118 protein-coding genes, 2 riboswitches and 2 other annotated features (2 of these 122 cut by a window edge) are annotated in these 115,096 nt (G+C 46.7%); of the genes, 28 read left to right on the forward strand and 90 right to left on the reverse strand.

All coding sequences use genetic code 11. The features are described 5' to 3' along the window. The 27 genes from rpsL to ACSW3C_RS07505 all read right to left on the reverse strand — a co-directional run. On the reverse strand, window positions 1–350 hold the 5' portion of the coding sequence (gene rpsL / locus ACSW3C_RS07375) for a 30S ribosomal protein S12 (RefSeq protein ID WP_486561782.1). The gene continues 73 nt to the left of window position 1, outside the view; 350 of the gene's 423 nt are visible here — the first part of the coding sequence; its start codon is at window positions 348–350; its stop codon lies off the left edge, out of view. A 102-nt stretch (window positions 351–452) separates the two neighbouring features. Further along, window positions 453–701 carry a ribosomal L7Ae/L30e/S12e/Gadd45 family protein gene (locus ACSW3C_RS07380; protein WP_238080296.1) on the reverse strand — a complete coding sequence of 83 codons (249 nt, stop codon included), beginning with the start codon at window positions 699–701 and terminating at the stop codon, window positions 453–455. 127 nt (window positions 702–828) lie between these two features. After that, window positions 829–4,431, reverse strand: coding sequence for a DNA-directed RNA polymerase subunit beta' (rpoC, locus tag ACSW3C_RS07385; protein ID WP_486561783.1), 3,603 nt, complete (start codon window positions 4,429–4,431; stop codon window positions 829–831). 113 nt (window positions 4,432–4,544) lie between these two features. Then, complete coding sequence (gene rpoB, locus ACSW3C_RS07390; RefSeq protein WP_486561784.1) at window positions 4,545–8,087, reverse strand: DNA-directed RNA polymerase subunit beta; 3,543 nt, start codon at window positions 8,085–8,087, stop codon at window positions 4,545–4,547. Window positions 8,088–8,304: 217 nt separating this feature from the next. Continuing rightward, on the reverse strand, window positions 8,305–8,907 hold the full coding sequence (locus tag ACSW3C_RS07395) for a class I SAM-dependent methyltransferase (protein WP_486561785.1): 603 nt from the start codon (window positions 8,905–8,907) through the stop codon (window positions 8,305–8,307). Window positions 8,908–9,015: 108 nt separating this feature from the next. Further along, a complete protein-coding gene (rplL, locus tag ACSW3C_RS07400; RefSeq protein ID WP_207959170.1) occupies window positions 9,016–9,381 on the reverse strand; it encodes a 50S ribosomal protein L7/L12 in 366 nt (121 codons plus the stop codon). 77 nt (window positions 9,382–9,458) lie between these two features. Beyond that, window positions 9,459–9,959 (reverse strand): 50S ribosomal protein L10, encoded by a 501-nt coding sequence (gene rplJ, locus ACSW3C_RS07405; RefSeq protein WP_238080299.1) that lies wholly within the window; start codon window positions 9,957–9,959, stop codon window positions 9,459–9,461. A 32-nt stretch (window positions 9,960–9,991) separates the two neighbouring features. Continuing rightward, window positions 9,992–10,136, reverse strand: a sequence feature (ribosomal protein L10 leader region). Between the two features lie 42 nt (window positions 10,137–10,178). After that, on the reverse strand, window positions 10,179–10,877 hold the full coding sequence (gene rplA, locus ACSW3C_RS07410; RefSeq protein ID WP_238080300.1) for a 50S ribosomal protein L1: 699 nt from the start codon (window positions 10,875–10,877) through the stop codon (window positions 10,179–10,181). Between the two features lie 114 nt (window positions 10,878–10,991). Further along, window positions 10,992–11,417, reverse strand: a complete 426-nt coding sequence (gene rplK / locus ACSW3C_RS07415; protein ID WP_184209374.1) for a 50S ribosomal protein L11 — start codon at window positions 11,415–11,417, stop codon at window positions 10,992–10,994. A 169-nt stretch (window positions 11,418–11,586) separates the two neighbouring features. Further along, a complete protein-coding gene (nusG, locus tag ACSW3C_RS07420) occupies window positions 11,587–12,120 on the reverse strand; it encodes a transcription termination/antitermination protein NusG (RefSeq protein WP_238080301.1) in 534 nt (177 codons plus the stop codon). A 110-nt stretch (window positions 12,121–12,230) separates the two neighbouring features. Beyond that, complete coding sequence (gene secE / locus ACSW3C_RS07425; protein ID WP_207959178.1) at window positions 12,231–12,416, reverse strand: preprotein translocase subunit SecE; 186 nt, start codon at window positions 12,414–12,416, stop codon at window positions 12,231–12,233. 47 nt (window positions 12,417–12,463) lie between these two features. After that, the gene (gene rpmG, locus ACSW3C_RS07430; RefSeq protein ID WP_238080302.1) at window positions 12,464–12,613 is read right to left on the reverse strand and encodes a 50S ribosomal protein L33; all 150 of its coding nucleotides are present in this window, start codon (window positions 12,611–12,613) and stop codon (window positions 12,464–12,466) included. 106 nt (window positions 12,614–12,719) lie between these two features. Continuing rightward, the gene (gene sigH, locus ACSW3C_RS07435) at window positions 12,720–13,367 is read right to left on the reverse strand and encodes an RNA polymerase sporulation sigma factor SigH (protein ID WP_486561786.1); all 648 of its coding nucleotides are present in this window, start codon (window positions 13,365–13,367) and stop codon (window positions 12,720–12,722) included. 73 nt (window positions 13,368–13,440) lie between these two features. After that, window positions 13,441–13,956 carry an NYN domain-containing protein gene (locus ACSW3C_RS07440; protein ID WP_486561787.1) on the reverse strand — a complete coding sequence of 172 codons (516 nt, stop codon included), beginning with the start codon at window positions 13,954–13,956 and terminating at the stop codon, window positions 13,441–13,443. Window positions 13,957–13,967: 11 nt separating this feature from the next. Beyond that, window positions 13,968–14,711, reverse strand: coding sequence for a 23S rRNA (guanosine(2251)-2'-O)-methyltransferase RlmB (rlmB, locus tag ACSW3C_RS07445; RefSeq protein ID WP_486561788.1), 744 nt, complete (start codon window positions 14,709–14,711; stop codon window positions 13,968–13,970). Next, on the reverse strand, window positions 14,708–15,130 hold the full coding sequence (locus ACSW3C_RS07450; protein ID WP_486561789.1) for a Mini-ribonuclease 3: 423 nt from the start codon (window positions 15,128–15,130) through the stop codon (window positions 14,708–14,710). The genes rlmB and ACSW3C_RS07450 overlap by 4 nt, the downstream gene beginning before the upstream one ends. A gap of 5 nt (window positions 15,131–15,135) precedes the next feature. Next, window positions 15,136–16,536, reverse strand: a complete 1,401-nt coding sequence (gene cysS / locus ACSW3C_RS07455) for a cysteine--tRNA ligase (protein WP_486561790.1) — start codon at window positions 16,534–16,536, stop codon at window positions 15,136–15,138. Continuing rightward, a complete protein-coding gene (gene cysE, locus ACSW3C_RS07460; protein ID WP_486561791.1) occupies window positions 16,517–17,185 on the reverse strand; it encodes a serine O-acetyltransferase in 669 nt (222 codons plus the stop codon). The genes cysS and cysE overlap by 20 nt, the downstream gene beginning before the upstream one ends. A 195-nt stretch (window positions 17,186–17,380) precedes the next feature. Beyond that, window positions 17,381–17,594, reverse strand: a binding site (T-box leader). 73 nt (window positions 17,595–17,667) lie between these two features. After that, the gene (gene gltX / locus ACSW3C_RS07465; protein WP_486561792.1) at window positions 17,668–19,125 is read right to left on the reverse strand and encodes a glutamate--tRNA ligase; all 1,458 of its coding nucleotides are present in this window, start codon (window positions 19,123–19,125) and stop codon (window positions 17,668–17,670) included. A 75-nt stretch (window positions 19,126–19,200) separates the two neighbouring features. After that, entirely contained in the window at window positions 19,201–19,677 is a 477-nt protein-coding gene (gene ispF, locus ACSW3C_RS07470) for a 2-C-methyl-D-erythritol 2,4-cyclodiphosphate synthase (RefSeq protein ID WP_486561793.1), read from the reverse strand. 10 nt (window positions 19,678–19,687) lie between these two features. Further along, the gene (gene ispD / locus ACSW3C_RS07475; protein ID WP_486561794.1) at window positions 19,688–20,368 is read right to left on the reverse strand and encodes a 2-C-methyl-D-erythritol 4-phosphate cytidylyltransferase; all 681 of its coding nucleotides are present in this window, start codon (window positions 20,366–20,368) and stop codon (window positions 19,688–19,690) included. Next, a complete protein-coding gene (locus ACSW3C_RS07480) occupies window positions 20,368–21,492 on the reverse strand; it encodes a PIN/TRAM domain-containing protein (RefSeq protein WP_486561795.1) in 1,125 nt (374 codons plus the stop codon). Before ACSW3C_RS07480 ends, ispD begins: the two co-directional genes overlap by 1 nt. Window positions 21,493–21,678: 186 nt before the next feature. Next, window positions 21,679–23,055, reverse strand: a complete 1,377-nt coding sequence (gene radA, locus ACSW3C_RS07485; RefSeq protein WP_486561796.1) for a DNA repair protein RadA — start codon at window positions 23,053–23,055, stop codon at window positions 21,679–21,681. A 77-nt stretch (window positions 23,056–23,132) separates the two neighbouring features. Then, entirely contained in the window at window positions 23,133–25,580 is a 2,448-nt protein-coding gene (clpC, locus tag ACSW3C_RS07490) for an ATP-dependent protease ATP-binding subunit ClpC (protein ID WP_486561797.1), read from the reverse strand. Between the two features lie 151 nt (window positions 25,581–25,731). Next, on the reverse strand, window positions 25,732–26,817 hold the full coding sequence (mcsB, locus tag ACSW3C_RS07495) for a protein-arginine kinase McsB (protein ID WP_486561798.1): 1,086 nt from the start codon (window positions 26,815–26,817) through the stop codon (window positions 25,732–25,734). Next, window positions 26,807–27,361 (reverse strand): UvrB/UvrC motif-containing protein, encoded by a 555-nt coding sequence (locus tag ACSW3C_RS07500; protein ID WP_486561799.1) that lies wholly within the window; start codon window positions 27,359–27,361, stop codon window positions 26,807–26,809. Before ACSW3C_RS07500 ends, mcsB begins: the two co-directional genes overlap by 11 nt. A 24-nt stretch (window positions 27,362–27,385) precedes the next feature. Then, window positions 27,386–27,862 carry a CtsR family transcriptional regulator gene (locus ACSW3C_RS07505; RefSeq protein ID WP_486561800.1) on the reverse strand — a complete coding sequence of 159 codons (477 nt, stop codon included), beginning with the start codon at window positions 27,860–27,862 and terminating at the stop codon, window positions 27,386–27,388. A gap of 280 nt (window positions 27,863–28,142) precedes the next feature. Between ACSW3C_RS07505 and ACSW3C_RS07510 the strand changes: the two genes are divergently transcribed. Further along, entirely contained in the window at window positions 28,143–28,721 is a 579-nt protein-coding gene (locus ACSW3C_RS07510) for an N-acetyltransferase (protein WP_486561801.1), read from the forward strand. A gap of 213 nt (window positions 28,722–28,934) precedes the next feature. Beyond that, window positions 28,935–29,627: a hypothetical protein gene (locus tag ACSW3C_RS07515; RefSeq protein ID WP_486561802.1), complete on the forward strand. Its 693-nt coding sequence runs from the start codon at window positions 28,935–28,937 to the stop codon at window positions 29,625–29,627. A 66-nt stretch (window positions 29,628–29,693) separates the two neighbouring features. On the opposite strand, the gene bioB is transcribed toward ACSW3C_RS07515, so the two are convergent. The 3 genes from bioB to ACSW3C_RS07530 form a co-directional block, all read right to left on the reverse strand. Next, window positions 29,694–30,695 (reverse strand): biotin synthase BioB, encoded by a 1,002-nt coding sequence (gene bioB / locus ACSW3C_RS07520; protein ID WP_486561803.1) that lies wholly within the window; start codon window positions 30,693–30,695, stop codon window positions 29,694–29,696. Then, window positions 30,695–31,291 (reverse strand): biotin transporter BioY, encoded by a 597-nt coding sequence (locus ACSW3C_RS07525; RefSeq protein WP_486561804.1) that lies wholly within the window; start codon window positions 31,289–31,291, stop codon window positions 30,695–30,697. The genes bioB and ACSW3C_RS07525 overlap by 1 nt, the downstream gene beginning before the upstream one ends. Before the next feature lie 429 nt (window positions 31,292–31,720). After that, on the reverse strand, window positions 31,721–31,906 hold the full coding sequence (locus ACSW3C_RS07530; protein WP_486561805.1) for a histidine kinase: 186 nt from the start codon (window positions 31,904–31,906) through the stop codon (window positions 31,721–31,723). A gap of 142 nt (window positions 31,907–32,048) precedes the next feature. Then, window positions 32,049–32,152: riboswitch (SAM riboswitch) on the forward strand. 101 nt (window positions 32,153–32,253) lie between these two features. On the opposite strand from ACSW3C_RS07530, the gene ACSW3C_RS07535 reads away from it, so the two are divergent. Together ACSW3C_RS07535 and metH are read left to right on the forward strand one after the other, a co-directional pair. Continuing rightward, window positions 32,254–34,113, forward strand: a complete 1,860-nt coding sequence (locus ACSW3C_RS07535) for a bifunctional homocysteine S-methyltransferase/methylenetetrahydrofolate reductase (RefSeq protein WP_486561806.1) — start codon at window positions 32,254–32,256, stop codon at window positions 34,111–34,113. Further along, window positions 34,094–37,531, forward strand: a complete 3,438-nt coding sequence (gene metH, locus ACSW3C_RS07540; protein ID WP_486561807.1) for a methionine synthase — start codon at window positions 34,094–34,096, stop codon at window positions 37,529–37,531. The genes ACSW3C_RS07535 and metH overlap by 20 nt, the downstream gene beginning before the upstream one ends. A gap of 48 nt (window positions 37,532–37,579) precedes the next feature. On the opposite strand, the gene ACSW3C_RS07545 is transcribed toward metH, so the two are convergent. From ACSW3C_RS07545 to ACSW3C_RS07570, 6 genes are all read right to left on the reverse strand, one after another. Beyond that, entirely contained in the window at window positions 37,580–37,861 is a 282-nt protein-coding gene (locus ACSW3C_RS07545; protein ID WP_486561808.1) for a hypothetical protein, read from the reverse strand. 103 nt (window positions 37,862–37,964) lie between these two features. Next, window positions 37,965–39,407, reverse strand: coding sequence for a cryptochrome/photolyase family protein (locus ACSW3C_RS07550; RefSeq protein WP_486561809.1), 1,443 nt, complete (start codon window positions 39,405–39,407; stop codon window positions 37,965–37,967). Window positions 39,408–39,469: 62 nt separating this feature from the next. Beyond that, on the reverse strand, window positions 39,470–40,144 hold the full coding sequence (locus ACSW3C_RS07555) for an ABC transporter ATP-binding protein (protein ID WP_486561810.1): 675 nt from the start codon (window positions 40,142–40,144) through the stop codon (window positions 39,470–39,472). Window positions 40,145–40,149: 5 nt separating this feature from the next. Next, entirely contained in the window at window positions 40,150–41,211 is a 1,062-nt protein-coding gene (locus ACSW3C_RS07560) for an ABC transporter permease (protein WP_486561811.1), read from the reverse strand. 13 nt (window positions 41,212–41,224) lie between these two features. Beyond that, entirely contained in the window at window positions 41,225–42,535 is a 1,311-nt protein-coding gene (locus ACSW3C_RS07565) for a protoglobin domain-containing protein (RefSeq protein ID WP_486561812.1), read from the reverse strand. 90 nt (window positions 42,536–42,625) lie between these two features. After that, window positions 42,626–43,075: a hypothetical protein gene (locus ACSW3C_RS07570; protein WP_486561813.1), complete on the reverse strand. Its 450-nt coding sequence runs from the start codon at window positions 43,073–43,075 to the stop codon at window positions 42,626–42,628. Window positions 43,076–43,203: 128 nt separating this feature from the next. On the opposite strand from ACSW3C_RS07570, the gene ACSW3C_RS07575 reads away from it, so the two are divergent. Continuing rightward, a complete protein-coding gene (locus tag ACSW3C_RS07575; protein WP_486561814.1) occupies window positions 43,204–44,121 on the forward strand; it encodes a MerR family transcriptional regulator in 918 nt (305 codons plus the stop codon). A gap of 27 nt (window positions 44,122–44,148) precedes the next feature. Here the strand turns inward: ACSW3C_RS07575 and ACSW3C_RS07580 are convergent, their stop codons facing one another. Further along, on the reverse strand, window positions 44,149–44,331 hold the full coding sequence (locus ACSW3C_RS07580) for a hypothetical protein (protein WP_486561815.1): 183 nt from the start codon (window positions 44,329–44,331) through the stop codon (window positions 44,149–44,151). 233 nt (window positions 44,332–44,564) lie between these two features. On the opposite strand from ACSW3C_RS07580, the gene ACSW3C_RS07585 reads away from it, so the two are divergent. Next, window positions 44,565–44,957, forward strand: coding sequence for a thiol-disulfide oxidoreductase DCC family protein (locus ACSW3C_RS07585; protein WP_486561816.1), 393 nt, complete (start codon window positions 44,565–44,567; stop codon window positions 44,955–44,957). An 81-nt stretch (window positions 44,958–45,038) separates the two neighbouring features. On the opposite strand, the gene ACSW3C_RS07590 is transcribed toward ACSW3C_RS07585, so the two are convergent. Then, a complete protein-coding gene (locus ACSW3C_RS07590) occupies window positions 45,039–45,407 on the reverse strand; it encodes a DUF779 domain-containing protein (protein ID WP_486561817.1) in 369 nt (122 codons plus the stop codon). An 18-nt stretch (window positions 45,408–45,425) separates the two neighbouring features. Then, window positions 45,426–46,967: an aldehyde dehydrogenase gene (gene adh, locus ACSW3C_RS07595; protein WP_486561818.1), complete on the reverse strand. Its 1,542-nt coding sequence runs from the start codon at window positions 46,965–46,967 to the stop codon at window positions 45,426–45,428. Window positions 46,968–47,306: 339 nt separating this feature from the next. On the opposite strand from adh, the gene ACSW3C_RS07600 reads away from it, so the two are divergent. The 3 genes from ACSW3C_RS07600 (at window position 47,307) to ACSW3C_RS07610 (ending at window position 50,698) form a co-directional block, all read left to right on the forward strand. Then, the gene (locus ACSW3C_RS07600) at window positions 47,307–48,473 is read left to right on the forward strand and encodes a S1C family serine protease (protein WP_486561819.1); all 1,167 of its coding nucleotides are present in this window, start codon (window positions 47,307–47,309) and stop codon (window positions 48,471–48,473) included. Between the two features lie 117 nt (window positions 48,474–48,590). Beyond that, window positions 48,591–49,295 carry a winged helix-turn-helix domain-containing protein gene (locus ACSW3C_RS07605; RefSeq protein WP_486561820.1) on the forward strand — a complete coding sequence of 235 codons (705 nt, stop codon included), beginning with the start codon at window positions 48,591–48,593 and terminating at the stop codon, window positions 49,293–49,295. Next, window positions 49,292–50,698, forward strand: coding sequence for a sensor histidine kinase (locus tag ACSW3C_RS07610; RefSeq protein WP_486561821.1), 1,407 nt, complete (start codon window positions 49,292–49,294; stop codon window positions 50,696–50,698). Before ACSW3C_RS07605 ends, ACSW3C_RS07610 begins: the two co-directional genes overlap by 4 nt. A gap of 29 nt (window positions 50,699–50,727) precedes the next feature. On the opposite strand, the gene ACSW3C_RS07615 is transcribed toward ACSW3C_RS07610, so the two are convergent. From ACSW3C_RS07615 to ACSW3C_RS07625, 3 genes are all read right to left on the reverse strand, one after another. After that, complete coding sequence (locus ACSW3C_RS07615) at window positions 50,728–51,198, reverse strand: hypothetical protein (protein WP_486561822.1); 471 nt, start codon at window positions 51,196–51,198, stop codon at window positions 50,728–50,730. A gap of 123 nt (window positions 51,199–51,321) precedes the next feature. Continuing rightward, entirely contained in the window at window positions 51,322–52,764 is a 1,443-nt protein-coding gene (locus ACSW3C_RS07620; RefSeq protein WP_486562111.1) for a vWA domain-containing protein, read from the reverse strand. Window positions 52,765–52,880: 116 nt separating this feature from the next. After that, window positions 52,881–53,471, reverse strand: a complete 591-nt coding sequence (locus tag ACSW3C_RS07625) for a TetR/AcrR family transcriptional regulator (protein ID WP_486561823.1) — start codon at window positions 53,469–53,471, stop codon at window positions 52,881–52,883. 112 nt (window positions 53,472–53,583) lie between these two features. Here ACSW3C_RS07625 and ACSW3C_RS07630 point away from each other — a divergent pair, with 112 nt between their 5' ends. Together ACSW3C_RS07630 and ACSW3C_RS07635 are read left to right on the forward strand one after the other, a co-directional pair. Beyond that, window positions 53,584–54,126 carry a hypothetical protein gene (locus tag ACSW3C_RS07630; protein ID WP_486561824.1) on the forward strand — a complete coding sequence of 181 codons (543 nt, stop codon included), beginning with the start codon at window positions 53,584–53,586 and terminating at the stop codon, window positions 54,124–54,126. Between the two features lie 64 nt (window positions 54,127–54,190). Then, window positions 54,191–54,370 carry a hypothetical protein gene (locus ACSW3C_RS07635; RefSeq protein WP_486561825.1) on the forward strand — a complete coding sequence of 60 codons (180 nt, stop codon included), beginning with the start codon at window positions 54,191–54,193 and terminating at the stop codon, window positions 54,368–54,370. Window positions 54,371–54,647: 277 nt separating this feature from the next. Here ACSW3C_RS07635 and wrbA read toward each other — a convergent pair whose 3' ends face one another. The 6 genes from wrbA to ACSW3C_RS07665 form a co-directional block, all read right to left on the reverse strand. Next, window positions 54,648–55,253 (reverse strand): NAD(P)H:quinone oxidoreductase, encoded by a 606-nt coding sequence (gene wrbA, locus ACSW3C_RS07640; RefSeq protein ID WP_486561826.1) that lies wholly within the window; start codon window positions 55,251–55,253, stop codon window positions 54,648–54,650. Between the two features lie 12 nt (window positions 55,254–55,265). Further along, window positions 55,266–55,871, reverse strand: coding sequence for an alpha/beta hydrolase (locus ACSW3C_RS07645; protein ID WP_486561827.1), 606 nt, complete (start codon window positions 55,869–55,871; stop codon window positions 55,266–55,268). Further along, a complete protein-coding gene (locus ACSW3C_RS07650) occupies window positions 55,868–56,809 on the reverse strand; it encodes a ring-cleaving dioxygenase (protein WP_486561828.1) in 942 nt (313 codons plus the stop codon). Before ACSW3C_RS07650 ends, ACSW3C_RS07645 begins: the two co-directional genes overlap by 4 nt. Window positions 56,810–56,911: 102 nt before the next feature. Beyond that, window positions 56,912–58,108 (reverse strand): DUF3238 domain-containing protein, encoded by a 1,197-nt coding sequence (locus tag ACSW3C_RS07655; protein ID WP_486561829.1) that lies wholly within the window; start codon window positions 58,106–58,108, stop codon window positions 56,912–56,914. A gap of 197 nt (window positions 58,109–58,305) precedes the next feature. Next, window positions 58,306–59,964, reverse strand: coding sequence for a ribosomal protection-like ABC-F family protein (abc-f, locus tag ACSW3C_RS07660; protein ID WP_486561830.1), 1,659 nt, complete (start codon window positions 59,962–59,964; stop codon window positions 58,306–58,308). Window positions 59,965–60,643: 679 nt separating this feature from the next. Next, a complete protein-coding gene (locus tag ACSW3C_RS07665) occupies window positions 60,644–61,192 on the reverse strand; it encodes a histidine phosphatase family protein (RefSeq protein ID WP_486561831.1) in 549 nt (182 codons plus the stop codon). A 148-nt stretch (window positions 61,193–61,340) separates the two neighbouring features. Here ACSW3C_RS07665 and ACSW3C_RS07670 point away from each other — a divergent pair, with 148 nt between their 5' ends. Then, complete coding sequence (locus ACSW3C_RS07670) at window positions 61,341–61,532, forward strand: gamma-type small acid-soluble spore protein (RefSeq protein WP_486561832.1); 192 nt, start codon at window positions 61,341–61,343, stop codon at window positions 61,530–61,532. A gap of 37 nt (window positions 61,533–61,569) precedes the next feature. On the opposite strand, the gene ACSW3C_RS07675 is transcribed toward ACSW3C_RS07670, so the two are convergent. Next, entirely contained in the window at window positions 61,570–62,556 is a 987-nt protein-coding gene (locus ACSW3C_RS07675) for an alpha/beta hydrolase (RefSeq protein ID WP_486561833.1), read from the reverse strand. Window positions 62,557–62,725: 169 nt separating this feature from the next. On the opposite strand from ACSW3C_RS07675, the gene ACSW3C_RS07680 reads away from it, so the two are divergent. After that, the gene (locus ACSW3C_RS07680) at window positions 62,726–63,310 is read left to right on the forward strand and encodes a DUF421 domain-containing protein (RefSeq protein WP_486561834.1); all 585 of its coding nucleotides are present in this window, start codon (window positions 62,726–62,728) and stop codon (window positions 63,308–63,310) included. A gap of 160 nt (window positions 63,311–63,470) precedes the next feature. Here ACSW3C_RS07680 and ACSW3C_RS07685 read toward each other — a convergent pair whose 3' ends face one another. Together ACSW3C_RS07685 and ACSW3C_RS07690 are read right to left on the reverse strand one after the other, a co-directional pair. Continuing rightward, window positions 63,471–63,614: a hypothetical protein gene (locus ACSW3C_RS07685; protein ID WP_486561835.1), complete on the reverse strand. Its 144-nt coding sequence runs from the start codon at window positions 63,612–63,614 to the stop codon at window positions 63,471–63,473. A 422-nt stretch (window positions 63,615–64,036) separates the two neighbouring features. Further along, window positions 64,037–65,440 (reverse strand): vWA domain-containing protein, encoded by a 1,404-nt coding sequence (locus tag ACSW3C_RS07690; protein ID WP_486561836.1) that lies wholly within the window; start codon window positions 65,438–65,440, stop codon window positions 64,037–64,039. A gap of 194 nt (window positions 65,441–65,634) precedes the next feature. Between ACSW3C_RS07690 and ACSW3C_RS07695 the strand changes: the two genes are divergently transcribed. Both ACSW3C_RS07695 and ACSW3C_RS07700 read left to right on the forward strand, forming a co-directional pair. Continuing rightward, on the forward strand, window positions 65,635–66,477 hold the full coding sequence (locus ACSW3C_RS07695; RefSeq protein ID WP_486561837.1) for an aldo/keto reductase: 843 nt from the start codon (window positions 65,635–65,637) through the stop codon (window positions 66,475–66,477). 105 nt (window positions 66,478–66,582) lie between these two features. Further along, window positions 66,583–67,536 carry an alpha/beta hydrolase gene (locus ACSW3C_RS07700; protein ID WP_486561839.1) on the forward strand — a complete coding sequence of 318 codons (954 nt, stop codon included), beginning with the start codon at window positions 66,583–66,585 and terminating at the stop codon, window positions 67,534–67,536. 138 nt (window positions 67,537–67,674) lie between these two features. On the opposite strand, the gene ACSW3C_RS07705 is transcribed toward ACSW3C_RS07700, so the two are convergent. Beyond that, window positions 67,675–69,873, reverse strand: a complete 2,199-nt coding sequence (locus ACSW3C_RS07705; protein ID WP_486561841.1) for a YhgE/Pip domain-containing protein — start codon at window positions 69,871–69,873, stop codon at window positions 67,675–67,677. A gap of 109 nt (window positions 69,874–69,982) precedes the next feature. Beyond that, window positions 69,983–70,166: riboswitch (cobalamin riboswitch) on the forward strand. An 88-nt stretch (window positions 70,167–70,254) separates the two neighbouring features. Between ACSW3C_RS07705 and ACSW3C_RS07710 the strand changes: the two genes are divergently transcribed. Beyond that, window positions 70,255–70,521 (forward strand): ABC transporter substrate-binding protein, encoded by a 267-nt coding sequence (locus ACSW3C_RS07710; RefSeq protein WP_486561842.1) that lies wholly within the window; start codon window positions 70,255–70,257, stop codon window positions 70,519–70,521. 49 nt (window positions 70,522–70,570) lie between these two features. Here ACSW3C_RS07710 and ACSW3C_RS07715 read toward each other — a convergent pair whose 3' ends face one another. Then, on the reverse strand, window positions 70,571–71,356 hold the full coding sequence (locus ACSW3C_RS07715; protein WP_486561844.1) for a phosphotransferase family protein: 786 nt from the start codon (window positions 71,354–71,356) through the stop codon (window positions 70,571–70,573). A gap of 163 nt (window positions 71,357–71,519) precedes the next feature. Continuing rightward, a complete protein-coding gene (locus ACSW3C_RS07720; RefSeq protein WP_486561846.1) occupies window positions 71,520–71,813 on the reverse strand; it encodes a hypothetical protein in 294 nt (97 codons plus the stop codon). A gap of 110 nt (window positions 71,814–71,923) precedes the next feature. Between ACSW3C_RS07720 and ACSW3C_RS07725 the strand changes: the two genes are divergently transcribed. Continuing rightward, window positions 71,924–72,652: a ZIP family metal transporter gene (locus ACSW3C_RS07725; RefSeq protein WP_486561847.1), complete on the forward strand. Its 729-nt coding sequence runs from the start codon at window positions 71,924–71,926 to the stop codon at window positions 72,650–72,652. A gap of 42 nt (window positions 72,653–72,694) precedes the next feature. Here the strand turns inward: ACSW3C_RS07725 and ACSW3C_RS07730 are convergent, their stop codons facing one another. Further along, window positions 72,695–72,865 carry a hypothetical protein gene (locus ACSW3C_RS07730; protein WP_486561848.1) on the reverse strand — a complete coding sequence of 57 codons (171 nt, stop codon included), beginning with the start codon at window positions 72,863–72,865 and terminating at the stop codon, window positions 72,695–72,697. A 161-nt stretch (window positions 72,866–73,026) separates the two neighbouring features. Here ACSW3C_RS07730 and ACSW3C_RS07735 point away from each other — a divergent pair, with 161 nt between their 5' ends. Both ACSW3C_RS07735 and ACSW3C_RS07740 read left to right on the forward strand, forming a co-directional pair. Continuing rightward, window positions 73,027–75,375: a bifunctional diguanylate cyclase/phosphodiesterase gene (locus ACSW3C_RS07735; RefSeq protein WP_486561849.1), complete on the forward strand. Its 2,349-nt coding sequence runs from the start codon at window positions 73,027–73,029 to the stop codon at window positions 75,373–75,375. 103 nt (window positions 75,376–75,478) lie between these two features. After that, a complete protein-coding gene (locus ACSW3C_RS07740; protein ID WP_486561850.1) occupies window positions 75,479–76,741 on the forward strand; it encodes a hypothetical protein in 1,263 nt (420 codons plus the stop codon). Between the two features lie 120 nt (window positions 76,742–76,861). Here ACSW3C_RS07740 and ACSW3C_RS07745 read toward each other — a convergent pair whose 3' ends face one another. The 3 genes from ACSW3C_RS07745 to ACSW3C_RS07755 form a co-directional block, all read right to left on the reverse strand. Next, window positions 76,862–77,665 (reverse strand): N-acetylmuramoyl-L-alanine amidase, encoded by an 804-nt coding sequence (locus ACSW3C_RS07745; RefSeq protein WP_486561852.1) that lies wholly within the window; start codon window positions 77,663–77,665, stop codon window positions 76,862–76,864. Between the two features lie 142 nt (window positions 77,666–77,807). Beyond that, on the reverse strand, window positions 77,808–78,008 hold the full coding sequence (locus ACSW3C_RS07750) for a BhlA/UviB family holin-like peptide (RefSeq protein WP_238080365.1): 201 nt from the start codon (window positions 78,006–78,008) through the stop codon (window positions 77,808–77,810). Window positions 78,009–78,247: 239 nt separating this feature from the next. Then, window positions 78,248–78,664, reverse strand: a complete 417-nt coding sequence (locus ACSW3C_RS07755) for a DNA-binding response regulator (RefSeq protein ID WP_486561853.1) — start codon at window positions 78,662–78,664, stop codon at window positions 78,248–78,250. A 176-nt stretch (window positions 78,665–78,840) separates the two neighbouring features. On the opposite strand from ACSW3C_RS07755, the gene ACSW3C_RS07760 reads away from it, so the two are divergent. Both ACSW3C_RS07760 and ACSW3C_RS07765 read left to right on the forward strand, forming a co-directional pair. Next, window positions 78,841–79,173: a helix-turn-helix domain-containing protein gene (locus tag ACSW3C_RS07760; RefSeq protein ID WP_486561854.1), complete on the forward strand. Its 333-nt coding sequence runs from the start codon at window positions 78,841–78,843 to the stop codon at window positions 79,171–79,173. 9 nt (window positions 79,174–79,182) lie between these two features. Then, window positions 79,183–79,632, forward strand: coding sequence for an ImmA/IrrE family metallo-endopeptidase (locus ACSW3C_RS07765; protein ID WP_486561855.1), 450 nt, complete (start codon window positions 79,183–79,185; stop codon window positions 79,630–79,632). Window positions 79,633–79,774: 142 nt separating this feature from the next. Here ACSW3C_RS07765 and ACSW3C_RS07770 read toward each other — a convergent pair whose 3' ends face one another. Next, entirely contained in the window at window positions 79,775–81,238 is a 1,464-nt protein-coding gene (locus ACSW3C_RS07770) for a protein adenylyltransferase SelO (RefSeq protein ID WP_486561857.1), read from the reverse strand. Window positions 81,239–81,372: 134 nt separating this feature from the next. Here ACSW3C_RS07770 and ACSW3C_RS07775 point away from each other — a divergent pair, with 134 nt between their 5' ends. Next, window positions 81,373–81,609: a YkuS family protein gene (locus ACSW3C_RS07775; protein ID WP_238080370.1), complete on the forward strand. Its 237-nt coding sequence runs from the start codon at window positions 81,373–81,375 to the stop codon at window positions 81,607–81,609. 56 nt (window positions 81,610–81,665) lie between these two features. Here the strand turns inward: ACSW3C_RS07775 and ACSW3C_RS07780 are convergent, their stop codons facing one another. Next, window positions 81,666–82,127, reverse strand: coding sequence for a GNAT family N-acetyltransferase (locus ACSW3C_RS07780; protein WP_486561859.1), 462 nt, complete (start codon window positions 82,125–82,127; stop codon window positions 81,666–81,668). 280 nt (window positions 82,128–82,407) lie between these two features. Between ACSW3C_RS07780 and ACSW3C_RS07785 the strand changes: the two genes are divergently transcribed. From ACSW3C_RS07785 to ACSW3C_RS07800, 4 genes are all read left to right on the forward strand, one after another. Beyond that, the gene (locus ACSW3C_RS07785; protein WP_486561861.1) at window positions 82,408–83,292 is read left to right on the forward strand and encodes a hypothetical protein; all 885 of its coding nucleotides are present in this window, start codon (window positions 82,408–82,410) and stop codon (window positions 83,290–83,292) included. A 132-nt stretch (window positions 83,293–83,424) separates the two neighbouring features. Then, the gene (locus ACSW3C_RS07790; RefSeq protein ID WP_486561863.1) at window positions 83,425–84,147 is read left to right on the forward strand and encodes a toast rack family protein; all 723 of its coding nucleotides are present in this window, start codon (window positions 83,425–83,427) and stop codon (window positions 84,145–84,147) included. A gap of 143 nt (window positions 84,148–84,290) precedes the next feature. Beyond that, on the forward strand, window positions 84,291–84,689 hold the full coding sequence (locus ACSW3C_RS07795) for a GNAT family N-acetyltransferase (protein ID WP_486561864.1): 399 nt from the start codon (window positions 84,291–84,293) through the stop codon (window positions 84,687–84,689). Between the two features lie 58 nt (window positions 84,690–84,747). Next, complete coding sequence (locus ACSW3C_RS07800; RefSeq protein WP_486561866.1) at window positions 84,748–85,656, forward strand: NAD(P)/FAD-dependent oxidoreductase; 909 nt, start codon at window positions 84,748–84,750, stop codon at window positions 85,654–85,656. 51 nt (window positions 85,657–85,707) lie between these two features. Here the strand turns inward: ACSW3C_RS07800 and ACSW3C_RS07805 are convergent, their stop codons facing one another. The 9 genes from ACSW3C_RS07805 to ACSW3C_RS07845 form a co-directional block, all read right to left on the reverse strand. Next, window positions 85,708–85,929 (reverse strand): hypothetical protein, encoded by a 222-nt coding sequence (locus tag ACSW3C_RS07805; RefSeq protein WP_486561867.1) that lies wholly within the window; start codon window positions 85,927–85,929, stop codon window positions 85,708–85,710. A gap of 477 nt (window positions 85,930–86,406) precedes the next feature. After that, window positions 86,407–86,496: a putative holin-like toxin gene (locus ACSW3C_RS07810; protein WP_238080376.1), complete on the reverse strand. Its 90-nt coding sequence runs from the start codon at window positions 86,494–86,496 to the stop codon at window positions 86,407–86,409. Window positions 86,497–86,727: 231 nt separating this feature from the next. Continuing rightward, window positions 86,728–87,642 (reverse strand): helix-turn-helix domain-containing protein, encoded by a 915-nt coding sequence (locus tag ACSW3C_RS07815; protein ID WP_486561868.1) that lies wholly within the window; start codon window positions 87,640–87,642, stop codon window positions 86,728–86,730. Between the two features lie 141 nt (window positions 87,643–87,783). Then, the gene (locus tag ACSW3C_RS07820) at window positions 87,784–88,554 is read right to left on the reverse strand and encodes a tyrosine-protein phosphatase (RefSeq protein ID WP_486561870.1); all 771 of its coding nucleotides are present in this window, start codon (window positions 88,552–88,554) and stop codon (window positions 87,784–87,786) included. A gap of 31 nt (window positions 88,555–88,585) precedes the next feature. Then, window positions 88,586–89,761: a hypothetical protein gene (locus ACSW3C_RS07825; RefSeq protein ID WP_486561871.1), complete on the reverse strand. Its 1,176-nt coding sequence runs from the start codon at window positions 89,759–89,761 to the stop codon at window positions 88,586–88,588. 153 nt (window positions 89,762–89,914) lie between these two features. Then, a complete protein-coding gene (locus tag ACSW3C_RS07830; RefSeq protein ID WP_486561873.1) occupies window positions 89,915–90,781 on the reverse strand; it encodes an RNA polymerase sigma-70 factor in 867 nt (288 codons plus the stop codon). A gap of 17 nt (window positions 90,782–90,798) precedes the next feature. Next, complete coding sequence (locus tag ACSW3C_RS07835; RefSeq protein WP_486562113.1) at window positions 90,799–91,977, reverse strand: NAD(P)/FAD-dependent oxidoreductase; 1,179 nt, start codon at window positions 91,975–91,977, stop codon at window positions 90,799–90,801. A gap of 130 nt (window positions 91,978–92,107) precedes the next feature. Next, window positions 92,108–92,467 (reverse strand): hypothetical protein, encoded by a 360-nt coding sequence (locus tag ACSW3C_RS07840; RefSeq protein WP_486561874.1) that lies wholly within the window; start codon window positions 92,465–92,467, stop codon window positions 92,108–92,110. A 143-nt stretch (window positions 92,468–92,610) separates the two neighbouring features. Then, window positions 92,611–93,042, reverse strand: coding sequence for a hypothetical protein (locus ACSW3C_RS07845; RefSeq protein WP_486561875.1), 432 nt, complete (start codon window positions 93,040–93,042; stop codon window positions 92,611–92,613). Between the two features lie 124 nt (window positions 93,043–93,166). Here ACSW3C_RS07845 and ACSW3C_RS07850 point away from each other — a divergent pair, with 124 nt between their 5' ends. Then, window positions 93,167–93,319 (forward strand): hypothetical protein, encoded by a 153-nt coding sequence (locus tag ACSW3C_RS07850; RefSeq protein ID WP_486561877.1) that lies wholly within the window; start codon window positions 93,167–93,169, stop codon window positions 93,317–93,319. 70 nt (window positions 93,320–93,389) lie between these two features. Here ACSW3C_RS07850 and ACSW3C_RS07855 read toward each other — a convergent pair whose 3' ends face one another. The 10 genes from ACSW3C_RS07855 to ACSW3C_RS07900 all read right to left on the reverse strand — a co-directional run bounded on the left by ACSW3C_RS07855 (window position 93,390) and on the right by ACSW3C_RS07900 (window position 103,529). Further along, window positions 93,390–94,244 (reverse strand): phosphate/phosphite/phosphonate ABC transporter substrate-binding protein, encoded by an 855-nt coding sequence (locus tag ACSW3C_RS07855; protein ID WP_486561878.1) that lies wholly within the window; start codon window positions 94,242–94,244, stop codon window positions 93,390–93,392. Window positions 94,245–94,876: 632 nt separating this feature from the next. After that, window positions 94,877–96,460, reverse strand: coding sequence for a bifunctional metallophosphatase/5'-nucleotidase (locus tag ACSW3C_RS07860; protein WP_486561880.1), 1,584 nt, complete (start codon window positions 96,458–96,460; stop codon window positions 94,877–94,879). Window positions 96,461–96,464: 4 nt separating this feature from the next. Continuing rightward, window positions 96,465–97,256, reverse strand: a complete 792-nt coding sequence (gene phnE, locus ACSW3C_RS07865) for a phosphonate ABC transporter, permease protein PhnE (protein WP_486561882.1) — start codon at window positions 97,254–97,256, stop codon at window positions 96,465–96,467. Continuing rightward, window positions 97,253–98,041 carry a phosphonate ABC transporter, permease protein PhnE gene (gene phnE, locus ACSW3C_RS07870; protein WP_486561884.1) on the reverse strand — a complete coding sequence of 263 codons (789 nt, stop codon included), beginning with the start codon at window positions 98,039–98,041 and terminating at the stop codon, window positions 97,253–97,255. Before phnE (ACSW3C_RS07870) ends, phnE (ACSW3C_RS07865) begins: the two co-directional genes overlap by 4 nt. Beyond that, complete coding sequence (gene phnC, locus ACSW3C_RS07875) at window positions 98,041–98,847, reverse strand: phosphonate ABC transporter ATP-binding protein (protein ID WP_486561886.1); 807 nt, start codon at window positions 98,845–98,847, stop codon at window positions 98,041–98,043. The genes phnE (ACSW3C_RS07870) and phnC overlap by 1 nt, the downstream gene beginning before the upstream one ends. 20 nt (window positions 98,848–98,867) lie before the next feature. Further along, complete coding sequence (locus ACSW3C_RS07880) at window positions 98,868–100,346, reverse strand: bifunctional metallophosphatase/5'-nucleotidase (protein WP_486561888.1); 1,479 nt, start codon at window positions 100,344–100,346, stop codon at window positions 98,868–98,870. Between the two features lie 122 nt (window positions 100,347–100,468). After that, on the reverse strand, window positions 100,469–101,404 hold the full coding sequence (locus ACSW3C_RS07885; RefSeq protein WP_486561889.1) for a phosphate/phosphite/phosphonate ABC transporter substrate-binding protein: 936 nt from the start codon (window positions 101,402–101,404) through the stop codon (window positions 100,469–100,471). 375 nt (window positions 101,405–101,779) lie between these two features. After that, complete coding sequence (locus tag ACSW3C_RS07890; RefSeq protein WP_486561890.1) at window positions 101,780–102,631, reverse strand: dimethylarginine dimethylaminohydrolase family protein; 852 nt, start codon at window positions 102,629–102,631, stop codon at window positions 101,780–101,782. Between the two features lie 65 nt (window positions 102,632–102,696). Further along, the gene (locus tag ACSW3C_RS07895) at window positions 102,697–102,972 is read right to left on the reverse strand and encodes a hypothetical protein (RefSeq protein ID WP_486561892.1); all 276 of its coding nucleotides are present in this window, start codon (window positions 102,970–102,972) and stop codon (window positions 102,697–102,699) included. A gap of 32 nt (window positions 102,973–103,004) precedes the next feature. After that, entirely contained in the window at window positions 103,005–103,529 is a 525-nt protein-coding gene (locus ACSW3C_RS07900) for a methylated-DNA--[protein]-cysteine S-methyltransferase (RefSeq protein WP_486561893.1), read from the reverse strand. 81 nt (window positions 103,530–103,610) lie between these two features. On the opposite strand from ACSW3C_RS07900, the gene ACSW3C_RS07905 reads away from it, so the two are divergent. Next, complete coding sequence (locus tag ACSW3C_RS07905; protein WP_486561894.1) at window positions 103,611–104,516, forward strand: DNA-3-methyladenine glycosylase family protein; 906 nt, start codon at window positions 103,611–103,613, stop codon at window positions 104,514–104,516. A gap of 290 nt (window positions 104,517–104,806) precedes the next feature. Here the strand turns inward: ACSW3C_RS07905 and dsdA are convergent, their stop codons facing one another. From dsdA to ACSW3C_RS07960, 11 genes are all read right to left on the reverse strand, one after another. Further along, window positions 104,807–106,120: a D-serine ammonia-lyase gene (dsdA, locus tag ACSW3C_RS07910; protein WP_486561896.1), complete on the reverse strand. Its 1,314-nt coding sequence runs from the start codon at window positions 106,118–106,120 to the stop codon at window positions 104,807–104,809. Between the two features lie 44 nt (window positions 106,121–106,164). Then, entirely contained in the window at window positions 106,165–107,025 is an 861-nt protein-coding gene (locus tag ACSW3C_RS07915) for a D-alanyl-D-alanine carboxypeptidase family protein (protein WP_486561898.1), read from the reverse strand. 559 nt (window positions 107,026–107,584) lie between these two features. Further along, window positions 107,585–108,403, reverse strand: a complete 819-nt coding sequence (kynA, locus tag ACSW3C_RS07920; RefSeq protein WP_486561899.1) for a tryptophan 2,3-dioxygenase — start codon at window positions 108,401–108,403, stop codon at window positions 107,585–107,587. Next, on the reverse strand, window positions 108,400–109,032 hold the full coding sequence (kynB, locus tag ACSW3C_RS07925) for an arylformamidase (RefSeq protein WP_486561901.1): 633 nt from the start codon (window positions 109,030–109,032) through the stop codon (window positions 108,400–108,402). Before kynB ends, kynA begins: the two co-directional genes overlap by 4 nt. Beyond that, on the reverse strand, window positions 109,029–110,300 hold the full coding sequence (gene kynU / locus ACSW3C_RS07930) for a kynureninase (protein WP_486561902.1): 1,272 nt from the start codon (window positions 110,298–110,300) through the stop codon (window positions 109,029–109,031). Before kynU ends, kynB begins: the two co-directional genes overlap by 4 nt. Before the next feature lie 459 nt (window positions 110,301–110,759). Further along, window positions 110,760–111,371, reverse strand: coding sequence for a response regulator (locus tag ACSW3C_RS07935; RefSeq protein ID WP_486561904.1), 612 nt, complete (start codon window positions 111,369–111,371; stop codon window positions 110,760–110,762). Continuing rightward, window positions 111,368–112,504: a sensor histidine kinase gene (locus ACSW3C_RS07940; RefSeq protein WP_486561906.1), complete on the reverse strand. Its 1,137-nt coding sequence runs from the start codon at window positions 112,502–112,504 to the stop codon at window positions 111,368–111,370. Before ACSW3C_RS07940 ends, ACSW3C_RS07935 begins: the two co-directional genes overlap by 4 nt. 122 nt (window positions 112,505–112,626) lie before the next feature. Then, window positions 112,627–113,679: a Delta(5) desaturase DesA gene (gene desA, locus ACSW3C_RS07945; protein ID WP_486561908.1), complete on the reverse strand. Its 1,053-nt coding sequence runs from the start codon at window positions 113,677–113,679 to the stop codon at window positions 112,627–112,629. Window positions 113,680–113,816: 137 nt separating this feature from the next. Further along, a complete protein-coding gene (gene fabG, locus ACSW3C_RS07950; RefSeq protein ID WP_486561910.1) occupies window positions 113,817–114,560 on the reverse strand; it encodes a 3-oxoacyl-ACP reductase FabG in 744 nt (247 codons plus the stop codon). 159 nt (window positions 114,561–114,719) lie between these two features. Further along, window positions 114,720–115,046, reverse strand: coding sequence for a bacillithiol system redox-active protein YtxJ (gene ytxJ / locus ACSW3C_RS07955; protein WP_486561912.1), 327 nt, complete (start codon window positions 115,044–115,046; stop codon window positions 114,720–114,722). Between the two features lie 26 nt (window positions 115,047–115,072). Then, on the reverse strand, window positions 115,073–115,096 hold the final stretch of the coding sequence (locus ACSW3C_RS07960) for a glycerol-3-phosphate acyltransferase (protein ID WP_486561914.1). The gene runs 555 nt beyond the window's last position; only the last 24 of its 579 coding nucleotides appear in the window; its start codon lies off the right edge, out of view; its stop codon occupies window positions 115,073–115,075.

Below are 115,096 nucleotides of genomic sequence, written 5' to 3' on the forward strand. Positions count from 1 at the left end.
GTATCGAGTGCACCACGAACGATGTGGTAACGAACACCCGGTAAGTCTTTTACACGTCCGCCGCGGATAAGAACAACGCTGTGCTCTTGAAGGTTGTGGCCTTCACCAGGGATATAAGCGTTGACTTCAAGAGTGTTAGTCAAACGTACACGCGCATATTTACGAAGAGCCGAGTTCGGTTTCTTCGGAGTCATCGTGCCGACACGTGTGCAAACACCTCTTTTTTGTGGTGAATTAACATCAGTCATCGACTTTTTGAAGCTGTTATAGCTCTTTCCGAGTGCTGGTGATTTAGAACCGGAAACTTTCGATTGACGAGGTTTACGGACTAATTGGTTAATTGTAGGCATCGGATTTTCCTCCTTTCATAACTCTTTTTACAAGACCACACATCCAGGTGGTTCATTTTAAGGGTAAAAACAAAGTCTTTGTGCATATATACACAAAAACCATTAAACAGTAATTGCAACCGCTACTGCTCCAACCTCTATTCCACATGCATGGCCGAGAGTGATTCTCGAGTCCACATAAGTAATAGGGATGCCATGAAGCTCTGCTTCCCGGATTACCGGGGCGATAAAGCGTTCATCTGCATCGGTCGCAAGGATAATTTCCTTTGCAGCACCTGTGCGGATCGCTTTAACTGTTTGCTTTGTACCGATGATCGTTTTCTGTGCCTGCTCCACTTTATCATAAGACATGAGCATATCCTCCAAAGTACAGACATTCAACTATCAACCTTTTGTATATTATCACTTGCCGGAGAAACTGTCAACAATTAATAGAAAAAACGGGGGGATCTTTTTGACTCCCCCGTTTTGTTCCGGGTTACTCTACTGATACTGCGTCAGCGGAGTCCGCTTCTTTGTCTTGTTCCATCTCGACATGACGGTAACGCTGCATACCTGTACCAGCAGGCACAAGTTTACCGATGATGACATTTTCCTTCAAGCCGAGCAATTCATCCGTCTTGCCTTTGATGGCTGCATCCGTAAGGACACGTGTCGTTTCTTGGAAAGAAGCGGCTGATAGGAATGATTCCGTCTCAAGCGACGCTTTTGTAATACCAAGAATGACCGGACGGGATGTAGCCGGCACTTTGCCTTTTTTGAGGACAACGGCATTCGCTTCCGAGAATTGATGGATATCCAACAAAGATCCAGGCAGCAAGTCAGTGTCTCCCGCTTCAATAACACGCACTTTGCGAAGCATTTGGCGAACCATGACTTCAACGTGCTTATCTCCGATTTCAACACCTTGCATACGGTATACTTTCTGAACTTCCTTCAGTAAGTATTCCTGAACCGTTGCAACATCTTTTACAACAATCAATTCTTTCGGATCGATTGAACCTTCCGTGATGATTTCACCGCGGTCGATCGTATCGCCGACTTGCACTTTTAGACGGGCATTGTAAGGAGCCAAGTACTTTCTCGTTTCGACTTCACCCTGGATTGTGACTTCTTTCTGTCCTTCCCGGATTTCATCGATTTCCGTCACTTCACCTTTAATTTCAGAAATGACAGCTTGCCCTTTAGGATTCCTTGCTTCGAAAATTTCTTGGATACGCGGAAGACCTGATGTGATATCGTCTCCTGCGACACCGCCGGTATGGAATGTACGCATCGTAAGCTGTGTTCCCGGTTCACCGATCGATTGAGCAGCGATGATTCCGACTGCTTCCCCGACCTCCACCGTTTCACCTGTAGCCAAGTTGATGCCGTAGCATTTTTTACATACACCGTGTTTCGTGTTACATGTGAATGCAGAACGGATCGTCACTGTTTCGATGCCTGCATCAATTATTTTCCGAGATAAATCAGCCGTAATTAAGCCATCTTTCTCAACAATTACTTCACCAGTTTCCGGGTGGCGAATTGTTTTCTTCGTATGGCGGCCTTCAATACGCTCTTCCAGTGTTTCGATAATTTCAGCGCCTTCAGTCAGTGCAGAAATCTCTAGACCTCTATCTGTACCACAATCATCTTCACGGACGATAACATCTTGGGCAACATCAACAAGACGACGAGTCAAGTAACCTGAGTCGGCCGTTTTAAGGGCTGTATCCGCAAGACCTTTCCGCGCTCCGTGGGTCGAGATAAAGTACTCGAGTACCGTCAGACCTTCACGGAATGATGATTTGATCGGTAGTTCGATGATACGTCCAGCCGGGTTGGCCATCAAACCACGCATCCCAGCGAGCTGCGTAAAGTTCGATGCGTTACCCCGTGCTCCGGAATCACTCATCATGTAAATTGGGTTCGTGTTTTCCAAGGAATCCATCAACTTGTCTTGGATTTCATCCTTGGCATGGCTCCAATAAGAAATAACACGATCGTATCGCTCTTCTTCCGTAATGAGACCACGGCGGAATTGCTGTGTTACTTTATCCACTTTACTTTGCGCTTCCTGCAAGATTTCATCTTTGTTCGGCAAGACGACGATATCGGCAATACCAACAGTGATACCTGCACGCGTTGAATATTTGAAGCCTAGGTTTTTCATGCGATCCAGCATTTTAGAAGTCTCGGTAATATGGAACTTCTTAAAGATTTCCGCAATGATGTTACCTAGGAATTTCTTAACGAAAGGCGCTACCAAGTCTACACTTTGCAAATACTCTTTAACATTTACAGTTCCGTCAATGAAGTATTTACCCGGCGTTTCCACTTCTAAGTTGTGGTTTGTCGGCTCATTGATATACGGGAATGTTTCCGGAAGGATTTCGTTAAAGATCAACTTTCCGACTGTTGTCAACAAGAGCTTGTGGTTCTGCTCTTCCGTGAACGTCGGGTTATTCAATGATCCAGCGTACACAGCGATTCTTGTATGAAGATGTACATGACCTGTCTGGTATGCGATCAATGCTTCATTCACATTACTGAAGACAGTTCCTTCGCCTGCTGCCCCTTTACGTTCCAGTGTTAGGTAATAGTTACCTAATACCATGTCCTGGGAAGGTGTAACAACTGGTTTACCATCTTTCGGGTTCAAGATGTTCTGTGCCGCAAGCATGAGCAAACGCGCTTCCGCTTGGGCCTCTGCGGATAATGGAACGTGAACAGCCATTTGGTCACCGTCGAAGTCAGCGTTATATGCTGTACATACGAGCGGATGCAACTGGATGGCACGGCCTTCAACAAGCATCGGCTCAAACGCCTGGATACCGAGTCTGTGAAGAGTAGGGGCCCGGTTAAGAAGAACTGGGTGTTCCCTGATAACATCTTCAAGAACATCCCACACTTCAGAATGCAGACGTTCAATCTTACGCTTCGCACTCTTAATGTTATGTGCCAGTCCGCGCTCAACAAGCTCCTTCATGACAAACGGCTTAAATAGCTCGATCGCCATTTCCTTAGGCAGTCCGCACTGATACATTTTCAAGTTCGGGCCTACGACGATAACGGAACGGCCTGAATAGTCAACCCGTTTACCGAGCAAGTTTTGACGGAAACGACCTTGTTTCCCTTTCAGCATATGTGACAAAGACTTCAATGGACGATTTCCCGGTCCAGTGACAGGGCGTCCGCGGCGTCCGTTGTCAACTAATGCATCAACTGCTTCCTGGAGCATCCGCTTTTCGTTTTGGACGATGATGCCAGGTGCGCCTAGATCAAGCAAACGCTTTAGACGATTGTTACGGTTGATGACTCGGCGATACAAGTCATTCAAATCCGAAGTAGCGAAACGGCCGCCATCCAATTGAACCATCGGACGCAATTCCGGCGGGATGACCGGAAGCACTTCAAGGACCATCCATTCAGGACGGTTACCTGAATTACGGAATGATTCCACTACTTCAAGACGACGGATCGCACGTGTGCGGCGCTGCCCTTGAACAGTTTTCAATTCCTCTTTCAGCATTTCCGTTTCCTTGTCTAAATCGATCGCTTTCAAAAGCTGTTCAATCGCTTCTGCACCCATCAAAGCTTGGAACTTGTTGCCGTACTTTTCACGGTATAAGCGATATTCCTTTTCAGAAAGCAATTGTTTACGCTCTAGCGGAGTATCGGCCGGATCAATAACGACATACGATGCAAAGTAGATGACTTCTTCCAATGCACGTGGCGTCATATCCAAAATGAGTCCCATACGGCTCGGGATTCCCTTGAAATACCAAATATGTGTTACAGGAGCAGCCAATTCAATATGTCCCATACGCTCGCGCCGAACTTTTTGACGAGTTACCTCAACGCCGCAACGATCACATACAACGCCTTTGTAACGCACTCGCTTATATTTACCGCAATGACATTCCCAGTCTTTCGTCGGTCCGAAAATACGCTCACAGAACAAGCCGTCTTTCTCGGGCTTTAACGTACGGTAGTTGATTGTTTCAGGTTTCTTAACTTCACCATATGACCAAGAACGGATCTTATCTGGCGAAGCGAGGCCAATCTTCATATACTCAAAATTATTAACATCTATCAAGGAGCCTACCTCCCTTTAATCTTATCTCCACGATGGTTCCATAAAATCAAGCTTCACATTTCCTATCCGTTGAAAATAGGGGAGTACTTCAGGACTCCCCTATTGTTATGAAATCAAACAGGCTGATCTTCCGTCATGAGATTGAGTGCATCCGTCGGTTGCATATCGTCATCTTCATCAAGATCACGCATCTCGATCTCCTCGAAATCGTCTGTCAGCATTTTAACGTCCAAACCAAGGCTTTGAAGTTCCTTGATCAATACTTTGAATGATTCCGGAACGCCTGGCTGCGGTACACTCTGTCCTTTGACAATCGCTTCGTATGTTTTCACACGGCCTACGACGTCATCGGACTTCACTGTAAGGATCTCTTGCAATGTATAAGCGGCACCGTAAGCTTCCAGTGCCCATACTTCCATCTCCCCGAAACGCTGTCCGCCGAATTGGGCTTTACCACCGAGCGGCTGCTGTGTAACAAGTGAGTATGGTCCAGTGGAACGGGCATGGAGTTTGTCGTCAACCATGTGGGCCAACTTGATCATATACATGACACCAACAGAGACCCGGTTATCAAACGGTTCTCCTGAGCGGCCATCATACAAGACCGTTTTTCCGTCACGATTCATGCCGGACTCTTCCATCGTATCCCAAACATCTTCTTCGTTGGCGCCGTCAAATACCGGGGAAGCCATGTGGATACCCAGATTACGTGCAGCCATTCCAAGATGCAATTCCAAAACCTGACCGATATTCATACGGGATGGTACGCCGAGTGGATTCAACATGACATCGATCGGTGTGCCGTCCGGCAGGAATGGCATATCAGACTCCGGTAAAATCCGGGAGATAACCCCTTTGTTACCGTGACGTCCCGCCATCTTGTCCCCAACAGAGATCTTACGTTTTTGGACGATATAAGCACGAACGAGCTGATTAACGCCCGGTGGCAATTCATCCCCATCTTCACGGTTGAATACTTTCACGTCAAGGACGATACCGCCCGCGCCGTGTGGAACGCGTAATGAAGTATCGCGCACTTCCCGTGCTTTTTCTCCGAAGATGGCATGTAGAAGGCGTTCTTCAGCAGTCAGTTCCGTAACCCCTTTAGGCGTTACTTTCCCAACTAGGATATCGCCATCGCGTACTTCGGCACCGACGCGAATAATGCCGCGGTCATCGAGGTTTCGAAGTGCGTCTTCACCGACGTTCGGAATATCCCGTGTAATTTCTTCAGGTCCGAGTTTCGTGTCCCGTGCTTCTGATTCGTACTCTTCGATATGAATCGAAGTGAATACGTCGTCTTTCACCAGACGTTCACTCATGATGATGGCATCCTCATAGTTATAGCCATCCCACGTCATGAATCCGACTAATACGTTTCGTCCAAGCGCCAATTCACCTTTATCCATGGATGGACCGTCTGCGATGATATCGCGTGGTTTCACACGATCACCGACAGCTACGATCGGACGCTGGTTATAGCAAGTCCCTTGGTTGGAACGAATGAAATTCTCCAGACGGTACACAGTAAGGTCACCCTTAACTTCTTTCCCGTCGATTGTTTCAATGCGTCGAATGCGGACTTCTTTCGCTTCGACGTGCTCTACAATACCGTCGTATTTCGCAATAACAGCAGCACCTGAGTCACGGGCTGATACATGCTCCATTCCAGTTCCGACAAACGGTGCTTCCGGATTGAGCAATGGTACAGCCTGCCGCTGCATGTTCGCACCCATGAGGGCACGGTTCGAGTCATCGTTTTCAAGGAATGGGATACATGCTGTCGCCGCAGAAACTACCTGTTTCGGCGAAACGTCCATGTAATCGATCTGTTCACGTTTAAAGACCGTGTTATCCCCTTGGAAACGGCCGATGACTTCCTCATTTACATAAGAGCCATCTTCGTTTAAAGGAGCATTCGCTTGAGCGACAACATAATTGTCCTCGATATCTGCTGTCAGATAGTCGATTTGTTCTGTAACACGATTTGTTTCCGGATCTACTTTCCGGTAAGGCGTTTCGATGAAACCGAATTTATTCACTCGCGCAAATGTCGAGAGCGAGTTGATCAATCCGATGTTCGGACCTTCCGGCGTTTCAATTGGACACATACGGCCATAGTGGGAATAGTGAACGTCACGGACTTCCATTCCGGCACGTTCCCGTGTAAGACCACCAGGCCCGAGGGCAGAAAGTCGACGCTTGTGCGTTAATTCCGCTAGCGGGTTTGTCTGGTCCATGAACTGAGACAACTGAGAGCTTCCAAAGAACTCTTTAATAGATGCAATAACAGGCCGGATATTGATCAGCTGCTGCGGTACGATTGACTGCGTATCATTGATCGACATCCGTTCCTTAACAACCCGTTCCATTCTGGAAAGTCCAATCCGGAACTGATTTTGAAGCAATTCACCAACCGAACGGAGACGGCGGTTTCCAAGGTGGTCAATGTCATCTGTATTGCCGACGCCATGGAGTAAATTGAAGAAGTAGCTGATGGAAGCAACGATGTCAGCTGGTGTGACATGCTTCACGGACTCATCAATACTAGCGTTGGAAATAACATTGATCACTTGCTTGTCTTCACTTTTTGGTGCATATATCTTAATTGTTTGGATCGTAATATCATCTTCCAAGACACCACCGACATGCGAGATTTCCTGGATGCCGATGCCTTTTTCAAGATGAGGCAAAAGGCGGTCCAATGTTCTGCGGTCGATGAGCTGATCTTTCTCCAACAGAATTTCGCCAGTTTCAGGGTCAACTAGTGTTTCCGCGACAACCTGATTGAATAGACGATTTTGCAAGTGGAGTTTTTTATTCATTTTGTAACGGCCCACATTTGCGAGGTCATATCGCTTCGCATCGAAGAAACGAGAAAACAGAAGACTCTTGGCGCTGTCCAATGTAGGCGGTTCGCCAGGACGCAGGCGCTCGTAAATTTCCAGAAGCGCTTTTTCCGAGTTTTCGGTATTGTCTTTCTCTAGCGTGTTGCGAAGATACTCATTGTCTCCAAGCAACTCGATGATCTCTTGATCTGTGGAGAAGCCAAGGGCACGCAAAAGCACTGTAATCGGCAGCTTTCGTGTACGGTCGATGCGGACATGCACGACGTCTTTGGCATCCGTTTCGTATTCCAGCCAAGCTCCACGGTTAGGAATGACTGTTGCGGAAAAACCGCGTTTACCATTCTTATCCGTCTTGTCATTATAATAAACGCTCGGTGAACGGACCAACTGGGAAACGATAACCCGTTCCGCACCATTGATGATGAACGTTCCGTTTTCAGTCATAAGTGGGAAGTCGCCCATGAAAACGTCCTGCTCTTTCACCTCTTCAGTTTCTTTGTTGTGCAAGCGCACTTTAACGCGGAGCGGTGCTGCGTACGTTACGTCACGTTCTTTTGATTCATCGACCGGGTATTTGGGCTCCCCGAGTTGATAATCGACGAATTCCAACGAAAGATTCCCTGTGAAATCCTGGATCGGGGAAATATCGTGGAACATCTCACGTAATCCTTCTTCCAAGAACCACTCGTAAGATGCCGTCTGGATCTCAATCAAATTCGGCAACTCGAGGACCTCATTGATTCGCGCGAAACTTCTGCGCTGACGGTGTTGACCATACTGAACTAAATGACCTGTCAACTCTTTCACCCCTCAAACAATATTAGTTCTTTGCGAAATCATAAAAATGGTGTATGATATCGAAAAAACAAAAAGAAAACGAGTTCCGTCTAGAGCTCATTTTCGGTTTAACAATCTTTTATCCATTGCCAGTATGCCTAACTTTTCCACTTCTTATGCAAAAGGGCACACGACCGCATTATAATATTTATGCATTTTATAATGCTAACACAACATGTTTAGTGAGTCAATGTTTTTTTGACTTGAAAATAAAGTACCCCTTGCTCTTCGCCACCGTCTCCACATTGCCGAAAAGCTCTTCCATCTTAGAAGATGTAGAGGGAGCTCCCTGCTTCTTCTGAATGACCACCCATAACTCTCCTCCAGGGATTAACTTAGAATAGGCTCCCTGATAAATGGTGAACACCGTCTCTTTTCCTGCCCGGATAGGAGGATTCGTTATCACAGCGGCAAACCGATCTCCAGATACAGCTGATAGAGCATCGCTTGGATAGATATTCACATTAGCGATTTCGTTCAGCTCCGCGTTACCTTTTGCAAGCGCAAGCGCCCTTTCGTTCACATCGACCATATGAACATTCCGATCCGGAAAAGATGCGGCGATCGACAGTCCGATGGGTCCATATCCACACCCGACATCAAGCAGATCACCTTCCACTTGGGGCAGTTGGAACGATTCGGCCAGAAGGCGTGAACCAAAGTCCAATTCTCCTTTGCTGAACACACCTGCATCCGTTTTAAAACGAAAACTTCTATCCCGGATGACAGTCTTCCACTCTTTCGGATCACTTTTCACTGACGGCTTTTTCGAGTAATAATGCTCTGACATACAATTCCTCCTGACGCACGCGAATTGCGTTACATGTCAATTGCTCCACAGATAAAAAAACGAAGAAAAGCCCGTCCATTTTCGACGAGCTTTCCTTCCTTATGAAAATTACTTAAGTTCTACGCCAGCGCCAACTTCTTCAAGTTTAGCTTTCATTTCTTCAGCTTCTTCTTTAGAAACGCCTTCTTTAAGTGGTTTTGGAGCGTTGTCAACTAGTTCTTTAGCTTCTTTCAAGCCAAGACCTGTGATTTCGCGAACCGCTTTGATAACTTTGATTTTTTCTGCACCAGCAGAAGCAAGGATTACGTCGAATTCAGTTTGCTCAGCAGCAGCTTCACCAGCACCTGCACCGCCAACCATTGCTACAGGAGCAGCAGCAGTTACGCCGAATTCTTCTTCGATAGCTTTTACTAGATCGTTAAGCTCAAGGACTGTCATTTCTTTAATCGCGTCAAGGATTTGTTCTTTAGTCATTTTATGTTCCTCCTAAATTAGGTATTGTTTGGACGGGATTCAACCCGCGAGTTTGTTGTTAGGCGACAGTAATAAGATTAAGCGCCTTGTTCTTCTTTTTGCTCTGCAACAGCTTTCGTTGCAAGCGCAAAGTTGCGCATTGGAGCTTGAAGTACGCTGAGGAGCATGGAAAGTAGACCTTCGCGAGATGGAAGCTCTGCCAATGCTTTCACGTCTTCAACCGTAGCGATAGCGCCTTCGATGACACCCGCTTTGATTTCAAGTTTTTCGTTCTTCTTTGCAAAATCGTTAAGGATTTTAGCAGGAGCTACAACGTCTTCAGTTGAAAACGCGATTGCGTTAGGTCCTGTCAAGTGCTCGTTCAATCCTTCAAGACCTGCAATTTCAGCCGCACGGCGGGACATCGAGTTTTTGTAAACTTTGAAGTCAATGCCTGCTTCACGAAGCTGTTTACGAAGTTCAGTCACTTGGCTGACGTTAAGACCACGATAGTCTACGACGACAACAGAAACTGCTGATTTCAGTTTACCTGAGATCTCTTCAACTACTGCTTGTTTAGCCTCTAATACTTTGCTCATCTTGACACCTCCTAATGAAATTGGGGGTCATTTATACCATACGAAAAGCCCTCGGTCCATGCGAACATAGACACGAGGGCAGAAAAGTCGTCATCTTTGCAATAAAGAGCGTCTTGTCCTCGGCAGGATGATTAAGCACTGGGCCCCTGCTGTCTACGGTACAAATGATTTATAATCACAAACGACATCTTACAGGAAAATGCGCTTGTTGTCAATAAATTATTTAATTGTTACTGAAGATGGGTCGATTTTAACTGCAGGGCCCATTGTAGTCGTCACGTTTACGGACTTCATGTATGTTCCTTTTGCTGCAGCCGGCTTCGCTTTAAGGATTGTTTCAAAAACAGTCGTGAAGTTCTCTTGAAGTTTTTGATCATCAAAAGAAGCTTTTCCGATTGGCGCGTGAATAATACCTGCTTTGTCAGCACGGTATTCAACTTTACCAGCTTTGATTTCCTCTACAGCTTTCGCCACATCAAATGTTACAGTGCCTGTTTTAGGGTTAGGCATAAGACCTTTTGGTCCCAATACGCGACCGATCTTACCAACTTCACCCATCATGTCAGGAGTTGCAACGATTACATCAAAATCAAACCAACCTTGTTGGATTTTGTTGATGTATTCTGCATCGCCGACAAAGTCTGCGCCTGCAGCTTCCGCTTCTTTCAATTTTTCGCCTTTCGCGAAAACTAGAACGCGTTGAGTTTTACCAGTACCGTTTGGAAGCACGACAGCCCCACGGATTTGCTGGTCATTTTTACGAGTGTCGATTCCTAGGCGGAAAGCGACTTCAACTGTAGCATCAAAATTGACTGTGCTTGTTTTCTTAGCAAGCTCAATCGCTTCCTTGTAATCGTACGCTTTTGTACGTTCTACAAGTTTCGCAGCTTCAGTGAACTTTTTACCTCTTTTAGCCATTTAGATTTCCTCCTCATTGTGGTTTTAACGGATTGAACCTCCCACGAATAAGGGTTGCGTGTTCATGTGAACAAGCGCAACCCCCACTTACAAAACCTTTGCATCCGGTTGGGATCAGTCTTCGATCGTGATTCCCATACTGCGAGCAGTACCTTCAACCATTGCCATCGCCGCTTCTACAGATGCTGCGTTTAGATCTTGCATCTTCTGTTCTGCGATTTCGCGAACTTGGTCGCGCTTTACAGTTGCAACTTTTTTCTTATTAGGTTCGCCTGAACCCTTTTGAACTTTCGCTGCAACCTTCAGCAAGACTGCTGCTGGCGGAGTTTTTGTAATAAACGTAAATGAACGGTCTTCAAATACAGTTATTTCAACAGGGATGATTAATCCTGCTTGATCTGCTGTACGTGCGTTGAAATCTTTACAGAATCCCATGATGTTGACACCTGCTTGACCTAGTGCTGGTCCAACTGGTGGAGCCGGATTGGCTTTACCTGCAGGGATTTGCAATTTAACAACTTTCGTCACTTTTTTAGCCACGAGACACACCTCCTTAAGTCCGTGATGTGGTAAATGGGTTGCCCCTCCCACTCAATATGTGCCTGCCGGTTTGCACCGGTAGAATTGGTTAATCCGTCCAGACTATCAGATTATAGTCTGACCTTTGAAATGATACCACTTTCACTTGCTTTTTGCAAGTAGCAATGGATCATAATTTTTCAACTTGGTTAAATTCGAGTTCCATAATCGTTTCGCGGCCGAACATATCGACAGAAACCCGCACTTTTCCTTTGTCTGTGTCGATTTCCTCCACTTTCCCTTGGAAATGCGCAAACGGTCCTTCTAAGACTTGGATCATTTCGCCGATCTCGAAATCAACTTCCATGTTCCGCTCCTTCATGCCCATCTGCTTCAAAATGAAATCTACTTCTTCTGGAAGCAGCGGTGTCGGCTTAGCACCGCCGCCTGAGGAACCAATAAAGCCGGTAACGCCCGGCGTATTGCGGACGACATACCAAGAATCGTCAGTCATGACAAGTTCGACGAGCACATAGCCCGGGAACGTCTTTTTCATGACTGTCCGTTTCTTACCGTCCTTAAAATCTGTTTCCTGCTCTTCCGGGATGACGACACGAAATATTTTGTCTTGCATACCCATTGTCTCCACACGCTTTTCCAAGTTAGCTTTTACTTTGTTCTCATAACCGGAATACGTATGGACGACATACCATTTTTTCTCCATCTCCATATCGACGAGGACTGTGTCCGTCCCTCCTTTTTCAATTCAAAATGAAAAAACCCGTTCATTTGTTCAGACGGGATATTTTCAAAAAGGATATTCATACTGCCTTATTATAACGCAAGATACCATTCCATTACTTGTGATATGCCCAAATCGACTAAGCCGAAATAGATCGCCATGAAGACGACTGTGGAAATAACGACAATCGTATAGCGAGTCAATTGCTTACGTTTCGGCCAGCTGACTTTCCGCATTTCCCCGACAACATCTCTTAAAAAACCGGTTATCTTCCCCATTACTCTGTAAACCTCCGAATTTATAGTGCCTTACGCAAAAGAGTGTTTCACGCGGTCTGCTTGTGTATTGTATGTGCATTGCAGTGGCTGCAAAATTTCTTGACTATCAATCGCTCAGCAGTTTTACTGCTCGTTGCAGGAACCGAATAGTTCCTTGAACCGCACTTCTCGCAGCTTACTATTATTTTTTTTGACATTTTATCACCTGTCAATGTTTGTCCATACCTTGGTAAAGAGTATCATTTAAACTTTTCCATGTCAATACACTGGTAAATGTCTTACAGTAACATAAACTTCATTCCGTCAGCGGATCGGCTCCAGTTGCATATGACGCTCCAGTTTGCGTTTGATGCGCTGAAGGGCATTGTCAACCGACTTCACTTGCCGGTTGAGCTCATCCGAAATTTCCTGATAAGTCTGACCCTCCAAGTAGAGCGTCAGCACTTGCTTTTCCAAACCGCTTAGGACTTTATTGATCTCATCTTCCATATTCGAAAAATCCTCTTTGTGGATCATCAAATCTTCCGGATCGTCCAGTTCCGAACCAGCAATGACATCTAGCAATGTGCGGTCGGATTCCTCGTCAAAAACAGGCTTGTCCAATGAAACAGACGTATTGAGCGGAATATGCTTCTGCCTTGTCGCAGTCTTAATCGCCGTAATGATCTGCCTCGTTATGCAAAGTTCCGCAAATGCTTTGAACGAGCTGAGCCGATCCCCCTTAAAGTCACGGATGGCTTTATACAGTCCGATCATGCCTTCCTGGATGATATCCTCACGATCTCCACCCATCATGAAATATGAGCGCGCTTTCATTCTTACAAAAGGTTGGTATTTTGTAATTAAATAATCCAACCCATCTGTTCCCCCTTCGTGAATGATCCCCACTAGCTCTTCATCGGTAAGTTCGGTGAAATCCGAGTTCCCCTCTTGCACAAATGTCTTAGCCACCAATACCCCCACCCCCGAATCTTCGTTGCCATTTCACCAAGTATACCGTATGGAAAATTTTTGCGTCAACCGTTCATTTCAAACCGCGTCTCCACTTTTCAAATATTTCAGCAACTTCATCGGACAATTGGATCTTCGAAAACGGCCGTTGGTCCTGGATATCCTTCACTTGCTTCGATATGCGGTGATCAATATCATCCATCTCGATTTCTAGTTCTCTTGCGGATTTCCGTAGCGCCCCTTGAGCAAAAATAACCCACTGCTCCGTACGGTCGGAGGTGGCGACATGTATTTGCACACGCCGCCCGCTCAATTCCGCCACCAGTTTTTCGATGCGTTCATCCGCTGTTTCGTTTTCCCGGGTGAAGATCACTTCGACATGATGTTTCAAATTTTTCTTTTCGATGCCAGGCACAAGATGGGCATCAAATAAGATAATGACCCGCCATCCTGTATGGGCTTTATATTCTGCCATCCGTTCAATCAACCGGTCTCGCGCATCTGCGAGCCTCTCTTTTTTCAATGAACGGAGTTCCTGCCAAGCGCCGATTATATTGTAGCCGTCGACGAGCAATATATCTTTCTTCATAACATTTGCCGTTACGGCCGTCGTTTCCGCAGAACTTCATACATCAAGAGCGAAGCGGCGACCGATGCGTTGAGCGACGTAACATGGCCGACCATTGGCAAGGAATAAAGGAAATCACATTTTTCCCTTAAAATCCGGGACATGCCTTTCCCTTCACTGCCGATAATGACGGCAAGCGGAAGTGTGGCATCCATCGAACGATAATCTTGTGAGCCGGCAGCATCTGTACCAGCAATCCAAACACCGGATTTTTTCAATTCTTCTACTGTTTGGGATAAGTTGTTCACTCGTACGACCGGAATATGCTCGATGGCTCCCGTTGACGCTTTCGCCACAATTCCCGTTAATCCGACAGATCTTCTTTTAGGAATGATGACACCATGGACACCTGTTGCATCTGCAGTCCGGAGGATCGACCCTAGATTGTGTGGATCCTCCAATTCATCAAGAATAAGAAAAAACGGGTCTTCCTGGCGTTCCTTCGCCCTCTCGAAAAGCTCTGGAAGTTCTGCATATCGATAAGCGGCGACCGATGCAATGATCCCTTGGTGATTCACTTCCAGCATCGTATCCAGTTTCCGTTTCGGAACCTCCTGAATGACGACACCTGAACGTTTCGCCAGTGAAATGATTTCCCCAATGCTCTTTTTGTTCAAGCCTTCCGCAATCCATATCTTGTTCAATTCTCTGCCGGATCGCAAAGCTTCCACCACGGGATTCTTGCCTCCGATCAGTTCAGCTTCATGCGTTGTCAAAATGTGCCCTCCTCCTTTGGCTGCTCCACGAACTCAATCGACTTCCGAATGAATTCTTCGAGTCGCTCTGCTTTTCGAAGCAAATATAGATATCCGATGACCGCTTCAAACCCCGAACTATAGTTATACGTAATAACGTCTGTATGCTTCGGCACAGAACCTGATTTCGCATTGCGTCCGCGGCGGAGGACTCCTTCTTCCTCCTCTGTCAGAAAACCGGATTGCTGCAGCGTTTTAATTGCCGCAGCCTGCGCCTTTGCGGAAACGTACTTTGTCGCCTCCTTATGGAGAGTATTCGGCTTCACCTTTCCTGAGCGCAGCAGATGCTCTCTGACTGCCTGCTCATAGACCGCATCCCCCATATATGCGAGCGCCAGCGCATTCATCTGTTTGACATCGATATCACGCAGACTATACATGGCGGTCACCCTCTTTTCCAACGGGTGCCTTGCGCCGTATCTTCCAACAAAATGCCCTGCTCCTTCAGCTCTTCCCGGATTTCATCCGCTCTGGCAAAATTCCTTTCACGCCTCGCCGCCAGCCGTTCCTCGATCAATGCTTCAATTTCATCATCAAGCAATTCTCCTTCACTCTGGAACGGAAGTCCAAGAACACCCATCAGCCGGTCAAAGGTTTCGATGAAATATGACAAAACTTGCACTTGCGTATTCTCTTCCAATAAATAAACATTGGCCAATTTAACAAGATCAAAGATGGCCGCCATTGCATTTGCCGTATTAAAATCGTCATCCATCGCTGTTTCAAAGGCACGGACGAGTTCATCCACTTTATGAATCCAAATATCCTGCTGATCACCGAGATCTGCAGACGTTTCCAGGCGGTACTTCAAGTTGCTGTAAGCGGTCCGAATACGCTCTAATGCGTTTTTAGCGCTCTCCACGAGATCCTGCGAGAAGTTAACAGGATGCCGGTAATGGACGGACAGCATGAAGAAGCGAAGCACCTGAGGATCTATTTGCTTCCGAATGTCATTCACAAGAATGAAGTTTCCGAGCGACTTCGACATTTTTTCATTATCGATATTAATATAGCCATTGTGCATCCAATACCGTGCAAATTCTTTCCCTGTCATTGCTTCCGACTGGGCAATTTCATTTTCATGATGCGGGAATGCCAAGTCCTGTCCTCCGGCATGAATATCAATTGTGTCGCCGAGATGCTCTCTCGCCATGACGGAGCATTCAATATGCCAGCCGGGACGTCCCGGTCCCCAAGGGCTATCCCAAGCAATTTCTCCTTCTTTCGCCGATTTCCATAGAGCAAAATCAAGCGCATTTTCTTTTATGGTACTTTCTTCGATTCGGGCGCCAACTTTCAATTCATCGATTGATTGATGGGACAGCTTGCCGTAATTATCGAATTTCCGTGTTCGGTAATAAACATCCCCGTGGGATTCATAAGCAAATCCTTTGTCGATCAACACTTCAATAAATGCAACGATATCCTCAATATGCTCCGTCACTCGCGGATGAATATCTGCCTTTTCACACCCAAGCGCTCCTACATCCTCGAAATAGGCATTAATAAAGCGGGCGGTCAGTTCTCCTACTTCTTCCCCAAGCTCATTTGCAGTCCGGATGATTTTATCATCGACATCCGTAAAGTTTGAGACGTATGTGACGTCATAGCCCCGATATTCAAGATAGCGGCGAACCGTATCAAATACGATAACCGGCCGGGCATTTCCAATATGGATATAGTTGTATACGGTCGGTCCGCACACATACATCTTGACCTTTCCTTCTTCCATTGGGATGAAAGGTTCCTTTTTCCGCGTCAGCGTATTATAAATTTGAATGCTCATGTCGTTCTCCTCCCATTTTTTCCAGCTCCGCAAGACGGCTTTTCAATTGTGCGATTTCTCGTTTCATTTGATCGCACGTCTCTTCGACAGGATCAGGCATTTTATGATGATCTAATTTTTCTTTTACACGCACGCCGTTTGTGATGACCACTTTTCCTGGTATCCCGACAACCGTGGAATCGGGCGGTACATCTTTCAAAACGACAGATCCGGCTCCGACTTTACTGTTCTCTCCAATTGTAATGGAACCAAGCACTTTCGCTCCCGAAGCGACAAGCACATTGTTATGCAATGTTGGATGACGCTTTCCTTTTTCCTTGCCTGTTCCGCCAAGCGTAACCCCTTGATAGAGCGTAACATCGTCGCCTATTTCACAAGTTTCGCCGATCACGATGCCCATCCCATGGTCAATGAACAAGCGTCTGCCAATTACGGCACCTGGGTGAATTTCAATTCCCGTGAAAAACCGGCTGACCTGAGATACGACACGCGCCAAAAACAAAAATTTTCTTTTATACAAGGCATGCGCAAATCGATGCGCCCAGATGGCATGGAGGCCAGAATACGTCAACACGACTTCGATTGTACTGCGCGCTGCCGGGTCCTGTTCAAAGATACACCGGATATCCTCTCTCATCCTCTTGAACAATGTAGATCCCTCCATACTTTCTAACTATTTTTCATATACAATGGCAATCGAACCGAGGCATTGGCAGGGAACAACAGCAAAGAGCCGGCACTTAAAATAGAGCTTTTCCATCCGAAACGCCGGAAATGCACCATGTTTAATCCTGCCTCCGCCCAGAATACGTCAAATAAAAAAATGCGCCCCTGTCCGTAATTAGACAGAGACGCATGATCTGCGCGGTTCCACTCTTCTTGGAAGTTCAACCTTCCCGCTTAAAGCCTTTAACGCAGGCATACGTCCGGCCTACTGTAAGTTCGGCGCGGCACTCAAGGGGGCATTTCTACAATACAGCGGCCTGGATCACTTTCAGCCGGTGATGATCCTCTCTGCAAAGCATGTATCGTGTACTTCTCCCTATCAACGCTTTTATCGTTCAGAATACATTGTATGTCAATTGTACACAGACTATCTGGAAAGTCAATTCATTAATCCGCCTGTGAAGATTAAATGAATTTTGCAACCCGGCTAAGCGTTTTCTCTTTGCCGATCAGCGCAATGGACTCTGGAAGTTCCGGACCGTGCATTTGGCCTGTCGCCACAACACGAATCGGCATGAAAAGGTTCTTGCCTTTATGTCCTGTTTCTTTTTGCACCGCTTTAATAGCTGCCTTAATTGAATCCGCATCAAATGATTCCAGTTCTGACAGTTGTTTATGGAAGGACGCCATCACTTCCGGCACTTGCTCCCCAGCTAATACTTCTTTGGATTGTTCATCATATTCCACTTCATCCGTAAAGAACTGGGCGGTCAATTCTACAATCTCCGCTCCATAGCTTAGCTGTGTATGATACAGCGCGATCAGGTCATGGACCCACGCACGCTGGTCGTCCGTCATGTTTTCAGAAATGCGCCCAGCTGCTTGCAAATGCGGCAAAGTTAGCTCGATCACTTCTTCCAAGCTGCGTTTTTTCACATATTGATTGTTCATCCACGTCAACTTTTGCTTATCGAACATGGATGGAGATTTAGATAAGCGGCTTTCGTCAAACAGCTTCACCAGCTCATCATGAGTAAAGATTTCCTCTTCCCCGCCCGGAGACCAGCCGAGCAGCGCAAAGAAGTTGAACATCGCATCAGGCAAATAGCCAAGGTCTTTATATTGAGAAATAAATTGGATAATTGACTCGTCACGTTTCGACAGCTTTTTCCGATCTTCATTCACAATCAATGTCATGTGGCCGAAGCGAGGATATTCCCAGCCGAACACATCATAGATCATCAATTGCTTTGGTGTATTAGTCAAATGCTCTTCTCCGCGGAATACATGGGAGATTTTCATCAGATGATCATCGATGACTACCGCGAAATTGTACGTTGGAATCCCGTTCGCTTTGACGAGCACCCAATCGCCCACATCTTTGGACTCAAATGCCACCTTGCCGCGAACCATATCATCCACTTCGTACGTTACATTTTCAGGAACCCTCATGCGAATTGTATATGGCATGCCGGCTGCTTCCTTTTCAGCTACTTCCTCATCAGTCAAATGGCGGCAAGTGCCCGCATACATAGGAGCTGCAATTCCGGACGCCTTCTGTCTTTCCCGCTCCGCTTCCAACTCTTCCGTCGTGCAGAAACATTTATAGGCATGACCCTTTTCAAGCATTTCTTTCGCATACTCTGTATAGATATCCAAGCGTTCCATCTGACGGTATGGACCATACGGACCACCCACATCAACGGATTCATCATGATGAATGCCCAGCCACTTCAAATTATCAAGCTGTGACAATTCACCCGCTTCAATATTCCGTCCTGTATCCGTATCCTCGATTCGGATTATGAACTTCCCTCCGTGGTGTCGGGCGAATAAATAGTTGAATAACGCTGTCCGGGCACCGCCGATATGCAAATGGCCTGTCGGGCTCGGCGCGTAACGTACGCGTACTTCTGTTGACATAATGAGTCCATCTCCGTTCATTTAATAAGTATTTCCTGTGTCATTTTACCATTGTGGCAATCAATTTGAAAGGTGTCATTCCTTGACAAGAAGAATGGTAGCCATAGAGGCAATCCCTTCTTCCCTTCCGGTGAAGCCTAACTTTTCAGTTGTCGTCGCCTTGACATTCACTTGTGATACATCCGCTTTCAGCAGCTCTGCAACACGCTGCTGGATTTCACCAATATACGGTGCCATTTTGGGCCGCTGAGCAATAATCGTGCAGTCAATATTGCCCAGCTTATATCCGCGTCCCTCGACGAGCTCCCAGATCTTTTCAAGTAAAATAGCAGAATCGGCATCTTTAAACGCTGCATCCGTGTCAGGGAAATGCCGTCCGATATCCCCTTCGCCAATCGCTCCGAGTGCTGCATCTGTGATCGTATGTAATAGTACATCCGCGTCCGAATGCCCTGTCAGCCCTTTGTCATGCGGAATTGTCACGCCTCCAATAATAAGCGGCCGCCCTTCCGCGAACTCATGCACGTCAAAACCTTGTCCAACTCGAATCATTATAATCCTCCTACTGTCTGCGTGATAAAAAGATCTCGCCGAAGACAAGATCTTCTTTCGTCGTCATTTTCACATTATCGTACGTACTCTCCACTATTCTGATCGGATGGCCGATCCTTTCTACAAGCATGGATTCATCGGTTCCAAGGAATCCTTCTGCTTCCGCTTTTTCGGATGCCTCCGCCAGCACCTCATATCGGAACGCCTGCGGAGTCTGGATGATCCAAAGACGGTCCCGATCCACCGTTTCCTCTACTATACCATCTGATGCCATTTTCATCGTATCCTTCGCTTGGACGCCGGCAATGGCAGCTCCATGAGCCTCTGCCTCTTCGACGAGGCGGTGTATTACATCTCGGTGTATGAATGGCCTAGCCGCATCATGGACCAGAACAATGCCCCCGGTCTGATGCGCCTGGATGCAGGCGGCGACACTCTGCTGCCGCTCGCCGCCTCCTTCAACCAGCTGATTTGCTTTGGTAATCCCAAACTGGCCAAGCAATCCTTTAATTTCATTTCTCTCGTCCGGACGGACAGCCAAAATAATCTGCTCACAAGCCGGATCCTGTTCAAACACATCCAACGTATGAATTACAATCGGCTTATTACCTAGCTCAAGAAAAAGCTTATTTTTACCTGCACCCATCCGCTTGCCGCTTCCGGCTGCAGGGATCATGACTGTATATTTCACTAACTACCCCATCTTTCCAATTTTCGGCCGTTTGTATCTGATTTTCCGTTTTTCGGCTTGGCAAAAATCATCCGGCCCGCCGATGTTTGCAGCACACTTGTCACTACAACATCAATTGTGTTGCCTATATGCGTTTTCCCCTCTTCGATGACAATCATTGTACCGTCATCCAAATAAGCGACTCCTTGATTATGCTCCTTGCCATCCTTAATAACAGCAACGTGCATTTCTTCACCAGGAATAACAACAGGCTTCACCGCATTGGCCAAATCATTAATATTCAATACGGATACACCGTGAAGATCCGCTACTTTATTCAAATTAAAATCATTTGTAACAACAAGTCCATTCATGCTTTTCGCCAGGCGAACAAGCTTGAGATCCACTTCCGCCACATCCGCGAAGTCTTCATCAGTAATTAGTATTTGAGGCCCTTCTTCCGTTTGGAGGCGCTTCAAAACGTCTAGGCCCCGTCTTCCTTTCGTACGCTTTAACGTATCGGAGGAATCTGCGATATGCTGCAATTCCGTAAGGACAAACTGAGGTACGACCAAGATCCCTTCCAGGAATCCAGTCGATGCAATATCTGCTACTCGGCCATCAATGATGACACTCGTATCTAAAATTTTATTCAGGCTATCCTTCGGACGAGCAGCTTCACCCCCGTCTTTTTTCTTTGGACCGCTGTTGCGGATGGATACCATGGCATTAATAAACTCTTCTCGCTTTTTAAATCCTACTTGGAAGCCGAGATATCCGAGCAAAATGGAAAGCAGGACAGGAAGAATGGATGTAATGATCGGTATTTCAACACTGCTAAGGCCGAAGCTTACGAGGAAAGCGACACTCAACCCGACCATCAGCCCGACGGTTCCGAATAACAGATCAAAAATAGGTGCCTTCAATAGTAGATCTTCCATCCACTTGATGAAATTCACAATTGGTTCAGTTAGAAAAATACTTAGTAAATATAAAACGATAGCGCCAAGTACAGCTGCCACATAAGGGTTATCGATCATCGGTCTGGACGTGAAAGAAAAAAGAGAAAATAAATGCGGTAAAAACAAGACGCCGAGCGTGCCGCCGATCAGCAAAAAACCGACTTGGACAACTCTTTTTAACATAGGAACACCTCCTTTTATTAGTAAATACTATACACGCATTCAGTTAATTACGCTTTGATGAACACCCCATCTCCTTAAAAATAAACCTTTCCTATTAGACTTCATGACGCTTCAACAGGTTTCGACCTGAAACAGAATCAGTACATCTGTATCATTTCGGGCGTATGCCCCGGGCAGCCCTGCAAATCAGGACTGTCCGAATGCGAGCTTCATCGCGTCACCTATCGTTTCGACACCGACGACTTGAATCCCTGCCGGATAATCCCAGCCACCCAAATTGGAGCTTGGAACGAAGGCACGCTCGAAGCCTAATTTCGCCGCCTCTGTCACCCGTTGTTCAATGCGGGATACCCTGCGGACCTCTCCAGTCAATCCCACTTCGCCGATAAAGCAATCCGTAACGCCGACCGACAGATCCCGATAGCTGGACACGATGCTCATCAGCACGGCCAAGTCGATGGCCGGCTCATCCAGTTTGACGCCTCCTGCGACTTTAATATACGCATCTTGCGCCTGTAATAGCATACCCATTCTCTTTTCCAAAACAGCCATGAGAAGAGACACCCGATTTTGATCAAGTCCCGTCGCCATCCGTTTTGGATAATTAAAACTCGATGGCGTAACAAGCGCTTGAATCTCCACCAGGATGGGCCTTGTTCCTTCCATGGAAGCGACAACAGTGGAACCAGCCCCACCTTGAGAACGTTCCCGCAAAAATAGTTCAGATGGATTCAGCACTTCTTTCAAACCGGATTGAAGCATCTCAAAAATGGCAATTTCATTCGTTGAACCGAAACGGTTTTTTACACTTCGCAAAATACGATACGTATGGTGACGCTCTCCTTCAAAATATAGAACGGTGTCCACCATATGCTCCAGCAGTCGCGGCCCTGCAATCTGCCCATCCTTCGTCACGTGCCCGACGATGAAAATGGCGATATTCTGCGTCTTGGCAATCCGCATCAATTCCGCGGTACATTCTCTCACCTGTGAGACACTTCCCGGCGCAGACGTCACTTCCGGATGGTGGATCGTCTGAATGGAATCCGCAATGACGAGCTGAGGCTTCACTTCAGCAATCGTCTCATGTATTTTACCCAAATCCGTCTCTGCGTAAATATAAAGTTCGTCTGAAATTACACCTAATCGTTCAGCACGGAGCTTCGTTTGCCGGATCGATTCCTCTCCCGAAATATAGAGCACCCGCTGGCCTTTATTCGCCAAGAGCGAGGAGACTTGAAGGAGCAATGTCGATTTACCGATCCCTGGGTCCCCACCGATCAAAATGAGGGAGCCTGGCACAATGCCCCCTCCAAGAACACGGTTCAACTCATCGAGGTCCGTATCGACCCTCGGTTCCTGAATTGTTTCAATAGAATTGATCGGCACCGCTTTACTTAATATGCCCGTCGAATGCTGAAATGCGCCACGCGGCCCTTTTTGAATAATCTCAACTTCCTCATCCATCGTATTCCATTCCCCGCAGCCCGGGCATCGTCCCATCCATTTAGGGGACTCATAGCCGCAAGACCTGCACATGAACTTCGTTTTCTTTTTTGCCATGCTTTCCTCCATATATACGAAAAAGACAGCCCTTTCCGCCGATTCATAGCTAGACGGAAGGGCTATCCTTTCTACTGTTATTTTTCTGCGACAGCTTCTTTTTCAGTTTTCACAACAAAATTGCCATCTTCCACATCGACGAGCACTTTTCCGCCTGTAAGCACCGTACCTTTAAGAAGCTCTTCAGACAACTTATCTTCTACATGTTTTTGAAGCGCACGGCGCAATGGACGAGCCCCGTAATCAGGGTCATATCCTTCTTCCGCGATTTTCATTTTCGCTTCGTCCGACAAGACAAGCTCAATGTCCTGCTCAGCAAGGCGTTTTGTCAATTCATTCGACATCAATGTCACAATCTCTTTCAAATGCTCTTTTTCAAGCGAGTGGAAGACAATCATTTCATCCACACGGTTCAAGAATTCAGGACGGAATGCCTTTTTCAACTCTTCCAGCATTTTTCCTTTCATATCTTCATAATCCCGTTCGCCGTCTTGAAGGTTAAACCCGACATAACGGTTCTTCTTCAGAGCTTCTGCTCCGACGTTCGATGTCATAATGACAACCGTATTGCGGAAGTCGACCGTACGGCCCTTCGAATCCGTCAGCCTTCCATCCTCCAAAACTTGCAGGAGAATATTAAAGACATCAGGATGCGCCTTCTCGATTTCATCAAGCAAGACAACGGAGTATGGTTTGCGACGCACTTTCTCTGTCAGTTGTCCGCCTTCATCATAACCGACGTAGCCAGGAGGTGAACCGACGAGTCGGGATGTCGCATGCTTTTCCATGTACTCAGACATGTCAATCCGGATCATCGCATCTTCGTCACCAAACATCGCTTCCGCCAGCGCACGGGCAAGTTCCGTCTTCCCGACCCCTGTAGGTCCAAGGAAAATGAATGAACCGATCGGACGCTTCGGATCCTTCAATCCGGCACGTGCACGTCGAATTGCCCGGGAAATGGCGGTTACCGCTTCTTTTTGGCCAATGACGCGCTCATGAAGCAATTCTTCCATATTCAACAATTTCGCAGTCTCTGTTTCTGCGATTTTAGCGACCGGCACGCCAGTCCACATCGCAACGACTTCCGCTATATCATTGACGGTAACTTCCGATTCTTTTTGGCCTTGTTTTTCTTTCCAAGCCGCTTTCGTTTTTTCAAGTTCTTCCTTCATCTTCTGTTCTTTGTCTCGGAAGGAAGCGGCCTTTTCGAATTCCTGGCTTTGAACTGCCGCATTCTTCTCATGACGGATGGCTTCCAACTTCGCTTCCAGCTCTTTCAAGTTAGGAGGCGTTGTATAAGAACGAAGGCGTACCTTTGAACCTGCTTCGTCAATTAAATCGATCGCTTTGTCAGGAAGGAAACGGTCTGAAATATAGCGGTCTGACATTTTCGCAGCCGCTTCAATTGCTTCATCCGTAATCTTTACCCGATGATGCGCTTCATAGCGGTCTCTAAGCCCACGAATAATCTGAATGGACTCTTCGACAGTCGGTTCATCTACTTGAATCGGTTGGAAACGGCGTTCAAGCGCTGCGTCTTTCTCAATATATTTCCGGTACTCATCAAGTGTTGTTGCACCGATACATTGTAGCTCCCCGCGGGCCAAAGATGGCTTCAGAATGTTAGAGGCATCGATCGCCCCTTCCGCTCCGCCGGCTCCGATCAAAGTGTGCAATTCATCGATGAATAAAATGATATTTCCGGCTTGACGGATTTCTTCCATCACTTTTTTCATACGGTCTTCAAATTCTCCGCGGTATTTTGTTCCCGCGACGACTGTTCCCATATCGAGTGTCATAACCCGTTTGTCACGGAGGATTTCCGGCACTTCATTGTTGACGATCTGCTGGGCAAGACCTTCAGCGATCGCCGTCTTCCCTACCCCTGGCTCTCCAATCAGTACTGGATTGTTCTTCGTCCGGCGTGCAAGTACTTCAATGACACGTGTAATTTCCTTGCTCCGTCCGATGACAGGGTCCAAAGATCCTTCACGGGCGATTTCAGTCAAATCACGGGCCAGACTATCCAATGTCGGGGTTGAGGCCGAAGAGGACGGCCCTTGAGTTCCTACTGAGCTGTCATTGTTTCCTAGCAATTGCAGCACCTGCTGCCGCGCACGGTTCAGGCTGACGCCTGCATTGTTCAGCACGCGAGCTGCGACGCCTTCACCTTCCCGAATCAACGCAAGCAGAATATGCTCAGTTCCAATGTAAGAATGGCCGAGTTTCCGAGATTCATCTACAGAAAGCTCGATCACTTTTTTAGCTCTCGGTGTGTAATGTACGATCGGACCGACATCCTTATTGCCCGTTCCAACGAGGCTTTCAACGCCTTTTTCGATCGTTTCGAAGCTGACATCGATGGCTTCAAGTGCTTTAGCCGCAATGCCTCCGCCTTCGCGGATCAATCCTAATAAAATGTGTTCTGTGCCGATGGATTCATGTTTCATCCGAATTGCTTCTTCTTGAGCCAGTTGCAATACTTTTTGGGCCCTCTGCGTAAGACGATTATTAAACATCATATCCATTCCACTCCTTCTATACGAATATCAACTTTTCCCCGCTTTACTAGCGCGGAATAGGGATTTCAATTCATCAAAATTTAGTCTGTTTGACTTTGACTATCTTTGACTTAATTATACAAGATGGAAAGCATGTGTGCAAAACAGATGCTCATTCTCCGGATTCTTCTTCATTCAACCTATTATTGCCCACTTCAAGCCTTTCCCGGAACAGTTTCGCCCGGAAAATATCCCGTTCTTCAGCCGTTAGTTCTGTTCCCGCATATTGTTGCAGGAACCCCGGCTGCATAAAAATCATCAGTTCATTCAAGATGGTCATATCGATATCCTGAATGATGTCCATATCGATTCCCAGACGGACATCAGATAAGCAGCGTGCTGCTTCTTCTGATGGCAGAAGGCGGGCATAGGTGATAGTGCCAAGAGAGCGGAACAACCTGTTTTCAAGAGCAATTCGGGATTTGGACAGTAGAAGCTCACGCGACCTGCGTTCATGTGCAATTAAACGTAATGTAATATTCTTCAACTCGGACAAGATCTCCTTCTCAGTCTTGCCGAGGGTCGTCTGGTTGGAGACTTGATAAATATTTCCGAGCGCCTCACTGCCTTCGCCATAACTTCCGCGGACTACAAATCCAAGTCGCGAAATTGCCGGGATGATGCGATTAATTTGCTTCGTCATTGTCAATGTCGGCAAGTGCATCATGACCGATGCCCGCATACCAGTCCCTGTATTGGATGGGCAGCTAGTCAAATAGCCAAATTGTTCATCAAAAGCATAGGGAACTTTCTTCTCTAAGAAATCATCCACCAGGTCCGCCTTTTCATAAGCGCTTTCCAGTTGGAATCCGGGATAAATGCATTGGATCCTAATATGATCCTCTTCGTTCACCATAATACTGAGCGTTTCGTCCTCCGACAGAACGACTGCACCATGTCTTTCCGGATCGGTCAATTGTGGACTGATTAAATGCTTTTCTACTAACACTTGCCTTTCAAGAAGTGGCAATTCAGAGACCTTCATATAGGAATACCCATTTTCTTCTGAGTTAAGCAGTGCCTCTGTAATTAGATGATCAACATCTTTCGCTTCCTCGGCTGAAAATGCGATCGGAAACCTTCTGCCTCTTAAATTTCTCGCTAGGCGGATTCGTGTCGACATGACAATATCGGAATGTTCACCATGAGAAGACATCCAGCCTGTCACTGAATTTTTCATGAAATTATCAATTGACATGGGCGTCACCTCCTCCATCCGTCATGAGCCGTTTCAGTTCGTTCGCTTCATCCCGTAATGAAGCAGCCTCTTCAAACCGTTCTTCTTCGATGGCCTCTTGCATTTTCAACCGGATTTCCTCAATCCGTTTTTTCACAGCGAATAATTCATTAAAAGAGACAGGGATTTTACCGGTGTGACTGGAGTGCCCATTATGCAGCTTGCCAAACAAACGAGGCAGGCGTTCTCTAAACGTGTCGTAGCAAGTGGAGCAGCCAAATTTCCCGATGTCCAGAAACTTTCTGAACGTTAATCCGCACTCCGGACACTCGGGACCTTCCGCCAACGGCTCTTTCGCCTGCTGTTGAGACTGGAATGGCTCTGAACCGCCAAGCCAATTAGAAAGGAACTGCTGGATGGACAGGGGCTCTTGGTTTGGATCGAAATGAAACATTTTGGATTGGAAAGCACATCTTTCACACATATGACGCTCAGAAGATCCTTGCATCGTTTCCTGTGTGAAGATGACAGAAGCCGGCCTTTCGTTGCAAATTTCACATAACATCGTTTGCCACCTCTTCTTCTATAGTCACTGGTTTTTATTATGTTCGTAAATTAATGTCACAAGCATCGCCTGCAATATCCTCCCTCGGATTATATCGCGTTCCGGAAGCGGATAATGGAGTGTCGTCCGGTCTACTGCAGCCAAAATGATTCTCGATTCGCGCTCTGAAATAACTTTCTCCTGAAGCAGACGATAGATCACATCCTCAGCCATTGTGTAGGTAGCCCCATCTTGAAGTCCTCTTAAAATATGCTCAATCAATTCTTTATGCGAATTGGTTTTCACACGGTAGATGCGTATATAGCCGCCTCCACCCCTCTTTGATTCGACTGCATATCCCCGTTCCACTGTAAATCGTGTATTAATAACATAATTGATCTGGGAAGGAACGCATTGAAATTTTTCTGCAATTTCGCTCCGTTTAATTTCAATGACGCCGTTCTCTCCCTTTTCAATAATCTTTTTTAAATATCCTTCAATTACATCTGAAATATTCCGCATGTGTTTTCACTCCTTCCGTTGCGAAGTGATAAGCCATTGACTTTGACTATCTTTGACTTAATTATACACGATGAGACGTTGATTTCACAATTGATTTGCAGTCAAAAAAAGAAGGTTTAGATTTGGCTTAAACGGGTAATTAAGAGGTTGAGGATTTTTTTCTGACCTCTTTTTCCCTCTACATTATGGGCTTCAGCTGTTATATATGCTATACACAACCTGAACCCATCCCCAAACAAAAAGCTCCTGGTACGACAACTACTACGGAGGAGATCTACAAGTGAATTGGTACGAAAAGCTAAGTGAATATTTCCCGATTGAAGAGATGAAGTCAAAGGAACATATGGAGGCACTTTTAAACGATAAGAAGAATATCTATCGTAAAGAAGAAGGGCCGCATCATGTTTTGATGTTCGTAGAGACAGAATCATTCATCTTCATCGATTACCTATTCGTCTCGGCGCAGTCAAGAGGCGCGGGAATCGGGCGGAAACTGCTGGATTCTTTGAAACAGAAAGGAAAACCGATCATTCTGGAAGTGGAGCCCGTAGATTACGAAGATACCGATACGGAAAAACGGCTAAAGTTTTACGCCCGGGAAAACTTTCATCACGCACGCCGGATCGGCTACAGCAGACGTTCGTTAGCTACAGGGGAGCAAAATGATATGGAAATCTTATTTTGGTCTCCAGATGATGCAGATGAGGAAAGTGTCTACGAAGCGATGAAAATGACGTACGAAGATATCCATACGTACAAGGATGAAACATTTTACGGAGAACCATACGACCCGGCAGAAAAAGTGCTTGTTTTTACAACAGAAAAGAAGAAGTGCATTTTACAACCGTATTTGGCTTGATGCAGGATGTGTGATTTCTAACGGGATCATCATGCCGGTACATTTGCAATAAAAACTCAAGTCTTATGAAATAGGAGGCCCTGCCGCCTCTTTCCAATAGGGAGAACAGCCCGCAAGAATAGGGTTGTTCTCCTATTTTAGTACGATTGCTCAGCTATCTTGCATGAAACTATAATTGGGATATGACGTACATAGGGGAAAGGAGATGATGATATGGAGAACAAGGGAGTTCCTAAGCGAGACCGGCAACATGCATTGCCTTCTTGGAAAAGAGTGTATTATTACGCAGTCATCGCCGGAATGTCCATCTTTGCCATTTTTGTCTTCACTGTGTTTTGGGATCTCTTCCTCACGCAGGATTGGTTTCTAGCCATAATTTTCGGGGGCCTCTTCCTTTTCCTTTGTTGGATCATTATTATGATTCTCCGGGCTCCACGAACGGGCGGCGTAACCAAACTTGAACAAATCGACACGCCGACCGGCTATGTCATTCATGCGGAAAATGAGTGGACAGGGGAGAGGGAAACAATTACATTCTACTGGCACCAAATCGATGCGTTGCTAATCGGCATTTGGACCAACCCCGGCTTCAAGGGACGGAAATATGATTACGTCGGAGCACGGCTCGTCTATCGTTACGACGAAGATGGCGTGAAAAAATACGCTGACCACATCATTGTTTGCGAGAAGAAATTGGACGAGTGGGTTAATAAGATTAGAAGACATGCCATCCCCTCGCGCGTGACAAACGCTAATATTTCAGCGGTCAAAAAAGAGGAGTTCGATGAAATGCTCAAGGAAGTCACTGCAGTTCCAATCAGCGAAATTCCATCCATTATCGATTGGTTTATGGAGCAGGAGGATTTTACACCTTGGCACCCTTCCGCAAGATTGCAGAAAAAGTAACTTCACAGCCTCTAAAACAAAAAGGCAAACCACTTACCGGCTTTGCAGTAAGGATTGCCTTTTTCATCATACGGTTGCAGGTGTTTTTTTCAACGGTTCCAAATCGACCTCAAACCCTAAATCTTCTAGCATTTGCCTGTCGCGGTCACTCTCCTGACCCGCTGTAGTCAAGTAGTCGCCGATAAAGATCGAATTGGCCGGATACAGGCCAAGGGGCTGCAGTGAACGTAAATTTACTTCCCGGCCGCCTGAAATTCGGATTTCCTTTGTCGGGTTGATGAAACGGAACAGACTGAGCACTTTCAAGCAATATCGCGGTGTCAATTCATTCGTTCCTTCTAGCGGAGTGCCATCGACTGCATGCAGGAAATTGACAGGAATCGAATCCGCATCCAATGCATGCAAACTGCGCGCCATGTCGATAATATCCTCTTTCGTCTCACGCATTCCGACGATGACGCCGGAGCATGGCGAAATGCCGGCTTCCTTTGCAGATTCAACGGTATTCACCCGATCGTCGTATGTATGAGAGGTCGTGATGCTGCTGTGATGAGCCGCCGACGTATTAATGTTGTGATTGTACCGATCCACTCCCGCCTCTTTCAGGCGCTTCGCTTGCTCCGGCTTCAAAATCCCGAGACACGCGCAAACCGTCATGTCCGCATGCTTGCTTTTAATTTCCTTTACGGAATCAATTACGATTTCGAGTTCCCGATTCACAGGTCCCCGGCCGCTCGCCACGATGCAATAGGTCCCAGCATTGACGGAAGCTGCCCGCTCCGCCCCCGCTACGATCTCCTCTTGTTTCATCATCGCATACTTTTCAATCGGCGCCTTCGAGACGATCGACTGGGCACAATAACCGCAATTCTCTGGACACAAACCTGACTTAGTATTAATAATCATGTTCAACTTTACTTTATTTCCATAGTAATGTTTACGGACTTTATAAGCCGCATGGAGCAACGGAAGCAAATCATCATCTGGACTTTCCAGGATGGCCATCGCTTCAACATCCGTCATGGTCTCCCCTTGCAACACCCGATCAGCCAATGCTTCGTAATTCATCAACGCCCTCTCCTCACTTTCAATACTTTATACATCCTGTGGCCAAAGATCCCTGCCAGCACAGACAGGATAATATCTTTTGGCAACGGCGGAATCATCCAGATCCACGCCACTTTGTAAGTAAAAGCATCAGGCGCTGACGCCCAAAGTTTGTAAGCGAAATACATCCAATTTGTCCCGAACAAATAATTGACGGACATCGCGACAAGGGCGGCTACAATATAACTGCGCAGGCTGCCGTTCTTTTCAACAATCTTCCCTGCGATATAAGCCACTAATATGAAAGAAATAACAAAACCAAACAACGGGCTTAGAATTTGCCCAAAGCCTCCCGAGAATTTTGAGAATACAGGGGCTCCTGCCAATCCGACTGCCATATATACAGCCATAGCCGTAGCACCAAGTCGACTGCCAAGAATCAATCCTGCCAAAATAGAAAAGAACGTCTGCAAAGTGATCGGTACCCCGCCGATCACTAGAAACGGAACAAATGTTGTAATATTAGCCCCGATCATCATCAGAGCCGCAAACATGGCGCAATACACCAGACTTAAAGCACTCATTCCACTATTTTGTTTTGCTGATACCGTTGCCATCCAACACACCTCATTTAACTAATTATCTGTAGTAATAGAATATAAGTTCATAAAATATGTGTCAACTAAATTTTCATTTATGGTTAACTCATTATTTATTATTTACACATTGCAGTGGTTCTAGAAGCAGACGATAGATAGCTATGCCCTTTTCTTTCTGTCTTGAGGGGACGGGGTTTGTTGGATGATCGCTTCTCTCACTCGGGATGGGGATGGGACTGAATGAGTTTACCTGTGTAGGTGGGTATGCGCAGGTATGGCATCGGTATGCGCGCGTGCGGCATCGGTATGCGCGGGTACTGCGTCGGTATGCGCGGGTGTGACACCGGTATGCGCGCATACGGCATCTCTAGGCGAGGTCAACAAATCTAGCGGAAAATTTTCTGTAAAAACAAAAAAATCGACAGCCCTCTGCTGCCGATTTTCCATTTATCTATGTTTGTCTTCACTCTTCGGGAATAGGAAATATGCAATGATCCCACTGAAGACAGCGGCTCCGATTGTAATCCACACACGGGATGTTTCGGGCACTTCTTGAAAGTTCTTCGATAACATATACCAAGCGATCCAGCCGACAATAAGCCCGATCGGAACGGAATATTTAAAAATTCTCAAGTGATTCACCTTCTGCCATTTATGTACTATGAATAGTGTAGCACAGTCGCCTGTTCATGCCCAACCCAGGAAGAGGGCTTGACGGTTTCGAGAATAAGCGTTATGATGTTTGAAATTATTCAAACAACTATATATGAATCTATTCTTATCAAGAGAAGCTGAGGGACTGGCCCGTCGAAGCTTCAGCAACCAGCCATTTTTGGTCAGGTGCTAATTCCAGCAGGCAACTAGCCTGAAAGATGAGAAGGAGTGAATTGCGATATATTCAAAGCCTTCTTTTCGAGAAGGCTTTTTTATTTTTCTGATTACACCAAACGTACATACACGACGAGAAGGGACGAGATGAGATGACACTTTTAGATGATTTAAAACACAAGGTACTGCTAGCCGATGGGGCGATGGGCACTTTGCTTTATTCTTACGGCATTGACTTTTGCTATGAAGAGTTGAATGTGGAGAAACCCGAAATAATAGAAAAGATTCATTTAGATTATATCGCAGCAGGTTCCGATGTCATTCAAACGAACACATATAGTGCCAATGCGCATAAACTTGCACGCTACGGCATGGAAGGTCGAGTGAAGGAGTTCAATGAGGCCGCAATCAAAATCGCGAAACAAGCTGCATCATCGAGAGGCCAATATGTACTGGGAACGATCGGCGGACTGCGGGGCATCCGTAAGAGCGAACTGTCGATCCAAGAAGTGCTCACGATCGTGCGGGAACAGGCAGACGCCTTGCTGACTGGAGATCCTGATGGACTGCTGCTTGAGACGTATTATGATTTCGATGAACTCTCTGCCGTTGTAAAGGAACTGCGGCTGATAACAGATCTTCCGATTGTCGCCCAAGTATCGATGGATGAACCAGGGGTATTGCAAAACGGCCTTGTGCTGAATGAAGCGCTTCATCAGTTGGAGGCAATTGGGGCGGACGTCGTCGGCGTAAACTGCCGTCTCGGCCCCTACCATACCATTCAAGCCTTTGAAAAAGTTACGTTGCCAGAGCAAGCCTTCCTGTCCGCCTCCCCTAATGCCAGCCTTCTCGATGTCGAGGATGGCCGAATCGTTTATGTATCGGAAGCGGATTATTTCGGAAAAGCCGCTGTCCTTCTTCGGGACGAAGGCGTAAGGCTCATCGGAGGCTGCTGCGGAACAACGCCGAAACATATCGAAGCTGCTAAAAAACATTTGGCTGGTCTACCTCCGGTGACAACAAAGATCGTTACACCGCAAAAACCGATTTTGATCCGCGAGGCGGAACCGGCTGTTCATGAGCCGATTCACGAGAAAGCCAAAAAAGAGCGGACGATCATCGTTGAACTCGATACGCCGAGACATTTAGAGACGGAACAGTATATTGAAGGAGCAAAACTTCTATATGATGCAGGCGTGGCGGCCGTTACAATGGCCGACAATTCCCTCGCATCCCCTCGCATCAGTAATATGGCGATGGGCTCGATTTTGAAGCTGCAGAATAATATCCGCCCGCTCGTCCATATCACATGCCGCGACCGGAATCTGATCGGTCTGCAATCACATTTAATGGGACTGGATGCATTAGGAATCCATGATATTCTGGCTGTTACCGGCGATCCGACGAAAGTCGGCGATTTCCCGGGCGCGACAAGCGTCTACGATGTATCGAGCATGGAATTGCTCCAGTTGATCAAGCAATTAAACGAAGGAATTTCATTCACTGGAAAGCCACTGCGGAAGAAAGCGAAATTCTCGGTAGCCGGCGCCTTTAATCCGAACGTCCGCGTCCTAGATCGGGCTGTAAAGAGACTTGAAAAGAAGATTGAATGCGGAGCTGATTATTTCATTACGCAGCCTGTCTATACAAAAGAAAAGATTATTGAAATCCATGAAGCGACCAAACATTTGGAAACCCCCATTTTCCTTGGGATCATGCCATTAACAAACAGCCGCAATGCCGAATTCCTTCACCATGAGGTGCCCGGCATCAAATTATCCGATGAAGTCCTTGAAAGGATGCACGCCTGCGGGGATGACCGCGAGAAATCTACGGCTGAAGGCATCGCCATTGCCAAGGAACTGATCGACACAGCTGCGGAGCTGTTCAACGGAATCTATGTCATTACCCCGTTCCTCCGATATGACATGTCGCTTGAGTTAGTCCATTACATCCATGAGCTGGATGCACAGAAGGAGAGAGAATTCGCCCATGCCGAAACATCTTATTGAGCAACAACTTCAAAACAGAATATTGATCCTTGACGGGGCCATGGGTACGATGCTGCAAGCTGAAGACCTATCTGCGGACGACTTTGGCGGGGAAGAATATGAGGGCTGTAATGAGTACTTGAACATCCTTCGGCCTGATATTCTGCAGAAAATCCATCGCGCTTATTTAGAAGCAGGTGCGGATATTATTAGTACTAATACATTTGGTGGAACTCCCCTCGTGCTGAATGAATTTGATCTTGGCCACCGTGCAGTGGAAATCAACCGGCGGGCAGTCGAAATTGCCAAGCAATGCGCTGCCGAGTTCTCAACACCTGAGTGGCCGCGTTTTGTAGCCGGCGCCATTGGACCGACGACAAAAACATTGTCTGTGACAGGCGGAATCACATTCGACGCCCTTTCAGAGGACTTCTATGTGCAAGCGAAAGCATTGATTGAAGGCGGAGCCGACGTTTTATTAATGGAAACGAGCCAGGATATGCTAAACGTCAAAGCCGGAACGATCGGCATCAAACGGGCATTTGAGGAAACAGGAATAGAGCTTCCTGTCATGATTTCCGGAACAATCGAGCCAATGGGCACGACACTCGCCGGCCAAAGCATCGAAGCCTTTTATATTTCCATAGAGCATATCAAACCGCTTTCCGTCGGGCTGAACTGTGCGACAGGCCCTGAATTTATGACAGACCATTTGCGTTCGTTATCAGATCTTGCGACCAGCTACGTCACATGTTATCCAAACGCAGGTTTGCCTGACGAGGAAGGGCATTATCATGAATCACCAGAATCCTTGTCGTTGAAGTTGCAAGGTTTCGCGGAAAAAGGCTGGCTGAACATGGTGGGCGGATGCTGCGGCACGACGCCTGCTCATATTAAGGCGATCCGGGAAGCCGTTGACGGGTTGCCGCCGCGTTCAAAACCGGACTCCGACCATGCGCATACCGTGTCTGGCATCGAACCACTCGTCTATGACCCGTCCATGCGTCCTTTATTAATTGGAGAACGGACGAACGTCATCGGGTCCCGAAAATTCAAGCGTCTGATCGTGGAAGAGAAATTCGAAGAGGCTTCCGAGATTGCACGGGCACAAGTGCGCGGCGGTGCGCATGTTCTCGATATTTGCCTCGCCAATCCAGATCGCGATGAACTGGAAGATATGACGAGATTCATGGCAGAAGTCGTCAAAAAGGTGAAGGTTCCTCTCGTCATTGATTCAACAGACGAAAAAGTGATTGAAGAAGCTTTGAAGTATTCCCAAGGGAAAGCCATTATCAACTCCATTAACCTGGAGGATGGCGAAGAGCGTTTCGACGCAGTATTGCCGCTTGTAAAGAAGTTTGGGGCAGCCGTTGTTGTCGGTACAATTGACGAAATAGGAATGGCAGTGACACGCGAACGAAAGCTGGAAATCGCCGAGCGTTCCTATGACTTGCTCGTAAACAAATGGGGCCTGGCACCGGAAGACATCATTTTTGACCCTCTCGTATTCCCTGTCGGCACGGGTGATGAACAATATATTGGATCGGCCGTTGAAACAATCGAAGGTATTCGTTTAATCAAAGAAAAGATGCCTCGCACCTTGACGACACTTGGCGTAAGTAACGTTTCCTTCGGCTTGCCGCCAGTCGGACGGGAAGTATTAAATGCGGTGTATCTCTACCACTGTACACAAGCCGGTCTTGACTACGCGATTGTCAATACGGAAAAACTGGAGCGTTACGCATCCATTCCGGAAAAAGAAGTGAAGCTCGCTAATGATCTGTTATTCAACACGACCGATGCAACACTTGCCGAATTCACCGATTTTTATAGGGATAAAAAGAAGGAAAAGACAGAAGACGATATACCGAAGACTGTTCCCGAGCGGCTTGCCTATTACGTCGTTGAAGGTACAAAAGAGGGGCTGATCCCGGACCTGGAAGCCGCACTCGAAATGTACGACACGCCGCTCGATGTCATAAACGGCCCATTAATGGAGGGCATGGCGGAAGTCGGAAGATTATTCAATGACAACCAGCTGATTGTAGCGGAGGTGCTCCAAAGCGCCGAAGTAATGAAGGCTTCCGTCTCGTTCCTGGAAAATTTCATGGAAAAAAAAGAGGATGATTCAGGGAAAGGGAAAATCATTCTGGCTACCGTAAAAGGAGACGTCCACGATATCGGGAAAAACCTGGTGGATATCATTTTAAGCAATAATGGCTTTAAAGTGATCGACATTGGCATTAAGGTGACCCCCGCGACGCTGATTGACGTCATCCGGAAGGAAAAGCCCGACATAATCGGCCTCTCCGGCCTGCTCGTAAAATCCGCCCAGCAGATGGTGCTGACAGCCCAAGACTTTAAAGCGGCCGGCATTGATACACCAGTCATGGTAGGTGGCGCTGCACTGACCCGCCGGTTTACAGAAACAAAAATCGCACCGGAATATGACGGGCCGGTTCTGTATGCAAAGGATGCCATGCAAGGCTTAGATCTCGCCAACCGGCTGCAAAGCGGAGAGAAGGAAGCCCTGTTAGTGGAACTTGCAGAGAAACAGGAAAAGCGCGCGGAGACGGAAGCATATCGAGCAACGAGAGATACCGCGGTCGCCGTTCTGCCGCGTCCAGTCAAGACAGTGAGCGAGGATGTGCCGGTGTTCGTCCCGAACGACTTACGCCGACGCGTCATGAAGGATTATTCAGTAGCCCACCTCTATCCGTATGTAAACATGCGGACATTGATCGGACATCATCTCGGCATGCGAGGCAATGTTGATAAAATGCTTCAAAACAGAGAAGAGCGAGCCGTCCAATTACATGAACTTGTTACCGGCTTCTTGGAATCAGGTAATTTGTCCGCTTCCGGCATGTATCAGTTCTTCCCTGCCCAAGCGGACGGCGATGATGTGGTTATCTATGATCCTGAGGATGCGACAAGGGAAATCGAACGGTTTACATTCCCTCGCCAAAGTCGTGAACCATTCCTTTGTCTCGCTGATTATTTGAAACCGGTGAGCAGCGGCATTATGGACTATGTCTGTTTTATGCAGGTAACTGCCGGGCATGGAGTTCGTAGCTACGCCAACGAATTGAAGGCGAAAGGAAAATTTTTAGAAAGCCACGCCTTCCAAGCAACCGCTCTGGAACTGGCAGAGGGATTCGCTGAACGTGTTCATCAGGAAATACGGGATCAATGGGGCTTCCCGGATCCGACTGACTTCACGATGCGCGAACGATTCGCAGCCAAGTACCAAGGCCAGCGTTTCTCGTTCGGGTATCCAGCCTGTCCACGCCTGGAAGACCAAGCCAAATTGTTCGGCCTTCTCAAACCAGAGGACATTGGCGTCCATTTAACTGAAGAGTTTATGATGGAACCTGAAGCATCCGTTTCAGCCATTGTGTTTGCTCACCCAGACGCACGATATTTCAGTATTGATTAACAAAAAAGCTGTTCCCGTTAAGGGAGCAGCTTTTTGTTATTCATCATATCAAAAGAAACGTCGTCTCCGTCCAAAACCAGGGCCAGGGCCAGGGCCAAATCCAGGTCCGTATCCTCCAACCGGAAAAGCAGTTGTCGGCGCTCCCATTACCGTCTCATTCGTTACTGCCACGTAGTGACGAGGTACTTCTACCATGTGTTGACGATTGACGTTAACAATCGGGTGAATGTAAGGCACTTCTTGTGGAATGAATGTATCGTGATAACGGTATTGAGTTGGGCAAACGACTGGCTGGACTTGGGAATTCGGGCAACATCCATGTTGCATCATGCTTCTCACCTCCTCCCTCTATTACATGCCACAATGGAGAGGAGAAACGGGCGAGCGACTATGGGTGCCATGATTACAATTAAAAGTTCTATTCCCTGGCTGATTATTCTTGTTTTCGCAATTCATTATACGCTTGCAAAGCACGCTTTCTCGCCAATGAATGGTCGACAATAGGTCTCGGATACGTCAAATCGAGCTGAACATTCGCTTCTCTTAAGAGAGCCGGAGGGGCATCCCATGGTTTATGAATATGCGGCGCCGGCAAATTGGCCAATTCAGGAACCCACTTGCGGATATAGTCACCATTCGCATCGAATTTTTCACTTTGGGCAACCGGATTAAAAATCCTAAAATAGGGAGCCGCATCGATTCCCGTCCCCGCTACCCATTGCCAGCCCATCGCATTGTTCGCCACATCATAATCAACCAACGATTTCCGGAACCAGTCAGCCCCTTCTGTCCACGGGATAAGCAAGTGTTTTACTAGAAACGACGCAGCTACCATGCGAACCCGATTATGAATGACACCCGTTTTCTGTAATTCACGCATGCCCGCATCAACGAGAGGATATCCTGTTTGTCCCTGCTTCCACTGATCCAGCTGCTCCTTTGTCCCGCTCCAAGGGAATTGCGAGAAATAGGCAATCAGTGGCTCATTCACCATTTGCGGAAACCAGACGAGCTGATAATAGGCAAAATCTCGCCACGCCAACTGGCGCAGAAACGACATGACAGATTGGTGGACAGCCGGCAGCACCGAGGCGTCGCTAATTCGTTTGGCAGAATGCCAGATGGACCTTACACTGATATCCCCTGCGGCTATAGCGGGAGAAAGCATGGAGACAGCAGCTATTTCCCCGGCAAATAAATCACGTTCCGTTCCGTAATAAAGCAAAGGCTCATCCATAAATTCTTCCCATTTTTCAATTGCACCTTGTTCACCAGGCTCCCACATACTTTCAAAGCATTCAGCCCAATCTCGATGAACCAGGAAGCCTAACTCTTCGATCGCCAAGGAGGGCCATTTCTCCTCCATCCCTTGTAGAAACGGAACTTGTAAAGGCCGCGGAACGAGTTCCTCTAAATTTTTCTTCCAAAATGCTGTGAAAACCTTAAAAGGCTCTCCCTTTGAATTTTTAATAGCATACGGATCAAATAACAGATTTCCTCTGAATATCTGCACGTCGAGATCGAGCAGACGAAGCAAGTCCACAGCCTCTTCATCTTTTGCCCGGTGCGCCGGTTCAAATCGTTCATTGAAAAAGATGCCGTCCGCCTGCGTTTCTTTTGCCAATTCGGCTAGAACGTTTGCGCTTTCTCCCTTACGGATCACTAATTGAACTCCTAAACCGTTCAATCGATTTTCAAATGCCTGCAATGAACGATGCAGCCACCATAACGACGGGCCGCTTTCGCTAAATGCCTTTTCATCTTCAGGCGTCCAAATAAAGACAGGAATCACCTTTCCAAGGGATGCCGCTTCAAACAAAGCTGGGTGATCATGCAGCCTCAGATCTTTGCGGAACCATACAATTGTTGTTTTCATCTCGTTCATCCTCTTAGTATGAATTTCCCCGCAGCAACGGGCTTTTTTACGCACTATTTGTTTCAGTTTTCCTCCAAAGTCAATACGCCATCCGTCATCTTATAGACTTTGTCACAGTACTCGGTTAATCGAATATCATGTGTCACGACAATCGTTGTCGTTCCTTTGCTTTTCGTTTCATGTTTCAACAGCTCCATCACTTCATAAGCCCGGTCCGAATCCAAGGATGCAGTCGGTTCGTCCGCTAAGATGATCGACGGATTGGTGTACAGAGCTTTTGCAATCGCAACCCGCTGGCGTTCCCCGCCGGACAAATCGGCAGGATACTTTTTCCGAAGCTCTCCAATTCCTAAATCCTCATATAATTGCTCCAGCTCCGCTTTATTCATATTTCCTTTTTTCACTTGGTCGAGCAGTTTCATCTGCTTATCCACCGTCAGGAAAGGAACGAGATTGGATGCCTGCAAGACAAAACCAATTTCTTTTAAGCGGATTTGGGAACGCTCCCGTTCATTCACATTGGAAATCGGCTGCCCATTTAAGATGACCTCTCCGGACGAGGGTGACAATAACCCACCGACAATTGTTAAAAACGTACTTTTCCCAGAACCAGAAGGGCCAATAATGGCAATCAATTCTTTTTCATCCGCCTGAAAATCAGTCTCCTTCAAAGCCTCTACTTGCGTTCTTCCACTTCCAAACGTCTTCGTCACTTGCTGTAATTCAAGAACTGTCATCTTCCTCACCCTCCTATCGCCTTTAATGGATCAATCCGTACAATTGTCATGACAGAGAACACCGCTCCTGCAATCGCGACCACTACTAATACAGCTCCGTACACGAGCATCGTAGGTATATCAAAAGAAACTGGCACGGCAGCCGGCAAAAAGGCTCCGGTTACCAAAGTGAGCACCAGGCCGATGGCAACCCCAACAAACGCCAGTAAAAACGTTTGGGCGATGACCGATCTGGATAGATAAAAGCTTGAAATTCCTTGCGCTTTCATGACACCAAACATGCTAATTTTCTGCACCGTCAAGACGTATAAGAAAATGGCAACGATCACAGAAGAGATGATAAATAGAAAGTAGATCATAAAAGTCAGTGTCAAATTCTGCTCGGTATAGCCAGGCAAATTTTTAATAAACGTTTCAGTTTCAATGACTTCGAGCGAATCATCTGCAATCTCCGTTTTTTCACCCCGGATGACGACCGCATTAATCCGATCCTTGTTCGCTTCCACCGCTTCTCCATACTTCACACGATTCAATGTGTCCAGATCCATGTAAAGCACAGGGGAGGCATTGAACCGGGAGGCTTCCATAAATCCGGTTATTTTTAGCTTTATATCTGTCGACGAGATGCTTAATTCATCTCCGACCGTAAAACCCTCTTCTTTCAAGGAGGCATCTGCAACGACTTCATTTTCCGCACTGAAAGGATTTCCTTCTGAGATGGCCGGCATTAAAAACTCCTCCGGCCGAATGCCGAACAATGAGACATTCGTCTTCTTTTTCCCATTGTTTGCAATGGCACTCATTTGACCAAGGACAGCCGTTTCATCCGCTTTGACATCCTTGGCCTGATCGAGCGTCAAAGACGACTGATAAAGGCTTTTGTCTGATTCATCCGTCAATACGACCGCATCGGCTTTCCAATTATCGACCGCTTCCCGGTTTAAATTCTTCAACCCAGTCGCCAATCCAGATAAAAAGAAAACCAAATAGGCGACAAGCAGCAATACGCCGGTAATAAGCGCAAACCTCAGTTTATTCTTGACGATTTCATTCCACGCTAAAAACATTCTGTTCACTCCTTTATATATGAATCGCCGTCTGATGGAGGCTATCCGCAGTGGCGGACACTTTCTTCGTCTCTTTCCCGATCTCATGGAACACTTCTAACAGAGCCGCAATATCCGATTCCATTTGGTGAATGTCCTGCGCGTTGGAGACGATGGCATTATGGATCTTTTCAAATTTCAATCTGGATTCACCCGATTTTTCCAGTCCAGCGTGAACTCCTTGCCGTACCGTTCCAATTACTTCAACTGTTTGTCTCGTCAGCTCGGTCGATTGTCGAATATGTGTAGTGATCTGTTCCACTGACTGCTTGGATTGCTCGGCCAGTGCCCGGACTTCTTTCGCCACGACCGCAAATCCCCTTCCAGCTTCACCGGCCCTTGCAGCTTCAATGGAAGCATTTAGCGACAGCAAATTCGTCTGTTCAGCGATGCCTTTTACAAGGTCTGCGATCGAGATGATTTCTTTGGAAGAGCGGGTCAATTCACCAACAAGTTCCCCCATATGTTCCGTCTCTTCCATTACGGCTGTCATATGTACATCCAATTCCTTAATTTTTTCACGGCCATTTTCCGCATAAGTACGGATGGCCCCTACATCCTGCACTCTTTTCTGAATTAGAGTTCGCATTCCCGCGACATTTCCGTTTGCCTCTTCCACCGAAGCATGCGTTTCATCTGTCAATCCTGCCAGACTTTCACTAATCGATGATATTTTCCCTTTTAGTTCACTTTTCACACGCTCATATTGCTCTTTTCTAATCTTTTCGTTATTTCGTTCATAAGCTTCCAAAACAATCTGCATCTCCAGATTCAAAAGCTTCCCAACCGTTTGGACGGCCTGCTCCTTTTCAGCACTCGAATCGATTGGCTCAGTAATTAATCGAACCAGCACTTGCTCAATCTGATAAAACATCCCGACATACCATTTCGGCTCTACTCCCATGCGGAAATGGATAGCCGCCAATTTCTCTTTCCTTTGAATGGAGTCATCGTTAAAAATGCCATCAAACATGCTGATAATGTAGTCGGCCAGCACTTTCTTCAAATGGTCCATATTAGAACGTTCTTCGATTAACTCCCGCAAGGTCGGTACCTCTAACACTTTTTCATAGAAAATAGAAACGATTTCCCCAACACCTTCGCGGACAAACGGTTCATAACTCTGGAGGAGGACTAGATCATCCAATGTAAAATGAATCAGTTCCATCTGCTTTTGTAACGTGGGATATGCGTGGAGATGGATAACAGGTTTCGGAATAACTCTATCTTGCGGTTGTCTTACAACCACAGGACGGCTTGTCCTCGAAAAGAATTTGATGACCATTTTAACTTCCCCTTCCACTTGCTGATTCCTATATTATGAATGCTAGCTCCTCACTATGTCAAACGTTTGTACATAGTTTGATAACATCTCTTACACTTCTCTCTGTACAGCCTTCTTCCCCCACCAGGTACGGGTAAGGAGAATCCCTAGAAGCAATCCGTATACAATATGCCCAATCAGCCAATAAACGATAGCAGGCACACTATCAATAGGTGGTGTACGCATCGATAGACCCGTTGTCGGATAAATAAGAGCCCCAATTAAAAGATTGACCAATGTACAGAAGCCAATGATCTGTTTGATGTTCCTCTTTTCTATCACGAGTTGGAGAACAAATACGAGGACAATGGAGACAATCAGATGAAACAGTACTTCTACAGGTTCGGAATACGTATAATTACGGAAAACGGGTATATAATCCACATTCAATAACAAGGTATAGACCTTATGGCCAGTTGCCTGTTCAACCCATTTGAAAAACAAGGACAGCACTAAACCCGTAACAATGCCGATACAGAGCAGTTGATACGCTTTCTTCACTTCCATTCACACCCTTTTCATTTCAATTTCAGATAAACCCTGTACAATCATTGTACATCAAACGTTGTACGAGTGTAAAAAATCGGATATACTATTTACAGCGTCTTGTGAAGGAAGTGAGCACTCGAATGTCTGTCTCAGAAAATGGCGTATATACAATCAAACAAGTAGCAGAGGCCACGGGGCTTTCGACACAAGTCATCCGTAAATGGGAAGAGAGGTATTCCCTGATCGTCCCAGATCGTCTGCCAAACGGATACCGAGTATATAGCGAGCAGGACATCCAGCTGTTAGCAAAAGTCAAAACACTGGCCGACCAAGGCTTTCCGATTCGCCAAGCAGCTGACATGGCGAAAGAAGAAATGGAGGCAGGGACTTTCATTTCCAAAGCCCCTTCTATTGAATCGCCTTCGGCTAATGAAAATGAAACTGTCCGAAAGCTGTTAGATAGCGGTACCGTTTGTGACGAAATCGAATTGAATGTTTTGTTGCAAAACGCTTATCTCGAGCTCGGCTTAGCGCCATTTCTCGATACCATCGTCATCCCCTTCCTGAAAGAAGTCGGATTGCGGTGGGAACTTGGTGAATGGGATGAGTATCAAGAGTCCGTCTCCAGTCTCGTTGTACGTGATTTCCTTGTGCAGATCCGCAGAACCCATCAATATCGGAATGATGCACCCATTCTCGTAACGGCATGCCTGCCAGACGAACGGCATGAAATTCCGATCCATATTTTAGCGCTGAAGAGCATGATGAAGGGGTACAAAACGATTGTTGTGGCCTCCTCACCTGCCCCAGGCGCCATTCAATCTCTTGTCAAAAGGTTGAAGCCGGCGAAAGTGCTGTTATCCGCCTCAACCTCAGTGCCTTTCAAGAAAAATCCGGGCTTATTGGATGAATTGGACGAATTTGCGGCAACACAAAAAAACACCGATTTTTATATCGGTGGCCACGGAGCTATCCATTACGCTGCTCATCGACCAATCAATACATTGAAGGTCACGAACAGTTTGGATGACGTATTTAACGATTCTTCAGGAAAATAAATACACCCCACATAGTGGGGCACGTTATCATTGATAGGCGGGCGGCAGTTCAGATTCATCGAAACCTGCCGCCTCTGTTCTTCTTTTATTACCTGCCTCATCATTTGCATAGTGAACTGGAGCTCCTTCTCCGATCATATCCAAAGAGGCAATATAGTCCAGATCTCGTCTGCGTTCCATCTCAGTTGGATCAACCGGTTTTTGTCCCATTCACATCATCCTCCTTCAAAGTAATCCGTGACCACTTGAACCATCACCAATGAACGACAGGACTCCGCTACTATTAGTTACCCCCTATTCTATTAGAACGAGTAAACTATTATATTATGAATCAGGCTTTGGTATACTAAATATTCAGTCACCAATAAAAGAATTCTTCCGTTTCACCATAACTCAGAAAGGATATAGTAGTAATAAAAGCCCCCAGAAGGAGGGAGAGAAACATGAAACGAATTGTCCTCTTCGATGGCGAGTGCAACTTCTGCAACTCCAGCGTCCAATTCATCATTAAACGAGATCCAGCCAATCATTTTCTTTTTTCCTCACTGCAAAGTGACACCGGAAAAAAATATGTGAAGCAATTTCATATTCCAGATGATGTGGACAGTCTGGTCTTGATTGATAATGGGAGAGCCTACACAAAGTCTGCTGCCGCTCTGCATATTGCAAAGAAACTTGATGGCCTCTGGCATCTGCTCTTCCTATTTATTCTGGTTCCACGAAAAATTCGTGATAAAGTTTATGATTATGTCGCCAAAAACCGTTACAAATGGTTTGGCAAACAGGAAGAAGCTTGCATGCTGCCGACACCCGAAGAACGAAAAAGATTCATTTGAAAAAAACGCTTCCAGCAGGAGGCGTTTTTTGTACGCGCGACAAAAGGAGATAAACAGGGTGTCTATCTCCTCGAAAATTGTTTATGTCTCTGCAGCTTGCCGTATCTTTTCATTTTCTTCCGCCGTGAAAGCGCGGGACCTGGTGAGGAACCGCTTGCCCTCAACGCCTTCCAGCGAAAACATGCCACCCCTCCCATCTACGACATCAATAATCAGCTGCGTATGTTTCCAATACTCATACTGATTTTTAAGCATATAAAACGGCACACCGCCGATATGGCCGAGAAGCACGTCCTGGTCGCCGATGATCAAGTCCCCTTCCGGATAACACATCGGGGAGGATCCGTCACAGCAGCCGCCCGATTGATGGAACATGAGCGGGCCGTGCTTCGCCTTCAGCTTTTCGATCAACCCCAAAGCAGCGTCTGTCGCTAAAACGCGTTCAGGCATGGACCCGTCTCCTTTCCATTAAAAGAATCCTAGCTTGTCTTCGCTATAGCTGACGAGCATGTTTTTCGTCTGCTGGTAATGCGCCAGCATTTGAAGGTGGTTTTCCCGCCCGATGCCGGATGCCTTATAGCCGCCGAATGCAGCGTGGGCCGGATAGGCGTGGTAGCAGTTCGTCCAAACACGCCCCGCCTCAATGCCGCGACCAAAACGATAAGCCGTATTCATATCACGCGTCCAGACACCTGCACCTAATCCGTATAACGTATCATTGGCGATTTCCAGCGCTTCTTCCTTTGTTTTGAAAGTCGTTACGGATACGACAGGCCCGAAAATCTCTTCCTGGAAAATCCGCATCTTGTTATTTCCTTTAAAAACAGTCGGCTGGATATAATAACCGTCCGCCAAGTCCCCTTCCATCTTGTTGCGGTCGCCTCCAGTCAGGCATTCTGCCCCTTCCTGCTTACCGATATCGAGATAAGAAAGGATTTTTTCCATTTGTTCTGTCGATGCCTGCGCACCCATCATAACGGTCGGGTCAAGCGGATTGCCTGTTTTGATCGCCTTTACCCGCTCAATCGCACGTTCCATGAACTTGTCATAGATAGACTCCTGGATGAGCGCACGCGATGGACATGTACACACTTCGCCTTGATTCAACGCGAATAGGACAAATCCTTCGACTGCTTTATCCAAGAACGAATCATCCTCAGCCATTACATCTTCAAAGAAAATGTTCGGTGATTTACCGCCAAGTTCTAACGTGACAGGAATTAAATTTTGAGATGCATATTGCATAATCAGTCGGCCTGTTGTCGTTTCACCTGTAAACGCAATCTTGCCGATCCGAGGGCTGGACGCAAGCGGTTTTCCTGCTTCGAGGCCAAACCCGTTTACGATATTCACAACACCAGCAGGAAGCAGGTCTTCAATTAATTCCATTAGCACCATGATGGACGAAGGCGTCTGTTCCGCCGGCTTCAAGACAACGCAGTTCCCTGCGGCAAGCGCCGGAGCCAGCTTCCATACTGCCATAAGCAGCGGGAAGTTCCATGGAATGATCTGCCCGACAACCCCGATCGGTTCGTGGAAATGATAAGCCACTGTATGATTGTCGATTTGGCTGACGCCGCCTTCCTGCGAACGAATCGCAGAGGCAAAGTAGCGGAAGTGGTCGATCGCTAACGGCAGGTCGGCATTCAGCGTCTCCCGCACGGCTTTCCCGTTCTCCCACGTTTCTGCAACTGCAAGCATTTCCAAATTCTCTTCCATTCGATCAGCAATCTTCAAAAGGATATTCGCGCGTTCCGTAACGGATGTCTTCCCCCAAACATCCTTTGCGGCATGCGCTGCGTCGAGAGCAAGCTCAATGTCCTCGGCCGTGGAACGGGCCACTTGTGTAAACACTTTGCCGGTCACAGGCGTGACATTGTCAAAGTACTCCCCTTTCACGGGGGCTGTCCATTTACCGCCGATATAATTATCGTACCGCTCCTTGAAGTTCACCTTTGCCCCTTCTGTGTTCGGAAACGCATAAACGTGTTTTTCTACAGCTTGTACCATGTTCCATTCCTCCCTATTCTCTTAAAAATTGCTATTGTAAAGTGCTCGATTGCACACAAAGCCACCTTATGAAGAGATAAGACAGGTTATTCATTTTGAATGCGCTTACATTTTATTTCATCCTGTCCCTCCACTTATCTTCCAATTCTCCTTTTATTCTATCTGACTATATTTACTATTTCAAGTTATAAGATTATATGCGGCGACTCTATATTACGCTTTTAACTTTCTCCGGCATTCTAACTCATTTATTAAACATCTACTCATACTTCCGTAATAATTTGTTAACATCTTCCCTTTACAATCAACTTAACTACTCATAGTAAAGGGGTTTTATTCATGGAAAACTCATTCGGAAAACGGTTGCTATCTACTATTGGTGCAGGGGTCGTCGGCTCTGCTTTGACTCTCGGTGTGGTGGCGAATACAGATCTGCTGAATGCCCAGTCCAAAACGGAAACACCTTCGTCAGTTCTTTCCTCACAGGACAAAACGAGCAACACGAATGTGGTTAACACAGCAGTAACGAAAAATACTTCCTTGTCGGACATGGTGGAAAACACATCGAAAGCGATAGTTGGGATTACTAATTATCAGGAGCAAGGTAACCGGTTTGCGGGGGGCTCCTCTATTTCTGAATACGGGACAGGCTCCGGGGTTGTCTTTAAAATCGAGGATAAGACGGCTTACATCGTGACAAACAATCATGTCATCGAAGGTGCTGCCAAAATAGAAGTTACGACTTCGAAAGGAGAAAAAGCCGAGGGGGAATTAGTCGGCAGCGATGCATTGACAGACTTGGCAGTTGTGAAAATCGACAAGAAATACGTGGATACGTACTTGGAATTCGGAAATTCCGATCAAGTCCGTGCAGGCGATTCCGTCATCGCCATCGGAAACCCGCTCAGCCTCGATTTCTCTGGAACAGTAACACGGGGCATCATTAGCGCACCTGCCCGTTCGATCGACGTCAACACTTCAGCCGGCGCTTGGAAAATGGACGTTATCCAAACCGATGCGGCCATCAATCCAGGAAATAGTGGCGGCGCGCTTATCAATGAAGAAGGAAAAGTCATCGGCATCAACAGCTTAAAAATTGCAGAAAGCGGTGTGGAAGGCATTGGCTTTGCTATTCCGAGCAATGATGTCGTTCCGCTCGTGGAACAAATTATGAAATCCGGTAAAATCGAACGTCCATACATGGGAGTCGGTCTTGCAGATCTCTCAAATGTCCCATATATGTATGTCCAACACTTGCCGAAGGAAGTGGAAGGCGGCGTCATGGTCACGTCCGTCGATCCAAATTCCGCCGCTGCGAAGGCCGGCTTGAAGGAGCAGGACGTTATTACTTCAATTAACGGCACAAACATCACGAACGCAATGGATCTTCGTAAAGTCCTTTATTCCGACCTGAAAATCGGTGACAAAGCGAAATTGACGATTTATCGGGAAAACCAACAGCAGACTGTGGAATTGACGTTGACTAGCAATGCGGATTTGAAATAAAAGAGATATGCGGATATACGCGCAGCCAACACCTTTGTCGAACAAGCGGCAGAGGTGTTTTGCCATGCCATCTTCCGATATAATTTCAGTAACGAATCTTAAAGGGAGGACAAGCCATTGAAAATCCTAGTAATCGAAGACAATGAAAGTGTCGCTTCCATGATCGGGCTCTTTTTTGAGAAAGAAAAAATACAAGGGGAATTTGTAGCGGATGGCTTGGTCGGCTATGAACGGGCACATGAAGAAAAGTGGGATTGCCTCATTATCGATTGGATGCTGCCCGGCATGGATGGCGTCACGATTTGCCGGAAGTTGCGCCAACAGCAAGTGGAAGTTCCCATTATTATGCTGACGGCGAAAAACACCGAATCCGAGCAAGTACTGGGGCTTGAAATGGGGGCAGATGACTACGTGACGAAGCCCTTCAGCCCGCTCGCTTTGCTCGCCCGCATCAAGGCGGTTACCCGCCGGTACGCTGGCCACAAGGAATCTCAAGCGCAAGATCCCGACTGGCTCACAACTGTCCATTTTAAGTTGAATCCGAGCACGCGGGAAGTGCTCCTGGACGGGAAGCCCGTTCCAAATCTTACACCGAAGGAATTTGACCTGCTTCATTTTTTCATCCAGCATCCTAAACAAGTTTTCTCACGCGAACAATTGCTGGACCGAGTTTGGGGCTATGATTTCTACGGGGACGATCGGACGGTCGATGTCCATATAAAAAGACTGCGGACGAAGGTTTCAACCGATGAAACACCTTTTTTCCATACGGTATGGGGCGTCGGGTACCGATTTGACGAGTCAGAAGGAAGCGGACGATGAAAATTAAATATTTCTATCAGCAGCTGGCGAGTCACCTTGGCGTTATTATTATCGCTTTTGTGATTCTAAGCTTGCTGTTTTCAAGTTTCGCCCGCAATTTCGTTTACGAAAATAAAACCGAAGAACTGTTGTCATACGGCTCCTCCATTTTGAATGAACTTGAGACCAATGGCAATTCACGGATGGTGTTGCAATCCTACGGCCATGTGCTCGGCGGCCGTGATATCCAGTACAGCCTGTTTGATGAAAATTCCCGGATTATTTATTCCACAGGATTGAAGACTGCTTTGATTGAGCTGAATGAAGAGGAATGGAACGAACTGCAAAACGGCAAGGCCATTACAGTAAAGCAGGAATATAAGCGGTTTAACCAAGCTGTGACCTTCGCTTTGCTGCCGTATTTCCATAATGGGCATTTCGGGGGCGGTATCCTGCTCACGTCGCCCATAAAAGGGTCGCGCGAACTCATCTCCGAGTTGAACAGCTATGTGCTCTATGCGATGGGTCTTGCCCTGCTGGCTGCCCTTTTGCTCAGCAGCCTGTTATCCCGATTCCACGGCAGGCGTATCAAACGGCTTCGTGCTGCGACGGCGAACGTCTCACAAGGCGATTACTCCGTCCGGATTCCCTCATCTGAAGTCGATGAAATCGGGGAATTTGCAGGAGACTTCAATGGCATGGTGGAAAAGCTAGGGGCATCCATGGAAGAGATTGAAAGCCTGGAGAACCGGCGCAGGCAATTCATGGCGGATGTATCACATGAACTTCGCACCCCGCTTACGACCATCCGTGGCATTATCGAAGGACTTCGAAACGATATGATATCCGAGTCGGAAAAGGAACGTGGGCTGGAACTGGCAAGCCGTGAAACGATGCGGCTCATCCGGCTTGTGAATGAAAATCTGGATTACGAAAAAATCCGCTCCAATCAAGTCACCCTGATGAAACAAGAAATTGATCTGCGCGAGCTGCTTGAAATTATCGGTGAACAGCTGGAAGATGCAGCAGAAGAAAAGGGCGACCGGATCAACGTTTCCGTGGATGGCCAGGTATCTGTATGGGCCGATTATGACCGGCTGACCCAAGTGTTAATTAACATTACGAAAAATAGTATTCAGTTCACCGAAAAGGGCACGATCTGGCTGCGAGGTCATTCAGCAGACGAAGAAACAGTCATTGAGATCGAGGACACTGGAATCGGCATGCAGGCAGAAGAAGTGGAAAAGATCTGGAACCGATTTTATAAAGCAATTGATTCCCGCACGACGAACCCATACGGCGAGTTCGGACTCGGACTGTCCATCGTCAAACAGCTCGTCCAACTGCACGGCGGCACCATTACAGTGGAAAGCGAACAAGGCAAAGGGACGCTCTTCCGAATTGTGCTGCCACGCGAAAAATAGGAAGCTGTCATGCTTGGCATGGCGGCTTCCTATTTTACTGTTTGATATAGCAAAATCGCATCCTCCATTTGTTCGGGCATCAATAAAACATGGTCAGTGGAATGGATACTTGCAACCGGTTCTTCCTCATCCCGTCCATTCACATACAAACCAAAACCATTACGGGAAGGGTATCCATAAATATGACATACGACTTTTCCATCGTGCATGAAAACAATCTGGTTCATATCTTCACTCACCGTTTCTTGGATGTTGTCCCACCGGTATCCGACCGTCTCATACACTGCTTCCTTTGAAGCATACGGATCAAATGAGTAAAGGACGTCCCATTCAAACGGCGTGATGTCCGATAGTGCAACTTGTTGTTGAGGGTCCATCTTACGGATCTGCTCCTTCATTAATTCAAGATTATGATCCCAAACGTCCGGCTTAAAAGCTGGAATGAGTAGGCATATTACACATACAAGTGACCCGATCGTTAAGACTTTCCATTTCTTCATCGTAGCGCCTCCCTTCTAATAGAGACGTTCCCTTTTGATAAAAGTTCAAATTCGTCAATTGGTCGATGACGAAAATGAATGAGCCAGTCTCACGCTATCCTCCGCTCGACTGGCCCTCTCCCTTTATTTCCCCTGAGTTTTCCGCAATTCGAACATTCGGTCCGTCCAGTCGTTAACTCGGTCAATGATTTCTTGCCGTTCATTTTCGACCCGGATCCGTGCCCGTTCGTTCAGTTCCTTTTTCACTTCAATGGCAGCGGCTTCTTTCGCATTGATCATTTCTTTAATTTCATTATAGACTTCGACAGTTATCATCTTTTCACTTCTCATCACCTGCAACGCCTCGAACATGCGGCTCGATTCATTCAGCGAGGCATACCAGAATTGAGATGCAATAGCAGAGCGATTGACCATCTCATCATATCCTTGGCCCCAATGCTTCAATAACGAGTTGGATTTGCCCATAATATCTTGCAATGAAGGAAGCCACTGCTTTGTAATCGACTGATCGAGTTCATCGATTGTTTTAGCCGAAATATACTCCCCTTTTCCGGCTTCTGCTACCGCTTTTAATTGCTGTTCGCCTTGCTGGTCCACATCAAAACCAATTATATTCACTTTACGCCCGGCATTAGCCTCAGCAAACGCCTTCGCCTCCGCCACTGGATCCCCGCCGCATGTTTCTGCACCATCACTCACGATGTAGACGGTCAGATTTTCTGTTGACCCCTCTGACTGTTCCCGAGCAAATTTTATCGCTTCGGCAATCGGCGTCCAGCCTTTCGCTTCCACACCGTCTACAGCGTCTTTGAATTTTGCCGCATCAAACGCGCTCATCGGATATACTTCTTCGATCGTCGTACAAGATAATTCTTTATCGGACTGATTTTGCGTCCCGGCATGTCCATACACGACAAGCGACACATCATCCCTCATTCCGATCGTACTTGCAAAACGCGATGTTGCCCGCTTGGCGATCGACATTTTCTGTTTTCCCTCAACGGACAGCAGCATACTGGAACTGGCGTCCAGCAAGATGATCGCTTTTCCAGGCTGTTGCTCAGCTTCCTGCGCACCTTCCACTTCGCCGGGTTCCGGCAAGTAAGGCTCAAACCAATCTACATTAAATTCTTCCAAATCGGTTGCTACCTTATCATAGGCGTTGCTGCCGACATAATAATGAAGCGCCTTAAACAACAATTCTGGGTCCTGCGTTTCCGCTGTCACCTCACTTAGTTTCTGAGTCAATTCCTCTTTATAGTCGCCGAGCCCGAAGCGTCCCCATTTCTGCTTCGTCTCCTCTTCATGTGGAATATCCGCGGTAAATATCCCAGGCTTTTGGGCCCGGAACGTTTCCTCTGAATCCGGTATTTGTATTTCTTTTATTTCGTCTAAAACACTAGGAGCCGGTGTTTCCTCTTCAGCCTCTTTCGACTGCCCAGGGTCAAGATTTACCTTTTCTGAAGCCTCGGTCACGTCAGGCTCCGGTTTCTCCTTCTCTGAACAACCGCTTAAGATAATGGTAATTGCAGAAAAAGCCAATAATCGGATGATCCACTTTCGCATCAACCTTATACCTCCCCTTCGTAGTACCGACATTTTAGCAAGTTTCTGATTACTTGGCGATACTTGGGAGAGAAGAGGAATAGTAAGTCCCGGTTCTGATGATGAAACAAAAGACCTTATATTTCCATGAAGATCGAGTCAATATGATAGCGAATCGTTTTCCTTATCCGTTCTGCATCCAACCGTTCCGGCTCCAGCAATGCATGAATCGCAATGCCGTCAATCAAAGAATAGAGCCGCTCTGATTCCAAATCCAGATTAAGCCCCTCCTTCAGTAAAGAAGTTGCTTTTAAGTAATGCATGACCCTTTGAACGCCTGCCCAAATGCCATCGTCCGGGATCGGCAGCTCCTCTTTTCTGTGATTGACATACGCAACGAATGCAAACCAGACTTCCATTTCAGCTCGGGTTTCTTCGTTGATCGGCACAATTTCATAAAGCACGGCCAGTACCATTTCCTTTGGAGGCAGCTCATTTTTTACGACTGCCTCAATACGGGCCGTCGCCCTTTCTTGCACGAGCGTCATTGCATAGACTAGCAAGTCATCTTGTGTAGAAAAATAATGACGGAGCGCTCCAAGCGAGAGCCCCGCCTCTTCCGCAATATTTCGCACTGTCGCCCCTTCCATTCCTTTATCCAAAATGACCCGCCACATCGCCTGTGCAATCTGTTGTTTCCGCTCTTCATGATTAATTATTTTTGGCATACTATCAGTGTAGAATAAAAAAGAATTTTTAACAATACACTTGTATTAATTAAACATAACATGGTACGATGCACATAACCAATACAACTGTATTAAATTAAGAGGTGAATCCATGAATTTTATTGCTTGGACGATCATTGCCTGTGAAATCGGCTTTTGGGTCGTTATCTTAGCTGGCCTCATCACACGATACATTTTCAACAAGAAACGGCTCGGCCTGTTTTTCCTCGCCCTCACACCCGTCATCGATTTACTGTTGCTCCTCGTCACCGCCTCCGATTTGTATAACGGAGCAGTTGCCACACAAATACACGCCTTAGCCGCCATCTATCTTGGCGTTTCCATCGCTTTCGGAAAAAGCATGATACGCTGGGCGGATGAACGGTTTTTATACTATGTAAAAAAACAAGGCACAAAGCCGGCGAAGAAAACGGGATACGCGCATGCGCGCCATTCCATGAAAGGCTCCATGCAACATGTGCTCGCCTTCATAATTGGAGGCACCTTCCTCATCGCTATGATCTACCTCATCGGGGATGCCGAAAAAACCGAAGCGCTCTATGACATGCTGCGGTTATGGGCAATCATTTTAGCAATCGATGTGGTCATCTCCCTTTCCTACTTCATCTGGCCACGGCCGGAAAGAGCGAAGTAGTCATGGTAAGCAGCCGGTCCAGCAGTGGGCCGGTTTTTTCGTGGCGATGAATGAGCAGTCGAGAATGGCAATCGAGGATTCTTTCAACGGGTACGAGCAGTATTCGAGCAGTCTCTTAAATAAGCGAGCCCCCTTAAACAATCGAGCGGTTCAGCAGAAAATACGAGAGGTTACTTCGAAGATACGAGCGGTTATCGAAATATTCGAGAGGTTACTGGAATATACGAGCGGTTTGGAAACATAATCGAGCGGTCACTGCGATATACGAGTGGTTTGGACAAATATACGAGCGGTCATGGATCCTAACATTTGTGGTGAAATTAGAACAAGCGATTTTCTTGTAAATTAAAACAACATTCTAGTAACCGCTCGGTTCCAGACTGATTATGCTAGCTGGCCAGTTCACATGTATAAATCCGCGTTATCCATGGGGCAGATCTGTCATTCCAAATGCTTTATTCACAAGCAGGTATACCTCTTGCGGTAAAAATAAAAAAACCGGCACATCGCCGGTTTTCGTTTTATGCTTCTAAGTGTGCCAATGCTTTCGCTACTTGGACCGTTCGTTTGGCTTGATGTTTGACTGCAGCTTGGACATCTTCGATCATTTTGCCGTCTTGGCCGACAGTGACACTTGTTCCGTAAGGATTGCCGCCCGCGCCAAATGTGACTGCATCCGTATATCCCGGTGCTACTACAATGGCACCCCAGTGATACATGGTGGTATAGAGGGAAAGGATGGTCGCTTCCTGGCCGCCATGTGGATTTTGAGCGGATGACATGGCACTGACCGCTTTGTTGGCCAGTTTTCCTTTTGCCCAGAGCCCGCCTGTCGTATCCAAGAAATTCTTCATCTGGCCCGGCATATTGCCGAAACGTGTGGGAACGCTGAAAATGATGGCATCTGCCCATTCGAGATCCTCCGGCTTTACTTCCGGTACATCCTTCGTTGCTTCCACATTCGCTTTCCATGCCGGATTTGATTCAATGGCGGCTTGTGGAGCTGTTTCGGCCGCTTTTAGAATCCGAACTTCCGAACCGGCTTCCTTCGCCGCTTCTGCCGCCCATTTTGCCAGTTGATAATTCGTACCGCCTGAGCTGTAATACACGATTGCTGTTTTCACCACTTCACAACACCTCTATATAATATTTTTTCCATACCATTTTGCCGCTGCCTCTACTTCCGTCTGCGTCAGCGAATGCCCGTTCATTTCCCAGTGAACCTCTGTTTGAGCGCCCGCCTCGACGAGCAAGCTGTTCAAATCCATCGTTTCTTGCGCAGGACAGATGGGGTCATTTTTTCCAGCTGTAATGAACACCGGAACACCCGTTAAATCAGGCAATCCGATGCCACGCCGAGGGACCATAGGATGATGTAAAATCGCACCTTTCAATGATTCGGCATAATGAAATAACAAGCTTGCCGCAATGTTCGCACCGTTCGAATAGCCGATTGCCACGATGTTCGATCTGTCGAAGCCGTATTCCATCGCCGCTTCATCTAGAAAAGCGTTCAGTTCCTTTGTCCGGAAAATCAAATCTTCTTCATCAAATACACCTTCTGCAAGCCGTTTGAAAAAGCGCGGCATTCCGTTTTCCAACACGTTTCCTCTGACACTTAACACTGAGGATTCCTCGTCAATCATTCGCCCAAGTGGCAACAAGTCCTGTTCCGTTCCGCCAGTGCCATGCAGCAACAATAGCGTCGGATGCTGCGGGTTCCCCGCTTGAAAAATATGCTTCATTGATTTCCCCGCCTTTCATTAATTGTAAAGGGAATTAAGTCTGAGTTCAGCCGTTCCCGGTATTGTTCATATTGTGGAGGCAGCATTAATGAAGATCCCATAGTTTCAAGTGACTCATCGACAGCAAAGCCCGGCGGATCGGTTGCAATTTCAAATAAAATCTCACCCGGCTCCTGAAAGTAGATGGAATTAAAATAGTTCCGATCCTGAACAGGTGTCACATGAAAGCCTTTCTGCCGAAATAGCTTGCTCCATTCTTGCTGATCATAGTCATCGATGGCACGAAAAGCGATATGATGGACAACACCCACGCCCATACTGCCGCGTCCTGTCGGGGTGAATTTCAAATCGATTTGATTACCGATAGGCGCTTCGGATTGAAAACGGATCATGTCATCTTCCTTGCCAATTTGCTTAAATCCCATTTCCATAAGAAGCCCGGCTGTCTCCTCCGGGTTGGATGAAAGAAGAGTCGCCCCGGCAAATCCATTGATCGCCTCTTTAGGAGTGATGCCGGAAAACGACCATGTATTTTCAGGTACGTTTTCCCTTTCCACAAGCTCCAGCTGCAAGCCGTGGGGATCGGAAAATGATAAATATCGTTCGTTAAAGCGGTTCTTGATGGTAAAAGGGATATGAAAACTCTGTAATCGATCTTCCCAAAAGGAAAAGGAATCCTTTGGTATTACGAATGCGGTTACTCCGACCTGACCATCTCCAATTTTCCCTGGATACGCGCCTGCCCAATTGAAAAACGTCATAATCGTACCGGGATCACCGACTTCATTGCCAAAATATAAATGATACGTTCCTGGATCATCAAAATTCACCGTCTTTTTCACAAGTCGCAGTCCTAACAGGCCCGCATAAAAATCAGCGTTTTCCTGAGGATGGCCGACGATTGCTGTTATATGATGAATCCCTGCTGTTTTTTTCATGCTTCACACCTCGGATTTATCTCGAAATAAAATATCTTGAATTCGAGATAATAGTACCAAATTGAAAACTTCCTGTCAAAAAAGAAGTTTTCAATCATCCGCTCATTCAAAGTTCGAACAGCGCCAATAATGATAGGCGATAATATCGGACATGAAGGCAAGCCCTTTGCTTTCCACTTGCAAGACCGGTTCCCATTCTCCATCGTGTCCACGTGATAAGTAAATTTCATGATCTGGCGCAGGATCAAAATAGCCGGATATGTCAAACGTACCATGACGCCGCAGGACAGCTCTCACTTCATAATCAATATTCGGGGCGGTGGTTAAAGGATTGCCGACCGAGTGTTCCAAAAGGAAACCCGATTCCTCTTTCCGATGATCTAACCGTTTTAATGTAATGCCATCTGGTGAGGCGGTCTTTTTTTCTTTGAATTGTTTCAGGTAATCGTACGCAATAGAAGGGCCGACTTCCTTCGTAAACGTCATAGGATGTTTTTCCAGATCATAAGCCAGTTCGATATCAACCCGTGTTCGGAACGATTCTCCATTTGGATCAAATCCACGTCCGTCTCCATGGAAATAATGGTTGGGCGACAGCACATTCGGATTTTTTATCCACTCCTCCCGCAAGAAAGTAGTGTAACGGAATTTCCAATGGTTAACCGGCCTTAGCTCTCGTTCTCTTTGATTGATGGGAAGAAGCAAATCGTTCGGCTTTCCAATCCATTTGATCATCGTAAAGGTTTCGGATGCTGTCTCCTTCTGGCTTGTCGACGGGTTCAATGCCCCATAAATCGTGGAGAACATGGATTTCAGCGTAGTCAGTTTTTCTTCAGATTCTACCAATGGCCGTTTTGCCCGAATGGCATATGCATAAGGCTGATCCAGCGAAATATCCCGGTCGATATATCGGTTGGATTTGACCGTATCCACTAGTTCGCCGTTTCGAAATACCTCATATTCTTCTATATCCTTAATTCGTTCCCATGCCAGAGCAATTTGTGTTTTTGCTACAATGGTTGTCATGACTAGCGATTGTAATGGATTCTCGATATTTTTCTCTTCCGCAAATGCAGAAGTTTGCATTGCAATGACATCAACAATCCCTTTATTATCAACTCGCTCGATTGTATAGTGATACAGTTTGCCATGCTTGAAGTCGCCGTCTTGAAATTCCGGCACGTTTCCTTCATATAAATGTTCACCATCTTTGTAGACATTGTAGAAGCCCCCGACATCATTCCATGTGAAGGAAATCAAATCATGTTCATGTTTTACATGCTTAATCTCGAAATTCATGGCTCATCCCTCCTTCTTACCATTGTGATGTACTTTTCATGCCATTAAACATCAGAGCCGATCTAGTACGTCAATCCCCGTCTTCCCACCCTGCCAAACGTCATAACAGCACGGCATAACCAGTTTACGCTTCATTTTTTCTTACCTGATTAAACAAAGTACAGGCGCATGACATGTGTTCATCATGCGCCGCAAAATCATTTATTTATTTCTCTTAATTTCCTGCTCACTTCATGAAAGGCCGCATCCAATTCCTTATATCGGTCACTTCCCGGCAACTCCATGCTTAATTGGCCTAACACGGCTTGCAGCTCCGTTTCTAGACGCAGACGATCCTCAGGGGTCTTTCTTTCCACGGGCGCGTCTTTCCTTTCCGTCCATTCTTGAAAGGTGACGGGTCGTTTCTGTATCGTACCCTTTTCAAATAGCAGCAGACCCTTCGCCAGTTTTTCGACGAAATACCGGTCATGGGAGGCAATGAGCAACGTGCCAGGAAAGGCTTCCAATGTTTTTTCCAGCTGCTCTCGTGACGGCAAATCGAGATGATTCGTCGGCTCATCCAGCAGCAGTACATCGGTCCCTTCCAAGATGAACTGCATCAGTTTCACTTTGACTCGTTCGCCTTGGCTCAATTCGCCTAACTTCAATCCCCAATGGGACTCCGTTAAACCGAGATTTGCCAGCTGTGTCCGAAGCTTCCCTTGTTCAGCAAATGAATCACGATGGAAATGCTCCGCCATTGTAATGTCCTGCGGCAAATCAAGGACGGCCTGACTCATATAGCCGATTGATAAACCGTTAGACAGCCAGACCTCACCTTCACATGCTGCGTTCCCGTTCAAGATGGAAAAAAGCGTAGATTTCCCGCTTCCGTTGGGGCCAATCAATGCAAGTCTCTCGCCTGCTTGCACGGTGAAGGAGACATTTGAAAAGAGCTGTTGACTGCCGTATGATTTTTGTACATTCTGCAGCTCCATGACGCGGTGCCCTTTTTTACGTTCCCCTTTGACATCAAACCAAACGGTCGTCTCTTCAGCTGGTTTCTCAACCCGCTCCTTGGCCAGTTTTGCTTCAAGCCGTTTCTGCATCGAACGAATTTGGACATCTTTCTTCTTCGCTTTCATCCGATAATATTCTTTCGCTCCACCCTTTTTGGTCGATTCGGCATGCGCCTTGGCTGACCATTCTTTCAACTGGGCGATTTGTTCCTTCACTTGTTTGATTTCCCGTTGCTGTTTTTCATAGTGATGTGCCTGAATGGCGCGCGCCTGCTCTTTTTTCTCACGGTAACTCGTATAGTTCCCTGTATACACGGTCATCTTCCCATCTTCCAGCTCCAGCACATATTCCGCTGTCTGGTCAATGAAGTGGCGGTCATGGGACACGATGAGATAGGTCGCCTGCTTTTGATTAATCACACGAACCAGCTCCTCCAAACTTTCTGCATCCATATGATTTGTCGGTTCATCGAGCAATACGAGCTGGCTGTTCCGCGAAAGAGCGGCCGACAAACGGAGTTTCATCCGTTCGCCCCCACTCGCCGTCGCGTAGCGGACATGATCCGGAAGATGCCACTTGGAACGGTAAGCATACATGTCTCCTGTATCTTCCCGGTCCCCCTCCTCCCGCTGTTCCTGCTTAAAATAGGTCAGGCTCGGGTGTGGGCCAGCCCAATAGATGGAGCCGGAAGTGGGAGCCAGTTCCCCGGCCAAAATAGACAGCAGTGTAGATTTCCCCGCTCCATTCGCTCCGACAATCGCAATGCATGCGTCTTGCGGAAGCTCGGCTGAAACGGCATCCAAAATAGTTGTTTCCCCAATCTTATAGCTTATTTCATTAATCTTTCCTAGTAACATAAATATTCCTCCTATGTGGAGGGACAAAAAAACCCTCCGTTTTAGAACGGAAGGATTAGTCAGGAAAAAAACACAAAGAAACCCCGTACAATAGGGCTGCTTTACGTGTGAGTAAAAATGGACAGACTAATCCCGTTTTCCGTTCAGATCAAAATGAAATTTCGTCGGAAATTGAGATTAGTTAATCACTGTCCACCCTCAGCCCTTTCAATAAATAGTATTCACAGTTTACCATACTCGGCCTGTAAAGTCATTATAATTTTCAGACATAACAATCAAATAGCCTGCTCCTCTTGCCTTACGGAAAAGTACCAGAGGTCATCCAATTTTCTGGTTCAGCATCCGTTCGATAGGCTTATATTGCATCAACCTGTCGGCTCCTCCTTGTATTACCCACAAAAAGTTGATAGGATAGCTTGCATCGGTGACCATACGAATAGTTAACCTACATCAGCCTGCACCGTACGTGAAATGGAAGCCTGCGTATGTGGATGCGATCGATGCATTCAGAAGGATTCCTCTGGCTGAATCAAGTTAAGCCTTTGGCCGATGTCAGTACATCGGTCCAATACACAAATTAACCACGTTATTTCTTATGACGCCTCCCCTGTGACATAGAAATGGAACGGACTTTTCGTATCCTCACCGATGCAGAGCCTCTTTTCAAAAGGAGGCTCTTTTAATTGGAATCCTCTGTCCAAATTCGCTTCATCTCTACCTGGCCATCTTTCTGCGTGATCTGATAGACGTCCGGATTCGTTAACGCCTGCCATTCCTTAAACCCAATCCGTTCATCAAAGCAGCGAAGCAATAATGTCATCAAGTTTCCATGTGTCACGATTACGCTATGGGAACCATCCGGCAGCTCATCGACAACATCACAAACCCGGCTCATCGCTTCATTGGAAGATTCTCCCCCTTCATAGGTAAGATTCAAATCAAGGAAAGTGTCCTCCAATTTAATGAGCCAGTCTTCAAAATCATGTTCACTCAAAGTTCTTTCTGCTAAACGACTATCCTCTTCGTAATAAATTCCTTTTTGATCAGACAACGGCTGGGCTGTCATTCTGGCTCGAAGAAAGGGACTCGTTATAATTCGATCCACCAGCTTATCCTCAAAAAAATCAGCCAGTTTGCTAGCTTGCATAACGCCTTTTGCGGTCAAGTCAGCGTGCGCAGACTGACCTTCCGCTTCGCAATGCCGTACGATATATATCGTTTTCTCCATGAGAAACGCCTCCTTTTTCATTATTTTCCCTTCTCTATTTCAGTAGAAACCTGTCAGGCTAATCTCGCGTTAATCAAACAGAGACAAAATTCATTGCATAGACCTTTCTGTTCCAACCATCCTACGAAAAAGGAGGTTGACTGAATCCATGAATAACGAACCGAATCAAACGGTTGCCGGCACAGATATCAACGAGGTCAAACGGCAAAACGCCAATTCCGGCCTGACCTATAACGAAGTGAAAGCATTGATTGCCAAAACCGGAGGAAAAGGGACGGGCGTCTACAGTGACACCAACCCCGAAATGGTCAAAAAGCAAATCGAGCGGGACCAGTCATGAAAAAAGGGTTTCCAATATGACTTGGAAACCCTACATATTATTTAGAAACCCTATCCGTATCCACCACATACCGATTGAGGAACTGGCTCATCTTTTGCTTGTAAGCATCTCCCGCGAGAGCAAACGACTCGCCGTGATTCGCTTTCGCTACTAGGAAAATATCCTTTTCGCTTGCGGTATTGCGATAAAGATCTTCTGCCATTTCAGTCGGCACGAACGTATCACTTTTTCCGTGGATATAGAGAATGGGAATGCGCGTCCGCTTCACTTCCTTCAAGGCACTCGCCTCGCGGAATGAATAGCCGGCTCTAAATTTTGTTACCATGCTCGTTCCATCAAGCAACGGAAATGCAGGAAGATGGAACATCCGGTTCATTTGGTAGGTAAATAACGAATAGACCGACTCGTACGGGCTATCCGCGATAATGGCCTTTACTTGGCGAGGTAGCTCTTCCTCGCCACTTGCCATTAATACCGTCGCGGCTCCCATCGAAAGCCCATGATAGGCAACTTCCGTGTCGGGCCCTAACTTCTTGACCAGCTGATCCGTCCAATCTATTAAATCCAGCCGGTCCGGCCAGCCAAATCCATAGTAATCCCCTTCACTCTTGCCATGCCCTCTCGCATCCGGCATGAAGATGTTATACCCTAACTCATTATGATAATACTGTCCGAACAGCCCCATTTGTTTCGCATTGCCAAGATATCCATGTGTCAAAATGACCAGCTTTTTGGTAGGCTTGGCAGCCGGCAAATAGTATCCGGACAGTTGTAATCCATCACGCGACGTCAGGCTCATGCGTTCAAATTTTTGATCGGCGACCCACTGTCTCCAGTCACCTTTCAAATAAAGCTCAAGTGTTTGATCCGCTACTTCCAAGTCCGCATTTTTCTCTAAATACTCTTTCGGACCCCGCTTGATTGCCAGATCATAGAAGAAAAAACTACCGGCCACTTGAACTGCAAGAAACCCGATTGCCAATAGAATCAATATCTTTCTCCAATTGATTCGGATCGTACTCATTCCCCTTCACTCTGTCTTGTGACATTCTCGATGTCTAGCATTAATATACAATAAAAGTCAGCAGGAATAAATAAGATATTTGAAAATACACAAATTTTCCATGTCCATTGAACAGGTATAGGATTCGCAACCACACGAACACTAAGGTGAGTAAAGGAGGTACCTGAGGATGGAGTATATATGGAAAACACTGCTCATCTTTATTGTGGCCACAGTATTGCTACGGATTAGCGGCAGAAAATCCATTTCAGAAATGACAGTCCCTCAAGTCGTCGTCTTGTTTTCATTAGGCACCTTAATCATCCAACCTGTTACTGGCCAAGGCCTTTGGGCCACATTCGGCCTCGCTGCCATCCTGATCATCTGCCTGATTGTGACAGAATGGCTGGAATTAGTGCTCGATAGCTCCGAAACCATCATCACCAACAGAGGAAAACCCATTATCATTGATGGCCAATTACAAATAAAAAACATGAGAAAAATGAGATTGACGGTCGATCAGCTAGAAGCCAGACTCCGCCAAGTCGGCATCTCCTCCATCCAAGATGTCAAACATGCAACACTGGAATCCAACGGACAACTGGGATATGAATTGCAAGACGCCAAGCAACCCGCCACAAAAGAAGATATTCAAACGCTCATTCATTTAATACAGACCGGCGAACTCAAGTTACCGAGCGAAACACCATCAAACAATATCTTTGTTGAAACGATAACCAAACAATCGAACAATGAGAGTGACTTCCTAAAATGAAAGTGGTGCTCGTCGTATCTAACCCGCCTAAGTTCGGACGCCAGGCGAGGGCGTTCGGACTTGGGCGCTGACGGAATATCGGGTTGAACCGCCAATAAATCCGGATGAACGCCATTAACTTCAGATGAACGCCAATAACTCGGGATGAACGCCATTAACTTCAACTGAACGCCAATAAATCAGGATGAACGCCAGTAACTTCAGCTGAACGCCAATAAATCCGGATGAACGCCATTAAATCAGGATAAACGCCATTAACTTCAGCTGAGCGCCAATAACTCGGGATGAGCGCCATTAACTTCAACTGAACACCAATAACTCGGGATGAACGCCATTAACTTCAGCTGAGCGCCAATAACTCGGGATGAACGCCATTAACTTCAACTGAACGCCATTAACTCGGGATGAACGCCATTAACTTCAGCTGAACGCCAGTAAATTCGGATGAACGCCAATATATTGATCCGAACGGAGATACCTAGGAGAAACACTGTTGTTAGTTCCCTTGAAGCTACAGTATGGTTTGAGACGCCATATGATTACTGACTCAAACCAATTCATAGCTATGAGAGCGACATACATTTGCAGCGGCTTGTTCCAACTATTTTGTCCGTCGCCGGATCTACTGTCTCTTGCGCCAACTATTCTCCCTCACTACCAGATCCGCTGCTGACCGCGGTAACCGCCACACTGCCAATGCGGCGTGCACGCCAGCTCAACCATTCATCACTCATTCTCCAATTCTTTCTTCCATTTTTCTTGCCATGCTTGCACGGCATCGTCAATTTCTTTCATAGCTTTTTCGGCTTCTTCGCCCTTTTGGTCTTTCAAGCTTACAAAGTGTTCATCGCGCAGTTCACCCATCTGTTTTGCCAGCTCAATCACTTTGCTCCCTTCTTCTTCATCTATTAACTTTTGATTTTTTAAGTAGTAAGCAGCATCGACAATTCGAATTCTTTCGCGTGTTGATAAATTAGAAAGTGGATCGTAGATGGCGTATAAATCTTCCCATTGGTGAACCATTTCATGCAGTTTCACGCCTTGTTGGCTCAGAACTTGCATCATGCTTGGTTTCCATTTTTTGATTAACACGCCTTCGAATTCTGATTGGTTCCGGACAGTCGCATATTGACCGCCTCCTGCTTCTGCGACTTGCTTCAATTGGGCTTGCCCTTCGTCGTCGACATCAAAACCGATGATATTCACTTTTGCTTCAATATCACTTGCATTTAATTGCTTTGCGGCTTGGATGGGATCGCCGCCACACGTTTCAATTCCATCACTGACAATGTAGACAATATTCCGGTATTCTTCCCTGTCGTAGGATGCCAGATAGGCGGCAGCTTTTTTAATTGCACCAGCCAGTGGGGTCCAGCCGCTCGCGTCGAACGACTCCATTGCATCATGGAAGGAATTCTTTTCGTACGTGGAAAGCGAGTACACTTCATCTATGGCTCCGCAAGATAAAGCTTTGTCCGCTTGTGTGCCCGCTCCTTTATGTCCATACGCAAAGAGCGCCACATTCACTTCATTATCGAACTGGCTTGTGAAGTTCTCGATAGCCTCTTTAGCGAGATCCATCTTTACCCTGCCATCTACCTCTCCCTTCATGCTGCCGCTCGCATCCATAAGGATGACAATATTCGTTTTTTGCCTCTTGGCAATTTCAATTTCATCTTCGCCATCCGGCAGCTCCGGCATGACGTATCCGTGCTCATAAGAAGCCAGCTGTTCATAAAGTCCTTTATATTGCCCTGACCCTAGTTGAAAAACAAGGTAGTCATAGATTTCATCTGCCTTGACGTCTGGATGCTCCTTAAAGTAAGAAGACAATAGTTCTTTCATCATGTCGCTAAACTCGTCCTCATAATAACGGAAATATCTCACATAATCTACCGTCCGGGCCGCCTCTATTTTCGGATCCATATATTCCTCAATCAGCCTCCCTGCTGGTTGCTCGATCATCTCTTCCACTGTTCGAGCTGCTGTTGGGATCACTTCCTCCACCTCTTCGGCAGCAGTAGATTCTGGCGCCGCTTCCGCCTTTTCCGTTTCCTTCTGGTCCGAACAAGCAATCAATCCTATACAGCAAATAATAAGCCATCCGACTTGCCATTTCTTTGATTTCATGTAAACTCCTCCCCTATGAACATCTACACTTCACTACGGTCTATTGAAGAGATAAGTTCCTATGAGCAAGGACCCGAATTTAATAGTGGGCATTTCCGCCTCCTACCAAAACCAAGTCTTCCACCTAACATTTCTACAAAGAGATGTGAGAAAATAAGCCTGTTACCACATTACCAAACTGGGAGGGTATGTATATGATCAATCATTTGCAAGAAACTACGACATTGCATAATGGAGTGGAAATGCCTTGGCTGGGGCTTGGCGTGTTCAAAGTGCAAGAAGGACCAGAAGTAATTGAAGCAGTAAAAACGGCTATTCGCCATGGATACCGGAGCATCGATACGGCAGCCGTTTATAAGAATGAAGAAGGAGTGGGCCAGGCAATCCGGGAGGCCATTGAAGAAAACGGCTTGAAGCGCGAGGATTTGTTCATCACCTCTAAGGTCTGGAATTCTGATCAAGGGTACGACTCGACGATTGAAGCTTACGAGATCAGTTTACGGAGACTCGGTTTGGATTATTTGGATTTGTATCTTGTTCATTGGCCTGTTAAAGGGAAATATAAAGAAACATGGCGCGCGCTGGAAACACTCTACAAGGAAGAGAAAGTTCGCGCGATTGGCGTCAGCAATTTCAAAGTACATCACCTCGAAGATTTGCTTGAAGATGCGACAGTCACACCGATGGTCAATCAAGTGGAATATCATCCGCAATTGACGCAAACGGAAGTGAAAGCATTCTGTGAACAGCACAACATTCGACTGGAGGCGTGGTCTCCTCTAGCCCAGGGACAATTGCTCGACAATCCGGTTCTATCAGAAATTGCCGGCACCCACGGCAAATCGGTTGCACAAGTCATTATCCGCTGGGACTTGCAGAACGGCGTGGTCACAATTCCGAAATCGATCAATGAAAACCGCATTGCCGAAAATGTCGATGTCTTTGACTTTCAATTGACTGACGAGGAAATGGAGCGGATTAACGAGTTGAATGAAGACAAACGCGTTGGTCCAGATCCAGATCATATCGACTTTTAAGTATGGAAGACACCTTTGACGAGGTGTCTTTTTTCTTTTTACATTGAAATCCTTGTCATATGGCACGTCCTAAAATGATACGATGATAGGCAAGGGGGAATGGCAATGAAACGCAAAATTGGCGTCGCGATTGGGAGCCTGGCTGCTATCCTAGTGGTTGTCCTAGTCATTGCGGGCAATTATTTTTTCAATCAAGGCGTGAAGCGCGGTACGGAAGTGGAGCTGCATACTGAGTCGGAGGCTGTGAATGCGGTGGCAAGCGAAGCAGATCAACAGCTGCTGCGGGAGGCAAAAGAGTGGTTTGATTCGCAGGAACGCCTGCCGATCAAGATGAAATCATTCGATGGGCTGCGGTTGAATGCGCAGTACATCCAACATGCGGATCGCTCAGATGAAGCAGTCATCCTGGCCCATGGTTTCCGAAACTCAGGTGATAATATGGGCAAACTGGCGAAGATGTATTACGACCTCGGTTTCGACGTGTTACTCCCCGATGCGCGGGGGCACGGGAAAAGTGAAGGTGAGTATATCGGCTATGGCTGGCATGACCGGCTTGATTATAAAGACTGGATCGATTACTTGATTGAAGAGCATGGAGCGAAACAGATTCTTTTGCATGGCAATTCCATGGGAGCCGCCACAGTTCTAATGACGAGCGGAGAAAAGCTCCCTCCAGAAGTGAAGGGGATTATCGCGGACAGTGCGTATAGCACCGTGAAAGAAGAACTGGCCCATCAGCTGAAATCCATTTACAATCTTCCCTCATTTCCGTTGCTGCAAGTGACAAGCGTTGTTACCAAAGTACGCGCCGGCTACACATTTGAAGAGGCGTCTGCTCTTGACCAGGTGAAGAAGAATCAAGTTCCGCTCCTGCTCATACATGGCGACTCGGACGATTTGGTGCCGACAGAAATGGCTTATAAGCTGTACGATGCAGCCAGTGGTGAGAAGGAATTATGGATTGTGCCAAACGCCGGCCATACGAAGGCATTGGATAATGGCACAGCGGAATATGCGGAACGGATCCAAAGGTTTGTCGAGCATGTGTTAGCGCAATAAAAGCTTAGTCCTCTTCTGTATATTACATAAAAGAAAAGCCACAAATCGACCGAACGTGGTCCATTTGTGGCTTTTCCAAACTACTTCTTCTCGTTTTTCCCCTTTTACCCTATGGCCAACTCGTCCAGCTGCATCCTTTTAGTGGAACAACCCGGATTCCCTCGATTTCCGCAAAAATTGATGTGTCTTCCGGTTAATGATTTCCTTTAAGAAGTAGCCGAAGAAAAAGATGGACACGCCCGTTACTAGTAAGAAGGTAAAATCGGTCAGCACACGTCTCCAGACAATCCCGCCGACTGCTTCCCGCATCAGGTCGATGGCATAGGTGAAGGGCAGGCCCGGATTGATCCATTGGAAGAATTCCGGCAGCAGCATGACGGGATACGTGCCGCCCGAGCCGGCAATTTGAAGGACAAGCAAAATAATAGCAAGCGCCTTTCCGACGTCACCGAACAACGTGACGAGCGTGTAAACGAGCGTCATGAAAATGACGCTGATAAAGAACCCAAAGACAATGAACCATGCCGGATTATTCGCCTTTACACCTAACAGCGTCAGGTCCCCGACGGTAACAATTATCGTTTGAAGAAATCCAATCGTCAGGAAGGTCATCAGCTTGCCGACATAGACTTGGCGTGCGCTCATTTCCTCAAGATTTTCCGCGTCCGTCGATAAGAGGGAAATCAATAATAGGCAGCCGACCCAGATGGACAGCACCGTATAAAACGGCGTCATCCCAGTGCCGTAGTTCTTGATGGGGAACAATTTATTCTCATTCAACACGATGGGCTCTTCGAAAAAGCTCCGTTCTGCCTGTGGGTCATTTTGCAGTAGCTGAATGATTTCATTAATATCCGTTTCGCCTTTTACTTCCCTGATCCTATTCGCTAAGCTTTTCACCTTTTCCGAGACATAAGGATATTCCGCCATCACTTGGTCGAGCATGCCCTGTCCGTCCTCCAGATGAGTAGAGGTGCTGGATAGGACGAGTTCCACCTCCGGAATGGTCGTTTGAATTTCAACGAGCATGGACCGTCCTTGCTGCAATGTGGCTTTCGCCCGTTTCACTTCGCTTCGCACGGTCGGTTCGATTGTCTGCTCATATTCGGCAATAAACTGATCGAGGCGAACGGAAACACGGCCTGAGATATCTTGAAGGTCAGCAAGCGTTTGTTTCATTTGTTGCTCCTTGCTTTCCACAAGCCCATTCAATGCGCGTGCATTCGTTTGCGCTTCTGTCATGAGGGCTTTGATTTCCCCTGTCCGGTCAATAGCATCCTGCAATCGTTTATCGCGTTCTGGATTTGCCGGGACGCTCTCCCCTTCCTCAGTTGGTTTTGATCCAGCCGCCATATCACGGAGCCATACTAGATCTGCCTGAATGGCATCCACTTTTCCAATGGCATTTGTCATTCGGGTATCCACTCGTTCTTTTGCTTGGTCCAATTCTGTGAAATCGATTTGGACATTCCCGACTTTCGTCAGAAAATCATTTGTTTCTTTCGATATTCGGGATGCTGTTTTTAAATCTTGTTGGATGGTCGGCGCCATTTCGTTTAGTCTGGCTTCTGCTTGATTTAAAAAACCGAGCGTCCGGTCAATGGTGCCCAGCCCTTCCGAAACTGTCTGCTTTGCGGCCGGCATTTTGTTTTCCGCCTGGCGAATCAACTGTCGTGCCGACTTTGCATCATTCCGTGTGCCGACCAGCGTTTCATGAATGGCAGGCAACTTCTGCTCTATATCAAAAATATAATTTTCAAAACGCTCAATGTCCGGCAAGTCTTTTTGAATTTCAACTCCGAGTTGATTGAACAGGTCAAAAATGACTTCATTTACAGTGGCAATGAACTGGCTGCTCACCTTCTCCACAATGACACTGGCCCCTTTTTCTGTAATCTTCGGGGCAATGGAGTTCAATTTCTCGTTCACGTAATAATCAATTTGGGATTTTTCAGGCTCACCAGAAATAACCGTTCCAAGACGCTCCGAAAAATCTTCCGGTATGATCAAAACCGCAAAATAATCACCGTATTCAATACCCTCCATTGCCTGCTCACGGGTTGTGAAGTTCCAGTCCATATCCCGATTATGCTTCAGGGTGTCGACAAGCTGTCCGCCCACATCGATCGGTTCATCCCGAATGGTTGCCCCTTTGTCTTCATTGACAACTGCTACCGGTAACCGGTCCGTGTTCGCATACGGATCCCACGAAGCATATATATTCAGCCACGCATACAAAGAAGGGAGAATGATCAGTCCCCCGATAATGACCGCAGCGACCCAGTTGCGGCTCAAATTTTTTAAATCCGATATATAGATGGACCAGCTTTTGCGCATGTTGCCACCCTCTCCATTTCCACATTTCGCCCAAAGTATACCCTTCCTCCCGGCTGCCGAATCATGGCACTGTTCCATGCCTTCAATTTGAATGATACAATCGTCTAGTTGAATAAATAATTGAAAGAGTCATAGAAACCTATGTGAATGGGGAATCCGGTTAAAATCCGGAACTGTTTCCGCAACTGTAAGTGTGGACGAAGTGAGAATATGCCACTGTTCGTAAAGAATGGGAAGGCTCTCACCGGGAATGAAGCACAAGTCAGGATACCCGCTTTTTCAATGTGTATTTTGCTCCTTCGGAAAAAAGGGAAGATACGACATATTGGATTAGTAGGCACTTGTTGCTATAGATCTGTTTGTCGCCACCCATCTCCCTGGGTGGTTTTTTTCATTGGCACCAGAAGCGGAATACATCATTTAGAAGATATTCTTACCAAACAACCTGACGTCATTGTCACGACTACGTCGTATAGTCCGGACCCTGTCAGCGAAATCAAAAGCCGTGAAGGCTGGGATACATTACAGGCGGTAAAAGAAGACCGTGTCATCCAATTGGACAGCGATATGATGTCAAGACCAGGACCACGCATCGGAGAAGCAGTTGAGCTGCTAGCAAAAGCAATCTATCCTGAGAAATTCGAATAAAACGGACAAGCCAGGCGCGAGTGAGGGCCTGGCTTTCTTATGGCCTTAATTAGAAAAAATCGTACAACCCATCCGCGAAGTAAAAATACTCTTCCTTGCTGATGTGAGACCCATACCCCTCAAAGAAAAACTCCCGGTCCTCTGCCTTCTCAAACATCCCTGGTTTCGGCCGGATCGCGAGAGCCACATCATACCGGGGATCGCCGAATCCCCCTCCACTCCAATCGATCAAGCCGGTCACTTTACCGTTTGCACCAAGTACATTGTCAACAGTACAATCGCCGTGAATTAATGTCTGTTTCACCGCTTTTGGCTTGGATATCTTTAACCGTTCCAGCAACTCAGCCGTGCCATCGACTTGATAATGCTGCACGTTGTACTGAGCCGTTTCAAGCTGCCGGTCCAACCAGTCCCCTTCTTCTTTAAGCCCCCGCGGACATGGAGCTGAATGCAAACGGGCGAGCAGCTGGCCGAACTGAAACAACAAGGAACTGCGCTGCACTTCATCCGTCTCCCGCGAGAGCGCTGAGCGGATCGGTTCTCCCTCCAACACTTCTAGTACGAGCCATTGCCCGTCCGGTGTCGTCGTGCTCCCAAAGACTATAGGCACAGGCAACCCCGAACCCATTAAGTTTCGCAGCACATACTCCTCCCGCACGAGCCAAGATCGAAACAGCTCCTCTTTTGCCCGCTTTATAATATATGGACCTTTCTCTCCATCCACAATCCCTACATCAGAAGTATGTCCTTGCTTCGGAAACCGGATGTCGTGAATGGCCCCTGTTATGTAAATCAATTCGTGTGGTATCTCTTCTATGGTTAATGGCGTTGTCATGCAGTTCCTCCTACTGACTGTTTTGTTTTTACCGGTATCTGGATCTTGGTTCTGGCGTTTGTACCGGGGTTCTGTATTCAGCACCAGGTTTCTGGCATTTGACCCGACATGCCGATTCATTTCAGGATCCCGCTATCATTTATTGTATCAAAAGCAAGTCCTATTAAGTGTCTCTCTTCTTCTCGTGGCGAACGCCAATAACTCGTAGCGAACGCCAATAACCCGTGGCGAACGCCAATAACTCGTGGCGAACGCCAATAACCCGCGGTGAACGCCAATAACTCGGGATGAACGCCAATAACCCATGACGAACGCCAATAACCCATGACGAACGCCAATAACCCATGACGAACGCCAATAACTCGGGATGAACGCCAATAACCCGCGGTGAACGCCCGACAAACGAACCCCCACAGGCAATCGTTTCCATGACGGCACGTGTGGATAATTGATTCACACTTGCTGCCAGCTCAAATTCTCGTACCAAACCAGCTAAGAAGGGACCATTCAGTACTGCCGGAATTTATATGGACATACACTTGCCATAGGAATAGGAGGAGGTTCTGTATGGCATCATTGCCACTCATCAGTATTTTCATCTCATCATTTTGCACATTGCTCGGAGCCCTGCCGACCTTATTTATTGCCAATCTATCGCACGGAAAAAAGGACAACTTGCTTGCGTTTACGGCTGGCGTCATGGTCGCCGCCTCTACTTATAGCCTTATTCCTTCCGCTCTCAATCTTTCCAATATGACGGTGCTTTGTGTAGGCATTCTATTAGGGGCACTCGTTTTGACTTTGCTTGAACAAACCCTCCCGCACAGCGACTTGGAGCATTCCGACACCATGCCAGCGGGTGCGTTTCTGCTGTTCATCACGATGGCGCTGCACAATATACCGGAAGGCCTGTCCGTCGGCGTGAGCTTTGCCAGTCAAGTAGAAGACTTAGGACCACTGGTCGCTTTGGCGATTGGCTTGCAGAATATTCCCGAAGGCTTCTTGCTCGCGCTCTTTCTCATTACACAAGGGACCGGCCGGTGGAAGGCGTTCGGCTATACTTTTTTAGCAGGGTTTACTGAATTCGCTTCCGCATGGGCCGGCCTGCTTTTCGGGGGACAGCTTTTTGTGATAGTGCCGTATGGCCTGGCTTTTGCTGCAGGCGCCATGTTATTCATTGTCTATAAAGAATTGATTCCGGAGAGCCACGGGCATGGCCATGAACGTTCTGCGACCTTCTCCTTCATTCTCGGCTTGCTAATGATGGTTATTTTGACGGGTTATCTGGGTGAATAAAAGAAAAAGGACCTTCTCTTATCCACGGGAAGGTCCTTGCATTTACTGGTCATTTGAATATTGTTGATGGCGTTTTACTTCGTCCTGCGCTTCTTTGCGTATCTCGTCAACGCGCTGCTCCGCCTTTTTAGCCGCATCATTCGCAATGGAGGAAGAATCCCCTTGATTGACAGTCGGATTGTGATCTTTATCTCCTGCATAACTTTTTGACAATCCAATCACTCCTTGTCTCGTTTCCCATTAGCATTCCCGATTGGCCTTATTTGAAACATAAGACTGTGGAATTTTTAAATTAATATATAGGTGCTTCTCCTCTTATAAAAGTCTGCAGTTTACCGATATATTCGGTATCATCCTAATCCAGAGGTGTTATTGTGGATCATTCAATCACATCCATGTCGGACCATCATCATATTCCATACCTTGTTGCGCTGTCTTATTTAATTGCAACAATGTCCGCATACGCCTCAATTGTCTTAGCCCGGCGTGTAACGTTCACCCGCCAATCAGCTAAGCGCATTTGGCTTATACTCGGAGCAGGAACGCTCGGAATTGGCATCTGGTCGATGCATTTCATCGCCATGCTCTCCTACCAATTCCCGGTCCCCGTCTATTACAACACACTGCTTGTCGCTATTTCAGTGGTGATTGCGATTGTGGGGTGTTATTTCGGCTATTTCATAATATCCGTGAATCATAAAAGCAAAATCCGTTTTTTTCTCTCTGGGATAATTATGGGGTCTGGCATTGCATCCATGCATTACGTCGGCATGGCAGCACTTGAAGCAGTCACCATCGTCTACAATCCGGTTTTATTTGCGATTTCCCTATTGATCGCTGTTGCGGCTTCTTGGGTCGCCATCTGGATCGGCTTCCTCTCCCCTTATGCCCGCCGAGACATGTCATGGAAATTAAAAATAGTTTTTTCTCTCATTATGGCTGTTGCGATCACCGGCATGCATTATACCGGCATGGCAGCGGCGACATTTTCCAGCATGACAAATTCCGGTCCGTTTCCAGATGGTTTGGATACGACACGTCTTGCTTGGTTCGTGGCTAGCGTAACCCTGTTCATCTTTGCCCTATTTTTCTGTTCCATCATTTTGGATCGTCTCTGGCAGAAAAGGGAACTGGTCCAAAATACGTTATTGGATTCCATCGCAGACGGCATTGTCATTACGGACCAAACAGGGACTATTTTGCACGCCAATCCTTCATTCCGCCAATTCATGGGAGAAGTGGATTCTGAACAACGGTTCGAAAAACTGCAGCATTACCATCCCGAATTAACGGAACAGATTATGAGTAATCAAAACTTTCACGTGGCGATCCATTCATTAATTCTGGAAGTGAAGCGGCGTCCCATCCAAGAGGAAGCCCTTCACCATTCCCTTTGGTTCCTGCGGGATATTACCGAACAGATTGAAAATGAAAAGCAAATTTCTTATATGGCATACCATGATTCACTTACAAGACTTCCGAACCGCCATAAGCTTGATGCCACACTTGCCAGTTGGTTTGATACCAAGAAAACCATCGGCTGTATTTTCTTAAACGTTGATCGGATGAAATTCGCTAACGACACACTTGGCCACCAAGCGGGAGATCAGCTTCTCCGCCAGATTGCCGGCCGGCTGGAAATAATCATTTCAGACAAAGGCTTTCTCGCCCGGGTCGGCGGAGATGAATTTGTCGTCCTGTTAGCGGATGGCCATGCGGCAGATTGTTACCACCTGGCAGAGGCTTGTGTATCTGGGATGAATGAACCCCTTTCCATTCATGGCTCCCAGCTGGCCGTCTCCATCAGTGCTGGCACCTGTGTCTTCCCGGAAGACGCTGCCAATCCGAATGAATTGCTTCAGTTCGCAGATTTGGCTATGTCCGAGTCCAAACGGAATGGGAAAAATCAAGTGACTGCCTTCACTTTGGAGCTAAACGACCAATATCGTAGAACGCTTCAAATCGAAGAGGCCTTGTCCATAGCGATCGACCAAGATGAACTTCATCTCGTATATCAGCCGAAAGTGACAGTGGGAACGGGTAAAGTGAAAGGAGTCGAAGCGTTGTTGCGATGGATTCATCCGGAGCATGGCTTCATCTCGCCTGCAGAGTTCATTCCCATCGCGGAGGAGAAAGGGTTAATTCATAAAATCGGAGACTGGGTCTTGCGGGAAGCCTGCCTACAATGGGGCAAGTGGCAGCGAGAATTGGAGGAGCCGCCGATGATGGCGGTAAACATTTCACCTCTCCAACTCGCAAGGGAGGACTTTCTGCCAGGTTTGCTACGTATTTTAGAGGAAACGAAAATGGATCCGAGCTTTTTAGAACTGGAGCTGACGGAATCCGCCTCGCTCGGCCTGGCTGAAAAGACGAATGGCCGCCTTAGTCACTTGCATGATTTGGGCATCCAAATCTCGCTTGACGACTTCGGCACCGGCTATTCCTCCTTTAGCAATTTAAAAGAACTGCCGATTGATGTGCTGAAAATCGACCGCTCCTTTTTGCATAATCTGATTGGCAATCCCGGGCAGGAAGCCATTGTCCGCTCGATCATCCAGCTCGGCCATAACTTGAATTTGCAAGTGCTTATGGAAGGCGTGGAAGAGAAGGAAGAAGCCGAATGGCTTGAAAAAGAGGGATGCAATCTCATTCAAGGCTATTATTTTGCAAAGCCGCAATCGGCTACGGACCTCGGGAAAATGCTGCAAGGAAACGCCATATAAACCCGGCATGCGTCACATGCGCATCCGGGTTTTTCATTTATTTTTTGAATCTGCTGCAAGCGGCATGCTACAGTGTGAGTAGTAAAAGATTACGGGAGGATTTATGGATAACAGAATACAAGCAATTGCAGATCGAGCACAAGCTGAATTCGGTCTTGAAAACTATCGCTTGGGACGCCATGCGATAGTTCAAAAACAGGACGTCCTAGGAGAACCCTATTATCAGCTTTCTATGGAATGGTTTCCGTTTTCCGCAGGGGAAGTAGAAGAAGATGAGAATCCTGAAGGTACCGCTGTCATTGATTATCATCTTCAGGAAGAACGTTTCGAAAGTATTATTTTTGTAATGGAGCAATCTGATTCAACCCACCGGCCATTTGAGACAAGAACGGTGGAGGAGATGGCATCCTTTGTAGAACGAATGACCGGCTTACAATTTGGCCGCGACTTTTATGTACAGGATTCTTATAATACAGGAGCCACATTTCATGCAGAAGTAAACGGCATTCGTTTATCCCCCTCCTTCCAGGCAGAAGTAAATTGCGATGACCAAGGACGACTGCTGTCCTTTACTACATATGGAAAAGCGCCGGATCCGAATGCAATCGCTCAACAAGAGTTCCAAATGTCACTTGAAGAAATCGAGCCGCTTGTTAAAGAGCACGTCAAACTGTTTGAATTTCCTTCCGAAATAAAAGGGAAGTTCGTTTCGGCGTATACGGTGGACGAAGTGTTCATTACAGCTGACGGCACGGCCTGTCTTCCATTTTTTACAGATGAGCGAATGGCGGTGCAGGTAGGAGAATTATTGGAGTGGTCGGAACCATTGAATGGCTCTATTGACCGGAGCCCCTTAACGCCTTCCCAGGCAGTTGATGTGAATAAAGCCTTCCAAGAAACGCCGGATAAAACCAATTGCCTCTCTGACGAACAGCTGGCACAGTGTAAATCGACCGTTCTGAGAGCGTTACGCATGGAATATCCCGAAGAGAGCGGAAAATGGCAGTTAAAGATGCTGCAGCCCGAGCAGCGATACATCCATGCATTCTGTCATGCTGCTGAAAGCACAGCCAGCGATCTCTTGCGTCCAAAGCTGGTTCTCTTTATTGACAGAGAAACGATGAATGTTGTCAATCTAATGGACAACCGGCCCATGCTGCAAGACATGTTTGACGCATTCAAGCCTGCAGAGCCAGCCAAAATTGATCATGAGACCGCCTTCGAAACGCTCGTGCCTTATATAACGATGGATCCGGTCTACGTATATGATTTCCGTTCCAAGACATATGTATTATGTGGATTAATTGATTCAGATGCAGCAGTAGATGCTGTCAGCGGGGAAATTGTTGCGCTCGAGGATTTATAAAAATGAGGCCGCTTCTTAATTGAAGCGGCCTCTTTAGTAGATGATAGAGACCGTCCAGCCATGCGGAAAAACGGCCTCCCTTAGTGCTTGGCACCCATCAAGGTTGCCAAGTTGTATTTCTTATTGCTCCACTGCAATGATAAACGCTTCAAAACCAGCCCGCTGCAGGTCTGCCACTTGCTTGTCCGCATTGGCTTTATCTGCAAAGGAACCCGTGATGACTCGATAATACGTAACCCCGCTTTGCGTAAAGATATCGATGAAGCTGTCGAATCCTTTCGCTTTCAGTTCCGCAACACGTTGATCGGCATTCGCACGGGATGTGAACGAACCGGTTACAACACGATATACTACACTGCCGGATGGCGGTGGCGTGCTTGACTTGATAAGACCAAGCGCTTTCGCCAGTCCATTGGCATGGCCGCGTGCCGCTTTGTCCAACCAAGCGGACGTTTTCATTTTCGCTGCATCCGTAGCATTATCGATAAATCCATTTTCCGTCAACATCGCATGCATGTTGGATTCACGCAGGACATGGAAGTTTTCCTTCTTCTTGCCACGGTTCGTCATATCAATCAATTTAACGATTTCCGCATGAATGGTGTTACGCAATTGAGCAGTACTAGAGGAATCGGACAGATTGCTATGAATATAATCCTCATAGCCCGTGCCTCCCCCCGCATTAATGTGGATGCTCAAATAGAAATCCGCTCCCCATGCGTTGGCATCATTTGTCCGTTGCGCCAAACTGACTGTCTGATCTCCTGTACGGCTCATTCGAACAGTAGCATTCGTATATTCATTCACCAAAATATTTCGTACGCGAGTCGCGATTGCGAGTGTCACATCTTTCTCCTTTAATCCATTTGCCGAAGCGCCACCGTCTGTTCCACCATGTCCTGGATCTAGATAAATTTTAACCATTTTTACTTCCTCCTCTAATTTTCATTTTTTTATTGGATTCCCATGACCTTTGCAACGAACAACTTGTCTCTCTACATGAGGTCTCACCTCCTTTTACTCACATTCCGCACCACCCCCTTTCAGGTACTAAAAAAAGCGATGCCTATTTGGGTGGCAATCGCTCCTTTACTTCACGTATTTCATTAGATATGTCGTCATATTTATCCGCCAGCGCTTTCAACAGCTCCTGGTACCGACGCTCCCTTGATTCACTGCTTTTCACCTGATACCAAAACAGCCAAACGAACAACACAGCAAATGGCCCCTGCGTCAAAAAATAACCAATCAGTTCCTTGGCATCCATCCCATCCCTCCTTATTGAAATAAAAAAGAACGCCCCTTTTGGACGCTCCCTCAAAACAACTATGCAGCCGATTGCTCTTACTCTTTTTTGGCTTGTCCCCATTGTAACCGAAAAAAATCCTCCCCGTCATATTCCCGACCTATGCGGCACCTGCGACATTTGCAACGCGCCGGAGGAAATGGACAATTGCTCCTCGAAACAACTCTCCGACAACTTCTAGTTGCACTACTCCCACATATTCATTTCACGACAACCGACGCTTCCTGGATGAGCTGCTGGATGACAGCGTCTTTGATTCGACCGACATGTCGATCGGATAGCTGCATATGACGGCCGATCCAGCGAAGGCTTTTCCCCTCCAGCATCCAATGGAGGACTTCTAATTCCCTGTCGTCCTTAATGAGCGCCATCCGTTCTTGAACAAGTTCAATTTTCCTTTCATACTCGTACACTTTTTTCAAACGGCGTTCCCTCCTTGTTGCTTCCCGATAAATCGGATCGCTGTGCCCCCCTTTTCGTTTTGGCATAGCCGCCTCTACGCCATATTGCGCTGTCAATCCCCCCATATCGCCCATTCCTTCCCGAATGACCTTAACGCTGTTGATCATCCAGTGATAATCCCTCACCATTTGTTCCATTTCCATAAATGTCATCATACTCACCCCTTCTAGTTTCATTAATGAAACAAAATCCCCCGATTGTTTCAAAAGTGAAACTATATTATTACATAAGGTAACATATGTTCCGTTTCACTTTCAATAACTTTTTAATAAAAAGTTGTCATTAATGAAACCAAAGACTATACTGGAAGTAATAAGTAGGAGGGAAAGATATGCAATCTTTGGGCCACGCATTGAAAAACATCCGGTTGGATAACAAATTATCACAAGAGGAATTTGCGGAACGCATTAATAAGCATCAAGGACTCTCCATAACGAAGGGAATGGTTTCGAAGTGGGAATCGGGGACGATCGAGCCGAAAACGAGGATGATGAAGGCGATTGCGGAAACTTTTCAAGTATCCATTGATGGCCTTCTAGGCTTGCAAGTTCCTGAGAAGGATTCTATTGAAACGATTGCGACACATATTGACGATGATTTGACGCATGAAGAGATGGAGGAAATTAAAAAGTATATCCAATTTATTAAATCACAACGAAAGTGAGCTGGTTGCATGACCTATGAATCCCTCATCGCCCAATATCCCCATCTCGTGATCAAAGAGGTAAAGACCATGCCAACTGGGCTGGCAGGCCTCTATATGGATAATATGATATTGATTGACCAGCGGCGCAGCAACTATGAGAAGCACTGCATCTTGGCGGAGGAACTGGGCCATTATGAAACAACGTATGGGGATATTACCAACCTTCATTCTCTGCGGAATTGGAAATTGGAACTGCTTGCGAGAAGATGGGGCTATGAGAAAATCGTATCGCTCGATAAATTAATCGAATGCCATGAGTTGAATTATCGTTCCATTGAGGAAGTTTGTGCCCATCTCGAAGTGACAGCGGAGTATTTGGAGCTGTCCATTGCCCATTACCACGCGCGATTCGGTTTATCCGTCCACCATAACGGCTACGATATTTATTTTGATCCTCTGTCGGTACGAAAGCAATGAGTGTTTGCCCTTTACAACGGGCTGGCATGAATGGGGTAGGTATAATACCTACGGCGTTTACAGGTGATGGATTTATTGATCCGTCCTTTTGGAGCTGCCCTTTTGAAAACGACCGCCACACTGATGTGACGGTCGCTCTTCGTTATGTTCCGCAATAGGTCCGATACGGAACATTGGAGACAGATGGAGTTGTATATTCCGCCTGTTCCTCCGTGTACGCATACGGCTTTGCAAGTGCGTTCATGAGCCGGTCCATGACCGTGAAATCACCGCGCTCGACAGCCGCTTCCAATGCTTCTTCCACGCGGTGATTCCGCGGAATGACAGCAGGATTGCTATCCCGCATTAATTCAGCCGACTCCACCTTTGTCTCGGATTGCCGCGCACGCCGTGCTTCCCATTTCGCATGCCATTCCTTGAACGCATTCGTCTCACGCATGGGCATACCCGACCAGTCATCCAGCGTCAGCGCCCGGAACGTATTCGTATAATCCGCTCCTTGGTTTTTCATGACGGCCAGCAATTCCTCAACAAGCTCCGCATCCTGCGGTTCTTCAGCAAACAGACCGAGCTTGCGCCTCATCCCCTGCAGCCAATGTTCGTGATACAGCTCCCTGAAGGAGGACAGCTTCCCTTCTGCGATTTGAATAGCATTCTCGATCTCATCATCAAATAACGGCAGCATTGCTTCGGCTAATCTTGCCAAATTCCACTCCCCGATGCCAGGCTGGTTTCCGTAAGCATACCGCCCTTGCCGATCGATCGAACTAAACACCGTTGCAGGATCGTACATATCCATAAACGCACACGGCCCATAATCGATCGTTTCGCCGCTGATCGTCATATTATCGGTATTCATGACCCCATGGATAAATCCGACAAGCTGCCACTTGGCAATTAATGCAGCCTGCCGCTCGACCACTTTTTCAAATAAAGCCACATATGGATGCCGGGCTTCTTTGACTTCCGGATAATGCCGTTCAATCGCATAATTAGCAAGCACCTGAAGGTCTTCCACCGCATTTCGAGCAGCTGCATATTGGAACGTGCCGACACGCAAATGGCTTGCAGCTATACGGGTCAGAATGGCTCCTTCCAGCGTCTCTTCCCGGTAGACCGGCTCGCCTGTCGCAACAACCGCTAAACTGCGCGTGGTCGGAATGCCGAGAGCGTGAATCGCCTCACTGATGATAAATTCACGCAGCATCGGCCCAAGCGCCGCACGGCCATCACCCCCGCGGGAAAAAGGCGTTCTTCCGGAACCTTTTAACTGGATATCCAACCGTTTCCCATCCGGCGTGAGGTGCTCTCCTAATAACACAGCGCGGCCGTCGCCAAGCATCGTAAAATGTCCGAATTGGTGGCCCGCATACGCCTGGGAAATCGGCTCCGCCCCTTCCGGCAAACGGTTCCCCGCCAGCTCATCAATGCCCTGTTTCCCCTCCAATTCACTTGCATTCAAACCGAGAGAAACCGCCAACGGATAATTTAAAACGATCAATTCCGGAGAGGGAGACGGCTCCGGTTCCGTTTTTGCGTAAAACACTTCAGGCAGTGCAATATAACTGTTTTGCATCCGCCAACCGATTGTATTATTTTTTTCCATCGTCTTCCCTTCTTTCTCCTTTTACTATACCCGTTCCTCATGAAAACATCAGGTATGCTGTTTCCTCGTTTCATTCATAAAACAGGCGATATGGGGAATTGTATAGATGTGTGAAGAAAGGAGGGTGCAGATAGATGCGAATTGCAGTGGAGCAACCGTATGAAGACGTGATGAACGCACTTCAGTCAAAAGGGTATGAAGCGAAAATGTTTAACACGGACGAAGATGTAACCGGTTATGATATCGGCATTGTCCGGGCATTAAATGAAGGAAATACGCATGAATTCAACTTCCCTGTCATCACCATGAAAGGCAGGTCCATCGACGAAGTCATCCAAGCTGTCGAAGAAAAGGCGAATCTACTTCAATAATAAACAACAGACAGAATCTTAGGCAGCTGCCGGGATTCTGTCTGTTTGTCTTTCTGCTAGCTGTTCATTTCCAGCTTCATAATCTGCTCACCATTTACATCAAACTCATCGATAAATTGAAATCCCAGCTTTTCATATAAATGAACGGCACCTGTATTCTCCTGATAGACACTTAAATAGATGGGCTGCTTACCATATTCCCCTGCAAGCTTCCCGATCAGCGCCCGCATAAATAACGTCCCAAGCCCTTTTCCTTGATGGGACTCATCAATCAACACCCGATCGATCCATAATCGCCCCGTTACCGCTTCGCCAGGAAAAAATCCATACATCGCAAACCCGACAAGCAGCCCGTCCGCATATAATCCGACCGGCCGGTACTCCTTCCAAATTTCCGCATCACGGAGACATTGCTGTGGCGTCTCGATGAAATGAAGCTGAGCAGGCGCCACATGTAAACAAAGCATATCCCGATAGTTTTGAACTGTTACGTCATGAATGCCAATATCAGCGACCATTCTATCCCTTTCCTTTCCATGTATCTCCAGTCAATTCGTACACGGCGGAATGATTTTCAACTAGAAACCAGTCCGTTCTTACGAAAAAGTATGTCGCATTCTGTCTGTCCTCATACCTATTTCCTGCTGAATTCAAGCAGATGGTAGCATCTATGCCAAAGCGACCAAAGAACTGACAATGCTGTTCACGCTACAGCTAAAGTATCAATTGGCCATTTATATGAATCTATCTCTCATTGTTTTCCGTACTATCGGTATCAATGAAACTGGAGGCAGATGAATGAAAAAGATCTTGATGGTACTTTTGTCAATTTGCATAGTAAGTGCATGTTCTGCGGAAAAAGAAAAGGATGAAGATAGAGCGGCTGATAAGGCTGAACCTCGGGAAACTGAACAAAGCAGTGCACCAGAAGAGAAACCGGAGGAAGAGGCGGACATCGAGGAAGCAGAGCCCAAAGAAACAATAGAAACCCTTGACGAAACTGACTTTTCTATTCCAACGATTGACATTCCATCCCCCTACAATGAAGAAGGGAATATGGTAAAGGAGCATACCATACAAGAGTACATGGAGATGGTCGAAAAGAATGGCGGTCTCGTTCGTTTTGAGTTAGATGACTATCCAGTGCGCGCAATCGACTCCGACAACATTAGAAATATTACCAATCTGGGAGATGCCTATATTGATATATCCGAATTCGCTGCATACGAAGTGTCACCAGAAGAGATTCCTATTATCTATAATTGGTTCCTGTCCGTTCAACCAGATGACTTAAAGGGAACGCCTGCTTCTGAATACCGCACGTGGGAACAGGCGACAAACTTGGAGCGTGGCATTATGAAAATGGTCTATTTGACTGCCCCGTCCTTAAACGACTTGGGTTATATCATTGAAAATGAGGAATTCGACCATCCGGCATTTAACGTCATTCGCCAAGATTTCTTCCAGCTGGGCTCGCCATCCGTTTTGATTCCAGCCCCACAAACTGCTACAGACATGACCATGTACGACATCATGATCAATATGAAGTACAAATGGGAGAAAATCGGCAAATTTGAAAATCCCGACGAAAACAAAGAAGAATTTGAAAAAATATATAAAGAACTGCGCAGCGAAACGAACAATCTCCTTGTGCGGATCAATTTTGTCCTCACCCAAAAATAAGTGATCACCCATTCCCTTCATCTATCAGACTCGAGACCGATATAAAATCAAACCGGCGTCTAGTAGGAATTGCAAAGATTTCAACGTATGATGAATACAAAGAAGTTCACGAGCGAAAAGGAGAATGGGAAAATGAAAAAAGTATTGTGGTTCGGACTGATCGGGGGGTTTTTGCTCATACTCGGCATGTATGGATATGATCGTATTTTCGCAAATTCACTTAGCAAGGAGCAGACCATCAAGAAGGACAATGCCAGCGCATTGAATGTCGATATTGACTTCGGTGTTGGAGATCTGTATATTTCAGGCGGTGCCGACGACTGGATGGAAGGGACATTTGATTATACAGCGAAACGGTATGCCCCTGATATTTCGTACAAAAAGAAAAATGATACCGGGATACTGAAAATAAAACAACAGCCTCGCATGACTATCGGGTTCTTAAAGAATAAAATGAAAAGCGATTGGGATATACAATTGTCCGACGACGTGCCGATCGACTTAAATGTCGACATGGGGGTCTCCAGTACTTCACTGGACTTAAAAGGATTACAGTTGAACAATCTCAAAATCGACAGCGGCGTGAGTGATTCGACGATCGATTTAAGCGGCGACTGGTCGAAAAGCTTTCAAACGCGCATCGCCATGGGCGTAGGTGATGTCACCTTGCTATTGCCAAAACAAACGGGCGTGAAATTGTCCGTCAGCAAGGGCATCGGCACAGTGAGCATGGATGGTTTCATTTCCCAAGGCAACCGGATCTATGTCAATGAAGCATATGACCAATCGGACGTCTTCCTCGATATTTCATTAGATATCGGTGTCGGGGATGTAAAGATCAAACTGATAGACTAATTTCTCCCTCTTTCTTTTTAAGAAAGAGGGTTTTTTATTGTCGAACAACTTGAATGTATGTTTAACGGTTATCTCTGAGGAAAGTAGGTTATAGAAAGAGAGGGAGCAAATGCTGCTCTCATTAGAAAGGAGGAATAGGTGAATTGATTACATACACATTTGAGAAAGCGGGCTTGACGAAAAAGGGCATTGAACGGCTTTTTCATTCTGTTGAGTGGGAATCTGCTTCCTATCCAGAAGATCTATACCAGGCCATTATGAACTCTCATTCGGTGGCGACCGCCTGGGACGGCGATAAACTTGTCGGTCTGGCGAACGCGCTATCTGATGATTCCATGGCAGTCTATTTCCACTATGTATTGACGGACCCGGCCTATCAGGGAAGCGGGATCGGTAAAACGATTATGAATATGATGCTCGATCGATATGAGGAGATGCATACGAAAGTGCTCGTCTCTTATCCAAAAGCTGTCGGTTTTTACGAAAGCCTCGGATTTGAATCCGAACAAACGAGCACGCCGATGTATGTATTTTCACGGTGACTACGCTAAATACAGGAATGTCAGGGTAAACTGCAAATAAAAAGGGTGTTCCCATACTATGAAATACGATTGCACCATTATCGGCGGCGGGCCAGCCGGCTTGAATGCCGCACTCGTCCTCGGCAGGGCCAGGCGACACGTCCTGCTGCTTGACGATGACAAAGCAAGAAACAGGGTGACCCGGGAAGCTCACGGATTCATGACACGGGATGGCATCAAGCCTGCGGAATTCAGAAAGCTGGCCCATGCCGAAATAGCACAGTATCCGACTGTGGAATTTAAAAACGAAACAGCCGTCTCGATAACCCGGCTATCTAAAAATGAATTTTCCATTACCACCTCGGGAGGTTATACATTTTCCAGCACTAAAATACTGCTGGCAACAGGATTGAAAGATGAACAGCCGAACATTCCTGACATCGAGCAATTTTACGGCACGAGCCTCTTCAGCTGCCCCTATTGTGACGGATGGGAATTACGTGACAAGCCGCTCGCTGTCATCGCGGACAAAAATGTCTATAAACTAGCAAAAGAAGCCTACATTTGGAGCGAGGATCTGGCAGTCTTTACGAATGGAGAAGGCCGGTTGGAGTTGGAGGAGCGCAACCGGCTGCTCGCCAAAGGGATTAAGGTTTATGAGGATATGATTTCAGGATTAGAAGGAGAAAACGGACAGCTTCGAAGTGTCCGGCTGGAGGATGGAACGCTAATCGACCGGTCTGGTGGATTTGTCACACCGGTTTGGAGCCTTCCCCATTCTTTTGCAAAAGAGCTCGGTTGTGAGCTTAATGAGTTTGGCGGCATCCAGACGGATAGATACGGCAGAACAAACGTCTGGAACGTCTATGCGGCCGGAGATACCACACACATCGTTCCCGCCCAGCTCATCATCGCGGCCGGGACAGGGAGTGCAGCGGCCATCGGCATCAACGGCGATTTAACCAATGCACTCTTCGACGGGGAATAAGTTCACTCGAAGCAGGTCCACACCCATTCATCAGTGGACCTGCTTTTCCTATTATTCAGGTCTTTGCAGCAGACGCCTCATCCGAGCATCCCGCTCTTTACGCTCTTGCTCCACCGCCACCCAATGCTTTCGCAGCTGGCCATTCATGCGCGGGTCCTGCGCTGTCATTTCACGCATTCCCGAAGGACCCACCTTCTTTCTCACCTTTTGAATCTCATCTTCAAAAAACAACATGTCCGACTCACCTCCCGCCAGTTGAACCTTACCGAACATCTCGATTTCCCCTCACTTTACCATACGCAGCCAACGCACGAGGACAAGGGGTATGTGCACAGGAGAAAAAGAAAAAATAGCGGGCGATTAAACGAAAAAGGAGCCGCCTCTTGCCAGGCAGCTCCACACTCTAAAAACCATTTTCCATAAAAACTGTCACGACAATTCCCAATATCGTCCCAATGAAAATTGTTGCACCAAACAAAAACGCTCGTTTCATTCTCCTCATCCCCCCAGTTTCTCTTATTTGAATATACGAGAGGAAGAGGCGGAATATTCTATCGTCTTAGGCATGAAGGCATAAAACCAACTTGAACAATCCAGCTGAAATCGTTATACTATAGATAGATAACGGATACATTGAAAAGAGACCGTCCAATGGCTGCACATTGAACGGCCCGTGTAATAGCTGGTTCCCGCAGGGGGATCGGCAAAGATAGGACTGTAACCCATCCGAGCGCTCAACTCAAGGATGGGTTATTTGTTGTTATGAAAAGACAGCATTGCAATGAGTAACGTCGCGAACGTGAAGACAAGCATTAGCGCTTCAAATACTGTCAAACGCACCACCCCCTTTCCACGAGGGAATAGAGATGGCCAACCACCCTTGAGTCACCTTGCCATTACTCTTCTATTTTACCACACATACGTTCGCATCTAAAGTGCCATCCGGTCTATTTCTCCTGTTTTTTCAAAAACCCTACAGAAAATCAAGCGTATTCTTTCTTTATGAATAAATAAAAAAGCGGGATCTCCATAATTAGGAAAACCCGCCCTTTTATTATCCTACGAACAATTTTATTGACGAGCCATCAAACCGGCAATCCATTCGCTTAACGTTTTTTTATCAATAAACGGAGCGAGACGAGCAATCGTATCAGGATCCAGGAAGGCAAGCCCTTTTTCATTCACAAGCCGCGTCAAGTTTTCCCGCCCTAAAAAAGGCGCAAGCTGTATAATATCCCGATCGCTAAACTTGCCAGATCCTACTTCATCCACCAAGCGGCCCAGCATGTCCTTGCTAATGAATGGAGCCAAGCGCACTACAACTTTCCATTCCAATTCCCCTTCCAGCGCCTGCTCCACCAGCCGGTCCATCCGTTCTTTGGATAAAAACGGCGCGAGGCGGGATAGCTGCTCGCCATCCAGTCGATCAAAAGAAGTCTGCTCTACAATTTGATCCAACACCTGCCGACTGACAAATGGGGCAAGCGAAGAAACTAATTTCCAATCAAACGACTGCTCCCCTGCCTGCAACACGAGCTTATCCAAAAGTTCCGTTTCCACAAAAGGCGCAAGCCTCTTGATCATCTCCATATCAAACAATTTCGGATCGACACGCTCCGCCACATCCGCAAGCTCACTCGCCTTCAATAACGGCGCCACTTCAATTAATCCGTTCACGTCTACTTCCGCAGCATTGATCATCTCAGCCACCTCTTCCCGGCGGTTTTGGGAAAAGCCAGTCACCATCCGTCCCATATTACTTCCATACCGATTCATATCCCCTGCATTCATCAAATCGTCGACGGATGTATCAAACACATCTGCCAGTTGAGGCAGCATCATAATATCAGGCAACGAATCCCCACGTTCCCATTTGGACACTGCCTGATGACTCACATGCAGTCGATCCGCCAGCTCCACCTGCGTCCAATCCTGCACTTTCCGCAACTTTGAAATATAACTTCCGATCTGAATTGCATCCAACATGCCAACCATCTCCTCGATTTCTTTTCAGCGCGCACTGTTGTATTGAGCGTATCATATCCCTTGTAAGGAGCCTATCAACGGCTGGTTGAAACGGAATTCTACTGACGGTTGAACGAAGATAAAACCGCATATCATCTTCCTTCACTTGAGCAATTGCATTTTCAGTTTTTCTACAACCTGCTTATCGATTTGGCATGCTTTGCTCAAGTATTCCTCAATGGAACGGTATTCCTTTGAGATGCCTTCGTAGACCTCATTCAGATGCTCCGGCTTCGCTTCCATAATATATTTCACTCTTTCCGGTGAAACACGGAAGAGGCTCAACCAGCCCATGATACGACTCATTTTTTCTAGCCGATGTGCATAAAACTGATTCGTAAGGAGATAATTCTCTTCCACTTTTTCATACGGAACACCGACCAACAACTGAATAATCGCTGAGATGATACCCGTTCGAACTTTTCCCGCTGTACAATAAATGACTGCTGGCAAGTTCTTTTCTTCCGCAATCAAATTCAGTATTTCATTTACTTGCGAAGTCCGTTCAAAGGCAATTCTGTAATAATACTCTCTAATAAATTCATCAAATTCTGCTTCTCCCTGCTTTCCAAAGAGAAAACGCAAAAGCTTCATTCGATTCCCGTCTTGGGTTTCGTATTGGTGAAGCGGAACGTTTACAATATTTACAGTGGTGTTTTCCGATAGTTTCGCTGGCTTAGCCTTGTATTCATCTTCTGTGCGCAAATCACAAACTAGCTTAATGTCTAGTTGCTCGAACTGTTTAATATCATTCTTTGTTAATTTCGATAGTGCTCCAGAGCGAAATAAAACCCCCGTTTTCATTCTTGAGCCATCCATCGTTTGATACCCTCCAATGTCTCTAAAGTTTGCTGCTTTCTCAAATTGATTCAACATATTCCCCCGAACTTTGTTTTGTTAGTCATTAAATTGATAAAGTGAAAGAACTCTCATCAAACTGCCCGGCCAATTCTCCCACGTCTTTTATAAGGATACCTTGTTCAACAATTTCCGGCGGCTCGTTCAACATGATCTTCAGTTGTCGGCAATCAAATAAATGGTTTGTATACTTTGCAATGACCGGATGTTGAATCAGATATTCCTGTTCCTTGATCAGCACACGCAAAAAATTCCGATGCAATGCCATTTGTTCACCACCGGTAATATTCATCGGATCAATGCCCGTTACCCGAATTGTTCCGTTAATAGTCACAACAACAGGTGCCTCCTGTTCCACTGTTGCAAATGCCGCAGCCCTTTCCGTTTGGACTCTTTCGAGGATATTCACAGTCTCCTCCGTAACTGGGACGGCATCCAAGTTGCTTTCCTCCACATCGACAAACTGCAGGAAAAACGAATAAAGCGATTGATCTGTTTCCTGGAATTGTTTTTTCCAATCCGCACAAAGCCGATCCAGCAATAAGCAGATGAACATACCGGAACTATAACAGCTGCGCCGAAGATGACGGACAGACTCCTCTTGATCGAGCAAAGCTTCCCCGTATTGAAGGATCGCATCTGTTAACGTCATACCACTCTGATTGGCAAACACCTTTAACTCTACATACCAGGCCGGACCTTCCACGGTCTCTGTCAACAACTCGTATGCAATGAAATCCCCCATACTGGCTGCCCTGGCTTCACGTTGAAGAATGAATTGGCGAAGATGCTCATCCCTCACTATTTGGTCCGCCTCCATGACAGCATGATATAAGTGCAACCGCTCACGATTACGCCTCGATTCATTATCTGCGAGGAGCGGATAGGTGATCCCTTTAATTTCATCAGGGAAACGAGACTCGCCCATGAGATACTGATGGCCATGGAACAATTCATGAATCAACACGGCAAATAAACTCGCCTCATCCGGGCAGCTGTCCTTTTGAACGATAGCCGTAGGATGGCCTTGAAAAAGAATAAGTGTATTCCCTACAAACGCCTCACTCCAAGGAAGACAAATAAAAGAGGCCTCTGGGTACGTTGGATGGTTGAATAAACACACCGATTCACCATCATAGATGGCATACGCCACCAGTTGAAAATCCGGCCAATATCGGGATAAATCATAAGTGCTGATAGATTGGAACATTGCTGGAACCATATAACGACCCCCATTTGATAGATAATGATATAAACTATACGGTTCACCAATTAAAGAGTTTCCATAATATAAAAAAATGCCAGCTCCTCACATCGGAACCAGCCATCCTCACTTTATTTATTGCAATCAAATCACCGACATGTTTTGCAAGACTTATATATATCTCAATTTCTCTGGGTTTCTAATGAAATACAAGTTACGAACGGTGCCCTGGTGAACTTGCATTAATGCCACAGTATCGACTTTATTTCCCGTACGATAAACAAGTCCAGTTTGACCATTTATTTCTGTAATATCCACCGCACTATCTCCTGGTGTCATGTTTTTCGCGATTCCTAATAGGAAGCGGGCGACATGATTACTCGAATGAATCGGATGAATAGCTGCAAATGCCTTTCCGCCCCCATCAGAAATTAATGTGACATCTTCCGCTAATATAGAAATAACTTGATTCAAATCGCCTTGTTCAAGAGCCGTTAGAAACCCTTCAATCCATTTTCCTTCCGTCTCGGCTTCATGGAGTGGAGCTTTGATACTCATGCCTATCTTTCCTCTCGCCCGACTGACAAGCTTACGGCAATTCGCTTCACTTTTTCCGATAATATTGGCGATTACGGAATATTTAAAGGATAGAGCTTCATAAAGCACGAATGCAGCCCGTTCCGCAGGAGTTAGTTTCTCCAGCAACACGAGCATTGCATAGGATAATAATTCTTTTTGTATAACGGATTCAACCAGTTCATTATTGAAAGTTAGAATAGGTTCCGGCAACCATTGACCAACATACTGCTCCCGCTTTCTACGAGCCGTTCTTAAGACATCCAGACACCGGTTCGTTGCCATTTTACAAAGGTAGGCCCTCGGTTCAACAATTCGATCAAGTTCGATGTCATGTAATTTCATGAAAACATCCTGCACAACATCCTCCGCATCGGCAGCAGAGCCGGTTAGTTGGTAAGCTAACGTAAAGAGGAGCCTCTTATACTGAACATAATATTCTTCAATTTTTTCTCGCTCCATTCATGCCCACTACCTGTCTAATATTTAATTAAACTTGCCATGTCCCAGGTCCACTTTCTAATGAACCAGCCTAATTTCCCTGATATCGTCATGTTCAGCCCCCATCTTCGAAGCCACACAATACCTCGTTCTGGACCAAGGGCAATACAGAAGAACTCCATATGACTTTTGTGTGAAGGTGCACGCCCACCTTTCCTATCTGCCAATATAATTCGCCCAAGTCTAGCTGCTTGAGCTGAAGCTTCCTTGCATGTCTTACCATCCGGCTTCCCGCTAGCCGGATCAATTATTAGGGCACAATCTCCAATACAATACACGTCTTGAAGTCCCTTCGCCCGATAGCATGAATCGACGATCACGCCTCCTTCATTCGTGAAAGGGATTCCTAAATTTCTTACAAACGGATTAGGCAAGAGGCCCAGGGTCCAGATACATAGGCCAATCGAAAGCGTTTCACCGGTTGAAAGCGTGACTATTCCTCCCTCTTCCTTTAACACCTTACTCTCGTGCTTAACTGTAACACCTCTTTGTACAAGCGCTTGTTCCAATGCTCTTCCCACTTTAGCTGGACCTTCTTCAAAAAGTCGTTTATGAGAATTCAAAAGAACGATCTTCACATCACTTGGATCGATTCCTATTGTTTTTGCATCGCTACGAATGTAATGCGCCAGTTCAGCCGATGTTTCCATGCCACTAATACCGGCGCCAGCCACTGCAATTGTCAAAAGTTCACTCCGTAACGCTATGTCTTGTTCACTCTTCGCCTTATAAAGATTGTCTCGCCACTTCTTTTGAATCTCCCTTGCGGACTCTATATCGCTTAACGCAATACCCCCTTGGGCTGGATCCGGTTTGCGTATACTGCTCCCTACAGCAAGGACGAGGATATCATAATCCAGACAATACTCCTTACTCAAATTGTCTTGAAAATGAATTCTTTTATCTTCTGCCTCAATGTTTGTTACTGTGGCTTGAACAATTTCAACGCCTTCCGGAAACAATTTTTTCAGTGGAATCGTGATTTCCTCTTCGCCAACCGCCGGCCTGAATAATAAAACCTTTCGTAAATGATATGGGTTCTTATCAATCAATATAAGTCTAAGCGTCTGTTTAGTCGATTTAGTACCGACATACTTTCGAATGGATGTAACGGCATGAATACCTGCATATCCACCGCCTACCACTACACAAGTCATTATCGTCACGTGGATCACTCCTTGTCTCGTTTACCATATAACGAGATAGGAAGCTGTTTTGTGACACCTATAAATGAAAAATGCCAGCTCCTTTGCATAGGAACCAGCCATACTCACTTTTTTATTACAATTAAATCGCCGACATGCCTTCCAGTAACACCTTCGCATCGGCATTTAAATAATGATGGATATCCTCCCGCAAGAGCACCTCTGGATTTTCTGCCACCGATAATTTCAGGCCGCGGACATTAAACGTAGACGCATACATATTAATGTGATGAATTTGATTCATCTCCTGGCGATTTAACGGACGAAATCCCATTTCCATCATTGATGCCAGTACATCCACCAGCTCGCGGACATTCCGGTTCAGGATATGCCGGTTCTCCTGCAGTTCCCCCATATTTTCTTCAATCAACCGCCTTGCCGAAACCAAATCTGAATGCTCCAAACACCCTTGAATCATATGCATTATTTTCTCTAGATGCACGCCAACCCCTCCTCCACTTCCCCAATATGGAATGACCATACTTTACACCATAAATATACCAATAATTCAGGTGATTGGGAAGGGGCTTTGGAGCAGGTTGTGAAGACCTTGTGGTTTTCCCTTCGTACCTAGCAGGGATCTTTTTAGACGAAAATTTTGGCCTTCCGCTTATGATCGTTTAATCGCTGTCTGACCCATTGAAGGACTAAGAGAAACAGCGTGAACAGGATGACCAGCCCTACATGCAAAACAGGCGCTATTTGTATCTGCAGGAGAGCCGGATCATAACTGGCTTGCAGCATACGGCGATCAAAGACCTGAATGGTAAACAAGAAAACTGCGGTAAAAAGCAAGAGTGCCACTCCGTATCCCTCCCGGCTCGGAATTAAAAGTACACCCCCCATTAGCAAGAGCGTCGACACAAAGTACAGAACATGGATTATGAGCGCTTCTGTTGCCGTGAATGTAACGGCGATGTCCGAAAGCATAACTGTCTGAAGCACGAATGTGACGAATCCAACGAAACTGCCGAGAATGAATGCGATTCCTGCGGACAATTTCCTTGTAATTCCCATGCGGACCACTCCTCTACTTGGTTTTATTATAGACGCACCATTCCATATATTGGTTTCCTTTCCTATTGAATAACCTGGCCTAGTCCGTCCATGCTATTACTACTTCAGAAAGGGTGTGCTACGGATGAAAGAGAATTGGATGCCGGAGGAGACGCCGCTTGCGGAGCTGACAGACGTCCAGCTGAAAGCGCTTGATGCGATGGAGAAGGAACTTGGAGTGACGCTCGTTGCATATGAAAATGCGAATGACGGAAAGACAAATATGTTTGAAGGCTAAGGGCTGCGAAGGCGGCCCTTTTTGCTTGGGTTTCAAATTGGTTCCGAATTGGTCCATCCGAAACCACTACTTATCTTTCCACGAGTTCTTGCGACTGCCGGATAATGTCAAAATCGCTCTCATCGGCTGGGACGTAGCCAGCATGGCCAAAGAGTGTCCGGATAAGCTGACGGCCTTGTTTTGATTTATCCAACGAAAGAAATGCCTGCCGGATGGAATCCTGCCATTCATCCGTCATATCAGAACGAACAGCGATCGCATCATTTGGAACTCGATTCTCGGTTTCCAGTTGGTCCAGACCCTTCGCAGATGTGGTCTCCACAGCAATGTATGCATCCGCTTTCCCGTTTTTCACTGCCTTGATACCTTCCACATCACTCGTAACATACAAAAAAGTTAGTTCCTTCTGAACATCAATTCCCGCTTTAGCCAAATCTCCTAGCTGGACAACAGCCTTGCCCTCCTGCATAGCAATTGTTTTTCCAGCAAGATCTTTAAGTGAACTAATACCGCTTGTTTTAGTGAATAAAATCCTCCCCTTTACAGAGGTCACCTTCTCTTTCGGATCACCAGTGGATCGCTGTGGCTGCAACAGAACGATCGCCTCTCTCGACTCATTCGCTTCGACATAATCAGCTGGCTGCATCATTACTAGATCCGATTTCTTCGAACGAATGTCTTTGCCCGCTTTTTCATAATCAGATGTAAGCTTCAGCTCAACAGGAATGCCCAACTCCTTTGCCAGCAGATCCGCAAGCGCATTCACCTGTTCTCCATCCTTCTCGGCCGACACAAATTGAATGTGCAGCGTTTCCGGCTCATACGGCGGAGTACTCGACTGATCATGAACCGTTTTGATAAACCCGCACGCCGCCAAGAAAAGCAGCATCACCGCCGCCAGACAACTGATCATAATTTGTCTCATGGTCATCCTCCATCCACTATGTAGTCCTCCTAGTATGTGCACATTGCCATGGAACGACACGGAGTGTTATGAATTATGTGTTACTAAATGGGAAAGGGGTTTATAGGAGCGTTGAGCTTTAGTCAGTGTGGGGTAGGATGGATAATAGATCCGCTTGAGGTAGTTTACCACCGACTTGAAGGGGTTTACCACCGACTTGGAGAGCGTTACCACCGTTTCTAGGACGTTTACCACCGACTTGCAGAGGATTACCACCGACTCTCGGGATTTTAACTGGACAAATCATATACATCATTGCTTGGAGCGAGGATAACACCGGGTATTCTCCTTTTCTTCCACGGCTTACCTCACTTGGCTTTAGATATCCTCCTATGATTTATCACTTGTAAACTGGATGCTACCTCCTTAACTGAGTAAGCTAAAGGAAGATTTGGCACTCAACCGTTTTATCGGGGCATCCTGTAAAAGGTCGAGTTATTGGCGTTCACCTTGTCTTATTGGCGTTCAAATCGAGTTATTGGCGTTCGCACGATGTTTCTGGCGTTCATCTAAAAATCTTCATTCCCTTCCCTTACGAAATTCTTCCTCTACCAAAAAACCGCCACTTTCGAAAAGTGGCGGTTTTGCATCTATCAGTCATGTATGACTTTCCAGTTATGATCACATGTAGCTGTAACGGTTTTATGCTTTAAAAAGTAATTGGCCAGCAATTCGGAGACGTCGATGGCCACTTCCTGGATGACGGGTTTGTTTTGGTACATGAGGTAGTCGCCGCCTCCGCCTGCCCGGTAATTGTTCATGACGACGTCGTATTCGCCGTTCATGTCGACAGGTTTGCCAGCGTGTTCGAGCTGGACGATCCGTTCTCCAACCGGCTTTGAGATGTTGATGGTGTAGTTGATGCCTTCCCACATGTCGTAGTTGTAGTGCTGCGGTTTAGGTTCAAGGAAGGAGGGGCTTACTTCAACCAGCCCGCCATCATATTGTTTGAAGTACGCAGCAGACCTCTCCAGGGCGTCCTTCATGTCTTGTCCGCTAATGCGGAGGACTTTGAGCGTGTTCGGGTAAATGTAATTGGCCACAATATCGCGCATCGTCACATGTTCCGGCAGGCCGGGTGATTGGTTGCTGAAGATCGCTGTATTGGAAATGGCCACGTTGGCTGCTTCCATTTGGACGCGGTTGATGAACTCGACTAGTGGATTGTCCTGCAACCTTGTCTGCATGGCGTCCCGAATGACCATGTCGCCCTTTATATGGCCAATTGGCGTGTCGAGCCATTGCTGGGTAGCCTCCTCGTATGTGGAGGCAAGCGATAGAATGGAATCGTCCGCCTCCACTCCATCAACCGATAGCAATTCGCTCGTTTTGTGGACGACTGTCCAGCTGCCTTCTCGGCTCTCCAATAGGATTGTCACTTTGCCGAGCGTCTGTCCCATATGGCCCGGCTGTACTATGAGTACGCCGTTGATCATTTTGCCTGCCAGCTGCCTGTGCTGATGGCCGGTCAAGAACACATCGATCCCGTTCACTTCCATGCAAAGCTCGTAGCCTTGGTTTTCTCCCGTCAAGATTTCCGTCGGCTCCCCTGTTTCGGGATCACGTTCGAAACCACCGTGGTACGAGACGATCAGCAAGTCGACTCCTTCTTCCTCACGAAGGTGAGCCACCCACTTTTTCGCCGTTTCCACAGGATCCGCAAAATCGATGCCGGCGATATGTGCGGGTTCTTCCCAATTCGGTATGTAGGGTGTGGTCAAGCCGAGAACACCCACTTTCACGCCACCTACTGTTTGAATTGTGTACGGCTGGCCGAAATAAGGCTCTCCCGTCTCTTCATTCAGCAGATTGGCGGACAGCCATGGAAAGTCCGCTTGTTTTACAATGTGCTTCAGCACTTCTGTTCCATAATTAAATTCGTGATTTCCAAACACCGCCGCATTATATCCAAGTGCATTGGCCGCTTGGATGAGCGGGTTTGGACGATCGCCCGCCATTTTGATCGCATGATAGGCGAGCGGAGTTCCTTGAATTAAATCTCCGTTATCGATCAGTAACACATTTTCATGTGCGTCCCGTTCCCGCTTAATGAGCGTGGCAATTTTAGCGAGACCGACCTGTTCGGGTTGATTGCTCCCATAGTTGAGAGGGAAAATGTTTCCGTGTATATCGCTTGTTTCCAGCAGGACAATTTCCAATGAGTTGTTCATTGCCATCCTCCTATACTAATCTCTGGCGCAATTTACCTGAAATGATATCAATGACTGTGACCATGACGATAATGCCGAGTAAAATGATTCCGACCCGATCCCAAGCACGTGCATTCAGCGCAAAAATAAGGGGTGTTCCGATTCCGCCTGCACCGACCAATCCAAGGATTGTCGCATAACGGACCGCAATTTCAAAACGGTATAGCGTGTAGGATAAGAATTCAGGAACTAGCTGCGGCAATGTTGCGAAGAACAACACGTTCGCCTTATTCCCACCTGCTGCCACGACGGATTCAGAAGGTCCGTTATCCATCGCCTCGATCGACTCACTATAGAACTTGGCCAGCATCCCGATCGCCCCGACACCTAGCGCAAGAATTCCTGCGAATGAACCGGGACCGACCATTTTAATGAACATGAGGGCTAAAATAATGTCCGGAAATGTTCGAATGGCAGACGAAACAAACTTACCTGATGAAGACACGATTTTCTTCTGCCCTCTTGAACGCGCAGCCCAGAAGCCGAATGGAATACTCAGGAGGCTGGACATGATCGTACCGAGAATGGCAATCGCCAACGTTTCCACAAGGAGGGAAACCAAGTCTTCTCCTTCCCCGGTCCAGACATAGCCCCAATCCGGGTGCGTGAAGCCTTCCACGATTGATTGGACCGTCTGCCAGGCAGTTGCTTTAATGCCGTTGAATGAAATTCCCGCGAAAGCCCATACGAAAATCGCAAGAACGACGAGTATCGTAATAATAGTTTTTGCCCGATTTCCTTTTGGCGGTTTTGGTAATGTCATAGCAGCTTTTCCCTCACTTTATTACTCACATAATCAATTGCCAGCACGACAACGAAAATGATTAGGATAATGACAGCTACGCGATCGTAGCGGACTTGGCTCAATGCGCGTTGAAGGAAAATACCGATACCGCCCGCACCGATATATCCAAGGACGGCGGATGCCCGGATGTTGATTTCAAATGCAAATAAAACATAATTCCAGTAATAGCTGATAACTTGCGGAATGACACCATACCGCATAATTTCGAGACGGTTGGCACCACTGGATTTAAGCGCTTCAATCGGGCCTTCGTCAATCGTTTCGATGGATTCGAAAAATAGTTTTGACACCATACCGAAAGAGAAGATGGCCAGGGCGATAATCCCCGCAAACGGCCCGATGCCGAAGACGGCAACGAAAACTGCTGCAAGCAGCAATTCCGGAATGGTCCGGATAATGTTCATCAAGAAACGCAAAACGCTGCTGATGGCTTTGTTGGAATCCATATTCCGCGCCACATAAAGCGAAAATGGAAAGGCGAGGAGTGCCCCAAATGCCGTACCTAAAATGGCCATCCGAATTGTTTCAACCAAAGGGCTCAGCACAATACTGACATAGGACCAGTCCGGTCGGCTCATTTGATCTAATATGTAACCTGCCTGGCCTACGTTCATAAACAACTGCCAAAAATCAACGTCGGTAATAATAGCACTTGTTATTATGATAATTAACAGCATGGCCAGTGTTGTAAAAAACTTAATTTTTCCTGGCTTTTTTGGAAGGGTTGTCTGATTCGGTATCATCATGCTTCCCCCTTATTGTCCTCTTCTTCGAGAATCGCTTCCCCGTAAATAGCGCGTAATGTGCTGTCAGTCGCTTCAGCTGTTGGTCCGTCAAAGACCAGCTCGCCGCCGCGTAAACCGATGATTCGGTCACCGTATTTCCGGGCAAGTTCGATAGAGTGAAGATTCACGAGAACCGTAATGCCTAAATCCCGGTTGATGCGTAGCAAGTCATCCATTACCCGTTCCGTCGTAATCGGATCGAGCGAAGCGACCGGTTCGTCTGCCAAAATGATTTTCGGTTCCTGTGCTAATGCCCGTGCAATGGAAACACGCTGCTGCTGACCGCCTGAAAGCTGGTCGGCCCGTGTATAGACTTTTTCTGCCAAGTTGACACGCTTCAAAGCCTCATAAGCGATTTCCTTATCCTTTTTCGGGAAGATGCCGAGAATCATGTTAAGTGTTGAATGATAGGCGACGCGCCCTGTCAGGACATTTCGTAAAACAGAGGACCGTTTCACGAGGTTGAAGCTTTGGAAAATCATGCCGATGTTTCGGCGAATCTCACGGAGCGATTTTCCTTTCGCCCGCGTGATGGATTGACCATCGATAATGATGTCTCCGCTCGTAATCTCATTCAGCCGGTTGATAGAGCGCAGCATCGTACTTTTCCCCGCCCCGGACAATCCGATAACGATAACGAATTCACCTTGCCCGATGGAAAGGTTCAGGTCTTTAAGACCCTGAACGCCGTTCGGGTATGTTTTATTTACATTGACCAATTGAATAACTGGCCGCTGTTCTGCAGTTGCTTGTGTAGTTGCCATCCTTTGTTCTCCTTGCTATTTTAATAAATTCTTTTATACTGGTGGGTTTGGACAGGCAATGTAATGTGACCGTTCACTGCAAGTCCTGCCACGATATCCGGAATGTAAATCATGATTTCATTCGTAATGGCATGTTTCGGAAAAATACGGATCCCTTCGCCTATTGTTTTGTAATGATTGCAAACGAAAGTGACCATTTCTTCTTCTTTCACCAGTTGACCGTTCACTTCCAGCTGACATACTTGTCCATCTTCAATGGAATAGGTCAGCCCCTTCCACATATCCGACTCGCATCCGCCCTTTTCTTTACGATACGGCGTTAGACGTCCGACCTCTGTAAGTTGAAAATTAGAGGACGCACGCAGCAACGATTCTTTCAGCTCTTTTCCAGTCATTCGCAGGACTGCAAAGGTACAAGGAAATGTAAAATTCCTCATGAGTTGTTTCATCGTGACTAATCCGTCTGATGCATCTGTTTCATATAGGGAAATAGCAGAAACCTCTTCCCCTGTTACTGTTTGTTGAATCGTATGCAGCAATTCGGTTATCGGCCTGTCCACGTAGTTTGCCACCGGGCTATTGAGCCATTCCGAAGACTCTTGCAGCCAAGGTGCCGCCTCATCGAGCAGTTCTTTGTCTTCAGGAATATCCTCCATGCTGATCAAATCCACCTGCCGATTCTTCACTTTCCAACAATCGTTCTCGTCTTGTTCCACAATAAAAGAAAGTTCACCGACATGGCTACCTCTTGTTCCTGGTTGCAGGACCGGCACTTCGCCTACGTATCCGCAGAGCACTTTATGCTGATGGCCCGCGATGACTCCATCGATGCCTTTCACTTCCGAAGCCAAACGGTAAGCTACGTTTTCACCTGTCTGGTATTCGGTCGGCAGCCCGGTAGCCAAGTCACGCTCGGTACCGCCATGATACGAGAGAAGCAGAATATCAACTTGGGGCCGCAATTCCGCTGCCCACTGATGGGCGGTTTGAAGCGGGTCTAAAACAGCAAGCCCAGGAATGTTGCCGGCATGCTCCCATCTCGGGAGGTAATCGGTGAGTAGCCCGATAATGCCAATTTTCACACCGTTCCGCTCTATTATGGTATACGGTTTCCAAATGGGGGCATGGGTCTGTTGGTCAATGACGTTGGCGGCTATGTATGGGAAAGACATTTGCTGCACGCTTTTCTCTAGGTGGGGGAGTCCATAATTGAATTCGTGGTTGCCTGGAACAGCGGCATCATATTGCATCGAATTCATGGTGGAAATCAAGGGGTTTTGCGTCCAGCGATGTTGATTTAAATATAGAAAGGTCGCAAATGCAGAGCCTTCCAAAAAATCCCCATTGTCGATGAGAATAATGGGGTCACCGCTCCCTCTTCTATCTTTCACATACGTAGAGACACGGCTTAAACCTGTTGGTGTGGGATGGCCTGACAATTCATCTGCAGCTTGGATATAGCCATGGACGTCACTCGTAGCCAGAATGGATATTTTCATAGAGGTGCCTCACTTTCTAAGCTGATTGCCATTGGGAAATTCCATAATTTCTTCATTTACGGGCAAATAAAACCGGAAATTAGAGAAAAGGGATGTTAGTCTAACATCCCTTTTCCTTGCCATTATTGACCTACAAGTTTACCGTATTCGCGGATTACGTCGTAGTTGCTATCATCAGCTTCAACGTAACCGACATGTCCATAAAGGGAACGGACAATCTCACGGCCATCTTCGGATTCACCGATTGCGATAAATGCTTTACGGATTTTTTCGATCCACTCTTTATCCATATCTGTACGTACAGCAATAGCATCGTTCGGAATACGGGCTTCTGTAAAGAAAGAATCCAAATCCTCGTGGATATTCGGGTAGTCTTTCATTAGTAAGTTACGACCATCTTCGAAACTGAAAGCTGCATCCGCATCGCCATTGATAACCGATAGGATCGCATTGTCGATACCGTTTACTGTTACAAAGTTCACATCACGGTCCACATCGATGCCAGCTTTGATCATTTCAGCAACTGGGAAGACGTAGCCACTAGCTGATACGACATCCTGAGAAGCGATTGTTTTGCCTTTCAAGTCCTCATAGCTTTTAATTCCGCTATCCTTTTTAAAGATGATCTGTCCGCGGAATGAAGATACTTTGTTGTCCTCATCCGCTTGACCGCCAGGTTGTTTTACACCATATAGTTGAGATTGCAGAATCGCATCCGCCGCACCACGGTCCTTAGCCAAAACATATGCGTTTGGAGGCATGATACCAAGGTCGATCTGCTTAGAAGCCATTGCCTCGATAATCGTGCTGTAGTCCGTTGAAACGCTCACTTCAACAGGAATTCCGAGTTCTTTTGATAAAAGGTCAGCTAATGGCTTCGCTTTTGCTTCCGCTGTATTTTCCGATTTCGTCGGAACAAATTGAACACGCAGTGTTTGTGGCACAAACGCTTCGTCTTCTTTTTTACCCTTATTGTTATCTGGTGTATCCGATTTGCCGCACGCCGCTAATAGGACAAGCATGAACGCAGCCAAACATAAAAGAGCCTTCTTCTTCATTTCCGTATTCTCCTTTGATGTAGATAGTCAATAGCTATACGACTTTCCTAATAATCGTAAAGGACTATTGTTAAGTAAATATTATCGAAACATTTTTTTAATGTAAAACCTTTTTTCACACATACAAAAAGTCTAACTTTTTAATAAATTACCTATGTATTTTCCACTTCTTATCTCATAACTAATGCGGTCAGAAAGCCTTGCCATCACTGCATTCTACATAAATTGGAATTGTATAATTTTTCAACAAAGAGGAAATCATCCCGTGAATGTATATTAAAAAGAGAAAAGAGAGTAAAAAACTATATAGTATTTTACTACTATTTGAACAAGAAAAAACCTCACACATGTGAGGTTCTGTTAAAAATCGATATATTACTTTCGTTCCACTGGCATCGAGCAGCATCTAAAGGAACCGCCCGATTTGATGATCTCCGAAAAGTCGATTTCGATGACGTTAAATCCGTGGTGTCGCAAAGCGGCATTTACCTCTTTATTTTGAGGCAAGCTGAATACTTTTCCGTTTCCAATGGAAAGCACGTTCGTCCCCATTGTGAACTGTTCCTCCGCATTCACTTCGATCAGTTCATACGAAGCCGCAAGTTCCTTCACCGTCTCCGGATCAAATGCCGGAGGAAAAATAAGCGCTTTTTCAGGTGATACAATGTTAAATACACAATCGAGGTGCAAATACTTCTCATCGAACGAAATCTTTTTTATGTCATAGCCAGACAGTTTCTGCTCCAATTGCTGGACCGCTTCTTCGGACGTACGGCTGCTTATGCCAATGTAGACGGTATCCCGGTCAACAATGACATCCCCGCCTTCTACACGGCTCGTTGTCACCTGATACGAGATGTTTTGCTTTGTCAGCCAATCTTCCAGAATGGCTTCTTCACCTTTTCGGATATCTGTTGCGAGTTCCGCGACAAATATCGTTTCTCCAATTGTAAAACCGATATCGCGTGTAAATACTTGCTCTGGATATTCCGGGGACGCAGGAAGCTTAATCACATCAACGCCATGTTCCTTCAGCAGCTTTTCAAATTCCGCATGTTGCCTCATGGCACGATGTTGATTAATTTCTTCTGTTTCGTATACCTTTTGTACTTCGTTGATTGCCTCTTCGATTGCCATGAATTTTGGCTGGCAAAGGATAACTCGGCATAATTGATCGTATTCTGTATCACATTTCGTTTGAATTGGTTTATTCACATGAGCTTCCATTACATATGCCTCCAGTAACTAAAGTCTTTCTTTCCTTTCCCTTTCGTTACTGGCAGCAAACATGGTTAGGAACCCTTTTCCCGGTCGGACATGAGCGGATAATCTGAAATGGGTTCGGCGAACGGCGGCATGAGCTCACTTGAAGCCAAACCTGATGTGCCTGAATTCCGTATTTTCCGGATGACTAATTCAGAATCCTTCATTTCCACTTCTACCGTTTCACCCAAGATAACCTGCAAATGATCCAACATTTCCTCGCTCAATGTGACCGCGAATGTATCATTGCCCCGTATGATTCGCTGGGGTGAAAATTTCGGGGCATTCCCCTTCCATTGATCCATTCAATCCCCTCCTACCTATCATCGTAGCCAAGTCATGCCTCAGCCATACTCGGCAATCCGCTGGCTTCTTCTAGCGATAGCAGTCTTTCTTTCATCTCCAGCCCTCCGCGAAAGCCCGTCAACTTACCGTTCTTGCCGATTACGCGATGACATGGAACCGCAATTAAGATCGGGTTGGCACCGATTGCTCCGCCAACAGCTCTCACTGCATTTGGCTTTCCAATCAACTCTGCAATTTCAGCATAATTCTTCGTGAATCCGTAAGGAATTTGCTGTAATGCATTCCAGACATCTTGCTGAAAGGCCGTTCCATGAAGATCAACAGGCATGGAAAACTTTTTCAATGAACCGTCCATGTAGGCGGCAAGCTCCTTGGTCCAGGGGGCAAGCTTCTCCGGGTTTTCATGTAAAACTGCTTGTGGCAGCCTCTTCTTCTGCCATTCGTTCAGCTCCCCAAACGTTGATTGATTGGGACTGATATAACAAATCCCTTTATCCGTAGCCGCTAGTATCATTTGCCAGTCTCGATGCCTGAAGTCTGTCCAATACATATCCATCCCGCTTCCTCCTCCACTCTTTTTTTCATTATATCTAATACATCCTGTCCTATCTATGTTACAACTAAATAAAGAGGAGGAATGGGCATGGAGCGATATGACGATATCCAAATCCCGGTTCCAGCAGAATTCAGTTATTATCAAAATATAAAGTACTTGAAGGATGCGGGAAATGAATGCATGTATGAAGTGGAAGATGGCCATATTCGACGGGCACTTTCTATTCCTGGAGAAGCACCTGTTTTCATTGACATTAGCAATGCTGAAACCGGTGGCTTGCTCGTCCAAACATGGGGAGCAGCGAACGATGCCACACTTCAGAAAGTGCAGCATTATGTAACAGACTGGTTCGACTTAGAAACCGATTTGCGTCCATTCTATGCGATGGCACAGGAAGATCGCTATTTGCAAAAGGCCATAGAGCAATTTTATGGCTTGCGCAATATGGGCATTCCTGATTTTTTTGAAGCGGTCAGCTGGGGTATAATCGGCCAGCAAATCAATCTGGCGTTCGCTTTCACATTAAAACGCCGATTCGTCGAGACTTTCGGATCTTCTATCGAATGGGAAGGCAAGCGCTATTGGCTTTTTCCTACACCTGAAACGATTGCAGCACTGTCAGTAGAAGAGCTGGTCCCTTTACAAATGACACAGCGGAAAAGTGAGTATCTAATCGGGGTGGCACGACTCATTGTCGAAAGGAAACTTTCCAAGGAAGTTGTGCAAGCTGCGGGTTCTTATAAGGAAGCTGAGAAAATGTTAACTTCTGTACGTGGGATTGGTCCTTGGACCGCGAATTACGTGCTCATGCGCTGCCTTCGCTCGCCGAATGCGTTTCCGCTCGCAGATGTCGGACTGCTGAATGCCATTAAGTATCTTGATAACTTGGATGAAAAGCCGAGCCGCGAGGAGCTATTGCGTCTCGCTGTACCGTGGGCTGATTGGGAATCCTATGCCACGTTCTATTTGTGGCGGTTTTTGTATTGAAGCGGGATGTTAAGGTGATTTAATGCCAGTCAAAAATAGTTGGAGACAGGGAAGGATAGTAAGTAGATTTCCCATATCTCATCATTCGATGTATTTAGGGAGCATTCACTGTTTATCGTGGAAATAATTTATTTCCCGCAATTGAGATTCCACGGCAATATACCGCTGAAACGTTGATTTAACAAGCTTTCCCAACTAATAACAAAGGGAAATAATTTCATTTCTCTGTCGATTTCCCGGGAAATAAATCGAAAGGGAACTCCATTTCCCGGAGTTCCCCTTCTGTCTGCTTATAGTTCTTTGCCAATTCCATAGTAATGCGCCATTTCACTTTCTGGCACCATACCGCCGCCCGTTGCCCAAACGAGATGTGTGGCATTCGGATGATCGGCGTCTTGTACTTCATTGGAAATCGATTGAATTGGACCTGTCATGCCGGCCAATGCAGAAGGCTCAAGACGGATTCCCTCCACATCGGCAAGCATGGTGAGGAGCCGGAACATCGTCTGATCTGCTATTGTGTAGCACCCTTCAATAAGAGGTGCCATCGTCTTCCCGACAAAACCGGATGGTCTTCCTACTGCGAGGCCATCTGCTACTGTTTTATTATCCAGCCCGATATCATTCACAGCGATTTCCTCATGCAATCCAGTCATCATGCCAAGCAGCATGCAAGGGGAATGGGTCGGCTCGGCAAAGAAGCAATGAACATGATCTCCGAATGCCCTTTTCAACCCAAACGCGACACCGCCCGGACCGCCGCCGACACCGCACGGCAAATAGACGAATAGCGGGTGATCCTTGTCCACTTGAATGTCTTGCTCTTTCAGTTGAGCGGCTACGCGTTCTCCAGCAACTGCATACCCGAGGAATAAATCAATGGAATTTTCATCATCTACAAAATGACAGAGCGGATCGGCTTCCGCCTGCTTGCGTCCTTCCTCAACCGCCTTGCTGTAATCGTCAGCATACTCGACCACGGCAACTCCCTTTTCCCGTAGCATGTCCTTCTTCCACTGCTTTGCATCCGCCGACATATGGACCGTTACATTGAATCCAAGCTTCGCACTCATAATTCCGATACTGAGTCCGAGATTGCCTGTTGAACCGACCGCAATCTTATGTTTGGCCAGCTCATTACGAATAGCCGGATCGTCGAATCGAATATAATTGTCCTCTGTTGTAATCAATCCTTTATCAAGCGCAATCGTTTCTGCATGCTTCAGCACTTCATAAATACCGCCACGTGCCTTGATTGATCCTGAAATAGGCAATGCATTGTCTTCTTTCAAATATAGCTTGCCTGGAATGTTACACTCGTAGGCTTCTCCAAGTAATTTTGCCATCGCTGAAATCTCGGTTAACGGGGACTCAATGATTCCTTGTGCGGGAGCTGTTTCTGGAAACACCTTCGCAATATAAGGAGCAAATCGCTTTAAACGGTCGCTCGCTTCCTGAACCGCAGCGTCAGAGATACCGGATTGCATGATCCCTTGTTGAGCCGTGCCGTTCTCCGGGTTCAGCCATAACACTTCTTTTTCCCCGATTAGTTCCTGAATCAGTGGATACGTTTTTATTAATTGAGCACGTTGTATTTCGTTCATCCCGACACCGCCTGCTAGATTATTTTTCCCTAGTATAGCATGGCTTATTTCAAGACGTACTTATCAAGCAATTGCCGTGTCACATCGAATCTGGACGGTCCGCTTTCATTCCGATCCTCTACAGCCCCCATTACGACGGTGATAATCCGTCTGCCGTCAAATACGCCCGTACTCGCAAAACAGGAGCCTGCTCCTTCTGTGTAACCTGTTTTCAACCCATCGATTCCATTCATCGCAAGCGGCATCCCCGGAAGCATGATGTTCGTATTCCAGCGCACGACGCCATCTCTCGTCGTGAAATCAGTCATCTTCGAATAGTCCAGCACTTCTGGATGATCTTTAATCAATAACTGTGCGAGCGCCGCCACATCTCTCGCCGATGCTCTATTCGTCTCCTCTTCGTCCAGACCGGTTGCATTAACGAAATGAGCGGATCGCAAACCAAATTCTCCGGCTTTGGCATTCATCACCTCAACAAACGCATCTTCGGATCCGCTTACCGCTTCCGCCAGAGCAATGGCCGCATCATTAGCCGAAAGGACGGTCATCGCCGTAAATAACTCCTGGACGGAATACGTATCGGATGAAGACATGCCAAGCGTCACCATTTGCGGATCCGCAGTCTTTTGGAAGACTTCCGCGGATGGTTGATAAAGCGTGTCCCAATTAATGCGCCCGCTTTTAATGGCATCCAGCACGATATATTGTGTCATCATCTTAGACATGCTCGCGATCGGTAAAGACTCTTTGCTATTCATTTCAAATAAAATCTTATTTGTATCGACATCTACTACAATAGCCGCTTTCGCCCCGACACCAGGCCTCTCTTCTTTCGCCGATTGTTCTTTTTGAAAGTAAAGGAAAGCCAGTAAAATGACCGTTACTAGCGCCAGTAATTTTTTCATAAGACATCCCCCATGTTCATTTACCTATATCATCCCTGATAATCATGAAGAATTATGCATCGCCATTCTGAAGAATTTCTTAAGATAAGCAAATTCCCCCTCTATCAACCGCACACACCTCAAAGTTCACCTCGGAATACTGTAAGAGTAATGACACTTCAAACTCAGGGAACCCTGAGGACAAACTCGTACGGCCGTTTTTGGTCTACTGTGGGAAGGTGATGCATATTTCATTGTATACAGATGTTCTTTCTTGAAAGGAAATTAGACAGAAAGGAAGGATGCTCAGCTCAATGAATACGAAGGATTGCCGATACCTGTCCAGGAACAGGCAAATCTCATGCATAAATGGTATTCCCAGAGTGGGGCAATGAGCTGAAACGGTACGAGGAGGGGTTCCTACGGTCGAAGCTCTTATAATTCGGCAAGTTCATTGCCAGCTCGTCCTCTTATAAGAACTAGGAAGGGCAGTTTGAAAAAGTAATGAAAGGCTAGTACCTTTACGAATTTCCATAATGATAAAGCTGCCTCCACGATAACGGGGAGACAGCTTTTTCAATTATAGTTTGGTCCGCACATCCCAGAGTTCCGGGAAGAATTGGTGTTCCAGCATCTGCTTTAAATAACTGACACCCGACGAACCACCAGTTCCTGTCTTGAAGCCGATAATCCGCTCTACGGTTTTCATGTGGCGGAAACGCCATTGCTGGTGGCTGTCTTCAATATCAACGAGCTTTTCAGCTAGCTGGTACAGATCCCAGTGAGTGTCCACGTCCCGGTACACTTCCAGCCAGGCATCCGCTACGGTCGGATCCCCTTGATAGGTAACCGAGTAATCGCGATCCAGCAATTCTGGATTGATTGAAAAACCGGCTCTTGCCAAAGCTCGGATGGCAACGTCATAAATACCCGGTGCATGGTAAGCTGCCGTTAAGTCACGGGCGAGATCAGGATCTTTCTCATAGATTTTCAAGATATGCGGCTGTTTGAAACCTAATGCGAACTCGATCTGCCGATTCTGATAGGACTGGAAGCCTGATGCACGGCCGAGACTTTCGCGAAATTCCATATATTCAGCAGGCGTCAATGTCGCGAGTACGTCCCACGCTTGGATAATTTGCGATTGGACGCGGGACACGCGCGCCAACATTTTAAACGCTTCCGGCAGCTCATCACGCTCAATCGATTCGATCGCCGTATTCAACTCATGCAAAATAAGCTTCATCCAAAGCTCACTCACTTGATGAATGACGATGAACAGCATTTCATCATGATGGCCGGACAAGCGCTCCTGGCTCGATAACACTTGATCGAGACGAAGGTACTCTCCATACGTCATATTTTCTTTAAAATCGGTATGAATCCCTTTTTCCGTCATGCGCGCCACTTCCTTACGACAGCGCGGACCGGGCTTCCATCGGCACCTTGAAGCGGGAGAGGCAAAGCAATTAATTCATAATCGCCAGGCTCCACTTCGTCCAGCACAATATTTTCTAAAATCAAAACGCCGTTTGCATGAAGAGAATGATGAGCGTCCAGTGTCTTGCTCGGTTCCGGATCGACGGATGGTGTGTCGACCCCAATTAGCTTGACGCCGCGCTCTTGCAGCAACGGGCCGATATCCGCACGCAATACAGTGTAGGTATCCGGAAACACATCCGAACTCGGACGGCTACCCGTTTTCAATAAAATCCGGCTTGCCCCGCCAAAGTCGATGGCCTCAAGATCCGAACGGCCGACGCTTTCAAGGCCGGTCACATCAATAACCCTGGCTTTCCCGATATACGCATCGATCGGGAGCTCATCCACCTTTGCCCCCTCATCATCGTAATGGAAAGGGGCGTCAATATGCGTCCCCATATGAGTACTCGTCGTCAACTTGCCAATGTTGACGGAACCAGTAAACTCTTTAATAAAACGCACTTCATAGGTGAACGGCGTGTCTCCCGGCCATTCTGCAATGCCATTATGAAGCGGCTGCGAAATATCGATCCATTTCTCTGTCATGCAACGACTCCCCTTTTATTCTCAAATTGTTCATAGCGCTTTTCTTCCATGATGACTTTCAGCTTTTGTACTGTATGCCATACATCTTCAAACGAATTGTAGAGTGCAACCGGAGCAAGTCGGATGCCATTCGGCGCCCTGAAATCCGGAATGACCCCATCCTTTTTCAGCGCCTTGCAAATGCGGGCAGCTTCGGCATGTTCCAATAAAACATGACCACCCCGTGTATCATCAGTCGGGTTACCGATGGTAAATTCATATGCCGCCAGTTCATGCCGAATTAAATCCAGCATATAAGACGTCAACTGAAGCGATTTCTGGCGGATCGCAGGCATGCCCACTTCCTCAAACATCGTAAGAGAACCGATCAGTGGAGCGAGACTCAGCACATGCGGCGTGCCGATTTGAAAAGCGCCTGCATGCTCCGCGGGATCCATCGTATGCTCCATGTCGAATTGCGATTCCTTTTTTGAACCGAACCAACCCGCTAATCCTGGCAGCGTGCCAAAGTGCTTCTCATGAATGAACAAGCCGCCCACGGATCCGGGCCCGCCGTTCAAATGCTTGTATGTACACCAGAAAGCGAAATCCGTTCCCCACTCATGAAGAGCATGCTCGACCGAACCGACGGAGTGGCATAGGTCAAAACCAATTGGAATGCTTCGCTCCTGTGCTGCTTTCGTCAGTTTTTTCATATCGAGGATCTGACCGCTGCGATAGAGCACCGCAGGGAGAACAACGAGCGCCACTTCGTCCGTCATAGCAGCGATAATATCCTCTTCCCGCAGCATCCTGCCGTCCGGACTCTTCACCCGGATCAAATGCTCATCCGGGTCATACCCCTTCAGCCGCAATTGACTCTGAAGCGCATAAATATCAGAAGGAAAATTCAACTCATCTGCAAGAATCTTCACCTTCTTACCTGCAGGCTTGTAAAACGTCGAAACCAGCTGATGTAGATTGGTTGTCGTCGAGCCTGTCGCAACCGTCTCTTCCGGCTTCCCGCCTACAAGCGGCCCCATCTTTGCACCCACCTGTTCAGACAAATAAAACCACGGATGCTCCCCCTCCGTCCAGCCATCAATCCCGAGCGTTTTCCAAGAATCCAGCAACGCATGCAACGTCCGCTCCGCCCGTTTGGACATTAAACCAAGCGAATTCCCATCCATGTAAATCGCATGCGGCAGCAAATAAAACTCCTCTTTATAAGCAGCAAGACCGTCTTGCTCATCTAACGTTCTCGCACAAGCTAAAGTCATTGTCTCCATACCCAATCCCCTTTCTCACCTTACTAGAAGAATAGCATATCCGGCACGGTAGAGGGAAAGGCAAGTTGAAAATCATATTTGATAGCGGGTCAGACATGTTGGGTTGTTGACGAGCTGGGAGCGATTGATTGAAAGGTGACCAATACCTTATTAGCACGATTGCTCATATATTATAAAGACTGCTCGAATATCCGGTTTACTGCTCTTAAGTGCGGGACAAGTGCTCGTAAAGCCAGAGGAGTACTCGTATATCGATTAGACTGCTCGATTGTTTGCGAGAAATGCTCGTATAAGTCGAAAGAGTGCTCTTTCTATTGGCAAGTTGCAAAGCTCAATGGAATAGTATTGCAACAGATCAGGAAGCAGCACCACTCTCCAGACTACAGGATTGCCTCAAACAAAAAACCACTCCCTCGCCTACAGGCTGGAGTGGTGATGGGGTCTTCTCAGTCTAGTCAGTCATTTGAACCAGCCTTTTTCCTTGAAGCGGGAAATAGCTTCGATTCGGTTGCCGACACCAAGTTTATCGAGAATGGTCGAGATGTAGTTACGGACGGTGCCTGGCGTCAAGTACAGTTCGCCGGCGATTTCTTTTGTCGTTTTGCCTTCTGCCACAAGGCCGAGTACTTGGCTTTCACGTTCAGTGAGCGGATTTTCCGTGTCGTCGTCATCGCCATAGGCAATGTCTACGAGCTCGGGGGCATAGATTCGACGACCGGCCATGATGGCATGGATGGAAGAAACAAGTTCTTCGATCGGGCTGTCTTTCAGCAAATAGCCCCGCACTTCAGCTTTTCTGGCCCGTTCAAAATAGCCGGCGCGTGCGAAGGTCGTCAAGATGATGATTTTACAATCTTTCCCGCGCAGCATCTCTGCAGCGTCCAATCCTGTTTTCACCGGCATTTCAATATCCATAATACAGATGTCCGGGTTGTGGGCGTTGACGAGTGCGACAGCCTCTTCCCCGTTTTTCGCCATGCCGACCACTTCCATATCCTCTTCCATGTTCAGCAGCGAACCGAGCGCCCCTAACATCATTCCCTGGTCCTCCGCAATGACAATACGTATCATTCCGATTTCTCCCCTTCCTGATGAGTGATGACAAGCGGCACACGGATCGTCAGCGTCGTGCCCTCTTCCACTTCCACAGACAAACTTCCATTTACGAATTCCAAGCGTTCCGCCATGCCGCGCAGTCCGCTGCCAGTCATTTCTCCCGGCTTCCGGGCCAACCCAGTTCCGTTGTCCTGGACGATTATCCGAAATTCATTTAGACGCCGTTCAAAAAGTATGAGACACGCCGTAGCGCCACTATGCTTGACGATGTTTGTAACGGCTTCCTTCAAGCACATGCTCAGTACGTTCTCCAAGATGACCGGGAGTTCTCCCAGCTGATTCTCCCCCTCAATCCGACACTCCATTTCAGCCGCTTTGATGATTTGTCTGACCCTGATCAATTCGTCCTTCAGCTTGGTCGCCCGGATGCCCGCAACCAATTCACGCACTTCTTTCAGTGCAATGCTTGCAGTATGCCGAATATCATTCAATTCCTTTTCGGCCTCTTCCGGATTTCGGGTGATCAGCCTTCGAGCCAAATCACTTTTCAAACCGATCATGGACAGCTTCTGACCGAGAGTATCATGCAAATCGCGCGCAATCCTTTCTCGCTCTTCCAATAAAACCAATTCTGAAATACGCTCCTTTGCGTCTTCCAGCTGACCTTCCAAATTCTCCTTTTTGCCTCGGTGATACAAGTTGAATGGCAATAAAATAACACCGATGACTGTGACAATAATAAAATGCACTTGCGGCAAAAACAAATGGATGTCAATGAAGAATCCAGCGACAATCGCACCAATTGTGAAAAAGATATGTAGGCCGTACATGATGAAAAATCCCACCGGCCTGCGTATATTGCCTATGAAAAACGCAGTGAAAATGGAGAAATACACGTAGCCAAAAAGCAGCGTCATCACAATATTTATTACCATTTCAAAGCTGAGCCACATGTAGACCAGTCCGGATTTAGATTTAAAGGAAAAGAAATAGGACAAGAAAAACAGCAGCAATAGGCTGATTCCGATAATCACACTGACAAGATTCGTGACGCGGAAGATGAAGAAGAACGGCAGCAGGCAAAAGATGACCCATGCGTAAATACTGAGCCACGGGTTTCTCGGAAAGATCGTATACCATTTCTGCATCAGCTGCACCTCGCTTCATTTGTAACTTCAGTATACCGCACGAACCTGTCCGTCCACAAAAACACTGAAATCCAACGGCGTTTTTATGAAAACAACCGCCCCTATGAGGAGGCGGCGGCTTTTTACTTGCTGTCGAAACTCGTGCGTTTCGGTTTTAAATCAAGTGACAACGCTGTACGTTTCACCCGATCTTTCACTTCCTTAAAAGTGACGAACGTTTTATGCTCAGGGTCATATAACTTATAGCGCAATGATTCTAAGCTCGTTCGAATCGTAATGGTCGTCGCCCTTTGAAGTGGCGGCGTGGATTCATGCGCCAATTCCAAGTTGTAATTCGGCACGCGCGGCGCCAAGTGATGCACATGGTGGAAACCGATATTTCCCGTTGCCCATTGCAATATTTTCGGAAGCTTGTAGTACGAGCTTCCTTCAACAGCCGCTTTTACATAATCCCATTCCGACTCTTCCTCGAAATAAGAATCCTCGAATGTATGCTGAATGTAGAACAGCCAAATGCCAAGTGCTGCTGCAACAAACATGATCGAACCTTGCACGATTAGAAACGCTTGCCATCCGACAAGCCAGATCATCAATGCATAAACAGCCACAAGAATTGCGTTCGTCAGATACGTATTCATCCGTTCTTTCCGGCGTGCATCCTTCCGGTTGAATCGGCTGGAAATTAAGACTAGATAGAGTGGCCCTAAACCGAACATAACTAATGGATTGCGATAAAACCGATACGCAAAACGTGTCCATTTAGATGCTTCCAAGTATTCCTGAATTGTCAGCACCCAAATGTCGCCGACTCCGCGCTTATCTAAATTCGAGCTGGAGGCATGGTGGATCGCATGCTCGCGCTTCCATTGTTCATAAGGAAATAAAGTGAGCACGCCTGTAATCGTGCCGACGATATCATTCGCTTTTTTATTCCTGAAAAATGAACCGTGCGTGCAATCGTGGAAGATGATGAACGTCCGCACAACAAACCCAGCGGCTACGACGGCAATTGCAAATGTAAGCCAAATCGAAACAGATAAGCTTTGGTAGGCAAGAAACCAAAGGATAAATATTGGCGGAACGGTATTGATCAACTGAATGACACTCTTCTTCAAGTCTGATTTAGCAAAAGGAGCTACATCTTTATGCAACTGCTTTGTCTTCTCTTTACTCATAGTACGTATCCTCCTCGAATCGGAAGTTTTTTGATACTACCATCGTAAAATGAATCGACCATTGGCAGAAGACATAAATGTAATGACTTTTCATATGACAACTATCATTTTTTGTGAATAAATTCACAAACTAGTTCTTATTTCAACATACCGCCGTCCACTTCCAGCACAGTTCCGTTCACAAAATCTGCCTCGTCCGAAGCTAAAAATAGATAGGCATTTGCAATATCTTCAGGTTTTCCTAAACGGGTAAAGGGTGTCATCAGTCGAATTTGTTCCAATACCTTGTCCGGGATCGTATGAATCATTTCCGTTTCAATAAAACCCGGTGCGACGGCATTTACATTAATGCCCTTCCGCCCGTATTCCTTCGCCCATGTCCTCGTCATGCCAATGACTCCGGCTTTTGACGCAGCGTAATTTGTCTGTCCGACATTGCCGCCTGTCCCTGCGATGGAGGATGTATTAATGATCTTGCCTTTACCATGCGCCAGCATAGGAGGCAGGAACGCTTGCGTACAATGAAAAACGCCTGTCATATTCACATCGAGAACACGCTGAAAGTCTGCAGGATCCATTTTGACCAGCAATGCATCTTTTGTAATACCTGCGTTATTCACGAGGATATCGACTTTTCCAAAGTGAGACAGCACCTGTGCGGCCACAGCCTGTACAGCTTCCCCATCCGCCACGTCCACTGGAAAGAAGACCACTGCAATTCCTTCGCCATGCAATTGGCGGGCCATCTCTTCTCCGGCTTTCTCGTCGTAATCCAAAATAGCCACTTGGGCTCCTTCTTTGCCAAACAGCCGGGCAGCAACTGCACCGATTCCTTTTGCCCCTCCTGTCAGGACAGCCGTTTTCCCCTTTAAACGCTCCATTAAATCCCTCTTTCCCCAATTATTATTTTTTAATTAATTATATTCTATCATATTGCAAAGCTAACCCACACATGAAACCCAAACCCGTTCCCTTTTAATATGGAGTTTCCCTATATGAAAAAGCAGGCCTCAAAAATGAGCACCTGCTTCTGTCTCCTCTTATACGTATGTTTCAACCGCCGACTGGATTTTCGAACGCGAAATCGAGTAATGACTGGCATTCCAAACCGCCTGGCCATCGACGAACAATATTAGCTGAGGCGTTTCGTGGCGTATGCCAGTAGCTAATTCAATGTCATTGGATACAGAACGGGCTGTTTGAACAGTGATAAAGTATTTGGGAATAGGAGTAACAAATCTTTCGAATTCCCGAAAACCAGCTGCACTGACTGGACATGTAGAGCTATGCTTAAGAAGGAACACGGCTCCTCCTTTAGAGGCATCCCTCACGTCGGCCCATTCATCAGTGGAAAGAATTTCTTTCATTGTCTTCCTCTCCTCCATCACATCAATTAATTATTTTTTCCCTTCCTGCC

This window comes from Sporosarcina sp. AD_1 (assembly GCF_057373025.1).

Excerpts from the sequence above, each read along its gene's own strand:
- bioB (WP_486561803.1), bottom strand. The coding sequence starts at position 30,695 with ATGAATTACGAAGCATTGGCTGATCGGGTGTTGCAAGGGGAGACCATG.
- kynA (WP_486561899.1), bottom strand. The coding sequence starts at position 108,403 with ATGACGGAAAAAGGGATTCATACCGATTTTAAAGAAAATATGACGTAT.
- ACSW3C_RS07535 (WP_486561806.1), top strand. The coding sequence starts at position 32,254 with ATGACACTTTTAGATGATTTAAAACACAAGGTACTGCTAGCCGATGGG.
- ispF (WP_486561793.1), bottom strand. The coding sequence starts at position 19,677 with ATGATTCGAGTTGGACAAGGTTTTGACGTGCATGAGTTCGCGGAAGGG.
- ACSW3C_RS07860 (WP_486561880.1), bottom strand. The coding sequence starts at position 96,460 with ATGGCAATGAACAACTCATTGGAAATTGTCCTGCTGGAAACAAGCGAT.
- clpC (WP_486561797.1), bottom strand. The coding sequence starts at position 25,580 with ATGATGTTTAATAATCGTCTTACGCAGAGGGCCCAAAAAGTATTGCAA.
- ACSW3C_RS07885 (WP_486561889.1), bottom strand. The coding sequence starts at position 101,404 with ATGAAGAAGAAGGCTCTTTTATGTTTGGCTGCGTTCATGCTTGTCCTA.
- ACSW3C_RS07560 (WP_486561811.1), bottom strand. The coding sequence starts at position 41,211 with ATGTTTTTAGCGTGGAATGAAATCGTCAAGAATAAACTGAGGTTTGCG.
- rplL (WP_207959170.1), bottom strand. The coding sequence starts at position 9,381 with ATGACTAAAGAACAAATCCTTGACGCGATTAAAGAAATGACAGTCCTT.
- ACSW3C_RS07620 (WP_486562111.1), bottom strand. The coding sequence starts at position 52,764 with ATGCGAAAGTGGATCATCCGATTATTGGCTTTTTCTGCAATTACCATT.
- ACSW3C_RS07755 (WP_486561853.1), bottom strand. The coding sequence starts at position 78,664 with ATGATGACATTTATGGAAATGGAACAAATGGTGAGGGATTATCACTGG.
- phnC (WP_486561886.1), bottom strand. The coding sequence starts at position 98,847 with ATGGCAACTACACAAGCAACTGCAGAACAGCGGCCAGTTATTCAATTG.
- metH (WP_486561807.1), top strand. The coding sequence starts at position 34,094 with ATGCCGAAACATCTTATTGAGCAACAACTTCAAAACAGAATATTGATC.
- ACSW3C_RS07630 (WP_486561824.1), top strand. The coding sequence starts at position 53,584 with ATGAATTTTATTGCTTGGACGATCATTGCCTGTGAAATCGGCTTTTGG.
- ACSW3C_RS07905 (WP_486561894.1), top strand. The coding sequence starts at position 103,611 with ATGGGCATGGAGCGATATGACGATATCCAAATCCCGGTTCCAGCAGAA.
- kynB (WP_486561901.1), bottom strand. The coding sequence starts at position 109,032 with ATGACAGAGAAATGGATCGATATTTCGCAGCCGCTTCATAATGGCATT.
- desA (WP_486561908.1), bottom strand. The coding sequence starts at position 113,679 with ATGAGTAAAGAGAAGACAAAGCAGTTGCATAAAGATGTAGCTCCTTTT.
- ACSW3C_RS07745 (WP_486561852.1), bottom strand. The coding sequence starts at position 77,665 with ATGGTTAAAATTTATCTAGATCCAGGACATGGTGGAACAGACGGTGGC.
- ACSW3C_RS07705 (WP_486561841.1), bottom strand. The coding sequence starts at position 69,873 with ATGCGCAAAAGCTGGTCCATCTATATATCGGATTTAAAAAATTTGAGC.
- ACSW3C_RS07750 (WP_238080365.1), bottom strand. The coding sequence starts at position 78,008 with ATGGATGCCAAGGAACTGATTGGTTATTTTTTGACGCAGGGGCCATTT.
- radA (WP_486561796.1), bottom strand. The coding sequence starts at position 23,055 with ATGGCAAAAAAGAAAACGAAGTTCATGTGCAGGTCTTGCGGCTATGAG.
- ACSW3C_RS07600 (WP_486561819.1), top strand. The coding sequence starts at position 47,307 with ATGGAAAACTCATTCGGAAAACGGTTGCTATCTACTATTGGTGCAGGG.
- ACSW3C_RS07555 (WP_486561810.1), bottom strand. The coding sequence starts at position 40,144 with ATGACAGTTCTTGAATTACAGCAAGTGACGAAGACGTTTGGAAGTGGA.
- ACSW3C_RS07850 (WP_486561877.1), top strand. The coding sequence starts at position 93,167 with ATGAAAGAGAATTGGATGCCGGAGGAGACGCCGCTTGCGGAGCTGACA.
- ACSW3C_RS07695 (WP_486561837.1), top strand. The coding sequence starts at position 65,635 with ATGATCAATCATTTGCAAGAAACTACGACATTGCATAATGGAGTGGAA.
- ACSW3C_RS07380 (WP_238080296.1), bottom strand. The coding sequence starts at position 701 with ATGTCTTATGATAAAGTGGAGCAGGCACAGAAAACGATCATCGGTACA.
- ACSW3C_RS07825 (WP_486561871.1), bottom strand. The coding sequence starts at position 89,761 with ATGGTTCCAGCAATGTTCCAATCTATCAGCACTTATGATTTATCCCGA.
- rpmG (WP_238080302.1), bottom strand. The coding sequence starts at position 12,613 with ATGTCAAAAAAAATAATAGTAAGCTGCGAGAAGTGCGGTTCAAGGAAC.
- ACSW3C_RS07760 (WP_486561854.1), top strand. The coding sequence starts at position 78,841 with ATGCAATCTTTGGGCCACGCATTGAAAAACATCCGGTTGGATAACAAA.
- ACSW3C_RS07610 (WP_486561821.1), top strand. The coding sequence starts at position 49,292 with ATGAAAATTAAATATTTCTATCAGCAGCTGGCGAGTCACCTTGGCGTT.
- ACSW3C_RS07805 (WP_486561867.1), bottom strand. The coding sequence starts at position 85,929 with ATGTTCGGTAAGGTTCAACTGGCGGGAGGTGAGTCGGACATGTTGTTT.
- ACSW3C_RS07615 (WP_486561822.1), bottom strand. The coding sequence starts at position 51,198 with ATGAAGAAATGGAAAGTCTTAACGATCGGGTCACTTGTATGTGTAATA.
- ACSW3C_RS07625 (WP_486561823.1), bottom strand. The coding sequence starts at position 53,471 with ATGCCAAAAATAATTAATCATGAAGAGCGGAAACAACAGATTGCACAG.
- ACSW3C_RS07575 (WP_486561814.1), top strand. The coding sequence starts at position 43,204 with ATGTCTGTCTCAGAAAATGGCGTATATACAATCAAACAAGTAGCAGAG.
- dsdA (WP_486561896.1), bottom strand. The coding sequence starts at position 106,120 with ATGAACGAAATACAACGTGCTCAATTAATAAAAACGTATCCACTGATT.
- ACSW3C_RS07815 (WP_486561868.1), bottom strand. The coding sequence starts at position 87,642 with ATGTTGGATGCAATTCAGATCGGAAGTTATATTTCAAAGTTGCGGAAA.
- ACSW3C_RS07515 (WP_486561802.1), top strand. The coding sequence starts at position 28,935 with ATGGAGAACAAGGGAGTTCCTAAGCGAGACCGGCAACATGCATTGCCT.
- ACSW3C_RS07505 (WP_486561800.1), bottom strand. The coding sequence starts at position 27,862 with ATGCGGAATATTTCAGATGTAATTGAAGGATATTTAAAAAAGATTATT.
- secE (WP_207959178.1), bottom strand. The coding sequence starts at position 12,416 with ATGGGGAAGATAACCGGTTTTTTAAGAGATGTTGTCGGGGAAATGCGG.
- ACSW3C_RS07830 (WP_486561873.1), bottom strand. The coding sequence starts at position 90,781 with ATGGAGCGAGAAAAAATTGAAGAATATTATGTTCAGTATAAGAGGCTC.
- ACSW3C_RS07835 (WP_486562113.1), bottom strand. The coding sequence starts at position 91,977 with ATGACTTGTGTAGTGGTAGGCGGTGGATATGCAGGTATTCATGCCGTT.
- ACSW3C_RS07845 (WP_486561875.1), bottom strand. The coding sequence starts at position 93,042 with ATGGGAATTACAAGGAAATTGTCCGCAGGAATCGCATTCATTCTCGGC.
- ACSW3C_RS07725 (WP_486561847.1), top strand. The coding sequence starts at position 71,924 with ATGGCATCATTGCCACTCATCAGTATTTTCATCTCATCATTTTGCACA.
- abc-f (WP_486561830.1), bottom strand. The coding sequence starts at position 59,964 with ATGTTACTAGGAAAGATTAATGAAATAAGCTATAAGATTGGGGAAACA.
- ACSW3C_RS07780 (WP_486561859.1), bottom strand. The coding sequence starts at position 82,127 with ATGGTCGCTGATATTGGCATTCATGACGTAACAGTTCAAAACTATCGG.
- ACSW3C_RS07395 (WP_486561785.1), bottom strand. The coding sequence starts at position 8,907 with ATGTCAGAGCATTATTACTCGAAAAAGCCGTCAGTGAAAAGTGATCCG.
- ACSW3C_RS07765 (WP_486561855.1), top strand. The coding sequence starts at position 79,183 with ATGACCTATGAATCCCTCATCGCCCAATATCCCCATCTCGTGATCAAA.
- ACSW3C_RS07775 (WP_238080370.1), top strand. The coding sequence starts at position 81,373 with ATGCGAATTGCAGTGGAGCAACCGTATGAAGACGTGATGAACGCACTT.
- ACSW3C_RS07550 (WP_486561809.1), bottom strand. The coding sequence starts at position 39,407 with ATGAAAACAACAATTGTATGGTTCCGCAAAGATCTGAGGCTGCATGAT.
- ACSW3C_RS07800 (WP_486561866.1), top strand. The coding sequence starts at position 84,748 with ATGAAATACGATTGCACCATTATCGGCGGCGGGCCAGCCGGCTTGAAT.
- ACSW3C_RS07480 (WP_486561795.1), bottom strand. The coding sequence starts at position 21,492 with ATGTTAAAAAGAGTTGTCCAAGTCGGTTTTTTGCTGATCGGCGGCACG.
- gltX (WP_486561792.1), bottom strand. The coding sequence starts at position 19,125 with ATGTCAACAGAAGTACGCGTACGTTACGCGCCGAGCCCGACAGGCCAT.
- ACSW3C_RS07680 (WP_486561834.1), top strand. The coding sequence starts at position 62,726 with ATGGAGTATATATGGAAAACACTGCTCATCTTTATTGTGGCCACAGTA.
- mcsB (WP_486561798.1), bottom strand. The coding sequence starts at position 26,817 with ATGTCAATTGATAATTTCATGAAAAATTCAGTGACAGGCTGGATGTCT.
- ACSW3C_RS07655 (WP_486561829.1), bottom strand. The coding sequence starts at position 58,108 with ATGAATTTCGAGATTAAGCATGTAAAACATGAACATGATTTGATTTCC.
- ACSW3C_RS07675 (WP_486561833.1), bottom strand. The coding sequence starts at position 62,556 with ATGAGTACGATCCGAATCAATTGGAGAAAGATATTGATTCTATTGGCA.
- ACSW3C_RS07880 (WP_486561888.1), bottom strand. The coding sequence starts at position 100,346 with ATGAAAATATCCATTCTGGCTACGAGTGACGTCCATGGCTATATCCAA.
- ACSW3C_RS07440 (WP_486561787.1), bottom strand. The coding sequence starts at position 13,956 with ATGAAGAAAGATATATTGCTCGTCGACGGCTACAATATAATCGGCGCT.
- ACSW3C_RS07895 (WP_486561892.1), bottom strand. The coding sequence starts at position 102,972 with ATGGATCAATGGAAGGGGAATGCCCCGAAATTTTCACCCCAGCGAATC.
- ACSW3C_RS07670 (WP_486561832.1), top strand. The coding sequence starts at position 61,341 with ATGAATAACGAACCGAATCAAACGGTTGCCGGCACAGATATCAACGAG.
- kynU (WP_486561902.1), bottom strand. The coding sequence starts at position 110,300 with ATGGAGACAATGACTTTAGCTTGTGCGAGAACGTTAGATGAGCAAGAC.
- ACSW3C_RS07565 (WP_486561812.1), bottom strand. The coding sequence starts at position 42,535 with ATGGTCATCAAATTCTTTTCGAGGACAAGCCGTCCTGTGGTTGTAAGA.
- ACSW3C_RS07580 (WP_486561815.1), bottom strand. The coding sequence starts at position 44,331 with ATGGGACAAAAACCGGTTGATCCAACTGAGATGGAACGCAGACGAGAT.
- ACSW3C_RS07650 (WP_486561828.1), bottom strand. The coding sequence starts at position 56,809 with ATGAAAAAAACAGCAGGGATTCATCATATAACAGCAATCGTCGGCCAT.
- ACSW3C_RS07585 (WP_486561816.1), top strand. The coding sequence starts at position 44,565 with ATGAAACGAATTGTCCTCTTCGATGGCGAGTGCAACTTCTGCAACTCC.
- ACSW3C_RS07545 (WP_486561808.1), bottom strand. The coding sequence starts at position 37,861 with ATGATGCAACATGGATGTTGCCCGAATTCCCAAGTCCAGCCAGTCGTT.
- ACSW3C_RS07770 (WP_486561857.1), bottom strand. The coding sequence starts at position 81,238 with ATGGAAAAAAATAATACAATCGGTTGGCGGATGCAAAACAGTTATATT.
- phnE (WP_486561884.1), bottom strand. The coding sequence starts at position 98,041 with ATGATACCGAATCAGACAACCCTTCCAAAAAAGCCAGGAAAAATTAAG.
- ACSW3C_RS07790 (WP_486561863.1), top strand. The coding sequence starts at position 83,425 with ATGAAAAAAGTATTGTGGTTCGGACTGATCGGGGGGTTTTTGCTCATA.
- rplJ (WP_238080299.1), bottom strand. The coding sequence starts at position 9,959 with ATGAGCAAAGTATTAGAGGCTAAACAAGCAGTAGTTGAAGAGATCTCA.
- ACSW3C_RS07500 (WP_486561799.1), bottom strand. The coding sequence starts at position 27,361 with ATGTTATGTGAAATTTGCAACGAAAGGCCGGCTTCTGTCATCTTCACA.
- ACSW3C_RS07645 (WP_486561827.1), bottom strand. The coding sequence starts at position 55,871 with ATGAAGCATATTTTTCAAGCGGGGAACCCGCAGCATCCGACGCTATTG.
- ACSW3C_RS07665 (WP_486561831.1), bottom strand. The coding sequence starts at position 61,192 with ATGGAGAAAACGATATATATCGTACGGCATTGCGAAGCGGAAGGTCAG.
- ACSW3C_RS07855 (WP_486561878.1), bottom strand. The coding sequence starts at position 94,244 with ATGAGACAAATTATGATCAGTTGTCTGGCGGCGGTGATGCTGCTTTTC.
- fabG (WP_486561910.1), bottom strand. The coding sequence starts at position 114,560 with ATGGAGCGTTTAAAGGGGAAAACGGCTGTCCTGACAGGAGGGGCAAAA.
- ACSW3C_RS07890 (WP_486561890.1), bottom strand. The coding sequence starts at position 102,631 with ATGGAAGCTCATGTGAATAAACCAATTCAAACGAAATGTGATACAGAA.
- ACSW3C_RS07715 (WP_486561844.1), bottom strand. The coding sequence starts at position 71,356 with ATGACAACGCCATTAACCATAGAAGAGATACCACACGAATTGATTTAC.
- ACSW3C_RS07740 (WP_486561850.1), top strand. The coding sequence starts at position 75,479 with ATGGATAACAGAATACAAGCAATTGCAGATCGAGCACAAGCTGAATTC.
- adh (WP_486561818.1), bottom strand. The coding sequence starts at position 46,967 with ATGGTACAAGCTGTAGAAAAACACGTTTATGCGTTTCCGAACACAGAA.
- ACSW3C_RS07635 (WP_486561825.1), top strand. The coding sequence starts at position 54,191 with ATGGCAATCGAGGATTCTTTCAACGGGTACGAGCAGTATTCGAGCAGT.
- ACSW3C_RS07785 (WP_486561861.1), top strand. The coding sequence starts at position 82,408 with ATGAAAAAGATCTTGATGGTACTTTTGTCAATTTGCATAGTAAGTGCA.
- ACSW3C_RS07935 (WP_486561904.1), bottom strand. The coding sequence starts at position 111,371 with ATGATACGTATTGTCATTGCGGAGGACCAGGGAATGATGTTAGGGGCG.
- ytxJ (WP_486561912.1), bottom strand. The coding sequence starts at position 115,046 with ATGAAAGAAATTCTTTCCACTGATGAATGGGCCGACGTGAGGGATGCC.
- ACSW3C_RS07915 (WP_486561898.1), bottom strand. The coding sequence starts at position 107,025 with ATGAAAAAATTACTGGCGCTAGTAACGGTCATTTTACTGGCTTTCCTT.
- ACSW3C_RS07450 (WP_486561789.1), bottom strand. The coding sequence starts at position 15,130 with ATGTATAGTCTGCGTGATATCGATGTCAAACAGATGAATGCGCTGGCG.
- phnE (WP_486561882.1), bottom strand. The coding sequence starts at position 97,256 with ATGACATTACCAAAACCGCCAAAAGGAAATCGGGCAAAAACTATTATT.
- ACSW3C_RS07590 (WP_486561817.1), bottom strand. The coding sequence starts at position 45,407 with ATGCCTGAACGCGTTTTAGCGACAGACGCTGCTTTGGGGTTGATCGAA.
- cysS (WP_486561790.1), bottom strand. The coding sequence starts at position 16,536 with ATGAGCATTCAAATTTATAATACGCTGACGCGGAAAAAGGAACCTTTC.
- ACSW3C_RS07690 (WP_486561836.1), bottom strand. The coding sequence starts at position 65,440 with ATGAAATCAAAGAAATGGCAAGTCGGATGGCTTATTATTTGCTGTATA.
- ACSW3C_RS07700 (WP_486561839.1), top strand. The coding sequence starts at position 66,583 with ATGAAACGCAAAATTGGCGTCGCGATTGGGAGCCTGGCTGCTATCCTA.
- rplA (WP_238080300.1), bottom strand. The coding sequence starts at position 10,877 with ATGGCTAAAAGAGGTAAAAAGTTCACTGAAGCTGCGAAACTTGTAGAA.
- ACSW3C_RS07900 (WP_486561893.1), bottom strand. The coding sequence starts at position 103,529 with ATGGATATGTATTGGACAGACTTCAGGCATCGAGACTGGCAAATGATA.
- nusG (WP_238080301.1), bottom strand. The coding sequence starts at position 12,120 with ATGGAGAAAAAATGGTATGTCGTCCATACGTATTCCGGTTATGAGAAC.
- ACSW3C_RS07940 (WP_486561906.1), bottom strand. The coding sequence starts at position 112,504 with ATGCAGAAATGGTATACGATCTTTCCGAGAAACCCGTGGCTCAGTATT.
- ACSW3C_RS07525 (WP_486561804.1), bottom strand. The coding sequence starts at position 31,291 with ATGGCAACGGTATCAGCAAAACAAAATAGTGGAATGAGTGCTTTAAGT.